This is a genomic window from Nocardioides soli (genome assembly GCF_014191495.1).
Taxonomy (GTDB): Bacteria; Actinomycetota; Actinomycetes; order Propionibacteriales; family Nocardioidaceae; genus Nocardioides; species Nocardioides soli.
The window spans coordinates 1478989-1593687 of record NZ_JACHWR010000002.1 but is presented as its reverse complement, the minus strand read 5'-3'; the positions used below and the strand labels follow the sequence as shown (position 1 = coordinate 1593687).

104 protein-coding genes, 1 tRNA gene and 2 pseudogenes (2 of these 107 cut by a window edge) are annotated in these 114699 nt (G+C 70.7%); 48 read left to right on the top strand and 59 right to left on the bottom strand.

Going from position 1 to position 114699, the window contains the following annotated elements:
• Window positions 1-661, top strand: partial view of a DUF4389 domain-containing protein gene (locus tag FHU40_RS17840; RefSeq protein WP_183593562.1) — the 3' portion only. It extends 26 nt beyond the left edge of the window; only the last 661 of its 687 coding nucleotides appear in the window; its start codon lies off the left edge, out of view; the stop codon is at window positions 659-661.
• 178 nt (window positions 662-839) lie between these two features.
• Here FHU40_RS17840 and FHU40_RS17835 read toward each other — a convergent pair whose 3' ends face one another.
• From FHU40_RS17835 to FHU40_RS17805, 8 genes and pseudogenes are all read right to left on the bottom strand, one after another.
• Window positions 840-2042 carry an NAD(P)/FAD-dependent oxidoreductase gene (locus tag FHU40_RS17835; protein ID WP_183593561.1) on the bottom strand — a complete coding sequence of 401 codons (1203 nt, stop codon included), beginning with the start codon at window positions 2040-2042 and terminating at the stop codon, window positions 840-842.
• Window positions 1960-3057, bottom strand: coding sequence for a flippase-like domain-containing protein (locus FHU40_RS17830; protein ID WP_183593560.1), 1098 nt, complete (start codon window positions 3055-3057; stop codon window positions 1960-1962). Before FHU40_RS17830 ends, FHU40_RS17835 begins: the two co-directional genes overlap by 83 nt.
• A gap of 110 nt (window positions 3058-3167) precedes the next feature.
• Complete coding sequence (locus FHU40_RS17825) at window positions 3168-5699, bottom strand: FtsX-like permease family protein (RefSeq protein WP_183593559.1); 2532 nt, start codon at window positions 5697-5699, stop codon at window positions 3168-3170.
• 2 nt (window positions 5700-5701) lie between these two features.
• Complete coding sequence (locus tag FHU40_RS17820; RefSeq protein WP_183593558.1) at window positions 5702-6496, bottom strand: ABC transporter ATP-binding protein; 795 nt, start codon at window positions 6494-6496, stop codon at window positions 5702-5704.
• 93 nt (window positions 6497-6589) lie between these two features.
• Window positions 6590-6823 (bottom strand): lipoyl domain-containing protein, encoded by a 234-nt coding sequence (locus FHU40_RS17815; RefSeq protein ID WP_183593557.1) that lies wholly within the window; start codon window positions 6821-6823, stop codon window positions 6590-6592.
• Window positions 6823-7287: a transketolase C-terminal domain-containing protein gene (locus FHU40_RS27775; protein ID WP_246391157.1), complete on the bottom strand. Its 465-nt coding sequence runs from the start codon at window positions 7285-7287 to the stop codon at window positions 6823-6825. Before FHU40_RS27775 ends, FHU40_RS17815 begins: the two co-directional genes overlap by 1 nt.
• Window positions 7288-7311: 24 nt before the next feature.
• A pseudogene (locus tag FHU40_RS27770) lies at window positions 7312-7809 on the bottom strand (alpha-ketoacid dehydrogenase subunit beta); the annotation flags it as partial.
• Between the two features lie 61 nt (window positions 7810-7870).
• A complete protein-coding gene (locus tag FHU40_RS17805) occupies window positions 7871-8905 on the bottom strand; it encodes a thiamine pyrophosphate-dependent dehydrogenase E1 component subunit alpha (RefSeq protein WP_183593556.1) in 1035 nt (344 codons plus the stop codon).
• A gap of 194 nt (window positions 8906-9099) precedes the next feature.
• On the opposite strand from FHU40_RS17805, the gene FHU40_RS17800 reads away from it, so the two are divergent.
• The 7 genes from FHU40_RS17800 to FHU40_RS17770 all read left to right on the top strand — a co-directional run bounded on the left by FHU40_RS17800 (window position 9100) and on the right by FHU40_RS17770 (window position 14997).
• Window positions 9100-9789, top strand: a complete 690-nt coding sequence (locus FHU40_RS17800) for a response regulator (RefSeq protein ID WP_183593555.1) — start codon at window positions 9100-9102, stop codon at window positions 9787-9789.
• Window positions 9786-11129, top strand: a complete 1344-nt coding sequence (locus tag FHU40_RS17795; protein WP_183593554.1) for an ATP-binding protein — start codon at window positions 9786-9788, stop codon at window positions 11127-11129. Before FHU40_RS17800 ends, FHU40_RS17795 begins: the two co-directional genes overlap by 4 nt.
• 75 nt (window positions 11130-11204) lie before the next feature.
• The gene (locus FHU40_RS17790) at window positions 11205-11471 is read left to right on the top strand and encodes a hypothetical protein (protein ID WP_183593553.1); all 267 of its coding nucleotides are present in this window, start codon (window positions 11205-11207) and stop codon (window positions 11469-11471) included.
• Window positions 11468-12397 carry an FAD:protein FMN transferase gene (locus FHU40_RS17785; protein WP_183593552.1) on the top strand — a complete coding sequence of 310 codons (930 nt, stop codon included), beginning with the start codon at window positions 11468-11470 and terminating at the stop codon, window positions 12395-12397. Before FHU40_RS17790 ends, FHU40_RS17785 begins: the two co-directional genes overlap by 4 nt.
• Complete coding sequence (locus FHU40_RS17780) at window positions 12394-13005, top strand: hypothetical protein (protein WP_183593551.1); 612 nt, start codon at window positions 12394-12396, stop codon at window positions 13003-13005. Before FHU40_RS17785 ends, FHU40_RS17780 begins: the two co-directional genes overlap by 4 nt.
• Window positions 13002-14459: an NADH-quinone oxidoreductase subunit NuoF family protein gene (locus FHU40_RS17775; protein ID WP_183593550.1), complete on the top strand. Its 1458-nt coding sequence runs from the start codon at window positions 13002-13004 to the stop codon at window positions 14457-14459. Before FHU40_RS17780 ends, FHU40_RS17775 begins: the two co-directional genes overlap by 4 nt.
• A 49-nt stretch (window positions 14460-14508) precedes the next feature.
• Window positions 14509-14997 (top strand): DUF2231 domain-containing protein, encoded by a 489-nt coding sequence (locus tag FHU40_RS17770; protein ID WP_221199886.1) that lies wholly within the window; start codon window positions 14509-14511, stop codon window positions 14995-14997.
• Window positions 14998-15170: 173 nt separating this feature from the next.
• Here FHU40_RS17770 and FHU40_RS17765 read toward each other — a convergent pair whose 3' ends face one another.
• Window positions 15171-16187 (bottom strand): DUF2157 domain-containing protein, encoded by a 1017-nt coding sequence (locus FHU40_RS17765; protein WP_183593549.1) that lies wholly within the window; start codon window positions 16185-16187, stop codon window positions 15171-15173.
• A gap of 330 nt (window positions 16188-16517) precedes the next feature.
• On the opposite strand from FHU40_RS17765, the gene FHU40_RS17760 reads away from it, so the two are divergent.
• The 10 genes from FHU40_RS17760 to FHU40_RS17715 all read left to right on the top strand — a co-directional run bounded on the left by FHU40_RS17760 (window position 16518) and on the right by FHU40_RS17715 (window position 27928).
• Window positions 16518-16793, top strand: a complete 276-nt coding sequence (locus FHU40_RS17760; RefSeq protein ID WP_183593548.1) for a DUF1876 domain-containing protein — start codon at window positions 16518-16520, stop codon at window positions 16791-16793.
• A 10-nt stretch (window positions 16794-16803) separates the two neighbouring features.
• Entirely contained in the window at window positions 16804-19203 is a 2400-nt protein-coding gene (gene ppsA, locus FHU40_RS17755) for a phosphoenolpyruvate synthase (protein ID WP_183593547.1), read from the top strand.
• On the top strand, window positions 19200-20240 hold the full coding sequence (locus FHU40_RS17750) for a zinc-dependent alcohol dehydrogenase family protein (protein WP_183593546.1): 1041 nt from the start codon (window positions 19200-19202) through the stop codon (window positions 20238-20240). The genes ppsA and FHU40_RS17750 overlap by 4 nt, the downstream gene beginning before the upstream one ends.
• Window positions 20241-20255: 15 nt before the next feature.
• Window positions 20256-21335 (top strand): class I fructose-bisphosphate aldolase, encoded by a 1080-nt coding sequence (locus FHU40_RS17745; protein ID WP_183593545.1) that lies wholly within the window; start codon window positions 20256-20258, stop codon window positions 21333-21335.
• Window positions 21336-21414: 79 nt separating this feature from the next.
• Complete coding sequence (gap, locus tag FHU40_RS17740) at window positions 21415-22419, top strand: type I glyceraldehyde-3-phosphate dehydrogenase (protein WP_183593544.1); 1005 nt, start codon at window positions 21415-21417, stop codon at window positions 22417-22419.
• Between the two features lie 4 nt (window positions 22420-22423).
• On the top strand, window positions 22424-23014 hold the full coding sequence (locus FHU40_RS17735; RefSeq protein ID WP_183593543.1) for a 2-oxoacid:acceptor oxidoreductase family protein: 591 nt from the start codon (window positions 22424-22426) through the stop codon (window positions 23012-23014).
• The gene (gene porA, locus FHU40_RS29605; protein WP_183593542.1) at window positions 23007-24197 is read left to right on the top strand and encodes a pyruvate ferredoxin oxidoreductase; all 1191 of its coding nucleotides are present in this window, start codon (window positions 23007-23009) and stop codon (window positions 24195-24197) included. Before FHU40_RS17735 ends, porA begins: the two co-directional genes overlap by 8 nt.
• Window positions 24194-25183 carry a thiamine pyrophosphate-dependent enzyme gene (locus FHU40_RS17725; protein ID WP_183593541.1) on the top strand — a complete coding sequence of 330 codons (990 nt, stop codon included), beginning with the start codon at window positions 24194-24196 and terminating at the stop codon, window positions 25181-25183. Before porA ends, FHU40_RS17725 begins: the two co-directional genes overlap by 4 nt.
• Window positions 25184-25193: 10 nt before the next feature.
• Window positions 25194-26828, top strand: a complete 1635-nt coding sequence (locus tag FHU40_RS17720; RefSeq protein WP_183593540.1) for an NAD(P)-binding protein — start codon at window positions 25194-25196, stop codon at window positions 26826-26828.
• A gap of 2 nt (window positions 26829-26830) precedes the next feature.
• Window positions 26831-27928 carry an alpha/beta hydrolase gene (locus FHU40_RS17715; RefSeq protein ID WP_183593539.1) on the top strand — a complete coding sequence of 366 codons (1098 nt, stop codon included), beginning with the start codon at window positions 26831-26833 and terminating at the stop codon, window positions 27926-27928.
• Here FHU40_RS17715 and FHU40_RS17710 read toward each other — a convergent pair.
• From FHU40_RS17710 to FHU40_RS17685, 6 genes are all read right to left on the bottom strand, one after another.
• A complete protein-coding gene (locus tag FHU40_RS17710; RefSeq protein ID WP_183593538.1) occupies window positions 27844-30528 on the bottom strand; it encodes a GNAT family N-acetyltransferase in 2685 nt (894 codons plus the stop codon). The two genes, FHU40_RS17715 and FHU40_RS17710, sit on opposite strands and share 85 nt — an antisense overlap.
• Window positions 30529-30538: 10 nt before the next feature.
• Window positions 30539-31459 carry a universal stress protein gene (locus FHU40_RS17705; RefSeq protein WP_183593537.1) on the bottom strand — a complete coding sequence of 307 codons (921 nt, stop codon included), beginning with the start codon at window positions 31457-31459 and terminating at the stop codon, window positions 30539-30541.
• Complete coding sequence (locus FHU40_RS17700; RefSeq protein WP_183593536.1) at window positions 31401-34079, bottom strand: HAD-IC family P-type ATPase; 2679 nt, start codon at window positions 34077-34079, stop codon at window positions 31401-31403. Before FHU40_RS17700 ends, FHU40_RS17705 begins: the two co-directional genes overlap by 59 nt.
• Before the next feature lie 85 nt (window positions 34080-34164).
• The gene (locus tag FHU40_RS17695; RefSeq protein ID WP_183593535.1) at window positions 34165-34572 is read right to left on the bottom strand and encodes an Hsp20/alpha crystallin family protein; all 408 of its coding nucleotides are present in this window, start codon (window positions 34570-34572) and stop codon (window positions 34165-34167) included.
• Window positions 34573-34677: 105 nt separating this feature from the next.
• Window positions 34678-34896 carry a DUF1918 domain-containing protein gene (locus FHU40_RS17690; protein ID WP_183593534.1) on the bottom strand — a complete coding sequence of 73 codons (219 nt, stop codon included), beginning with the start codon at window positions 34894-34896 and terminating at the stop codon, window positions 34678-34680.
• A gap of 20 nt (window positions 34897-34916) precedes the next feature.
• A complete protein-coding gene (locus tag FHU40_RS17685) occupies window positions 34917-35483 on the bottom strand; it encodes a hypothetical protein (protein ID WP_183593533.1) in 567 nt (188 codons plus the stop codon).
• Window positions 35484-35634: 151 nt separating this feature from the next.
• Here FHU40_RS17685 and FHU40_RS17680 point away from each other — a divergent pair, with 151 nt between their 5' ends.
• Genes FHU40_RS17680 through FHU40_RS17670 form a run of 3 tightly spaced genes read left to right on the top strand, consistent with a single transcriptional unit; the run spans window position 35635 to window position 39596 of the window.
• Window positions 35635-38343, top strand: a complete 2709-nt coding sequence (locus tag FHU40_RS17680) for a cation-translocating P-type ATPase (protein ID WP_183593532.1) — start codon at window positions 35635-35637, stop codon at window positions 38341-38343.
• A 48-nt stretch (window positions 38344-38391) separates the two neighbouring features.
• The gene (locus tag FHU40_RS17675) at window positions 38392-38577 is read left to right on the top strand and encodes a hypothetical protein (protein WP_183593531.1); all 186 of its coding nucleotides are present in this window, start codon (window positions 38392-38394) and stop codon (window positions 38575-38577) included.
• Window positions 38574-39596: a zinc-dependent alcohol dehydrogenase family protein gene (locus tag FHU40_RS17670; protein WP_343057908.1), complete on the top strand. Its 1023-nt coding sequence runs from the start codon at window positions 38574-38576 to the stop codon at window positions 39594-39596. Before FHU40_RS17675 ends, FHU40_RS17670 begins: the two co-directional genes overlap by 4 nt.
• On the opposite strand, the gene FHU40_RS17665 is transcribed toward FHU40_RS17670, so the two are convergent.
• Both FHU40_RS17665 and FHU40_RS17660 read right to left on the bottom strand, forming a co-directional pair.
• Window positions 39597-41330 (bottom strand): sensor histidine kinase, encoded by a 1734-nt coding sequence (locus FHU40_RS17665; protein WP_183593529.1) that lies wholly within the window; start codon window positions 41328-41330, stop codon window positions 39597-39599.
• A gap of 91 nt (window positions 41331-41421) precedes the next feature.
• Window positions 41422-42108, bottom strand: a complete 687-nt coding sequence (locus FHU40_RS17660) for a response regulator (protein ID WP_183593528.1) — start codon at window positions 42106-42108, stop codon at window positions 41422-41424.
• 293 nt (window positions 42109-42401) lie between these two features.
• Here FHU40_RS17660 and FHU40_RS17655 point away from each other — a divergent pair, with 293 nt between their 5' ends.
• Window positions 42402-42977, top strand: coding sequence for a CBS domain-containing protein (locus FHU40_RS17655; protein ID WP_183593527.1), 576 nt, complete (start codon window positions 42402-42404; stop codon window positions 42975-42977).
• 99 nt (window positions 42978-43076) lie between these two features.
• Here FHU40_RS17655 and FHU40_RS17650 read toward each other — a convergent pair whose 3' ends face one another.
• On the bottom strand, window positions 43077-43952 hold the full coding sequence (locus FHU40_RS17650) for a universal stress protein (protein WP_183593526.1): 876 nt from the start codon (window positions 43950-43952) through the stop codon (window positions 43077-43079).
• Between the two features lie 249 nt (window positions 43953-44201).
• Between FHU40_RS17650 and FHU40_RS17645 the strand changes: the two genes are divergently transcribed.
• The 4 genes from FHU40_RS17645 (at window position 44202) to FHU40_RS17630 (ending at window position 47427) form a co-directional block, all read left to right on the top strand.
• A complete protein-coding gene (locus FHU40_RS17645; RefSeq protein ID WP_183593525.1) occupies window positions 44202-44765 on the top strand; it encodes a flavodoxin family protein in 564 nt (187 codons plus the stop codon).
• 174 nt (window positions 44766-44939) lie between these two features.
• On the top strand, window positions 44940-46037 hold the full coding sequence (locus FHU40_RS17640; RefSeq protein ID WP_425490181.1) for an Acg family FMN-binding oxidoreductase: 1098 nt from the start codon (window positions 44940-44942) through the stop codon (window positions 46035-46037).
• 206 nt (window positions 46038-46243) lie between these two features.
• Entirely contained in the window at window positions 46244-46546 is a 303-nt protein-coding gene (locus tag FHU40_RS17635) for a hypothetical protein (RefSeq protein WP_183593523.1), read from the top strand.
• Window positions 46543-47427 (top strand): universal stress protein, encoded by an 885-nt coding sequence (locus FHU40_RS17630; RefSeq protein WP_183593522.1) that lies wholly within the window; start codon window positions 46543-46545, stop codon window positions 47425-47427. The genes FHU40_RS17635 and FHU40_RS17630 overlap by 4 nt, the downstream gene beginning before the upstream one ends.
• 12 nt (window positions 47428-47439) lie before the next feature.
• On the opposite strand, the gene FHU40_RS17625 is transcribed toward FHU40_RS17630, so the two are convergent.
• The 5 genes from FHU40_RS17625 to FHU40_RS17605 form a co-directional block, all read right to left on the bottom strand.
• Entirely contained in the window at window positions 47440-48276 is an 837-nt protein-coding gene (locus tag FHU40_RS17625; RefSeq protein WP_183593521.1) for a universal stress protein, read from the bottom strand.
• A gap of 91 nt (window positions 48277-48367) precedes the next feature.
• Complete coding sequence (locus tag FHU40_RS17620; RefSeq protein WP_183593520.1) at window positions 48368-49300, bottom strand: TIGR03619 family F420-dependent LLM class oxidoreductase; 933 nt, start codon at window positions 49298-49300, stop codon at window positions 48368-48370.
• Window positions 49297-49731 carry a nuclear transport factor 2 family protein gene (locus FHU40_RS17615; protein ID WP_183593519.1) on the bottom strand — a complete coding sequence of 145 codons (435 nt, stop codon included), beginning with the start codon at window positions 49729-49731 and terminating at the stop codon, window positions 49297-49299. The genes FHU40_RS17620 and FHU40_RS17615 overlap by 4 nt, the downstream gene beginning before the upstream one ends.
• Window positions 49728-50828, bottom strand: coding sequence for an acyl-CoA dehydrogenase family protein (locus FHU40_RS17610; protein ID WP_183593518.1), 1101 nt, complete (start codon window positions 50826-50828; stop codon window positions 49728-49730). The genes FHU40_RS17615 and FHU40_RS17610 overlap by 4 nt, the downstream gene beginning before the upstream one ends.
• A 9-nt stretch (window positions 50829-50837) precedes the next feature.
• Window positions 50838-51998 (bottom strand): acyl-CoA dehydrogenase family protein, encoded by a 1161-nt coding sequence (locus FHU40_RS17605; protein WP_183593517.1) that lies wholly within the window; start codon window positions 51996-51998, stop codon window positions 50838-50840.
• A 192-nt stretch (window positions 51999-52190) separates the two neighbouring features.
• Here FHU40_RS17605 and FHU40_RS17600 point away from each other — a divergent pair, with 192 nt between their 5' ends.
• The 4 genes from FHU40_RS17600 to FHU40_RS17585 are packed head-to-tail and all read left to right on the top strand — an operon-like array spanning window position 52191 to window position 55196.
• The gene (locus FHU40_RS17600) at window positions 52191-53234 is read left to right on the top strand and encodes an ABC transporter substrate-binding protein (protein WP_183593516.1); all 1044 of its coding nucleotides are present in this window, start codon (window positions 52191-52193) and stop codon (window positions 53232-53234) included.
• Window positions 53231-53551, top strand: a complete 321-nt coding sequence (locus tag FHU40_RS17595; protein WP_183593515.1) for a hypothetical protein — start codon at window positions 53231-53233, stop codon at window positions 53549-53551. Before FHU40_RS17600 ends, FHU40_RS17595 begins: the two co-directional genes overlap by 4 nt.
• A complete protein-coding gene (locus tag FHU40_RS17590; protein WP_183593514.1) occupies window positions 53548-54426 on the top strand; it encodes an ABC transporter permease in 879 nt (292 codons plus the stop codon). The genes FHU40_RS17595 and FHU40_RS17590 overlap by 4 nt, the downstream gene beginning before the upstream one ends.
• Window positions 54426-55196 carry an ABC transporter ATP-binding protein gene (locus tag FHU40_RS17585; RefSeq protein WP_183593513.1) on the top strand — a complete coding sequence of 257 codons (771 nt, stop codon included), beginning with the start codon at window positions 54426-54428 and terminating at the stop codon, window positions 55194-55196. Before FHU40_RS17590 ends, FHU40_RS17585 begins: the two co-directional genes overlap by 1 nt.
• 80 nt (window positions 55197-55276) lie before the next feature.
• Here FHU40_RS17585 and FHU40_RS29600 read toward each other — a convergent pair whose 3' ends face one another.
• The 3 genes from FHU40_RS29600 to FHU40_RS17570 all read right to left on the bottom strand — a co-directional run bounded on the left by FHU40_RS29600 (window position 55277) and on the right by FHU40_RS17570 (window position 58560).
• Complete coding sequence (locus FHU40_RS29600; RefSeq protein WP_183593512.1) at window positions 55277-56335, bottom strand: NAD(P)-dependent oxidoreductase; 1059 nt, start codon at window positions 56333-56335, stop codon at window positions 55277-55279.
• Between the two features lie 69 nt (window positions 56336-56404).
• Window positions 56405-57883: a class I adenylate-forming enzyme family protein gene (locus FHU40_RS17575; RefSeq protein ID WP_183593511.1), complete on the bottom strand. Its 1479-nt coding sequence runs from the start codon at window positions 57881-57883 to the stop codon at window positions 56405-56407.
• 17 nt (window positions 57884-57900) lie between these two features.
• On the bottom strand, window positions 57901-58560 hold the full coding sequence (locus FHU40_RS17570) for a TetR/AcrR family transcriptional regulator (RefSeq protein WP_183593510.1): 660 nt from the start codon (window positions 58558-58560) through the stop codon (window positions 57901-57903).
• Between the two features lie 98 nt (window positions 58561-58658).
• On the opposite strand from FHU40_RS17570, the gene FHU40_RS17565 reads away from it, so the two are divergent.
• The 6 genes from FHU40_RS17565 to FHU40_RS17540 all read left to right on the top strand — a co-directional run bounded on the left by FHU40_RS17565 (window position 58659) and on the right by FHU40_RS17540 (window position 62700).
• Window positions 58659-59249: a 2-oxoacid:ferredoxin oxidoreductase subunit gamma family protein gene (locus FHU40_RS17565; protein ID WP_215524749.1), complete on the top strand. Its 591-nt coding sequence runs from the start codon at window positions 58659-58661 to the stop codon at window positions 59247-59249.
• A gap of 2 nt (window positions 59250-59251) precedes the next feature.
• Window positions 59252-59545, top strand: a complete 294-nt coding sequence (locus tag FHU40_RS17560) for a 4Fe-4S dicluster domain-containing protein (protein ID WP_183593883.1) — start codon at window positions 59252-59254, stop codon at window positions 59543-59545.
• A gap of 2 nt (window positions 59546-59547) precedes the next feature.
• Window positions 59548-60672, top strand: a complete 1125-nt coding sequence (locus FHU40_RS17555) for a thiamine pyrophosphate-binding protein (protein ID WP_215524750.1) — start codon at window positions 59548-59550, stop codon at window positions 60670-60672.
• Window positions 60669-61493: a thiamine pyrophosphate-dependent enzyme gene (locus tag FHU40_RS17550; protein ID WP_221199885.1), complete on the top strand. Its 825-nt coding sequence runs from the start codon at window positions 60669-60671 to the stop codon at window positions 61491-61493. The genes FHU40_RS17555 and FHU40_RS17550 overlap by 4 nt, the downstream gene beginning before the upstream one ends.
• A complete protein-coding gene (locus FHU40_RS17545; protein WP_183593508.1) occupies window positions 61490-62299 on the top strand; it encodes an enoyl-CoA hydratase in 810 nt (269 codons plus the stop codon). The genes FHU40_RS17550 and FHU40_RS17545 overlap by 4 nt, the downstream gene beginning before the upstream one ends.
• A gap of 74 nt (window positions 62300-62373) precedes the next feature.
• Complete coding sequence (locus FHU40_RS17540; protein WP_183593507.1) at window positions 62374-62700, top strand: cupin domain-containing protein; 327 nt, start codon at window positions 62374-62376, stop codon at window positions 62698-62700.
• Window positions 62701-62940: 240 nt separating this feature from the next.
• Here FHU40_RS17540 and FHU40_RS17535 read toward each other — a convergent pair whose 3' ends face one another.
• The 10 genes from FHU40_RS17535 to FHU40_RS29595 form a co-directional block, all read right to left on the bottom strand.
• Complete coding sequence (locus tag FHU40_RS17535) at window positions 62941-63636, bottom strand: ABC transporter ATP-binding protein (protein ID WP_183593506.1); 696 nt, start codon at window positions 63634-63636, stop codon at window positions 62941-62943.
• Complete coding sequence (locus FHU40_RS17530) at window positions 63623-64384, bottom strand: ABC transporter ATP-binding protein (protein ID WP_183593880.1); 762 nt, start codon at window positions 64382-64384, stop codon at window positions 63623-63625. Before FHU40_RS17530 ends, FHU40_RS17535 begins: the two co-directional genes overlap by 14 nt.
• Complete coding sequence (locus tag FHU40_RS17525; protein ID WP_183593505.1) at window positions 64371-65423, bottom strand: branched-chain amino acid ABC transporter permease; 1053 nt, start codon at window positions 65421-65423, stop codon at window positions 64371-64373. Before FHU40_RS17525 ends, FHU40_RS17530 begins: the two co-directional genes overlap by 14 nt.
• The gene (locus FHU40_RS17520; protein WP_183593504.1) at window positions 65420-66292 is read right to left on the bottom strand and encodes a branched-chain amino acid ABC transporter permease; all 873 of its coding nucleotides are present in this window, start codon (window positions 66290-66292) and stop codon (window positions 65420-65422) included. Before FHU40_RS17520 ends, FHU40_RS17525 begins: the two co-directional genes overlap by 4 nt.
• A gap of 52 nt (window positions 66293-66344) precedes the next feature.
• Complete coding sequence (locus tag FHU40_RS17515; RefSeq protein ID WP_183593503.1) at window positions 66345-67553, bottom strand: ABC transporter substrate-binding protein; 1209 nt, start codon at window positions 67551-67553, stop codon at window positions 66345-66347.
• 245 nt (window positions 67554-67798) lie between these two features.
• Entirely contained in the window at window positions 67799-68839 is a 1041-nt protein-coding gene (locus FHU40_RS17510) for a 2Fe-2S iron-sulfur cluster-binding protein (RefSeq protein ID WP_343057905.1), read from the bottom strand.
• A complete protein-coding gene (locus FHU40_RS17505; protein ID WP_183593502.1) occupies window positions 68836-70416 on the bottom strand; it encodes a class I adenylate-forming enzyme family protein in 1581 nt (526 codons plus the stop codon). The genes FHU40_RS17510 and FHU40_RS17505 overlap by 4 nt, the downstream gene beginning before the upstream one ends.
• Before the next feature lie 85 nt (window positions 70417-70501).
• Window positions 70502-71533, bottom strand: coding sequence for a Rieske 2Fe-2S domain-containing protein (locus tag FHU40_RS17500; protein ID WP_246391130.1), 1032 nt, complete (start codon window positions 71531-71533; stop codon window positions 70502-70504).
• 222 nt (window positions 71534-71755) lie between these two features.
• Window positions 71756-72466 (bottom strand): TetR/AcrR family transcriptional regulator, encoded by a 711-nt coding sequence (locus FHU40_RS17495; RefSeq protein WP_183593500.1) that lies wholly within the window; start codon window positions 72464-72466, stop codon window positions 71756-71758.
• A 104-nt stretch (window positions 72467-72570) separates the two neighbouring features.
• Window positions 72571-73437 (bottom strand): MaoC/PaaZ C-terminal domain-containing protein, encoded by an 867-nt coding sequence (locus tag FHU40_RS29595; RefSeq protein WP_221199884.1) that lies wholly within the window; start codon window positions 73435-73437, stop codon window positions 72571-72573.
• Between the two features lie 98 nt (window positions 73438-73535).
• On the opposite strand from FHU40_RS29595, the gene FHU40_RS17485 reads away from it, so the two are divergent.
• Window positions 73536-74126, top strand: a complete 591-nt coding sequence (locus FHU40_RS17485; RefSeq protein ID WP_183593499.1) for an isochorismatase family protein — start codon at window positions 73536-73538, stop codon at window positions 74124-74126.
• A 535-nt stretch (window positions 74127-74661) separates the two neighbouring features.
• On the opposite strand, the gene FHU40_RS17480 is transcribed toward FHU40_RS17485, so the two are convergent.
• Entirely contained in the window at window positions 74662-75945 is a 1284-nt protein-coding gene (locus tag FHU40_RS17480) for a thymidine phosphorylase (protein ID WP_343057904.1), read from the bottom strand.
• 1032 nt (window positions 75946-76977) lie between these two features.
• Between FHU40_RS17480 and FHU40_RS17475 the strand changes: the two genes are divergently transcribed.
• Entirely contained in the window at window positions 76978-78804 is a 1827-nt protein-coding gene (locus tag FHU40_RS17475; protein WP_183593497.1) for an MSCRAMM family protein, read from the top strand.
• A 53-nt stretch (window positions 78805-78857) separates the two neighbouring features.
• Here FHU40_RS17475 and FHU40_RS17470 read toward each other — a convergent pair whose 3' ends face one another.
• The 4 genes from FHU40_RS17470 to FHU40_RS17455 all read right to left on the bottom strand — a co-directional run bounded on the left by FHU40_RS17470 (window position 78858) and on the right by FHU40_RS17455 (window position 81223).
• Window positions 78858-79028 carry a hypothetical protein gene (locus FHU40_RS17470; protein ID WP_183593496.1) on the bottom strand — a complete coding sequence of 57 codons (171 nt, stop codon included), beginning with the start codon at window positions 79026-79028 and terminating at the stop codon, window positions 78858-78860.
• 249 nt (window positions 79029-79277) lie between these two features.
• Window positions 79278-79547 (bottom strand): hypothetical protein, encoded by a 270-nt coding sequence (locus tag FHU40_RS17465; RefSeq protein ID WP_183593495.1) that lies wholly within the window; start codon window positions 79545-79547, stop codon window positions 79278-79280.
• A complete protein-coding gene (locus FHU40_RS17460) occupies window positions 79544-80164 on the bottom strand; it encodes a superoxide dismutase (RefSeq protein WP_183593494.1) in 621 nt (206 codons plus the stop codon). Before FHU40_RS17460 ends, FHU40_RS17465 begins: the two co-directional genes overlap by 4 nt.
• Window positions 80165-80371: 207 nt before the next feature.
• Window positions 80372-81223, bottom strand: a complete 852-nt coding sequence (locus FHU40_RS17455) for a DUF4437 domain-containing protein (RefSeq protein ID WP_183593493.1) — start codon at window positions 81221-81223, stop codon at window positions 80372-80374.
• Window positions 81224-81324: 101 nt separating this feature from the next.
• Between FHU40_RS17455 and FHU40_RS17450 the strand changes: the two genes are divergently transcribed.
• Window positions 81325-81930: a TetR/AcrR family transcriptional regulator gene (locus tag FHU40_RS17450; RefSeq protein WP_183593492.1), complete on the top strand. Its 606-nt coding sequence runs from the start codon at window positions 81325-81327 to the stop codon at window positions 81928-81930.
• 880 nt (window positions 81931-82810) lie between these two features.
• Here FHU40_RS17450 and FHU40_RS17445 read toward each other — a convergent pair.
• Entirely contained in the window at window positions 82811-84799 is a 1989-nt protein-coding gene (locus FHU40_RS17445; RefSeq protein WP_183593491.1) for a hypothetical protein, read from the bottom strand.
• A 380-nt stretch (window positions 84800-85179) separates the two neighbouring features.
• On the opposite strand from FHU40_RS17445, the gene FHU40_RS17440 reads away from it, so the two are divergent.
• From FHU40_RS17440 to FHU40_RS27765, 4 genes are all read left to right on the top strand, one after another.
• Entirely contained in the window at window positions 85180-86031 is an 852-nt protein-coding gene (locus FHU40_RS17440) for a TIGR02391 family protein (RefSeq protein ID WP_183593490.1), read from the top strand.
• Window positions 86032-86144: 113 nt separating this feature from the next.
• On the top strand, window positions 86145-87089 hold the full coding sequence (locus tag FHU40_RS17435) for a hypothetical protein (RefSeq protein WP_183593489.1): 945 nt from the start codon (window positions 86145-86147) through the stop codon (window positions 87087-87089).
• Between the two features lie 544 nt (window positions 87090-87633).
• Window positions 87634-89139, top strand: a complete 1506-nt coding sequence (locus FHU40_RS17430) for a S8/S53 family peptidase (protein ID WP_183593488.1) — start codon at window positions 87634-87636, stop codon at window positions 89137-89139.
• A 792-nt stretch (window positions 89140-89931) separates the two neighbouring features.
• Complete coding sequence (locus FHU40_RS27765; protein ID WP_221199883.1) at window positions 89932-90258, top strand: transposase; 327 nt, start codon at window positions 89932-89934, stop codon at window positions 90256-90258.
• On the opposite strand, the gene istB is transcribed toward FHU40_RS27765, so the two are convergent.
• Entirely contained in the window at window positions 90250-91089 is an 840-nt protein-coding gene (istB, locus tag FHU40_RS17420; RefSeq protein WP_183591289.1) for an IS21-like element helper ATPase IstB, read from the bottom strand. The genes FHU40_RS27765 and istB overlap by 9 nt on opposite strands.
• The gene (gene istA, locus FHU40_RS17415; RefSeq protein ID WP_183591288.1) at window positions 91086-92435 is read right to left on the bottom strand and encodes an IS21 family transposase; all 1350 of its coding nucleotides are present in this window, start codon (window positions 92433-92435) and stop codon (window positions 91086-91088) included. The genes istB and istA overlap by 4 nt, the downstream gene beginning before the upstream one ends.
• A 172-nt stretch (window positions 92436-92607) precedes the next feature.
• Between istA and FHU40_RS17410 the strand changes: the two are divergent.
• Window positions 92608-93510: pseudogene (locus FHU40_RS17410) on the top strand (IS3 family transposase); the annotation flags it as partial.
• A 60-nt stretch (window positions 93511-93570) separates the two neighbouring features.
• On the opposite strand, the gene FHU40_RS17405 reads toward FHU40_RS17410, so the two are convergent.
• Window positions 93571-96978: a DUF4365 domain-containing protein gene (locus tag FHU40_RS17405; RefSeq protein WP_183593486.1), complete on the bottom strand. Its 3408-nt coding sequence runs from the start codon at window positions 96976-96978 to the stop codon at window positions 93571-93573.
• 405 nt (window positions 96979-97383) lie between these two features.
• Complete coding sequence (locus FHU40_RS17400) at window positions 97384-97896, bottom strand: hypothetical protein (protein ID WP_221199882.1); 513 nt, start codon at window positions 97894-97896, stop codon at window positions 97384-97386.
• Between the two features lie 418 nt (window positions 97897-98314).
• Here FHU40_RS17400 and FHU40_RS17395 point away from each other — a divergent pair, with 418 nt between their 5' ends.
• A complete protein-coding gene (locus FHU40_RS17395; protein WP_343057903.1) occupies window positions 98315-100141 on the top strand; it encodes an exonuclease domain-containing protein in 1827 nt (608 codons plus the stop codon).
• 146 nt (window positions 100142-100287) lie between these two features.
• Window positions 100288-100869 carry a GNAT family N-acetyltransferase gene (locus tag FHU40_RS17390; protein WP_183593483.1) on the top strand — a complete coding sequence of 194 codons (582 nt, stop codon included), beginning with the start codon at window positions 100288-100290 and terminating at the stop codon, window positions 100867-100869.
• A 62-nt stretch (window positions 100870-100931) separates the two neighbouring features.
• On the opposite strand, the gene FHU40_RS17385 is transcribed toward FHU40_RS17390, so the two are convergent.
• Window positions 100932-102053 (bottom strand): AlbA family DNA-binding domain-containing protein, encoded by a 1122-nt coding sequence (locus tag FHU40_RS17385; RefSeq protein WP_183593482.1) that lies wholly within the window; start codon window positions 102051-102053, stop codon window positions 100932-100934.
• A gap of 211 nt (window positions 102054-102264) precedes the next feature.
• Here FHU40_RS17385 and mobF point away from each other — a divergent pair, with 211 nt between their 5' ends.
• Window positions 102265-104958, top strand: a complete 2694-nt coding sequence (gene mobF, locus FHU40_RS17380; RefSeq protein ID WP_221199881.1) for a MobF family relaxase — start codon at window positions 102265-102267, stop codon at window positions 104956-104958.
• Between the two features lie 85 nt (window positions 104959-105043).
• Here the strand turns inward: mobF and FHU40_RS17375 are convergent, their stop codons facing one another.
• The 10 genes from FHU40_RS17375 to FHU40_RS17330 form a co-directional block, all read right to left on the bottom strand.
• Window positions 105044-105685 (bottom strand): hypothetical protein, encoded by a 642-nt coding sequence (locus FHU40_RS17375; protein ID WP_183593481.1) that lies wholly within the window; start codon window positions 105683-105685, stop codon window positions 105044-105046.
• A complete protein-coding gene (locus tag FHU40_RS17370) occupies window positions 105682-106290 on the bottom strand; it encodes a helix-turn-helix domain-containing protein (protein ID WP_221199880.1) in 609 nt (202 codons plus the stop codon). Before FHU40_RS17370 ends, FHU40_RS17375 begins: the two co-directional genes overlap by 4 nt.
• 129 nt (window positions 106291-106419) lie before the next feature.
• Window positions 106420-107712: a tyrosine-type recombinase/integrase gene (locus FHU40_RS17365; protein ID WP_183593480.1), complete on the bottom strand. Its 1293-nt coding sequence runs from the start codon at window positions 107710-107712 to the stop codon at window positions 106420-106422.
• Window positions 107709-107969, bottom strand: a complete 261-nt coding sequence (locus FHU40_RS17360; RefSeq protein ID WP_183593479.1) for a helix-turn-helix transcriptional regulator — start codon at window positions 107967-107969, stop codon at window positions 107709-107711. Before FHU40_RS17360 ends, FHU40_RS17365 begins: the two co-directional genes overlap by 4 nt.
• Window positions 107970-108126: 157 nt before the next feature.
• A tRNA-Ala gene (locus FHU40_RS17355) sits at window positions 108127-108202 on the bottom strand.
• A gap of 88 nt (window positions 108203-108290) precedes the next feature.
• On the bottom strand, window positions 108291-108908 hold the full coding sequence (locus tag FHU40_RS17350) for a histidine phosphatase family protein (RefSeq protein WP_183593478.1): 618 nt from the start codon (window positions 108906-108908) through the stop codon (window positions 108291-108293).
• Entirely contained in the window at window positions 108901-109275 is a 375-nt protein-coding gene (gene rsfS / locus FHU40_RS17345; protein ID WP_183593477.1) for a ribosome silencing factor, read from the bottom strand. The genes FHU40_RS17350 and rsfS overlap by 8 nt, the downstream gene beginning before the upstream one ends.
• Entirely contained in the window at window positions 109272-109895 is a 624-nt protein-coding gene (nadD, locus tag FHU40_RS17340; RefSeq protein ID WP_286674393.1) for a nicotinate-nucleotide adenylyltransferase, read from the bottom strand. Before nadD ends, rsfS begins: the two co-directional genes overlap by 4 nt.
• Window positions 109896-109906: 11 nt before the next feature.
• The gene (locus FHU40_RS17335; protein ID WP_183593476.1) at window positions 109907-110059 is read right to left on the bottom strand and encodes a hypothetical protein; all 153 of its coding nucleotides are present in this window, start codon (window positions 110057-110059) and stop codon (window positions 109907-109909) included.
• A 19-nt stretch (window positions 110060-110078) separates the two neighbouring features.
• The gene (locus FHU40_RS17330) at window positions 110079-111329 is read right to left on the bottom strand and encodes a glutamate-5-semialdehyde dehydrogenase (protein ID WP_183593475.1); all 1251 of its coding nucleotides are present in this window, start codon (window positions 111327-111329) and stop codon (window positions 110079-110081) included.
• A gap of 117 nt (window positions 111330-111446) precedes the next feature.
• Here FHU40_RS17330 and FHU40_RS17325 point away from each other — a divergent pair, with 117 nt between their 5' ends.
• Entirely contained in the window at window positions 111447-112913 is a 1467-nt protein-coding gene (locus FHU40_RS17325) for a lysyl oxidase family protein (protein ID WP_183593474.1), read from the top strand.
• Between the two features lie 87 nt (window positions 112914-113000).
• On the opposite strand, the gene FHU40_RS17320 is transcribed toward FHU40_RS17325, so the two are convergent.
• The gene (locus tag FHU40_RS17320; RefSeq protein WP_183593473.1) at window positions 113001-113975 is read right to left on the bottom strand and encodes an electron transfer flavoprotein subunit alpha/FixB family protein; all 975 of its coding nucleotides are present in this window, start codon (window positions 113973-113975) and stop codon (window positions 113001-113003) included.
• Between the two features lie 10 nt (window positions 113976-113985).
• Window positions 113986-114699, bottom strand: the 3' portion of a protein-coding gene (locus FHU40_RS17315) for an electron transfer flavoprotein subunit beta/FixA family protein (protein ID WP_252274623.1). 75 nt of this gene lie beyond the right edge of the window; only the last 714 of its 789 coding nucleotides appear in the window; the start codon falls outside the window, past its right edge; it ends in the stop codon at window positions 113986-113988.

Below are 114699 nucleotides of genomic sequence, written 5' to 3'. Positions count from 1 at the left end.
GGTCGACGGCAGCCTCGACCCCCGACTTCGACGTTGGCTGTGGCTGGTGAAGTGGCTGCTGGCGCTCCCCCACTACCTGGTCCTCGTGTTCTTGTGGATCGCGTTCGTGGTGGTGAGTGTCGCGGCCTTCATCGCCATCCTCGTCACCGGCCGCTACCCACGGCGGCTCTTCGACTTCAACGTCGGGGTCCTGCGCTGGAGCTGGCGGGTCGACTACTACTCGTACGGGGCGTTGGGGACGGACCGCTATCCGCCCTTCACCCTCGCCGACGTGACCGACTACCCCGCCCGGCTCGAGATCGACTACCCGGATCACCTCTCGCGTGGCCTGGTTCTCGTCAAGTGGTGGTTGCTCGCCATCCCGCACTACCTGATCGTCGGCGTCTTCTTCAGTGGTGGGATCTACCTCGGCGGTCAGGCCGCGGCCGACGCGTCACCCGCATGGTGGAGCCCGGGCCTGCTCGGCCTGCTGGTGCTGTTCGCCGCCGTCGCACTGCTGTTCACCGGCAGCTACCCGCGCTCGATCTTCGATCTCGTGCTCGGCATCAACAGATGGGGACTGCGCGTCGCCGCGTACGCCGCCCTGATGACCGACGAGTATCCACCCTTCCGACTCGACCTCGGCGGTCAGGACCCCGGGGTGACCGCGCATCGACACTGAGCCTCGCCAGGTGCCCGACGGTCGCGTCCAGACCACCGCGGGCAAGGGTGGTAGGTCGACGGTGCCGCGCACTCGAGCAGGATCCCGACCGCTGGACGCGGACGCACTCGAGCGGCACGGGCTCACCCGTCGGACCAAGCGAGACACCAGGACCGGCCGACACGGCACGCACGGCCCGTCAGGGCAGCTGCACGTAGCCGTTGCGCATCTTCCAGAGGAAGTAGCGTTCGAAGGCGAGCTTCATCGCGTGTGACTGCGGGCCGGGGATGAGAACGCCGTGCTTGCGTGGCGGCAGCATCTTGTCGGCCAGGATGACGACTCCGTTGTTGCCGGCGTCCATGACGCACACGGCGGGGATGCTCCCGAACGGCTTCTCGTGGACGGGCGGCTCTCCGCGCACCTGGGCAGCGATGTTGGCGGCGGCCGTCGCGGCCTGCGCCTCGGTCGGGAAGCCGGTCTTGGGGATGCCCACCGGTACCGGCGTCGTCCAGGGAACGGTGACCGCGGCTGCCACGCCCACGGCGTACACGTCGTCGAGCTTCTCGCTCTGGTACGTCGGCCGGACCGGCACGAAGCCCTTGTCGTCGGTGAGTCCCACGGTGTGCGTCAGGAACTCCTGACCGAGGAAGGGTGGAACCACCATGCCGAAGGCGAACGGGAGCTCCTCGCCGTCGGCCAGCACCAGCGCGTCCTCGGCGACATGGTCGATCCCCACCGAGACGCGGGACTCGATGCCCTGTCGGTTCAGGAACATGCCGAGCAACTGCTCACCGTGCGGCAGTCCGCCGATGCCGAAGTGACCGAGGAACGGCTCCGCGGTGACATAGGTGAGCCGGACCTCCTTGCGCAGGCCGGCCCTCTTGAGCTGGTAGGCCGTGTTGAAGAGGAACTCGTACGCCGCCCCGAAGCAGCCGGCAGCCTGGGTCGCCGCGATGACGACGTCACCCGGCCGCTGGAGGAAGGCCTGCCACGCTACGCCCGTCTCCTGAGCCCGCGACAGCGTCGTGATCGTGCGCGCGTGCTCGCGGAACCCGGGGACGACGTCGTCGTTGTTCCGGTAGCCGGTCGCGACGACGAGGTAGTCGTAGGCACGAACTCGACCGTCGTTCGTGCTCACGGTCCGCGCGACCGGGTCGATCCCGGTCGCCGCGGCGTGCACGAAGTCGATGCCGTGGTGCTCCAGCGTGGGAGCGACGTCGAAGGTGATGTCACAGGCGGTCCGCTTGCCGAACGGCAGCCAGATCAGGCTGGGCGTGAACAGGAATCGGTCACTCTCGGACACGACGGTGACGTCGACGTCATCGCCCAGCTCGTGCTTCACCTTCAGGGCCGCGGTCATCCCTCCGAAGTTGGCCCCCAGGACCAGCACCTTCTTGCTCATCACGGGCTCCTCTCGACAGTTCCTGGTTCGGGTCTACGCCGGGCACCGACCCGGCCCCAGGGCCGAAGGTCCGCGCCCGGTCGGGACCCCGGCCCGCGAGTCGAACCAGCGACACCCAGCACAGGGCACCGACCGGGATCGGCAGCCAGAACTGGAACAGCCGCCACGTCAGGACTCCAGCCACCGCGGCGCCTGCGGAGGCGCCGGTCGTAGCCATCGCGGGGATCATCAGTCCCTCGACGATGCCGATGCCTCCCGGCGTCACGGGCAGCAGAGCGACCGTGTTGGCGAGCCCGTAGGCGGCGATGACCACCTCGATCGGCACCACGGCACCGAACGCTCGCAGGCACACCCACAGACAGATCGAGTCGAGGAGCCAGTTCAGGATCGCCCACGCGACACCGGAGCGGGTGACCCGGCCGTCGCGCAGAGTGACCGCACCGGTCGCGACCGCCGCCCGGACCTGCGCGCGCCACCGAAGGGGCACCAGCACTCGCAGTACCCGCCGGCCCGCGCGGCTGAATCGGGGCGAGGCCGCCGAACGATGCGGAGCGGTCTCGAGCACGACCAACGCGGCGGCAGTCACCGCCAGCAGCAGGACCAGAGTCATCGTGACGCCCGTGCGCGGCACGGCCATGAGCACCCCCAGCAGCCAGACCGCCGCCAGCCCCAGCGCGGATAGCGCCAACTGCACGACGGTCAGGGCGAGCGCACTCGCGGGGCTGACGCCGCGATCCGTCATCAGCGTCACGCGGAGGCCGCCTGCGGTGGCACCGCCGCCTGGTAGTGCATGCCCGAGCCCGTAGCCGGCCAGGTCGATGCGCCATTGGGTGCCGAAGGTCAGTCGCTGGTCCGGCTCGAGCAGCGTCTGAGTCAGTCGCGTGTATGCCGCGAGGGACATCACCTCCAACGCCCCGGCGACCAGCAGGAGCGGCCACACGGCCGCCTCCAGCACGACGAGATCGCTCCTCGCGCGGGCCAAGAAGGGAACCAGGCCGTACTCGACGGCAGCCACTGTGACCACGACCAGGCCAGCCCCGCGCAGCCAGGACCACAGGACGCCCGAGACCGGGACCGGCTCAGCGACCCCGACCCCGTGCCGCATCGGATGCCTCCCCCGGTCCCTCACTCCGAGGAGACCGCCCGGAGCACGTCGACCCCGCTCGCCCGTCTGGCCGGACCGACCGCCGCGAGCACGCCGACCACGATCGCGACGACCACGTACGCCGCGAGCGTCAGTACCGGCACGCTGACGGTGGTGATGCCCTCCTCTGCCAGTGCCCGGGCCAGAGCGACACCGACCGCGGTACCGAGAACCACGCCACAGAGGGCACCGAGCAGCGACATCAGGACGGACTCCCGTCGAACGATCGCACGCACCTGGCGCTTGGTCGCGCCGACGGCCCGCAGCAGACCCAGTTCCCGGCTCCGCTCGGTCACCGAGAGCACCAGTGTGTTGACGACGCCGAGCACCGCGATCACGACCGCGAGCAGCAGGAGCGCGGTGACGATGCCGAGGAGCTGGTTCACGGAGTCCTGCGCCCTCCGGGTGAGGTCGGCGGGCGTGTTCACGGTGACGTTGGGATAGTCGGCGACCGCGGCCTCGATGCGCTCCTTGGCCCGGTCTGGGTCGAGGCCGGACACGGTCCTGAGCAGGATCGCGCCGTCGAGCCTCGAGGTGACGTTGGCGTCGTAGTCCGGCATCGTGATGACGTAGGACGCGTTGATCAGGCTGCCCTGGTCGAAGGTGCCCGCGACTCGCATCACGCGCCTGCCCGTCTCCGGGAAGGTGACGACGACGGCGTCTCCGGTCCCCACGTCGAGGTCGTCCGCCGCCGCGGTACTGACGAGCATCCGGCCCGGCCGCAGGTCGTCGAGGCTGCCGCTCTCGATCCCCAGGTCGATCACCCGGTCGAGGCCCGCGGTGTCGAGGGCGGTGATCAGGTGCTCCTCACCGCCGACCTCCGCTCCCCACTCTCGCAGCTCCACCACGTCGCGGACGTCGTCGCGCGACCGTAGGAGCGCGGCGACCGAGGAGCTGATGCCCATCCCCGCACCCGCGGGCTCGAGGACCAGATCCGCGCGATTCCCCCCGCTGACCGCCTCCGAGACGGAGTCCTCGAGCGACGACGCCGCCACCGCCACCGCGGTCACGACGGCCAGGCCGATGGCCAGCGCGAGGGCCGTTGCCGCCGCTCGCCGCGAGTTGCGGGCGATGTTCCGGGCCGCGATCCGCCAGGCCGTGCTCCTGCCGGACCCGACCAGCCGCGACATGCCCCGCGCCAGCATCGGACCGACGACCACGAGACCGGCGAACGTCGTCAGCGCCGCAAGCGCCGTCCACCATCGCCGGTCGGCCGTGACCGAGACCGCTGCCAGCATCGCGGCGCCCACGCCGAGGATCGTCCACCCCGCAACGTGCCGCACGCGTCCGGCGGTCCGGTCGGCGGGGCCCGACTCCCGGAGGGCCTCCATGGGCGCGACGCGGGCGGCCGCCCAGGCGGGCAGCAGCGCGGCCGCCGCGGTGACACCGAGCCCGACGGCGAACGCGGCCAGCACCGTGCGCGGCTCGACAGCCGCCGACGTGGTGGGCACATCGACGCCGACGAGGCCGAGCAGCGACCGGATCCCGGCCGCGAGGCCCACGCCCGCGGCGAGGCCCGCGGCGCCGGCGACGACGCCGACCACGGTCGCCTCGAACAGGACTCCGCCCAGCACCTGCCGCTGCGTTGCCCCGACGGCACGCAGGAGTGCCACCTCGCGCCGGCGCTGGGCGACGAGGACCGTGAAGGTGTTCCAGATGACGAAGGTCCCGACGAGCAGGGACACTCCGGCGAAGACGAGCAGCACCGTCGTGAACACGCCGAGGGCGTCCTCGACCGCCGCCGTGCCCTCGTCGGCGGCCTGGTCGCCGGTGACGGCCTCGACGCCGTCGGGAAGTGCCTCTGCGATGCGGTCCCGCAGGGTCTCGGCACTCACGCCGCCCAGCGCACGGACGTCGATCTCGTCGACGACGCCGGGCTTGCCCAGCATCCGCTGAGCGGTGCCGAGGTCGAAGCCGGCCATGGTCGCGCCGAGCAGGCTGTCGGTCTCGCCGAAGCCGACGATGCCGACCAGCCGGAACGTGCGCCGGCCGTCCTGGAGGACGACGTCGACGTCGTCGCCCACCCGGAAGCCCGCCTTGGCCGCGGTCCGCGCGTCGACCACCACCTCGTGCGGGCCCTCGGGCGCGCGACCCTCTCGGATCGACCCGGCGCCGGAGAGACGACGGTCCTCGGCGATGCTCGTGCCGAAGGTAGGAGCGCCGCCGGGCTGGATGGGCTCCCCCTTCCGGTCGATGATGAGCGCGAAGCCGAACACGGATCCCTCCGCGACCTCGACACCAGGCACGGCGCGCACGCGCGCGACCAGGTCGTCGTCGAGAGGGCGCACCTGCCCACCCGTGGTGGTGACGTCGGCGTCGTACGCGCTCTCCGACCGCACGACGACGTCAGTGCCGGAGGTCAGCCCGGCGTAGAGCTCGTCGAACGCCTTCACCATCGTGTCCGACAGCACGAAGGTGCCGGCCACGAAGGCGACGCCGACCGTCACCGAGGCGACGGTGAGCAGCAGCCGGACCTTGTTGGCCAGCAGGGCTCGGAGCGAGAAGCGGACCACGGTCAGCCGCTCCCCAGCCGCCCCATCGTCGCCAGCACCAGATCTCGGGTGGGCCCCTCCATCTCCTCGACGACCGAGCCGTCGGCGAGGAAGACCACACGGTCGGCGTACGCGGCGGCGCCGGGATCGTGGGTGACCATGACGACCGTCTGGCCGAGCTCGTCCACCACCGAGCGCAGGAAGCCGAGCAGCTCCCTCCCGGATCTGGAGTCCAGCGCGCCGGTCGGCTCGTCGGCGAACACGACCTCGGGCCGTGAGATCAGGGCCCGCCCGACCGCGACTCGCTGCTGCTGTCCGCCCGAGAGCTCTGCCGGGCGATGCGAGAGCCGATCCGCGAGAGCGAGCTTGTCGACCACCGTGGCGAACCACTCCGTGTCGGGGCGACGTCCGGCGAGGTCGCACGGCAGCAGGATGTTCTCCGCCGCGCTCAACGTGGGGAGCAGGTTGAAGGACTGGAAGACGAATCCGAGCCGGTCTCGACGCAGCAGCGTCCGCTGCCGGTCGGTCAGGGAAGCCAGGTCGGTGTTCCCCAGGAACACCTGGCCCGACGTCACGATGTCCAGGCCGGCGAGGCAGTGCATCAGGGTCGACTTCCCCGACCCGGACGGACCCATGACGGCCGTGAACTGCGCGGCCGGCAGGGCGATGGTCACGTCGTCGAGTGCCACCACGGCCGTCGCTCCGGCCCCGTAGACCCTGCTCGCGTGCGCGGCCCGCGCGGCGGGCACGGCCCCGCCGGCAGTGTCCACGTCGGCCGGAGCAGCACGTCCCGGGCCTGGAAGCCGCAGTCCTCTCATGGCCCCAGCCTCTACCGCCAGCCGGTCCGTCGAGAGGGGCCATCGACCCTCCTCGACACGGACCCTGGTCCCGGACCGTCACCGACGGTCCGGTCAGTCGATCGTGGCGATCAGCTCGCCCTGGCGAACCTCGGCGTCCTCGGGCGCCAGCAGATGGATCCGACCGGCACCGGTCGCCAGCACCTCCGCGGCGACCTTGTCCACCTGCACCTCCGCGACCACGTCGTCGGTCCTCACGGAGTCTCCATCACGCACGAACCAGGTCGAGACCACGCCGACCGTCTCCGGGTCGTCCCTGGACAGCGCGGGGAAGCGCACCTCGCACATCATCGGAGGTCGAGCACCCGGCGGATCGCCTGCTCGATCCGATCCGCCCCCGGCAGCACCGCGTGCTCGAGCGATCGGGCGTACGGGATCGGCACGTCGGGCACAGCGACCCGGATCGCCGGAGCCCGCAGGAGGCTCGGATCCACGTCGGCCACGGACGCGACGACCTCCCCGGACATGCCGAACGACTGGTAGTCCTCGTCGACCACGACCAGCCGACCGGTCTTGGCCACCGAGGACACGATCGCCTCGCGGTCGAGCGGGACCAGGGTGCGCAGGTCGAGCACCTCGGCCTGGATCCCCTCCCCCGCCAGCCGGTCCGCGACGTCGAGGGCATCGTGCACGGACCGCGAGATGGTCACGACGCTCACGTCGGTCCCGGAGCGCACGACGTTCGCGACCCCGATCGGCACCACGTGCTCACCCACCGGAACCTCGTCGACCGCCCGGGGGTTCCGGGCCATCCACGGCAGCCCGAGGACTCCCTTGTGAAAGACGTAGACCACGGGGTCGTCGTCACGGATGGCCGCCGTCATCAGGCCCTTGGCATCCGCCGGCGAGCTCGGGACGACGACCTTCATCCCCGGCAGATGGGCGAACGTCCCCCACAGGCACTATGAGTGCTGCGCCCCGTCGCTGTAGCCCCCACCGGCTGCCATCGTGAGGACCATCGGCACCCGCACGTTGCCGCCCGACTCGAAGTGGATCTTGGCCATGTGGTTGTAGATCTGGTCGAGGCACACGCCCATGAAGTCGGCGAACATGAGCTCCACCACCGGCCGGAGCCCCTCGATGGCGGCTCCGATGCCGAGACCGATGAAGGCGGTCTCCGAGATCGGGGTGTCCAGTACCCGGTCCGGACCGAATCTGTCGAGCAGGCCGGAGGTGGACGAGAAGATCCCGCCATACTTTCCGACGTCCTCGCCGAGGACGACGACCCGCTCGTCGCGGTCCATCTCCTGGGCGAGCGCCTCCACGATCGCCATGCTGGTGCTGATCCGGTGGGTCGGCGCCCCTTCGGGCAGCGCCTGGTTCGTCAGTGTCACGTCATCCTCCTCGGGTGAAGACGTACGCCGTCGCGGTGGCTGGATCGGGTATCGGACTCCGCTTGGCGTGGTCGACGGCGTCCTCGACCAACGCAGTGCTCTCCTCCCGTACCAGCCGAACGGTCGCCTCGTCGATCACGCCGTCCGCGAGGAGCGTCGCCTCGTAGAGCGGTATCGGATCTCGATCGGCGACCTCGTCCAGGCCGTCGCGGTAGGCCTGCGCGTCACCTTCGAAGTGGCCCCAGAGCCGGACCGTGTGCACCTCGAGCAGGGACGGTCCGTCGCCCGCACGTGCGCGAGCGACGGCATGGGACGCCGCGGCGTAGACCTCCTCGACGTCGTTCTCGACGCGGGTGCCGGGAATGCCGTAGGACACCGCCCGCTGGGCGTTGGTGTGCACGGAGGTGGACGCCTCCCGCGAGACCGAGATGGCCCAGTCGTTGTCCTCGACGACGAAGAGGACGGGCAGGCGCCAGCGGGCCGCGAGATTGAGCGACTCGTGGAAGGCGCCCTGGTTCGCGGCGCCCTCGCCAGTGACGGCCACCGCGATCCGGTCGGTACCGGCACGCTTGAAGGCGAAGGCCTGGCCGAGCGCCGGTGGATACCCCTCGGCGACGATGCCCGAGCAGGAGAAGTGCGTCTGCGGGTCGAAGAGATGCATGTGGCCGCCCCGGCCGTGTCCCAGCCCGCCGGCACGCCCGAAGATCTCGGCCGTCATGGCGCGCAGGTCGACGCCGTGGGCGATCGCGAAGTGGTGGGGACGGTGGGTCGCCGTCACGGCGTCGTCCGCGGTCAGCAGTGCGCACACTCCCGCCGCCACCGGCTCCTGCCCCGCGGAGAGGTGCATCTCGCCCGGGACCAGACCCTTGCCGATGTCGAACCCCGGGCCCTTGTCGGCGTGGTACTCGCGAAGGATCGCCTCCTCGTAGGTCCGCGAGAGCACCATGGTCTCGTAGAGTCGACGCCGCCGCTCGCCCGGAAGGGCGACGCTCGTCGGCGGACCGGCGTCGATGCTGGCGGCTCCGGTGGTCGTCATGCCGTTCTCCTGTCTGCAGCACGTCTCGCCACGGTCACGCGGCCCGCAGCGGCCGGACAGGGCACAAGGACCCGGTGGTCGTCTGACCTAGGTCCGTGCCAGGACGACGGTGCACGCTCTGCCGTGGCGTGATCGCAGGTCTTCGTGATCGGAGATCTCGATGAACGCCGCGACGGCGACCTACGCTCTACGTCGTGGTGCACCTGCTGCTGGTCGAGGACGACGAGGCGATCCGGCGCAGCCTGGCCCGGGGACTGATGGAACAGGGAGCGTCGGTCTCCACGGTGGGCACCGCCGTCGAGGCGATCAGGGCGCTGGCCGTCGAGCGGCCCGATGCGGTGATGCTCGACCTCGGGCTGCCCGACCTCGACGGCACCGAGGTGCTGGCGCTGATTCGCGCGCAGAGCGGCCTGCCGGTGGTCGTGGCGACGGCGCGTGACGACGATCGCGAGGTGGTGCGGCTGCTCGACGCGGGCGCGGACGACTACCTGATCAAGCCGTTCTCGGCGGCCCAGGCGATGGCGCGGATCCGGGCCGTGCTGCGGCGTACGGCGCGAGCCGAGCCGGCCGAGCACCGGATCGTGGTCGGCGGGCTGGTCGTCGACGAGGTAGCGCGCACGGTCGAGCTCGATGGCAGGCCAGTGGAGCTCAACCGCAAGGAGTTCGACCTCCTGTTGGCGCTCGCGTCGCGGCCTGGGCAGGTCGTCTCGAAGCGGCAGCTCCTGGCCGAGGTGTGGCAGCAGCCGTGGGGTGGCGCCGACCGCACCGTCGATGTCCACCTGTCGTGGCTGCGCCGCAAGCTCGGCGAGACGGCCGCCGAGCCGCACTACCTGCACAGCGTGCGCGGCGTGGGCGTCAAGCTCGTGGGTCCCGGCCCGTCGTGAGCCTGCGTGGGCGGATCGTGTCACTCACGGTCGGGGCGGCCCTGGCCGTCCTGCTGCTCTTCGCCATTCCCCTGCTGCTGCTCGAGCAGCGCTCGGCCGCCCAGGACGTCGAGCAGGCTGCGGTCGAGGCCGCCCGCGGGGTGGCCGACTACGTCTCCGCGTCAGACGCGACGCGCGCGGACGTCGAGGCGTACGTCGACCGGGTGAACGACCGCGAGGACGCGGCGCCGGTCGCGGTGACACTCCCGGACGGCACGTCGTACGGCGCCGAACTGCCGGGGGTCGATACCCTGCGGGCGGCCCCACCCGACGACGACGGCGACGGCGATCGGGACGGCCCGTTCCTGCGGCAGAGCGGGGCCGACGTCGATGCCGTGGACGGCGGCCGGCTGGTGCGGGTCGACGTGCGCACGCCCGGTGGTCCGACATCGGTGCTGGCCTTCGCGAGCGACGCGGACGTGCGGTCGACGGTGACCGCCCGCGCCCTGCCGCTCGCCGGTGCCGCGGCGGCGCTGCTGCTGATCGTCGGCGTGGCGGCCGAGCTGGTGTCGCGGCGGCTGGTCCGCGACCTCGACCGCACCGCCGACCTGGCCGGCACGATCGCCGCCGGCGACGATGTCGCCCAGGTGCCTGAGATCGGCCCTCCCGAGGTCCGCCGCGTCGCCCACGCGCTCAACGGACTCGCGGGCCGGATCGACGAACTGCTCGCCGCCGAGCGGGAGACGGCTGCCGACATGTCGCACCGGCTGCGCACCCCCCTGACCGCCCTGCGCCTGGACGTCGAGTCGCTGCCCGGGGGCGAGGATCGCGAGCTGTTGGAGCGGCACGTCGACAATCTCGAACGGACCCTGACCGCCGTCATCCACCAGGCTCGCCGCTCCGAGCGCGAGGGAACCCGGGCCGGCTGCCGGCCCGGTCCGGTGGCGGCGGCCGCGGCGGCGTACTGGCGACCGCTGATCGAGGACCAGGGCAGGTCGATGGAGGTGGCGATCGCTCCGGATCTGCCGGAGGTCCGCTGCGCTGCCGACGACCTGCGCGCGGCGATCGACGCGTTGCTGGAGAACGCCGTCGCGCACACCCCCGACGCAACGCCCGTCGCCGTCTGGGCGAGACGGGACGGCGACCGACCCGGGCACGTGCTGATCGAGGTCTGCGACCGGGGCCCGGGGTTCGACGCCGACGCCGTACGCCGCGGGCGCAGCGACCGCGGGTCCACGGGGCTCGGCCTCGACATCGCCGCCGCATGTGCGCGTGCCTCCGGCGGTGTGCTGTCGGTGCTCCGAGCGGACCGCGACGGCATCGCGTGGACGGTGGTGCGGTTACGGCTCGGCCCGGCCTGAGCCGGCTGGGGGATTTGACCTCGATTTGAGGTCGCCTTGGGGGCCGGCTGAGCCATCGCGAGCCACGCTCGCCGCATGAGAGCCACCCGCACCGCGGCCCCGCGCCAGACACTCCTCACCCGCGCCCGCATCGCCACAGCCGGCGTGGTGATCGCCGCCGCGTCGGCGACCGGCGCCCTCACGGTCGCCGCGGCCCACGCGAGCTCCGGCGCCGGCGCCCCCACGACCACCGACGGGTCCGGGTCGTCGACGCCGTCCGGCGGCTCGAACAGGCCCGCAGGCCCGACGCTCGGCGGGATCCAGGTGCCGAGCGGCCCGGTCGCGGGGAGCCACTCCTCATGAGCACGCTGCAGTGGCGGGACTGGTCCTGCACCGTCCGCGTCGTCGTGGCCGACGGCCGTCCCACACCCGACCCCGCTCTCGCGGCCCGTGCCGAGGGGCTCGTGCGCTCGCTGATGGACGACGTGGCGGCCGCCAGTAGCCGCTTCGCCCCCGACAGCGACCTGTCGCGGGTCAACGCCGCGGCCGGCCGGCTCGTGCCGGTGCGGCCGCTGACCCTCGAGCTCCTCGGCGTCGCGATCGACGCGGCCCGCCGAACCTCCGGCGCCTGCGACCCGACGGTCGGCCGGCACTTGGAGCACGCGGGCTACGACGCCGACATCGACCTTCTCCGGGTGCGCCCGCCCCGGACCGCGGCGGACCCCGCCCCGCGCGCGGCGGACTGGCGGGCCGTGCGCGTCGACCGGGGTCTGGGCCTCCTCGGCGTGCCGACCGGAATGGCGCTGGACCTCGGGGCGACCGCCAAGGCGTGGACCGCCGACGCGGCGGCCGCGTTGCTGGCGCGGACGCTCGGTCGGCCGGCGCTGGTCGCCCTCGGAGGCGACGTCGCGGTCGCGGGCGACGGCCCGGCGTGGCCGGTGCTCGTCAGCGAGCGCGAGGGTGGGCCCGGTGAGGTCGTCTCCTTGCCACGCGGCGGGCTCGCCACCTCCTCGACACGCGCGCGGCGCTGGCCGGGACCGGACGGCGAGCGCCACCACGTGATCGACCCGGAGACCGGCCGGCCGGCGGCCTCCCCGCTACGCACCGCCACCGTCGCGGCGGCGACCTGCCTGGAGGCGAACACGCTCAGCACCGCCGCTCTGGTCTGGGGCGCCGGAGCACCGGCCCGCCTCGCGGCGCACGCCGCCCGGTGGGTGACCACCGACGGTCACGTCGCCACCACTGCCCTGTGGCCCCGTTCTCCCCGGTCGGGCGGGGTGGCGGCGTGACGCCCTGGTTCCTGGCCCGGGCAGCCGGGTTCGTCGCCCTGCTCACGGCCTCCGTGACCGTCGCGCTGGGTGCCGCGGGCCCTGCCTCGTGGGGCGACCGCCGGATCATCGCCCAGCTGGTGCACCGCTCCGCGGCCGTGGTCACCCTCGCGCTGCTGGCGCTGCACGTCATCCTGCTCGTCACCGACCGCTTCGTCGACGTGAGCATCGGTGGCGCCCTGGTGCCCTTCACGGCGGGCTACCGCGGCGTGGCTCTCGGACTGGGCACGCTCGCGGCGTACTCCTTCCTGGTCGCCGCCGCATCCGGCACCCTGCGCGGCCGGATGGCGGCGAGCGCCGCCACCGCCCGCGCCTGGCGCGCGATCCACCTCTCGGCGTACGCCGCCTGGGCGCTCGCGATGGTCCACGGCGTACTGGCCGGCACTGACACCGGCACCACCTGGGCGCCCCTGCTCTACGGCGGCAGTGCTCTCGCCGTCGCCGGTGCCGTCGCCGCCCGGGTGGTCGCGGGCGTCCGGGCGCGCACCGCGGCGCTCCCCACCGCGCGACGCGCTCGCCGAGATCGGTCACCTGACCGGCCGCCCACCCTGGCAGGAGGACACCGATGACCACCACCTCTGGCTCCCCAGCGCTCGGCGCCACCGCGTGGGGCACCGCGCGCCTGCTCGCCGGCACCGGCCGAGGCCGGCTCGACCTCCGCGGGCACCGAGCGGTGCACGGGCCCCGGCATCCGTACGACGCCCGCCGGCTCGTCGACGCCCTCGATGCCGTCCACCTGCTGGGGCGCGGTGGCGCGGCCTTCCCCGTCGCGGCCAAGCTGCGGGCCGTGCCCACGGGCCGCGACACCCATGTCCTGGCCAACGGCACCGAGGGCGAGCCGGCAAGCCACAAGGACCGCGTGCTCCTGCGTCTGGCACCCCACCTCGTGATCGACGGCGCCCTGACCGTCGCGCGGGCACTCGGCACGGACCGGGTCACCATCGCCGTCCAGGACCCGGCGGCTCACCACTCGCTCGCGGCGGCCCTGCGCGAGCGCGACGACGGCCGCCCGGTCCGCCTGGTCCGCCACGACCACGGCTTCGTCGGCGGAGAGGTCCGCGCGCTGACCCGGGCGCTCTCCGGCGGGCCGGCGCTCCCACCTGGCCGGCGCGTCCTGCCGACCGAGCACGGCATCGGCGGCCGTCCGACCTTCGCCTCGAACGTCGAGACCTTCGCACAGATCGCGCTGCTGCTGAGCCTCGGCACCGACCAGTACGCCTCCGTCGGTGCCACCGACGAGCCGGGCACGACGTTGCTCACCCTGGTCGGTGCCACCCGGCGCCCGGGGGTGGTCGAGGTCCCCACCGGGCTACCGCTCGCCGCACTGGTCGGTCCCGAGCCAGGGCCCGTCCTGGTGGGCGGCTACCACGGCACCTGGGTCGACGGCCCCGGCGACCTCGTGGTCACCCGCCCGTCGCTGCGGGCTGCTGAGGTGCCACTGAACGCTGGAGTGCTCGCCCGCCTACCGCGGGAGACCTGCGCGCTCGGCGAGGTCACGATGGTCGTCCGGTGGCTGGCCGGCGAGAGCGCCGGCCAATGCGGCCCCTGCCTCCTCGGCCTTCCTATGCTGGCCGACACGCTGGCCCATCTCGCGGCCGGGGCGCCTCTGGAGGCAGACGCGCGGGCACGCGCCGGGCTGCTGCGCGGTCGGGGCGCCTGCGGCCACCCCGACGGCGCCGCGAGCTTCGTCAGCTCGGCTCTCGACGTGCTCGGCACGGAGATCGCCGCACACCGGGCGCGCGGTCACTGTGGCCGCCCGCTCCTGGGAGCCCTGCCGACCGGTCCCGACGACGACCGGACGGGGGGCGGCGGCATGACCGGCGACCGCCACCTCGAGATCGACTGGACGCGCTGCGACGGACTCGGCCTGTGCGCCCGCCTGCTCCCCGAGCGCATCGGACTCGACGAGCACGGCTTCCCCGTCATCGCCGATCCTCGGATCGACGCCGGACTCCTCCCCCATGCCCGCCGCGCGGCCGCCACCTGTCCACGGCTGGCGCTCCGCCTCGAAGCCCCCCGCTGACCTCGCCCTGCACCCTGCGATCGCCCATCACACCGTCAGGAGATCCGTCGTGTTCGACCTCATCAACGGACTGCCCGTCCACCCGCTCGTGGTGCACGCCGTCGTCGTGCTGCTCCCGCTGGCCTGCGTCGGCACCATCGCCATCGCCGTCCGTCCGCGGTGGCGCGCGCGGTACGGCGTACTCGTCGTGGCGTGCGCGGCCGTCGCCACCGCGCTCATTCCCGTCGCCACCTCCAGCGGTGAGGCGCTCGAAGAGCACGTCGGCGACCCCGGCGCGCACGCGGAGCTCGGTGACCAGCTCATCTGGTTCGCCCTGCCGCTCCTGATCCTCAGCACGGTGCTGGTGTGGCTGGACCGCCAACGCCTGCACCCCGCTTCTGATGCGTCTGCCGAGACCGTCGAGGGCAGGTCCCCGGTGATCCGAACGGTCGCTGCACTCGCCCTCGTGGCTGCGGTCGCCGCCTCAGTGCAGGTCTACCGGGTGGGCGACTCGGGAGCACGTGCCGCCTGGGGCGACCAGACCGAGAGCGCTGGGTGATCTCGCGCGGCGCCGAGGCTCCCGTCCACCGGGACGGCCCGGCCCCAGCGGAAGCTCCCTCACACCGCCGGCGACCTCGGTCCTGCCCGATCTCCCATCCGCTCACCGCACGTCCCCTTCCCGCCACGCCCGGGCGACTTCGCTGGATCCGCCCGTCGGATCGCGGCTCGGCGTCATGGAGCGACGGTCGTGCTCCGGGCGCGATCCGGGCCTCCTGCTCGGGGCCAGGCCCGGCGAGCCATCCAGATCGCGATCGCGACGAGGCCACAACCGACGATGACCAGCACCAGCGCGGCGGCGGCCGAGCCGGCGAACCACCGTCCGATCGCCGCCGGCGCGTTGAGCAGCGCGGCCACCGTGCCGAGGCCGAGCAGCACGAGGTCGCGCCGGATCACCGCCGCCGCAATGACCGCGACGACGGTGGTGAGCGTGAGCGCCATCCCCAGGTCCGAGGCCGCGGTGGTCATGGCGCCCACGACCGCGGCGGCGGCACCGAGTGCGATCGGAGTCTCACACGGCGTTATCACCCGCAACCAGCCGAGCCCGAACCACGAGGCGCCGACGATCCAGACCCCCAGACCGGGCTCGCCGGGTAGGTCCAGCCGGACGGCGAGCGCCGCGGCAAGGGCCGCGGCCGCGGCCAGTGTCGCCGCCTGTTGGAGGCCGTACCTGAGCGCCGCCCACAGCCCCGCCGCGTAGGTCAGCGTGGCCGCGGCGACCAGGACCGCCGTCGTGGCCGAGTCCAGCCCCTCGGATGCGAGCACGTCGTCGAGCAGGACGGCAGCCGCTCCCGCCCACGCCACCGTCGACGCGAGCCACAACACCGACCGCACTCGTCGTCCTGCAGCGGCGAGTCGGCGTGGGACGGCGGCGCCGGCCAGCAGGAGCAGCAGGGCAGCGACGCCGACCACCGCGAAGCGGGCCACGTCCGGCAGGTCCGCCCAGAAGGACGCGGACAGCAGGCCGCACCCCGCAAGCACCACCGCACCACCGACATACGCCAGGGCCTCTACGGCGAGCGGTGCGAGCCGGTGACCTGTCGTCGGGACCCGTCCCACGGCGGCGACCATCCGGTCGGCCTGGTCCGCGGTGATCAACCCGGCCTCGAGCCAGCCCTCGACGAGGACGTCGAGGGACACCGCGTGCGGGTCGTCGCCCCTCACGACGGTCGGCCACCCGCGGCCGGTCATGACAGCGGGACTCCGCCGCCCACGACGACCCGGCTGCTCCTCACGTGCGCCGTCAGGTCGCCCACGAGGAGGAGTGCTGTCGCAACGATCTCGTCGGGACCGGCCACCCGTCCCACAGGGACACGAGGGCTCTGAGCGTTCATGGCGTTCCCTCCCGTCGACTCTCGACCACCGTCCGCTGACGGCGGACCCACCGGCAGGGGACAACGTCCCGATCCGGGTGGGTCCCACGACCGTGTCCGGCCAGCTGCCGCCGGCGGATGCTCGAGACGTCGACGGGTCGTGGTGGTCGAAGCCGCCTGACGATCCCACCCCAACACGGAGGACGCGATGCACACGAAGACCTGGCACCTCAACGTCGACCTCTTCGAGCAGGACGACAGCACCCGCGCCGTAGTCGTGCTGCGCACCGACGCCGGCACCGAGCTGCGCGACGTGGGCAAGGCCCGGCGCCGGCCGGGCGACCGCGACGTGCCGGAGATCGGCGACGAGCTGGCCGTGTGCCGGGCCCTCTTCGGGCTCGCGCACCAACTGCTCGATGCGTCGATCGGAGACATCGAAGCCAACGACCCTGCGGGCGGTCGAGCCACCGTCCGCTCCGAGTGAGCGACTCATCATGTCCACCCGTCCTCTCGTGCTCGACTTCACCGCGATCGGTCGCAGTGACGTGGCCCTGGTCGGCGGCAAGAATGCCTCCCTCGGTGAGCTGTACCAGCAGCTCGGCGACGACGGCGTCCGCGTCCCTGGCGGCTTCGCGATCACGGCCGCCGCCTACCGGTACGTCCTCGACGAGGCCGAGGCCTGGTCGGAGCTGGCCGAGATTTTCGAGGGCTTCGACCCCGACGACGTCGCCGAGCTGGCGGCGCGGGCGGCTCGCGCGCGCCGCATCGTGTACGACGCCGGGCTACCTGGGGACCTGCGTCAGGAGATCCTCGCGGCGTACCAGGGCCTCCGCGAGCGGTATGGACCCGACCTGCGCGTCGCCGTCCGCAGCAGCGCGACCGCGGAGGATCTGCCCGAGGCCAGCTTCGCCGGCCAGCACGACAGCTTCCTCGACATCGTCGACGAGGAGGGTCTGCTCGAGGCGGTCCGCCGCTGCTTCGCCAGCATCTTCACCGACCGCGGAGTCCACTACCGGCACCGGCAGGGCTACGACCAGCTGGGCGTCTCCCTGTCGATCGGCGTGATGAAGATGGTTCGCTCCGACCTCGCGAGCTCGGGTGTGATCTTCACGCTCGATACCGAGTCCGGCTACCGCGACGCCGTGTTCCTGACCGCTTCCTGGGGCCTGGGCGAGACCGTCGTGCAGGGCGCGGTCGACCCCGACGAGTTCTACGTGCACAAGCCGACCTTCGAGGCGGGCTTCCGGGCGGTGCTGAGGCGCCGTCGGGGTGAGAAGGCGATCCGCATGGTGACCGCTGGAGCATCCGGGACCCGCACCGAGATGACGCCCGCGGTCGACCGGCACCGCTTCTGCCTCACCGACGACGAGGTGCTCGACCTGGCCGGCGCCGCGATCGCGATCGAGCGCCACTACGGCCGGCCCATGGACATCGAGTGGGCGAAGGACGGGCTCGACGGCGCGACGTACGTCGTCCAGGCTCGCCCGGAGACGGCGACGTCGCGCGTCTCGACCACGCTCGAACGGTACGTCGTGGAGTCCCACGGCGACCTGCTCGTCAGCGGCAGAGCTGTCGGTGACCGCCTCGCGGTGGGCCGCGTGCGGATCGTCCGAGACAGCCACCACCTCCAGGACTTCCTGCCCGGCGAGGTGCTGGTCGCGGCGACCACGACTCCCGACTGGGAGCCGGTGATGAAGACGGCGGCCGCGGTGGTCACCGACCGTGGTGGACGCACCTGCCACGCCGCGATCGTCGCCCGTGAGCTCGGCCTGCCGGCCGTGGTGGGCACCGACGACGCCACGACGAGGCTCCTCGACGGTGCCCTCGTCACCGTGTCGTGCGCCGAAGGAGAGACCGGACGTGTCTACGCCGGCGAAGCTGCGTTCCACGTCGACGACATCGACCTCGCCGACCTGCCGCGGCCGTCGACCCGCGTCATGGTCAACCTCGGCAACCCCGCCCTCGCGTTCCGGACCTCGATGCTCCCGAACGACGGCGTCGGGCTGGCCCGCATGGAGTTCATCATCAGCGAGGCCATCAAGGCCCATCCCCTCGCCCTGCTGCACCCCGAGCGGATCGAGGACATGCACGAGCGGGCGCAGGTCGCGACGCTGATCGCCGGCTACCCGGACGGTGCAACCTACTTCGTCGAGCGGCTCTCCGAGGGCGTCGGCACCATCGCCGCGGCGTTCCACCCCAAGCCGGTCGTCGTGCGCATGTCGGACTTCAAGACCAACGAGTACGCGAACCTCCTCGGAGGCTCCTGGTTCGAGCCGCACGAGGAGAACCCGATGCTCGGCTTTCGGGGTGCGTCCCGCTACGCCCACCCGGCGTACGCCGAGGGCTTCGAGCTCGAGTGCCGCGCGATGCGACGGGTGCGCGAGGAGATGGGCCTGACCAACGTCGTGCTGATGCTCCCGTTCGTCAGGCGTATCGAGGAGGCGGACCTCGTCCTGTCCCGGATGGCCGAGCTCGGCTTGGAGCGCGGTCGCGACGGGCTGCAGGTCTATGCGATGTGCGAGATCCCGAACAACGTCATCCTCGTCGACGAGTTCGCCCAGCGTTTCGACGGGTTCTCCATCGGGTCCAACGACCTCACCCAGCTGACGCTCGGTGTCGACCGGGACAGCGCGATCGTCGCGTTCGACTACGACGAGCGCGACGCCGGTGTGAAGCGGATGATCCGGCTCGCCGTGGAGGGCTGCCGGCGCAACGGCATCCACTCCGGCCTGTGCGGACAGGCACCGTCCGACTATCCCGACATGGCCGAGTTCCTCGTCGAGATCGGCATCGACTCGATGAGCCTCAACCCGGACAGCATCCTGCGCACCACGCGCACCGTCGTCGAGGCCGAGCAGCGCCTCGACCCACCACCCGTGAGGAGACCATCATGAAGGCCCTGACGTTCGAAGGCCCGGGGCGCCGGGTCTGGCACGAGGTCCCGGATCCGGTCATCGCCGACCCCGAGGACGCCGTCGTGCGGGTCGACGCCGTGACGATCTGCGGCACCGACCTGCACATCCTCAAGGGCGACGTCCCCGAGGTGACTCCGGGCCGGGTGCTCGGCCACGAGGCGGTCGGCACGATCACCACGGTCGGCACCGGCGTCAACGGGTTCACCGCCGGTGACCGCGTGCTGATCTCCTGCGTCGCCGGCTGCGGCCGCTGCCGCTACTGCCGCGAGAACCAGGATGGCCAGTGCCTCGGCGGCGGAGGGTGGACCCTCGGCCACCTCATCGACGGGACCCAGGCCGAGCAGGTGCGTGTCCCGTTCGCCGACCGCGCCCTGCACCGGCTGCCGGACGCCGTGACCGACGAGCAGGCGCTGCTCCTCGCGGACATCCTGCCCACGGCGTACGAGGTCGGCGTACGCAACGGCCGCGTCCGGCCCGGGGCTACCGTGGCGATCGTCGGGGCGGGCCCGATCGGCCTGGCTGCGATCATGACCGCCCGGCTGATGACGCCCTCGCGCATCGTGGTCATCGACCCCGCGTCCGGACGGCGGGAGGCCGCCGAGCGGCTCGGCGCCGACCTCGCCGTTCCCGACGCGGCGGCCGCCTTCGAGTCGATGAAGACCATGACCGATGGCCTGGGCTTCGACAGCGTGATCGAGGCGGTCGGGATCCCCGAGACCTTCGAGCTGTGCGCCGACCTCGTCCGCCCCGGCGGCACGGTCGCCAACGTCGGCGTGCATGGCGCATCGGCCGCGCTGCACCTCGAGCGCCTCTGGATCAGGAACGTCACGATCACCACCGGCCTGGTCGACACGTCCTCGACGCCGACGCTGCTGCGCCTGCTCGCGGACGGGCGGCTCGCCACCGAGGGCCTGGTCACCCACCGGTTCGGTCTCGACGAGATCCAGGACGCCTACGACGTGTTCGAGCGTCCGCAGGACACCGGCGCCCTGAAGGTCGCGCTCTTCCACCAGTGAGCCAGGAGGTTCGCCATGCACCACATGTCTCTGCACGCCACCGCCGAGGCCTTGGTCGCGCCCGGCAAGGGCATTCTCGCCGCCGACGAGAGCCTGCCGACCATGGCCAAGCGCTTCGCCCGGATCGGCGTCGAGTCGACCGAGCAGGTGCGGCGCCGCTACCGGGAGCTGCTGTTCACGACCTCCGGCCTGAGTGAGCACGTCAGCGGGGTGATCCTGTTCGACGAGACGATCCGACAGCACACCACCGACGGCACTCCCTTCCCCCGGGCGCTCGCGGACACCGGCATCATCCCGGGTATCAAGGTCGACCGCGGCACGAAGCCGCTCGCCGGCTTCCCGGACGAGGTCATCACCGAGGGGCTCGACGGGCTGCGCCCGCGCTTCGACGAGTACGTCGCCCTCGGTGCCCGGTTCGCGAAGTGGCGCGCCGTCATCCGCATCGGTGCCGCCCTGCCGACGCCCGGGTGCCTCGAGGCGAACGCCCATGCCCTGGCCCGCTACGCCGCACTCGCCCAGGAGGCGGGGCTCGTCCCGGTCGTGGAGCCCGAGGTGCTCATGGACGGCACGCACTCGATCCACACCTGCGCCTCCGTGACGACCACGGTGCTGCGCCTGGTCTACGACCAGCTCGCGCGTCAGCGGGTGGACCTCGCGGGGACGCTGCTCAAGCCCAACATGGTGCTGCCCGGGACCGGAAGCGGCGAGCACGTCGACGACACGGAGATCGCCGCGCGGACCCTCGCGGTCCTGCGCGACGCCGTCCCGGCCGCGGTGCCCGGCGTCGTCTTCCTCTCCGGAGGACAGACCGCCGAGCAGGCGACCGCTCGCCTCGACGCGTTGAACCGGCGAGTCCCACAACCGTGGGAGCTGAGCTTCTCCTTCGGCCGGGCCCTGCAGGCGCCCGTGCTCGACGTCTGGGAGGGACGCGAGGACAACGTCGAGGCCGCGCAGAGCGCGCTGCTCGAGCGCGCCTGGCTGAACGGAGCGGCCCGACACGGCCGCTACCGGTCGGACATGGAGGGTGCCGGACGAGCGGCCGCCGGCGCGCAGCCCGGGTCGGGCACCGGGCACAACGTCGTCGCCGGTGGGTGACCTCGGGCCCTGTGCCGGATCCGCCGAGAAGCGTCAGATCGAGAAGGGTGCACCAGCACCAGAGGAGAAGGAGTTCGTCGTGACCATCAGGATCGGGATCAACGGCATGGGTCGGATCGGGCGCGCCTTCGTGCGTCTCGCCGAGCGGGACGACGAGTTGGAGGTCGTCGCGGTCAACGACGTCGCCGAGCCGGCGCAGATCGTGCGGCTGCTGCGCCGCGACAGCACCTTCGGCCGATTCCCCACCGGCGTGCGACACGAGGAGCGGCTCCTGCTCCTCGACGACCGGAAGGTCGCCGTCAGCCAGGAGCGCGATCCCGCTCGGCTGGCCTGGGCGGAGCACGGGGTCGACGTCGTCGTGGAGGCGACCGGCAGGTTCCGCACCCGGGACGAGCTGGCCGCTCACCTCGCCGCCGGCGCCCCTCGGGTGGTGCTCTCCGCGCCCGGCAAGGGCGTCGACGCGACGATCGTCATGGGCGTCAACGACGGCGTCTACGACCCGGCCCACCACGTCGTGGTCTCCAATGCGTCCTGCACGACCAACTGCGTGGCACCGATGGTCAAGGTGCTGCACGACGCCTTCGGAGTTCACCAGGGGTACATGACCACGGTGCATGCCTACACCGGCGACCAGAACCTCCTCGACGGTCCACACAAGGACGCACGCCGAGCACGCTCGGCGGCCATCAACATCGTGCCGACCACGACCGGCGCGGCGCGCGCCGTCGGGCAGGTCCTGCCGGCGCTCGACGGGAGGCTGGACGGCGTCGCGCTCCGGGTCCCCGTCGTCGACGGCTCCTTGGTCGACCTCGCCGTCCTGCTCGACCGCGAGGCCACCCCGGCCGAGGTCAACGACGCGTTCGCCGCAGCTGCGAGCCGAGGCCCGCTCGCAGGGCGACTGCGCTACGAGCCCGAGCCCATCGTCTCGTCCGACATCGTCGGCGACCCCGCCTCCTGTGTGTTCGACGCCGAGCTCACCCAGGCCGCGGGCCGCTTCGCGAAGGTGTTCGGCTGGTACGACAACGAGTGGGGCTACACCAGCCGCCTGGCCGACCTCGTCAGGCTCGTCGGAGGCGGGCGGTGACATCGTGTTCGACGTCCGGTTCCACGGCAGGGGCGGCCAGGGTGTCGTGACCGCGGCCGAGATGCTCTCGGTCGCCGCGTTCGACAGCGGTCTGCACGCCCAGGCCATCCCGACCTTCGGCTCGGAGCGGACCGGCGCGCCGGTCGTCTCCTACTGCCGTATCTCGGAGATCCCGATCCGCTACCACGAGCCCGTGGACCGTCCCGACGCGATCGTCGTGCAGGACCCCACGCTGCTCTCCGTCGTCCCCGTGCTCGACGGAGCAGGGCCCACGACGTACATCCTCATCAACTCCTCCCGTGCCGTCGACGAGATCGACCTCTCCCCCGGCGCCGACGGCACGGCGAGGGAACGGGTCGTCACCATCGCGGCCGGAGACCTGGCCCGCAGCGTGCTCGGCCGGCCACTGCCGAACACCGCTCTCCTCGGCGCGCTCGCCGCGCTGACCGGCGTGATCAGCCTGGAAGCGCTGGTGGAGGCGATCCGGCAGCGGTTCCCCCCGTCGCTGGCGCAGGACAACATCGAGGTCGCCACGAGGGCGCACGCCGCGACGAGGGCCCGGTTCGACCAGAGCGAGGCGGTCAACCGTGCGTGAGCAGATCGAAGGATCGCGGGCCATCGCCCGGACGGTCGCCCGCTGCCGGCCGAACGTCGTCGCCGCGTACCCCATCTCCCCGCAGACCCACATCGTCGAGGAGCTCTCCGACCTGGTGCGGTCCGGGGAGCTCGACCGGTGCGAGTACCTGACCGTCGAGTCCGAGTTCGCCGCCATGTCCGCCTGCATCGGGGCCGCCGCCGTCGGCGCCCGCGCGTACACCGCCAGCGCCAGCCAGGGTCTGCTCTACATGGCGGAGGCCGTCTACAACGCCGCGGGTCTCGGACTCCCGATCGTGATGACCGTGGCCAACCGGGCCATCGGTGCGCCCATCAACATCTGGAACGACCACTCCGACTCGATGGCGCTGCGCGACGCCGGCTGGATCCAGCTCCACGCCGCGTCGGCGCAGGAAGCGGTCGACCTCCACCTGCAGGCGTTCGTGCTCGCCGAGCGCCTCTCGCTCCCCGTGATGGTGTGCATGGACGGGTTCGTCCTCACGCATGCCGTCGAGGAGGTCGAGGTGCCGCTCCAGGAGGATGCCGACCGGTTCGTGCCACCATTCGTCCCCCGGCAGGCGCTCGACCCCGACGCCCCGGTGACGATCGGCGCGATGGTCGGGCCGGAGGCGTTCACCGAGGTGCGGTACCTGGTCCAGCGCCACCTGTCCGGTGCGCTGCACGTCCTACCCGAGGTCGCCTACGACTTCCATCGCCGGTTCGGTCGCCGCGCCGGCGGCTTGGTCAGTGCCTACCGCGCCCAGAACGCCGACACCGTGCTCGTGACCATCGGCTCGGCGGCGGGTGCTGCACACGAGGTCGTCGACCAGCTGCGCGGCCGGGGCATCGCCGCCGGCTCGCTCGCCGTCACCTGCTTCCGTCCCTGGCCGGCCGACGCGGTCCGCACGGCGCTCGCCGGCGCCCGCCAGGTGATCGTCGTCGAGCGTGCGTTCAGCCCCGGCAGCGGGAGCATCCTGGGGCGCGACGTCCGCGACGCGCTTCCCGACCGGACCGAAGTGATCGAGGTGGTGGCTGGTCTCGGCGGACGCCCGGTGCGCCGCGCCGGCCTGCTCCGCCTGGTCGAGGACGTTCAGGCGTACCGCATCCGCCCGGGGCGACTGCACTTCCTCGACCTCGACCGCGGGCTCCTCGCTCGTGCGACGGCGGGTGAGGAGGGACCATGAGCGAGTCGAGGCTGTACCAGATCGGCACCTTCGGGGTCGGCAACCGGCTCCTGACGCCCGAGGACCAGACCGTGCAGGCCGGATCCGACCGGCCACGGTCGATCACCCGGGGCCATCGCGCCTGCCGGGGCTGCGGCGAGGCGCTCGGCGCGCGGTTCGTCCTGGACAGCGCCGTCCGCGCCGCCGGGCGCGACCTCGTCACCGTCAACGCCACCGGGTGTCTCGAGGTCTTCTCCTCTCCGTACCCGGAGTCCGCGTGGCAGGTCCCGTGGCTGCACTCGCTCTTCGGGAACGCGCCGGCCGTCGCGTCCGGCATGGCGGCCGGGCTGAAGGCGCTCGGCCGCGAGACCCGGGTCGTCGGCCAGGCCGGGGACGGTGGGACCGTCGACATCGGCTTCGCGTGCCTGTCCGGCATGTTCGAACGCGACGACGACGTCCTGTTCGTCTGCTACGACAACCAGGGCTACATGAACACCGGCGTCCAGCGCTCCGGAGCGACACCCCCGGCAGCCCGGACCGCGACGACCTCCGAGCTCGGGGATCCGCCCGGCGCCCGGTTCGGCCAGGGCAAGTTCGTGCCGCTCATCGCGATGGCTCACGACATCCCGTACGTCGCCACCGCCTCGGTGGCCGACCTGCACGACCTGGAGCGCAAGGTCGGCCGAGCGATGCAGCTCCACGGCGCCCGTTACCTCCACGTGCTCGTGCCGTGCCCACTCGGCTGGGCGGCCGACTCGGCCGACACCGTGCGCCTCGCCCGACTGGCCACGGAGTCGGGCATGTTCCCGCTCTTCGAGGCCGAGCGCGGTGAGATCACCGCGGTCACGCCCATCCGCCGCCAGGTGCCCGTCGACGACTACCTGCGGCTGCAGGGACGCTACGCCCACCTCTTCGGAGAGCACCCGCGTCCCGATCTCGTCCGGCGGATCCAGGCGGCCGCCGACCGGAACATCACCCGCTTCGGCCTGCGCGGGGCGGCGAGCTGAGGAGACCGTCATGAACCACCCCTTCGCCATCACGTTGGACGTCGGCACCAGCCGCGCCAACCACACCGGGGCCTGGCGCACCGAGCGCCCGGTCTACGTCTCGCTCCGTCCGCCCTGCGCCGAGGGCTGCCCCGCCGGCGAGGACGTGCGCGAGTGGCTCCGCGATGCCGAGGACGGGGAGACCGGCTACGAGCGCGCGTGGCGACGGATCATGGAGACGAACCCGTTCCCCGCCGTGATGGGCCGGATCTGCTACCACCCCTGTGAGTCGGCCTGCAACCGCGGGTCCCTGGACGAGGCCGTCGGGATCAACGCCGTCGAGCGCTTCCTCGGCGACGAAGCCCTCCGGCACCGTTGGTCGGTCACGGCCGTGCGGCCACCGTCCGGACGACGAGCTCTCGTCGTCGGCGCCGGTCCGGCCGGGCTGAGCGCGGCGTACCACCTCGCCCGCCTCGGGCACGACGTCACCGTCGCGGACGCGGCACCGGAGCCCGGCGGCATGATGCGCTACGGCATCCCCGCCTACCGGCTGCCGCGAGACGTGCTCGATGCCGAGATCGAGCGGATCGTGGGACTCGGAGTCACGCTGCGCCTCGACTCCCCCGTCGCCGATCTCGAGGCGGAGCTGCATGACGGACGGTTCGACGCGGCCTTCCTGGCGGTCGGTGCTCAGCTGGGACGGCGGACCTACCTGCCGGCCGGCTCGGCCGCGCGGGTACTGGACGCCGTCGAGCTCCTCCATGACGTCTCCGAGGGCGACCGTCCACTGCTGGGTCGTCGAGTCGCGGTCTACGGCGGCGGCAACACCGCCATGGACGCCGCCCGGACCGTCCGGAGGCTCGGCGCCGAGGACGCCGTCGTCGTGTACCGCCGCACCCGGGACCGGATGCCCGCGCACCCCTCCGAGGTCGCGGAGGCCGAGGCCGAGGGGGTGCGCTTCACCTGGCTCTCGACCGTCACCGACGTCGACGACGACGGCCTCACGATCGAGCGGATGGAGCTCGATGAGAACGGCTTTCCCCAACCCACCGGGACGTTCGAGCACCTCGCCGCCGACTCCCTCGTCCTCGCCCTCGGACAGGACACCGACCTCCGCTTCCTCGACGGCATGGCCGGGCTCGAGTCCGTCGACGGGGTCCTGTCCGTCGACGACACTTTGATGACCGGACGTCCGGGTCTCTTCGCCGGAGGCGACATGGTCCCCGACGTCCGGTCCGCGACGTACGCGGTGGGCCATGGCCGGCGCGCCGCCGCCTCGATCGACACCTGGCTGCGTGGTGAGTTGCCCGGCTCCGACTCCCCGGGCGAACCGGCGACGTACGACCGGCTGCACACCTGGTACTACACGGACGCTCCCCGCAGCCACCGACCCGTGCTCGAGGCCGCGCGGCGGGCGTCGACATTCGACGAGGTGGTGCGAGGACTGGACGCGGAGACCGCCCTCGACGAGGCCCGCCGCTGCCTGTCCTGCGGCACCTGCTTCGCCTGCGACAACTGCTTCGGCATGTGTCCCGATGACGCCGTCATCAAGACCGACGATCCAGCAGCGCCGTACGTCATCGACCTCGACTACTGCAAGGGCTGCGGCATCTGCGCCGCGGAGTGCCCGGCCGGCGCCATCACGATGGTTCGCGAGGAGGACTGACCGTGGACGGAATCCCGCGACGGCGCCTCCGGCCGGTCGCGACGACCGTCCTCGTACTGGTCGCCTCCGCTGCCGCGGGATGCGGTGGGTCGAGCACGTCGACCACCGTGAGGCCGGGCCCGTCCGTCCGGGCGCCGGTGACCGTGCAGTACGCACCCGGGCTGACGGCGGAGGTGTTCCTGCCCGAGGGGATCAAGCGGGCCCCGCTCGTGGTCCTCGTGCCCGGGGGCGGGTGGTACACCGCCGATCCCTCGGGCCTGACCGGACTCGGCGCCTACCTCGCCGTCCACGGGGTCATCGCCGCGCCCACGCACATCAGGGCGGCCCAGGACGGCGTCACCTACCCGACGCCCGTGGAGGACGTCCTGTGCGCGGTCGCCGCGGTCACCGCGCAGGTCCGGTCGCAAGGCTTCGTCACGAATCACGTCGCGGTGCTCGGACACTCGTCTGGAGCGCACCTCGCCGCGCTCGCGGTGCTGGCGCCCGACGACTACTCGCCCTCCTGCGGCTCTCCCCGCGTGCGGCCCGACGCCCTGATCGGACTGGCCGGGCCCTACGACGTGGGCGCGGTGCCCGACCTGGCGACGGTGCTCCTCGGCAGCAGCCCGGACGACGACCCGGCTGCTTGGGCGGCCGCGAACCCGGTCGAGCGCGCCGCCCTGCGCCCGGAGGTCCCCGTCCTCCTGCTCCACGGCACGGCGGACGAGATCGTGCCGGTCGACCTCACCTCTCGGTTCGCGACGGCCCTGGACGCTGTGGGTCACCCGACGACGGTGCGGCTCCTGTCCGGTGTGGACCACGAGGCCGTCTTCGGCGCCGACGTCGCTGGCCCGCCGGTGGTCCGGTGGCTGGCGGGTCTGCCGGCAGCGGCCGTCCGTCCTCCCCAGCACGGTCAAGGTGCGCGGCGTCGCCGCCGCACCGGGAGGCAACCCGCCCCGCAGGCGTGGCTTCGAGACTCCTCCGCTCGCACGCCATCAGCCCGAGCCGGCCCTCGCCGGACCGTCTCGAGGCTCGGTCACGACGGCCGGCGTAGGCGACGCGGGATGCCCGCGTCCGGCACCCGCGCGGGCGCGATCCGCGCCTTCACGTCCACCAGGTGACACCCGGCTGGGCCGGCGACGACGGGATTCAGGTCGAGCTCGGCCACCGCAGGAGTCTCCTCGGCCAACCTCCCGACCCGCACCAGGAGCGCAACCAGGCCGTCGACGTCGGCGCGCGCACCCCCGCGGTAGCCGTCCAGCAACGGCCACACCCGCAGCGAGCGGATCGCGCGCGTCGCATCGCGAGGCGTCACCGGCGGGACGAGGAAGGTTCGGTCATCCAGAACCTCGATCGCGACACCGCCGGCACCGACCATCACGAGCGCCCCGAAGCGGGGGTCCTGCAGGATGCCGATCGCCATCTCCACGCCGGCGACCATCGGCTGGACCAGGACCGGTGCCGGGCCACCGAGCGTCTCGTCGAACGCCCGGACCGCGTCACGCACGTCGGCCGGCGTCCGGAGGTCGGTCCTGACCAGCCCTCGTTCGGTCCGGTGCACGGTCGAGCCCTGCGCCGTCTTGACGGCCACCGGGAACCCGATCCTCGTCGCGGCCGCCTCGGCCTCCGCCGCGCCCGGGACGACGACCCCCTCCGGCACGAGGCCGTACTCTCCCAGCACCTGCTCGCGCTCGTCGGCGCCGAGCCAGCCGCCGTCGGGGCTGACCTCGAGCAGTCGGTGCACGGCGGCACGGGTGCGGTGGCCGCGGGCCGGGTCGTCCGCGGGAGGCGGCGCGTGCGGCTCCTGCCGCCACTCCTCGTACATGGCGGCACGGGCGAGGGCTCCCAGCGCTGCCGACGCGCTGCGGTAGGTCGTGATGCCCGCCGATGCGGGAACGTCGAGCCCGCCGAGCGGCACGAGGACCAGAGGTTTGTCCGGCCGTCGACGACGTACCTCCTCGATGAGCGGCTGCGCACCGGCCAGGTCGGTGACGGCGGTGGCGACCAGCACGACCAGGAGCGCGTCGACCTCGCCGGAGGCGAGCAGCTCGTCGACGAGCGCGGCCAGAGCATCGGGAGCGGCGCCGGCCCCGGCGTCGACGGGGTTCGACGTGCCCGGAACGCCCGGGGCCGCGGCGGACAGCGCATCCTGCAGGCGCGCGGAGAGCTGGGGCACGAGGAGGCCACAGGCCTCGGCGGCATCGGCGGCGAGCACGCCCATGCCCCCGGCGTTGCTGAGGATCGCCACCCGGCGACCCTGGGGGCGCGGCTGGTGTTGGAGGAGCAGGGCACACTCCACCAGCTGCTCGGCGTTCTCGCACGCCACCACGCCCGCCTGCGCGAACAGGGCGCGGATCCCCACCTCCGGCGTCGCCGCGGCCGCCGTGTGGGAGGCCCCGGCGCGTCGCCCCCCGGACGATCGCCCACCCACGACGGCGAGGAGCGGCTTGCGTTCGCTGAACCCCCGAGCTATCCGGGCGAACTTGGGCGCGTTCCCGAAGGACTCCAGGTAGAGGCCGGCGGCCGTCACACCCGGGTCGTCGCGCCAGGCCGCCAACAGGTCGTTCCCGGAGATGTCGACCTTGTTGCCCAACGAGACCAGCAGCCCGACACCGACTCCCGACTCACGGGCGAGGTCCGCGAGGACGATCGCCACACCGCCGGACTGGGAGGCGAGGGCGAGTCCCCCCGGTGGGGGTGTCGTGCTGCCGAACGTCGCGTTGAGACGCACCGCCGGATCCGTGTTCATCAGTCCCAGACAGTTGGGGCCGACCAGGCGGATGCTGTTCGCGCGCGCCAGGTCGAGGATGCCGCGTTGCAGCGCCTCGCCTTCCGCGCCGATCTCGGCGAAGCCCGAGGACAGCACGACCGCACCGCGACACCTCGCTCGGGCCGCGTCCTCCAGCACGGACCGCACGTGGACGGCGGGCACCGCGACCACCACGAGGTCGACCCCTCCCTCGAGTGCGGAGAGGCTGGACACGACCTCGACGCCCTCGCTTCCCTCGATCGTCTCGCCGCGCGGGTGGACGACGTACACGTCGCCGGTGAACCCGCCGGCGACGACGGACCGCAGCACGGCGGCACCGACACCCGTCCCGTCACGGCGCACACCGACCACCGCGACCGAGGTCGGGAACAGCACCGGGCGCAGCGATCGCGACTCCGAGCGCGCCTCCCGCTCGTCTGCCGCGCGTACGGCCTCGGCCGACGCCGTCGTGTCCATCTCGACGTGGATGCAGCTGCCCTCGACGTTGCGGGAGGACGAGAAGCCGGCGTCGTGCAGCACCCTGAGCATCGAGGTGTTGTCGAGGAGGACGTCCGCGATGAACCGGCGGACGCCATGGTCGCGCCCGACGGCGGCGAGGTGCTCCAGCAGGAGGCTGCCGATCCCCAGATCGTGGCTCTCGTCGGCGACGACGAAGGCGATCTCCGCGGTCCCGGGACCGACGATCTCGGCCGTGCCCAGAGCAACCAGCGCGCCCCGACGCTCGACGACGAGCGCGAGCACCTCCGGCACGTCGAGCACGTGCTCGACGTAGCGGCCGCCCGCGGTCGTGCTGGTCGAGAAGAACCGGAGCCGCACGTTGTCGACGCTCATGCGCTCGTGGAGTGTCACCAGTGCCGCGCGGTCGGCCTCGACGGCCGGCCTGATCGACGCCACGGTGCCGTCCGAGAGGAGCACGTCGGCGCGGGCTCCGGGTCTTCCGACGGGACGCACGTCCGTGCCCTCAGCCAGGCGTGCGATCGCGGGCCGGTGGCGCGGTGGCCGGGTCGACGACCATCACGGGGCACGCGGCCTCGCGGAGTACGGCGCGGACGATCGACCCCAGGTGCGGGCCCCACGACAACGTCGGCCGATGTCGGCCGAGAAGGAGCAGTCCTGCGGACTCGGACTCCTCCGTGAGCATGTCGGCCGCCCGGGCATGCCGAACCACCAGCTCGACGGCGACGTCCGGGTGCCGACGCAGCGTCGGCGCCACCTCACGCTCGAGATCATGGCGCAGCTCATCCTCGAAGGCCCGGGCCGCCCCGCCTACGAGCACGAGGTCGTCGTAGGCGTCGTCGAAGTGCCAGGCGTGCACGATCCGGAGGCGTCCATGTCGCAGCTCGGCCTCGTCGAACGCGGTCGCGAGCAGGTGAGGTGCGGTCAGCACATCGTCGACGCCCACGACCACGACGGGCTCGCGCGACGGCTCCGGGGCCCACTCACCGGGGACGACCACCACCGGGACCGATGCGTGCGCCGCCACTCCGTTCGCCGTGGACAGGGTCACGACGCGTCGCCAACCCCGTGGGCGGCGCTGCACGACGATGCTTCGTGCGCCGCGAGCACTGCCGACCAGCTCGGGGACGGTGGGCCCGAACAGCACGGCCGTCAGGACCGGCGCGTCCGGGAGCTCGTGGCCCAGGGCGGCGGCCAGCTCGTCGACCACGTCCGAACCCGCTCGGCGCAGCGTGTCGCCCTCGACCACCATCGGCTCCGAAGAGCCCAGGAGCTCCATGGCCGGTACGACGTGCACCAGACGGACGCGGCCACCGCGCCGCCGCAGGTCGGCGACGACGTAGGCGAGCCCGGCTTCCGATTCCTTGTCAGCCACGGCTGCGACGACGGTCTCCGCGGTGTTCTCCAGCATGGTGTTCTCCAGCATGGTGCCCTCCCCGCTCTCCCTCCATGTTCCTCCGGTGGCCCGCACCGTCACCAGGGCCCTTGGGCCCCGGCCCAGGGACCCGGGACCCACCCGAGCCCCGGTACAGCCGACCCACCACGGCAACGACCGCCGCCGGGACTGCGGCCAGGATCGCCACGAGCGCGATCTGGGAGGCGGAGGCCGCCGTCGTGTCGAGCAGCTCGCACAGCGGCGGCCAGACCGCCCCCGCGACCAGGAGCAACGCGGCTCCCGCGACCGCCGCTTCCAGGCTCCGGGCGCGCCAGCCGCCGTCGCCCCGGGGCGCACGTAGGACCAGCGCCAGCCACAGCTGCGCCAGTCCGAGACCGAGGAAGATGGTGGTCCGGCGTGCCCCCTCCCCCTCGACCGACAGGCCCACCGCCAACGCCACGACGGCGATCAGCGCCGCCGTCGCGGCGATCTGCGGCAGCAGCCCACCGAGCACCGAGCGCTCCGGCGACGGCGACGGCCGACGCATGTCGACCGGGTCGGCGGGCTCCCCGCCGAACGCCACACCGGGGAGCCCGTGGGTCACCATGTTGATCCACAGGATCTGTCCCGGGGTGAGAGGCAGCGGCATGCCCAGCCACGGCGCGAGGAGCAGGACGAGGACCTCCGCCAGCCCCCCGGACAGGCCGTAGCGCAGGAACCGCCGGATGTTGGCGTAGATCCGGCGGCCCTCCTGCACCGCTGCGACGACTGTCCGCAGGTCATCGTCGGCCAGCACCAGGTCTGCCGCCTGGCGCGCGACCTCCGTCCCCCGATTGCCCATCGCGACACCGATGTCGGCGTTGCGCAGGGCGGGCGCGTCGTTCACACCGTCCCCCGTCATCGCGACCACCGCCCCGCGGCGCTGCCAGGCGGCGACGATGTCGACCTTGTCCTGGGGGCGGGTCCGTGCGTACACGCCGATGTCGCTGACTCGCTCGGCATGTCGTCCGCCGGCCACGTCGGCCCCGGTGGCCACCTCCGGACCGTCGAGGGTGATGGTGAGCTCGTCGGCGATGGCTCGGGCGGTCGCCGGGTGGTCTCCGGTGATCATCACCGCTCGGATGCCCGCCTCGCGACACGCGGAGACGACGTCGCGGGCGGACTCTCGTGGCGGGTCGACGAGTGCGACCAGGCCGCGGAGCATCAGGCCCGCCGGACGGTCCCGGTCGAGATCCACCTCGGCGTCCGGGTCGTCCCGGAGGGCGTCGGCGACCGCGAGGACGCGGTACCCCCGTCGGGCGAGCCCCTCTGCCGCGATCCGGGCGGCCTCCGCCCGCGCCGGGTCGCCGAGGGCGTCGAACACGGCCTCGGGAGCGCCCTTGCAGACGACGAGGCGACCGACGGAGCTGCGATGGATCGTCACCATGCGCTTGGTCGTGCTGTCGAACGGAAGCTCGCCGACGCGGCACCACTGCTCCGACAGGGCCAGGAATCCCGGATCGTGCTTCGCAGCCGCGACCAGGAGCGCCCCTTCCATGGGGTCGCCGACGACCGTCCACTCTCCGGCCGCGGGTCCGGTGAGTCGGGCATCGTTGCAGAGCACGACGTCTCGGAGCAGGAGCGACAACGCCTCACCGTCGACGACCTCGTCGATCGGGTCGAAGCCGCCCGCCACGGCGTATCCGCCTCCCGAGACTCGCCAACTGCCGTCCGGCGTCCACACCAGTCCCACGGTCATCCGGCCCTCGGTGAGCGTCCCGGTCTTGTCCGTCGCCAGCACCGTGACCGAGCCCAGGGTCTCGACCGCAGGCAGGCGGCGCACGAGTGCGTTCCGGCGCGCCATCCGATAGGCGCCCAACGCCAGTGCCACGGTGACGACCGCGGGCAACGACTCGGGGATCGCGGCCACCGCCAGGCTCACCGCGACCACGAGCATGTCAGTGAGATCCTGGCCGCGCGCGATCCCGAGGACCAGGACGAGCGCGGCGACTGCGAGCGTCAGCCAGACCAGCTGCCCCGACAGGCGGGAGAGTCGCCGCTGCAACGGTGTCGTCCGGACTCCGGCGGCGACGACCGCGGCGGCGATGCCGCCGAGGGCGCTGGTCGTCCCGGTCCGGACCACCTGCCCGAGCGCCCGGCCACGGGTCAGCACGCTGCCCGCGAGCAGCTCCGCACCGCTCTCGCGGCTCACCGGGACCGACTCCCCCGTCATCGACGACTCATCGACCTGAACGCCGGCCGCCTGGACCAGCACGACGTCGGCGGGCACGACGTCACCGGCATCCAGCCGGACCTGGTCGCCCGGCACGAGATCCGCGGTGGGGACTCGGACCGGCCGCCCGTCCCGGATCGCCGTCGCCTCGGGCGCCGCGAGCTGCTCCAGTGCTGCGAGCGCGTTCGCCGCCCGGACCTCCTGGACCACGCCGATCGCGGTGTTGAGGCACACCACCGCGACGATGATGGCCGCGTCCGGGAGGTCGCCCACGGCGGCGACGACGACGAAGGCCCCCAGCAGGAGCAGGATCATGGGGTCGCGTAGCTGGTCGCCGACCCGTCTCCAGACCGAGCGGCGTGGACCGCGCGGAATGACGTTGGGGCCATGCCGGCTCAGCAGGGCCGCCGCTTCCTGTTCCGACAGGCCGGTCGACTGCGATGGTGGCGAGCCGTTCACCCGGACCGCCTCTCCCCGCCCGTGCGCACCGTGGCCCCCGTCGGGCGAGCGACGGGGGCCACGACCTCGATCATCTCGTCGCCGGCTACTCGGCCGGCAGCTCCCGATGCGTGATCGGGATCGTCGACGAGGCGACCGGAGCCCTCATCGGCATGGTGACGGTGAGGACACCGTCGACGTACTCCGCGGCCACGTCCTCCGCCGTCGTGCCGGGCGGCATCGAGACCACTCGCTCGAAGCTCCCGTACCGGATCTCCGTGTGGTGCAGATCGTGCTCCTCGGCACGGCGCTCTCCGCGCAGACGCAGCACGTTCCCGTCCACCGACAGCTCGATGTCCTTGGTCGGGTCGACGCCGGGGATGTCCGCTCGAACGACCCGGCGATCTCCGTCGACGAACTCCTCGATCCTGATGCTGGGGTTGGCGACCAGCCCCATCCAGTTCCGCAGCTCGTCCACCAACGACTGGCCGTTGCGCTCAACGGTCGTGCTCATGGCGATCTCACTCCTTCCTTCCTCGGCACCGTCGGTCACGTCCAGCAGACCGCGCTCCCGCAATCGGCCCCAGGGCAGAAGGTCCCGCCTCACGACAGACCCAGGTCATCGATGTTCCTCGTACTCCGGCGGGTACGTCGGACCCGCGTGCTCGACCTCGGCGGCGGCCGTCGGCGTCCAGACGGTCTCCTCGCCGGTATCGGACCAACGCACCCAGAACGGCGGATGGCCATCGGCATGATCACCGGAGAGCACCTCCGCCCGGCGCGCTGGCGACCCGGCGCCCCCACCCGTAACGATCTGGTCACCCCTGAACGCATACATGTTCCTGCTCCTTCGTCTCATCACAGATCCACGACCGACCCGGCGCTCGGCCAGCCCGATCGCGCCAGACGCGCAGCGAACTCGCCCGGGTTGCTGCGCTCGATCGCATCGAGGAGCCGCTCCCGCTCACAGACGAGCTGCAGCGCGACTCCAGGAGGCGTGCGACGGTCACGCAGCTGCTCCGATGTGCGCAGCCAGCGCCGCTCCAGGTCACGAATGCTCCATCGCTCCAGCGTGTCGGACGTCGCCGCCGAGCTGCGGCCGCGAAGCCACCTCGCACCGCGCTCCAGGAGCGGCGGGCTGGAGACCGCCAGCCCGAGGAGCACGAGGACACCCCAGCCGCCGAGGGCACAGGGCAGACCGACCAGCAGGAGCCCGGTGAGTGCGAGCCAGCTCGCGCAACTGCCGGCGATCCGCCAACGACGTTCACCCTCGACCCACGACAGAGCGAGCGAGCCGCCCAGCACCGCGAGTCCGATCAGCGTTCCGGCCACGCCCCACCAGCCCAGCCGTGCTCCGCCAGCGAGCAGCGCGGCGAGGGCAGACCCGGCGATCGCCGTGGCCCAGATCCCCCGATATGCCCTCATGCGACCACGGTGCTCCCGTTCGCTCTCGCGCCTGCAGGGCCGAACGACCCGTCGCCCGGGACCTCGGGCCACCGAGAGCCGGGATCTCGGAGCGAGTGGGAAGGGACCGTTGACCATTGCCGCTTCACGCGCGACGGATCAGCGTGGTGGCATGGATGCCGCCGAGCCCTCTCTCCTGGTGCGGTCGCTTCCGGACGTGCTCGTAGGACTCGGCACCACGATGGACGGCCTGACCGATCAGGAGGCGCACGCGCGTCTCGACCGCTATGGCCCCAACGAGCTGGCGGTCCATCGGGGGCCGTCTCTGCTGACCTCGCTGGTCAGGCAGCTCATCCACCCTCTCGCGCTGCTCCTCTGGCTGGCCGCGACACTGTCCTTTCTGACCGGCGCGGTCACCCTCGGGGTCGCCATCCTGCTCGTCATCGCTCTCAACGCGGCGCTCGCGCTGCTCCAGGAGCGCCACGCCGAGCACGCCGTGGCCGCCCTCAGCGCCTACCTGCCGCCCCACGCACTCGTCGTCAGGGACGGACGCCGGAACCGTATCGAAGCACGTGCGGTGGTGCCCGGCGATCTCGTCGTGTTCGGCGAGGGCGACGCCGTCTGCGCGGATGCGAAGATCCTGTCGGGCGCCGTCGAGGTCGACCTCTCGGCGGTGACCGGGGAGTCGGTTCCCGTCGTGAGAGCAGCTGCCCAAGCCGGCGATGAGATCACACAGCGACTCCTCGACTCGACCGATGTGCTGCTCTCCGGGACGACGTGCACCACCGGTGACTGCCTCGCTGTCGCCGTCGAGACCGGGATGGGCACCGAGCTCGGCCGGATCGCTGGGCTCAGCGGCCGAACGACACAGGAGCCCAGCCCGCTCGAGCGTCAGGTGCGACGGGTGGCCTGGCTGATCGCCGCGGTGGCGGTCGGAGTCGGACTGGCCTTCCTGCCACTCGGTGTGCTGGCCGGTCTCAGCGTGGCGGACGCCGCTGTCTTCGCCATCGGTCTGCTGGTGGCCAACGTGCCCGAGGGTCTCCTGCCCACGATCACGCTCGCCCTGGCCGTCGGCGTCGCCGACCTCGCGCGACGTGGAGGCCTGGTCAAGCGGCTCAGCGCCGTCGAGACACTCGGGTCCACAGACGTCATCTGTACGGACAAGACCGGGACCCTGACCCAGAACCGGATGAGCCTGCACAGCATCTGGGACGCCACCGCGCGTCATGCGCCGGATGGTCCCGTCCGTTCGGCGATGGCGCACGTGTTGAGATCGTGCACGACCGCAGACCCGGTGGCACGGACCGGTGACCCGACCGAGCTCGCCCTCCTCGACGCCGCGTCCTCGCTCGCCACGGCTGCGAATCGCGCGGAGCGGCGGGACGCGACGTACAGCTTCGATCCCCGACTGCGCCTGATGTCGGTGGTGGTCGACGACCGGCGACGGACCAGCCAGATCCTCACGAAGGGCGCGCCCGAGGCCGTGCTCGCCCGGTCGGTCTCGGTCATGACCCCCGACGGCGAGGCCAGTCCGCTGAGCGCCGAGGAGCGCGATCGCCTGCTGGAGCGGCTGAACGAGCTGGCCGGGCGAGGTCTGCGCATCATCGCCTGCGCCCAACGCGAGCTGCCACCGCCGGGCGACGTGCCGGACCGGGCACAGGTGGAGCAGGAGCTCGTCCTGATCGGCTTCGCCGTGTTGTCGGACCCACTCCGTGACGCGGTCCCGGACGCGGTCGAGGAGGCGCACCGAGCCGGCATCACCATTCACGTCATCACCGGTGACAACGGCGGCACCGCGTCCGCCATCGCCGCCTCCGCCGGCATCGGTGACGCCGGGCGATCGGTGATCGTCACGGGCACCGAGCTCGAGGCGATGGACGACACTGAGGTGGATCGGCTGCTCGCGAGCGGCCACGAGGTCGTCTTCGCTCGCAGCGCCCCGGAGGACAAGCTGCGCATCGCGGACCGCCTCCAGCACGTCGGTCACGTCGTCGCCATGACCGGTGACGGCGTCAACGACGCCCCGGCACTGCGCAAGGCCGACATCGGCGTGGCCATGGGCAGGAGCGGCACCGACGTGGCGCGCGAAGCAGCCACCATGGTGCTCACCGACGACGACTTCGCCACGATCATCCGCGCGGTCCAGGCGGGCCGGCGCGTCTACGACAACGTGCGCAAGTTCATCCTGTACATCTTCGCGCACGCCGTACCCGAGATCGTGCCCTTCCTCTTCTTCGCCCTCTCCGGTGGCGCCATCCCACTCGGGCTCACGATCGTGCAGATCCTGATGATCGACCTCGGAACCGAGACTCTTCCGGCGCTCGCGCTCGGACGCGAGGCGGCCGAGCCCGGCCTCATGTCGCGCCCTCCGCGGGACCGCCGCGAGAGCATCATCACCGGCCGGATGCTGGTGCGCGCCTGGGCCATCCTCGGCGTGACCTCGGCCGCCCTCGTGATGGCCGGCTTCCTCTGGGTCCTCTACGACGCCGGCTGGCGGCCCGGCGACGCGACCGGTCCCGGCACCGCACTCCACGACGACTACCTGCGGGCCACCACGATGACTTTCGCGGGTATCGTCGCCTGCCAGATCGGTACGGCGATGGCGGCACGCACCGACCACGTCTCACTTCTGGCGATCGGCGTGCTCTCCAACCGGCTCCTGCTGGCCGGTATCGCGTTCGAGGTCACGGTCACGGCCGCCGCGATCTACCTGCCGGCCGCCCAGTCGGTTCTCGGAACCCGCCCCCTACACGGTCGCGAGCTCGCCGTGCTTGCCAGCTTCCCCGTCATCGTGTGGGGTGTCGATGAGCTCTATCGGTGGGTCAGACGCACCAGGCGTCTGACCCGCGACCGGGCCGGGCACTTGGTCCCGAACCGGTGACGACTCTCGCCCCTGCGCGGCATCCGTCAGGAAGGCGAGCGTGGCCCCATGTCCACCACCACGAGCCGCGCCGGGCGCGAAGGCCTCGCGTTCACGGAACGACACCCCGGCGCCGCCGCCGGCCTCTCCCTGCTGGTCCTCGTGCTCGTCGCCAGCCTGATCGGCGGACTCGTCGGCGAGGTCCTCACACACCTGATCCGGATCGCGTTGAGCACGGCCGTGAGCGGATCATGACCGATTCTCGGACCATGACCGCCTGGGTCGTGCAGACACCTGGCCCCATGTCGACCCGCCCCCTCGTCGCGACGGAGAAGCGCATGCCCGATCCCGCCGGGAACGAGCTGCTCGTGGCCGTGGAGGCCTGCGGCGTCTGCCGCACCGACCTCCATCTCGCCGAGGGCGATCTGCCGCCGCATCACCCCAGAACGACTCCGGGGCACCAAGTGGTGGGCCGGGTCGTTGCCGCCGGGTCCGCCACCGACCGCTTCGCGGTCGGCGACCGGGTCGGGGCCGCCTGGCTGCGGGGCACTTGCGGCGAGTGCCGTTGGTGCCGCGCCGGCAGGGAGAACCTCTGTCCGACTTCGACGTACACGGGGTGGGACGCCGACGGCGGCTTCGCCGAGCAACTCCTGGTACCGGCCCCCTACGCCTATCGGCTGCCGGAGGACGTCTCCGCCACCGACCTGGCCCCGCTCCTGTGTGCGGGCATCATCGGCTACCGCGCACTGCGACGCACGAACCTGCCCGCGGGTGGACGCCTGGGGGTCTACGGCTTCGGCTCGAGCGCCCACCTCACCGCCCAGGTCGCCCTCGCCCAGGGCGCCGAGCTGTTCGTGGCATCGCGCGGAGAGGGCGATCGTGCTCTCGCCCGACGCCTTGGTGCCTCCTGGGTCGGCGCGGCGGCCGACCGACCGCCCGTCGCACTGGACGCAGCCATCGTCTTCGCGCCAGCAGGCGACCTGGTCCCGGTCGCGCTCGAGGCCGTCGGGCCGGGAGGCACGGTCGTGCTGGCCGGCATCCATATGTCGACGATCCCGGCGATGACGTACCACGATCACCTGTTCCTGGAGCGGGACCTCCGGTCGGTCACGTCCAACACGCGGCGCGACGGCGAGGAGCTGCTCCGGCTCGCCGGACGGATCGAGATCCGACCGAAGGTCACGACGTACGGGTTCGAGAGCGCCGATCGTGCGCTGGCCGACCTGGCCGCTGGAAGGATCAGCGGCTCCGCGGTGCTCGCCGTCGAGCGGTGATCAGCTACTCGGCACCCACCACACGAGCTCGGTGCCCTCTCCCGCGCCCGAGGTGATGGACAGATGGCCACCGCGCTGCTCGGCGCGTCGGCGCATATTGGAGAGCCCACTCTCGACCACCTCGTCCGGCATCCCGGCACCATCGTCGACGACCCGCAGCCGGACGCCGTCGACCACGCTGAGCTCGACGAGGCACGACGACGGCTGTGCGTGCCGGGAGGCGTTCGACAGGGCCTCGGTGAGAACCGCCAGCACGTCCGGCGCCAGGTCCTCACCGACGCGGGTCCGAACCGGACCTTCGAACCGCAGCTCGGGGCGGAACTTCAGCGTTCCCGCCGCCCGGTCCACCACGTCCGTGACGGCCGCGCGTAGGTCGCCGCCGGTGTCCATCGACCCGAGGGCGAAGATCGTGCGCCGAATGTCGCGGATCGTGATGTCGAGGTCGTCGACGGCCTCCTCGAGCCGCTCGACCACCCCCGGGGGCACGTCGAGGCGCATCGTTCCCTGGAGCCCGAGCCCGACGGCGAACAGGCGCTGGATCACCAAGTCGTGCAGGTCCCGCGCGATCCGATCGCGATCCTCGAGGAGCACGAGGCGCTCCTGGTCACGCCGCGAACGTGCCACGTGCAGTGCCAGCGCCGCTTGCTCGGCGAACAGCGTCGGGAGCGATGCGTCCGTGGTGAAGGCCGTGGGATCCGTCCCTTGGCGCCACGCCAGGGCGACTACGCCCTCGGATCCCGCAGCGCTGCTCAGGGGCACGAAGACCGCCGGACCGAGCGGATCCCACCCCAGCAGCTCGGCGACGTTGAGCGCCCGAGTGTCGGCCGCCAGGTCCTCGACCGTGACGGGAACGCCGTTGGCGACCACGACCCGGGCCAACGATCCACTCAGGTCCAGGGTCGCCATGACCTCCGGGTCGGCCGGTCTGCCCGAGACCACCCGGAGCGACAACTGGGACTCGTCCGGACCGGCGACCACCCACGCCACATCGGCACCCGCCAGGTCTCGAGCCCTGTCCGCGACGATCTGGAGGGCGCTCTCGTCGGCGTCGGGCCGCAGCAGCAGCGCCGTCAGCTCGGCCGCAGCCGAGAGCCAGCGCTCCCGGCGTGCCGCTTCGTCGTGCAGCCGGGCGTTCTCGATCGCCACCCCGGCCGCCGCAGCCAGGGCGACCACGATGTCCTCGTCCTGAGTCGTGAAGTCTCCCCCCTCGGTCTTCTCGGTCAGGTAGAGGTTGCCGAACACCTTGTCGCGAATCCGCACCGGCACGCCGAGGAACGTACGCATGGCCGGATGGCCCGAGGGGAAGCCGTAGGAGGCCGCATGGGCGGAGATGTCGTGCAGGCGGAGCGGCTCGGGCCGGTCGACCAGCAGGCCGAGCAGGCCATGTCCCTCGGGAAGGTGCCCGATGCGCTGGGCCTCCTCCTCGGAGATCCCGTGCGTGACGAAGCTGGACAGACGCCTGCCGGCGCCGTCCCCGATCACACCCAACGCGGCGTACCGGGCCTGCGCCAGCCCCGCAGCGATCTCCACGATCCTGGCCAACAGATCGTCGAGGCTCAGATCGGCCGCCATGCTGACCACGGCCTCGAGCAACAGCTGCCAGCGCTCCTGCTCCTCCAAGGCGCCATGGACCCGCTCGATCAACTCCCGTAGCAGGTCGTCGAAGGAGGCAGCGCCCAACTGGGTGCTGGACCAGTGCGACCGCTCAACGGCGTGCCGCGGGCCAGAGTCCATGCTCCCTCCCGTGAGCAGCCTACCCTCACAACGGTAGCAAGCCGTGCCGATGCCGCCATGCCTGCCGAGCGACCTACCCAATCGGGGTGAGTCACCGCACGATCGGGCTCGAGCGTCGCCTGATCGCGAGAATCGCCGCCTGCGTGCGGCTCTCGAGGCCGAGTTTGCCGAGCATGATGGATACGTAGTTCTTCACGGTCTTCTCCGCGAGTCCGGTGCGGAGCGCCATCTGTCGGTTGCTCAGCCCATCGCCCAGCAACGTGAGGAGACGCTCCTCGGTCGCCGTCAGTCCGGCTGATGGTGCCGCAGGAGGGTCCCCAGCGCGGATCCGTTCCAGAACCCGCGGCATGAGTGCGGGATCCAGCATCGACTGGCCCGACGCAACCCTCCGAACGGCATCCACGAGAGCGACCGCGCCGATCTGCTTGAGCAGATATCCGTTCGCTCCGGCGAGGATCGCGGCGAAGAGCTGCTCCTCGTCGTCGTACGACGTGAGCACCACGGTCGCGACCGTCGGCACCCGGGTGGTCACCTGCCGGCACACCTCGATCCCGGCTCCGTCGAGCAGCCGGCCGTCGAGCAGCGCCACGTCGGGCCGCAGGGCCACGATCCGGTCGACGGCCCCGACTGCAGAGCCGGACTCACCCACCACCCTGATATCCCCGTCGGCCTCGATCACGTCGCGTATCCCTCGACGCACGAGCTCATGGTCGTCGAGGAGATAGACCGTGATCGGTCGTCGGGACTGCGGGTGGCGCGCTGTGGCCGGCTCGGACATGAGGTCACCGTAGGACCACGATGAGGCTGCGATCGACGGGTCGTCGGGGCATCGGTCGCGGGGGTACTGGTCATCTGACCAAGGTCACGGCATCCAGGGGTCCGACTGCCATGGTGCTGCGGCCGTCGCCGCCCCACGGTCGGAGTGTCAGGCCCGTGGTGCGTCGGCTCCTGGGAGCGGCATGGACACCTCGACACCGAGATCCGTGCTCGCCGTACGCGTCGGGTGCGACGCCCACCGAGTGTGGCGATCCCGATCGAGCAGCGGAGGCGAAGATGTTGGTACGAGAAGCGATGACGCCGCACCCGATCACCGCGACGCTCCGCATGAGCGTTCGGGAGGCACTGCGTCAGCTCGGCGACCACAGGATCTCCGCGATGCCCGTCGTGGATGGCGACGGCCGGTTGCGCGGCATCGTGAGCGAGCTCGATCTGCTCAGGAGCGCGGTGGGCGGCGCGCCCGGTGAGCACGACCGGCCGGCCGCGTCCGAGGTCGTCGTTCCGCCGACCGTGGAGAGCGTCTACACGCGCGCGACCGTCACGATCGCGCCCGACGACGAGGTCGCGGTCGCCGTCGAGCTGATGACCGAACTCGGTGCGAAGAGCCTGCCGGTCGTCGACCGGGGCGATCAGGTCGTCGGCATGGTCAGCCGCAGCGACGTCGTCAGGGCTCTGGCGCGCCACGACGCCGCGATCGCAACGGACATCCACCAGAAGCTCGCGTCGGTCGGCTACGACGACTGGCTGGTGCAGATCGACAACGGCATCGTGACCATCGGTGGGCCCACCGACATCGGACAGGAGTCCTTGGCCCGGGTCGTTGCCCGCACCGTGGCCGGTGTGGTCGACGTCCGTGTCGAGCGAGCGTGAGCCGAGTCCCCGGTGTCGGGGACGGCCTCGATCGGCCACCGACGACGGCCGCGGCTCGGGGCGCGCCGGTGACGGACGCCGCTCACGGACGACACGGGATCAGGTGCGGTCGACGATCAGCACCGGACACCGTGTGTGCTGTAGCACCGCACGCGTGATCCCCCCGAGAGCTCCACGCATGACGTGACCGTCCCCGCGGCGGCTCAGCACGAGCAGTGACGAGGCCTGGCTGGCCGCAACCAGGGCGTCGACGGGTCGTGCCCAGCACACGTCGGTGGTGAGGTCGACCGACTCGCGATCGGTCAGCGTGGCGAGGTCCAGCTCGACCCGAGTGGTCGCCTCGCGCACCCACTCCTCCCGGTCCCGTCCGAGACCGATCGCGTCCTGGTAGGCCTCCGCGATCCAGACCGCGTGCAACACGGTGAGTGGACGGCCGGCCATCCGCGCATATCCCGCCGCTGTCTCCACCTGCTCGAGCGTCTCCAGCGGACGATCGACCCCCACCGTCACCGGAAGTTCCACGGTGGGATCGGACCGCCACGCGCTGGGTACGACGGCCACGGGTCGGTCCGCCCGGGCGGCGACTCGGGTCGAGATCGACATCGTCAGGAGCCGATCCACCTTGCTCGCGTCACGACGCTCGAGGACGATCAGGTCAGCGTCGGAGGCACGCTCCACGATGGTGGCCGATACCGGGCCCGTCAGGAGCTGGGTGGAGACCGGCAGTCGGTCCACCAGCCTTCCTCGCAGCCGAGCCGACACGTCGCTGAGCACCCGCCGACCGACCGCGGTCAGGGATCGGTCGATGGCCTGGATCCGCTCCTCCCGCGCGGAGACGACCAGCGAGTGGACGACGTGGAGCAGCTCCACCCCGGTCTCCCGACGCTGGGCCTCGGCCACCGCGAAGTCGAGCGTGCCGTCACCTGCACCGTCGGGGCCCACGGCCACGAGGACACCGCACCGGATGTCGCCCATCACGTTCTCCCTCGGTCGGGTCCGGGCATGGGGACGCCCCGGACTTGGTCGACCCAACGTCGTACCCGCCGCCGACGGAAACCAGGGTCGTTCGTCCCTGCCTCCCGGGGACCCGAGTACCGGAGCTCCGCAGTCGCGGCTCTGGCCCGCGGCCGGGACCAAGTTCCCTCACATCGCGGGACGCAGGACCACGGCCCGAGGCGGCAGCGGCGGCGACAGTGGAGCCAACACGATCCCGGGAGGCACACCATGACCAGCATCGAATCCGCATCGGCAGTCCGCGCCGCGGTCGTCTACGAGTCCATGTTCGGATGCACCGAGGAGATCGCGCGATCGGTCGCACGCGGTCTCGAGGACGCCGGTGCCACCGTCACCCTGCGCAATGTCGGTGAGGCGTCGGCCGAGGAGATCCCCCCGTTCGACCTCCTCGTCGTGGGGGCGCCGACGCACGCGTTCTCCCTGAGTCGCCCCTCGACCCGGCACGACGCCGTTCGCCAGGGCGCACGTCCCGCGGCAGAGCTCGTCGGACTGCGTGACTGGATCGCAGCCCTGGGCCGGCGGCAACCAGCCGACGGTCGACCCTTCGCCGCGTTCGACACGAGGGTGAGCAGGGTGCGTCATCTTCCCAAGGCCGCCGCGACCAGGGCCGCGCACCTCCTCGCTCGCCAGGGCTATCGCTCGATCGCCCACCCGATGGCCTTCGTGGTCGATGACCTGCGGGGCCCGGTGGCCGAGGGCGAGCCCGAGCGCGCCCGCCGGTGGGCACAGGGGATCTGCCGTGCCGTCGCCGTTCCGAAGGCCGCGGCCGGATGAGTGACAGCAGCGGCTCCTGGTCGTCGGAGCGGGGCATCGCCGCCGTCCTCGTCCACGGGCTGCGACCTCGTGCCCCCAAGCCGTCCGGGACGGACGAGTCGCGGACCTCGCCGATGGCCACCTCCTGTCCGGGACCTTCTCCCCTGTGCCCGGATCGCTGGGGAACGCACGCTCATGTCGACGAGTCGCAGCCATCACCGATCCTGCCGACCACCCGATGACAGGTCGATCGGCCACCGATGCCGGAGGTTCACCATGTCCACGCCTTCGAGGACGAACCATGGGGAGGGCGCGTCCAGCGATCCCGGGAGCCGGATCGTCGAGTTTGCGCTGCGAGCACCGAGCGTGCACAACACGCAGCCGTGGTCCTGGCACGTCGGGGACCACCGGCTCGACCTGTACGCCGACCGGACCCGCCAGCTCCCCGTCTCCGACGCGGACGGGCGCAACCTCGTGATCAGCTGCGGCGCCGCGCTGCACTACGCGATCGCCGGCGCGTCCAGTCTGGGCTGGGCCGCCGCGACCGAGCACCTGCCCGGTCCGGACGACGATCATCTCGCCGCCCTCTGCTTCACCCCCCACCCGCCGACGCGGGAGGCCGTCGCCCGTGCCGAGCTCCTGCGGACCCGCCGGACCGACCGTCGTCGCTTCATCGGCTGGCCGGTGCCCACGATCCTGCTGCACAGGCTGGCCTGCACCACCCGCTACGGGACGGCGTCGGCCGTTCCGGTGACGAGCCTCGTCGAGCGGCTCCGCGTCGAGCTCCTGGTCAGTCGCGCGATGTTCGCCGAGGACGCCGACCAACGGTTCGTGAGCGAGCAGCAGCACTGGGTCGACGGTGTTCGTCGCGCCACGGAGGGCATTCCTTCCGAGAACGCCACCCCGGGGGCCGTCGATCGTCTTCGCCCCACCCGGCCGTCTCGGTTCGAGGACCGCGGAGACCGTGCGACGGACGACGACAGCGCCACGGCGATACCGCCGTCGTCCGACGGTCTCATCGTCATCGTGACCCGCGACGACGACCCCGCATCCTGGCTCGACGCCGGCGACGTGCTGTGTCGGTTGTGGGTCGCCGCCATGGAACACGGACTGTCGCTCGTGCCGGTGAGTCAGCCGATCGAGGTGCCGGAGACGCGCGACAGCCTCAGATTCGACATCCTGCACGGCGAAGCTCACCCCGTGCTCCTCGCCCGCCTCGGCTGGCAGGTGCTCTCGCGCAGCGCACTCCCACCGACGCCCAGACGGCCCCTCGACGAGGTGCTCGGGACCTGATCCGGCACTCGGTCCCGGTCGGCCGATGACGTTCGCCCCTGTGCGCGGACCGGCGCCCGGACGAGCATGGATGCGCGAACCAGTACGGTCCACCCGACGAAGGTCGTGATCTCATGACCGCCACTCCGACACGGCCGGCCGAGCCATACCTGGGTCGACCGACTCGCCCCCGGAAGGCGCGGACGACCGGTCGGGCGCTCGGCATCGTGACGACAGCGGCGCTCCTGGTCGTCGGCGCACTCCCGGTGCTGGCCGGAGCCGGCGTGGCCGGTGTCTCCACGGCCCTGCGCGGCGACGACGGTCGGTACCCGAGCGCACCGACGCACTGGTCGAGTCCGGGGTACGCCGTGCGCTCAGAGCCGGTGCGCATGCACGGCCCGGTCATGACCGACCTGCCGCGCCGCTTGCTGGGCGCCGTTGAGATCACGGTCCTGGGTCGGCGAGACAAGGCCGTCTTCGTCGGCCTCGCGCGCTCGTCAGACGTCGACCGAGCCGAGGAGGAATCATGACGCCGGCGGCCGGAACGCGCACGACCGTGGCTGCCGAGCGGGCCGGGCCCGACGTGAGCTCCGCGCCCATCGCCGTCGCCGTCCCCCATGACGGCGTCGAGAGCGCGCTGCGATACGCGGCGCGGGCGGCGCTCCTGCGCGGCCGTCCACTCCTGGTCGTCGGACCGGCGACGACTGGTCGCGGCGACGCCGTCCCCGGGTTCCTCCGCCATGCAGCCGAGGTCGCCGAGGTGCTTGCCGGCCCCGGGGTGCCCGTCGACATCAGGCTCACACCTGACGAGCGCGTGGAGACCGCGCTGGCCGCCTGCCGGGACGCCCATCAGGTGGTGGTCCACCGATCGAACGAACTGCATCTCCTGCAGTCACTGTCGTACGGACCTATCGGCACGAAGGCACTCACGGAGGTCGTCTGCGTGCCGCCCGGTTGGTCGCCACGCCGTGACGACGCCCGCCCGGTGGTCGTCGCCATCGGCACGCCCTTCCACGCCGCCGACCTCGTGAAGCCCGCCCTCGAACACGCGCGGATCCAGGCGACCTCCCTGAGCGTGGTCCACGGCTGGAGCCTGCCCGCGCACCTGGGGCCCGAAGAGGACGGCGTCCTGGGCACTCTGTGGGCGGCCGAGCTCGAGAAGCGGCTGCGGCACCAGGTGTGTGCCCTCCACGACGGCGTGGAGTTCGAGGTCGTCGTGCGCCGGGGCGTGGGGGCCGACGTCGTTCTCGAGGCCGCCGAGCACGCGCAGCTGCTCGTCCTCGGGCGCAACACCGTATCCGCCGACCACCTGTGCCATCTGGGGAGGATCGCCCGGGCCGCCGTCCGCGAGAGCCCGTGCCCGGTCGTGCTTCTCCCCGCGCCGGAGGCGTCCATCGAGGCCACCGCCTGACGGCGCCGACGATCAGGGCAGGGATGCCGGCTCGGGCACGATCGCCACGGTGCTGCGAGAACGCTCGACGACGGCCGTGGCGATCGAGCCGCTGAGCACTCGGTCCAGGCTCGTCATCGGGTGTCGCCCCACCACGACCAGGTCCCAGGCCTCGCCTCGAGGGGCGAGTGCCTCGTCCACCAGGCCGTGCCGGAGGCCCAGGGTGACCGCGACGTCCGGGAACTGCTCGGCGAGGCCCGCCACGGACTCCGCCAGGAGCGCACGCTCCTCGACGAGCGCGGGGACCTCCGTCGGCTCACCGCGGGCCTCCCGATACGCCGCCACCGCCACCACGGCGTCCCAGTAGCAGTGGACGACGCTGAGCGGAAGCCGGTGCAGCGCCGCGAACCGATAGCCGAACTCGACGACCCGGCGCGACTCCGGCGTGCCATCGGCCCCCACGAGCACGCCCTGTCGCGTGTCCGCCGCCCCCGGTGGTCGGCAGACGACGACCGGGCACGCCGCATGGGCGCTGACGGCGGCACTGACCGACCCGAGCAACATGCTCCGGATCGCCCCGCGGCCCCGGGACCCCAGGACGAGCAGTCCGGCATCGTCCGACAGGTCGAGCAGGATCCGGCGAGGGTCGCCGTGCTCGGGCAGCTGCGTGACCGGGACCTGGGGCGCGACGTCGCGTGCCGCTGCGGCCGCCCGCTCGATGATCGGGAGCGCGTCCACGGCCGCGGCCACCAGGACGAGCGGACGTCGCTCCAGGCATGCGTGTCGCGCGGCCCAACGCACTGCCCGGTCGGCGTGCCCGGATCCGTCGACGGCGACGACGACGCTGCCGTGCTCGATCGAGTGGCCCATGGACCCAGCGTGGTCGATCTCCAGGCACGTCGCCCACGGGCGGAGGTCCGTGCCGCATCGGGACCAACGACCCCACGAAGGACGAGCCGCCTCACCCGGCCGTTGGCAGACGATCGCCACCTGGGCCGTGCCGGACGACCTCACCGAGCAACTCCAGCTCAGCGATGCAGTCCGCGAGACTCGCGGCGCGGCCAGTCACGGCGAGGTGGGTCACTCCGGTGCCCGCGAGATCCGAGGCGATGGAGCCGAGCTTCTCCGCACGCTCCGGCGCCGAGCCGGAGAGCAGCGGTGTGAAGCAGACGTCGAAGTGCGGGTCACGGCCGCGCTCGACGCGGCCCGCGGCGATGGCGTCGATCGCCTCCGGAAGGGACGCGGCGTCGAGGCTGGGGGTGTCGGTCACCTTCGCCCGCTCGGCCGGCTGCTCGAACGGGAGCCAGCCGTCAGCGAGGTCACGGACCCGACGTCGGGCGGCGGCCCCGTTCCCCCCGACCCACACCGGCGGTCCCTCCGGCTGCCACGGCCGCGGCAGCATCCGGTTGCCCGGCGCCGGGAAGGGGCCGTCCTCGTCACGGACCACGTCGCCGCTCCAGGGGCGGCGCAGCGTGCCGAGGACGGCGTCGAGGGTTGCTCCTCGCGCCTCGTACGAGGCGCCGAGTGCGTCCATCTCGGCGCGCTGGTACCCCGCGCCGATGCCGACGATGAGCCGTCCTCGTGACAGCACGTCGAGCGACATGGCCGAGTTCGCGGCCAGGTAGGGGTTCCGATACGGGGCCACCAGCACCAACGTCAGCAACCGGATGCGCTCGGTCGCCGCCGCCATGAAGGACAGCGCGACGAACGGGTCGAAGGCCTGGTGACCGCCATGGCTCAGCCATCGGTCGCCAGGGAACGGATGGTCGGTGGCCGACACCGCGGAGAAGCCCACCTCCTCGGCGGCCACGGCGATCTCCGCCAAGGACCCGTCGCCGGCCCAGGTCTGCCAGTTGCCGACGGCATGCATCGGGAACTGGAAGGTGAACCTCATGCCTCGACCAGCTCCGCCGTGCCGTCGACGGAGACGGAGCGGCTCTCGAAGAGCCAGCCGTTCTCGGTCGGCACCAGGACGTCGCGGTAGGTGCCCCAATGGTCGACGGCATCGGCCGCACACACCAGGAAGTAGGCCGACGACCTCACGAGACCGGGCCCGACCTCGTCGAACCGGAGGCTGGCGAGGAAGTGCCTGACGACAGGTCGCTCGGCACCGCCGCGCGTCCAGCGTGACGGGCCGGCCGAGGCCTGCAGGTGACGCACGATCTCCTCCCGGCCACGCGCGACGAAGTGGCCGGGCACGTCGAGGACGCCGAGCGGCGTGAAGCACGCCGCGAGCTCGTCGAGGCGCCCCTTGTCGCCCGACCGGTTGTACCGCGCGTAGACGTCGCGGACCGACTCCCGGGCGACCAGCTCGTCGATGTTCACAGGGCGACCTCGCTCTCCCGGGGTACCTCGACGCCGGTCTCCGCGCCGAGGCAGGTGACGATCGTGTGCTCGTCGGTCGGGTGGTGCAGCTCGAACTGCCAGTACTTGGCCGCCTTGGTGAAGAGGTGGACGTCGGACTCGAGCATGAACCCCAGGCCGGCGTGGACCTCGTGAGCAGCGTGCACCATGGACTGCGCCGTCCGGCTCGCCTGGCGCCGCAGCAGGGCGACCTCCAGCTCCGCGTCGCCCCCGGCGTCGAGGACGCGTGCGGCTTCCCGCGCGTACGCCGACGTCAGGTGCACGTCGATGGCGATGTCGGTGCAGAGGTACTGCACGGCCTGGAACCGGCCGATCGGTCCCCCGAACTGGTGCCGCTGCCCGGCGAAGGTGACGGTCGCGTCGAGCAGGCGGAGCCCCGCGCCGTAGACCTGCGCCGCGAGCATGACGTCGGCGCGCCTGCCCGAGACGGCCCACGCACGCGCCGCAGCCTCGCCACGGGCGAGCACGTCCTCGGGACGCACCTCCACGCGGTCGCACCGGATCGCGAACAGGGGCCGCTCCCCCAGGTTGGGCATCAACTCGACCTCGACGTCACCAGCATCGACGCGCACGACCACGGGCCGGTCGCCCTCGAGCGCACCGACCAGGAGTACGTCGGCTCGGGCGGCATGAGGCACCGCCATCGCTCGACCCTCCAGCCGGCCCGACTCGAGTCGCATCGGGGCTTCCCCCCACCGCTCGTCGAGAGGCACGGCGACGATCCACTCCTCGCCGTCGCCGATGCGTTCCGCGAGGTCCGCCGCAGCTGGAGAGTCGATCCGCAGGGCGAGGTCGCGGGCCCGGGCCAGGGCCGGCAGCGGGCTCGGCGCGAGCGCCCTCCCCATCTCCACGAAGACACCCGCAGCACTCGCGAGTCCTGCGCCGTCCGAGCTTCCCGGCGCACCGTGGAGCTGCAGCCAGCCGAGCTCGACCAGCTGTCGATGGCGGTCCCGTTCGTCGACCGCCCCCTCGCGGTCGACGAGCGGCGAGTCCTTCGCGAAGACCGACCGAGCGACCTGCGCCAGGGCCTCGAAGTCCTCACCCCACGTCAGTTCCACGGTTCCCCCTCACCGCGGCAGCCCGAGGCCGCGAGTTGCCAGCACCATGCGCTTCACCTGGGGTGTCCCGCCGGCGTGATTCGCGAACGACTGTCGGTACCAGGCCTCGGGCCGACCACCGAGCAGGGCATCCGGTGCGCCGGCGGTCAGCTGACTGCGCGGACCGAGGACCCGGTCGTAGATCTGCGCGAACAGCGGCTCGTACTCCTTGGCCAGCACCTGCTGGATCCCACCGTCGTACGTCGGCCGGCGGCCGGCCATCCCGTCGCCCACGACCTCACGGGCGAGAAGTCGCTGGGCGTGGACCATGGCGGCGAGCTCGGCGAGGTCGGCCTCGATGCCCGGGGCCTCCAGTCGTCCCGGCACCGAGCGGCAGTAGGACACGAGCTCCGCGAGCCGCCGCGCCTGCGACGCGTAGATCGGCTCGACGGTCCCCGAGGCGTAGAACGCGCGCATGATGTAGTCCCAGCCGCGACCGACCTCCCCGATCAGTGCCTCGGCAGGCACCCGGACGGCGTCGAGGTACGTGCTGGACTGAACGCCGCCGCCGAAGTTCCGCATCGGGTGGAGTGTCACGCCCGGGCTGGAGAGATCGACGACGAAGATGCTGATCCCGCCGCGCGTACCCTCGGCAGTGCGGGCGGCGACATAGAGAACGTCGGACATCGGCCCCCACGACGTGTACGCCTTCTGGCCGGTGATCACCCACTCGTCTCCTTCGCGCACTGCTCGCGTCCGGAGGGAGCCGAGGTCGGAGCCGGCCTCGGGCTCGGTGAGGCCCTCTGCCCAGATGGTCTCCATCCGGGCGATCCGCGGAAGCAGCTCACGCTTCTGCTCCTCGCTGCCGCCCGCGAGGAGGGTCCCCGCGGCCAGGAACCAGCCGACCGAGTTCACCATCGGCGCGTCCGCGGCGTAGAGCTCCTCCAGCAGCACCTGGTTCTCGGCGGCCGACCGGCCGCCCCCGCCGTACTCCACGGGCCAGGTCAGACCGATCCAACCGCGAGCCGCGCACTTGCGACTGAACTCGACGGCGTAGGCCCACTGCTCCGGGCCGTCGTCGAACTCGGTGTTGAACGCCCGGTCGGGCGGGAGCTCGGCCTCGAGGAAGTCACGCACCTCCTGCCGCCAGGCCGAGAGCATCTCGGCGTCGGGCTGTTTCGGCTGCGTCATCGACGGTATGAACCTCTCCTGATGCGGCGAATCGGCAGCACTCTAGCCAGCGTCGCTCGACCGGTCAATGCAGCGATGTCCATTGACAAAGCATTGCTTTCTCGTTAGAAACCACCGCATCAAACCGCTGGATTTCAGCGCCGATCATGCGTTCCGCGATGCTTCGCCGCGGCGTACTCAGCAGGAGGCACCATGCCCCGACCACGTCCACACACCGGCCGCACCCGACCCTCCCGCCCGATGCTGCTCGTCGCCGTCAGCATGGTCGCGTTGGCGATCTCCGCGTGCGGCGGCGAGAGCGACGCCGGCGAGGGTGCCGACGGTTCGACGAAGGTGACGGTCGGCTGGCCCGGCGCGTACGAGGTCTGGGGTTCGGCGATCGTCGCCGACGGCATGGGCGTCTTCGAGGACGAAGGGCTGGACGTCGAGTTCACGACGATCGACTCCAGCAACGCCGTTGCGCTCATGGAGTCCGGCGACATCGACGTGTTCGTCTCCTCTGTCACCGCGAACATCTTCAACGCCATCAGCAGCGGCGCCGAGCTGAAGTGGGTGGCGCCGGCGTTCCTCCCGAACCCCGAGTCCGAGGAGGGCGTCTGGGTGCGGGACGAGTTCCTGAACCCGGACGGGAGCGTGAACGCCGACAAGCTCAAGGGCACGGCCCTGGGTCTGGGAAGCGGCGGGCTGGGCGCGTCCAATGCCGTGCTCGTCGTCCCGTGGCTGCAGGAGCTGGGTCTCGAGCCCACCGACTTCGAGTACCCGACCTACACGGGACCCGACATCCTCGTCGCACTGGAGAACGAGGCCGTCAGCGCAGGTTGGCTCACCGACCCGTACTGGGCGTCCGCGAGCGAGAGCGGCATCGGGAGCCTGCAGGTCGGCTTCGCGCCCGATCAGTCCATCGCGGGCTACCTGCTCTCCGGCGAGCTCCTCGACGACCGTCGCGAGACCGGGGAGGCCTTCGTGCGAGCCCTGGCGCGCACCAACGAGGAGTACCTCACCGACGACTACCACAGCAACGACGAGGTGGTGAAGGTGCTGGCCGACGCGATCGGCGTCAAGCCCGATCAGATCGCCTCCGGCAGCGGATACACGTTCCCCGCCGACCTCGCGTTCGACCACACCGTGGTCGAGACGCTGCAGGAGGTGTGGCTCCAGGTGGGCGGGATCCTCGAGTACGACGAGCCGATCCCGGTCGACGACGTCATCGACGCCACCCTGACGGAAACGTCGTGAGCGTGCGGACGTTCCTCGTCGAGGGTGCACACGGTCCGATCGAGCCGGCGGAGGGACGTCGCCTCGCGCTCGAGCTTCGCGAGCAGTTGCGTGACGCGCGCGAGCGCGGCGTCCTGACGGGGGCCTGGGCACGCGCAGGAGGCGGGCGGCTCCTGGTGATGGAGGCGCTCGACGGCGATGCCGTCGACGCCGAGCTCGCGGCCATGTCCGCACACCACACTCAGACGTGGACGGTCACCGAGCTCTTCGACCTCGCCGCCGCCCTCGACAGCTTCCTCGCCGATGATCTCCAAGGTTCGGGGGCCGACGGACGATGACGACCACATCGCAGGAGTCGGGGAACGAGCAGAGCACCGAGGGCCACCTCTCGTTCCGCCCCGGGCCCGGTGATCGGCAACCGGCGGCGTACGCACGGCGGCGGCGCAGCTTCGAGGTCGCGATCGCGTTCGTCGCGCCCATCAGCTTCTTCGCGCTCTGGCAGATCGCCTCCACGAGCGGCTGGCTCGACGAGCGCTTCTTCCCCGCGCCGACGACCGTGTGGTCGACCGCCGTCGAGCTGGTCCGGACCGGCGAGCTCCAGGAGTCGCTCGCCATCTCGACGAGACGCGCACTGATCGGACTGGCGTTCGGCGTGGTCAGCGGGTGTGCCATGGGCATCCTCCTGGGCCTGTCGCCGCTCTGGCGCGCCGCGCTCGAGCCGTTCCTCTCGGCCTGCTACACCGTGCCGAAGCTGGCGCTCCTGCCGCTGCTGCTGCTGATCTTCGGCATCGGCGAGGCTCCCAAGATCGTGCTCATCGCCATCACGGTCTTCTTCTTCGTCTGGATCGCCACCATGGAGGCCGTGATGTCCATGCCCGAGAGCTACCGCGAGGCCGGGCGCTCCCTGGGCGCGGGTCCGTGGCAGGCCATGCGCCACATCGTGATCCCCGCGATCCTGCCCCAGATCTTCGTCTCGATCCGCCTCTCGGCGGGCGTGTCGATCCTGGTCATCGTCGGCGCCGAGTTCGTGCAGGGTGGGGACGGCATCGGCTACCTCATCTGGCACTCCTGGTCGCTCCTCCGGGCGGAGGCGATGTACGTCGGGATCGTGGCCGTCGCCCTGCTCGGCTTCGTGCTGGGCGAGGTCGTCAAGTGGGTCGGCCGGTTGCTGATGCCCTGGGCTCCCCGCGATGCCGGAAGGGCGGTGATGTGATGCGTTCCGGGAACGCTGTCGAGGCCCGTGCTGTCGAGCGCGTCTTCCACTCGCGCAAGCGTGACATCCATGCGCTCGGCCCGGTCGACCTCGACGTCCGCGACGGGGAGTTCGTCTGCGTCGTCGGCCCCTCCGGCTGCGGCAAGTCGACGCTGCTCCGGATGATCGCCGGCCTCGTCACGCCCAGCGCCGGCGAGCTGCGCGTACGCGTCAAGGACGGTCGCCCCGACGCCGCCATGGTGTTCCAGGACTACAGCATCTTCCCGTGGAAGACCGTCCTCGCGAACATCCGCCTGGGCCTCGACCTCGCCAAGGTCGAGCGTCGCGAGGCGGATCGGCTGGCACGGTCCTGGGCGGCGAAGACGGGACTCTCCGACTTCCTGGACGCCTACCCCGCCTCCCTGTCCGGTGGCATGCGACAGCGGGTCGCGATCGCCCGTGCCCTCGCTCCGAACCCGCAGATCCTGTTGATGGACGAGCCGTTCGCAGCACTCGACGCCCAGCTCCGCCAGGTGCTCCAGGACGAGCTGCTCGAGGTGTGGCAGGCCGATGGCCGCCGTACGGTGGTGCTCGTGACGCACAGCCTGGAGGAGGCCGCGCTCCTGGGCGACCGCATCCTCGTCATGTCCAACCGGCCGGGACGGCTCCTGGCCGACCAGGAGGTGCCCTTCGAACGGCCACGGCGGCCCGAGCTCCGCGCGACTCCGGAGTTCGTGGCGTTCCGCGAGCAGCTGTGGCACTTGCTCCGTGATGAGGTCCGCAGCGCCTGACCTCCCGCCCCGGCGTCCTCGGTGACCGCCTGGTGCCCGTCCGCGACGGGCACCAGGCGGTCGCGCCGTCGGCGTCGCCGCTACCGGCGCTGCGCGATCTGGTTGACCAGCGCGGCACCGGCCAGGTAGCGCTCCAGGTTGCCCGCGAACAGGTCGAAGACGTTGCGCCAGTGCTCGTCCGGTGCGGCCGCGCTGTGCGGTGACACCCACAGGTTCGGAGCATCCCAGAGGGGTGAGCCCGGCTGGAGCGGCTCCTGCTTCACCACGTCCAGCGCGGCGCCCCGCAGGTGCCCGTCCTCGAGCGCCGCCACGAGGTCGTCCTCGTTGACCGCGCTGCCGCGGCCGACGTTGATGAACACGCCTCCCGCGGGCATCGTCGCGAACACCTTCGCGTCGAACAGGTCCCGGGTCTGCTCGCTCTCGGGCACCGCGGCGACGACGACGTCGGCGCCCGACACGGCCGACAGCAGGTCGTCGGGCCCGAAGAGCCGGTCCACGTCGGGATCGAGGTCCCCGGTCCGGGCGCTCTGCCGGACCGCGTGCACCTGCATTCCCAGTGCTCGCGACAGCACCGCCACCCGGCGGCCGATCGCCCCCAGGCCCACCACGGTGATCGAGCGACCGGCCAGCTGGCGACCGTACGTCGGTTGCCACGTCCGGTCGCGCTGAAGGGCGTCGATCTCCGGGAGCCGCTTGAAGAGCTGGAGCATCCGCGCCAGCACGAACTCCGCGATGGCGACCGAGTTGACGCCCGCGGCACTGGTGAGACGGACGGTCTCGTCGGGCAGGCCCGCGGACTCGAGCTGGCTGATGCCGGCGCCGACACCCTGGACCCAGCGCAGCCGCGGGGCCAGGTCGCGGACGTCGAAGGGCAGGTCCTGGGCGAGGATGACCTCGGCCCGCCCGAGCACCTCGCGCTGCGCGGCGGTCAGCGGTGCGGCCTCGCGCCGCAGGTCGGCGGCCGGATCCTGACCGCGGCGCAAGCGCAGCTCGTCGGGATCGGAGTAGCGCTCGTCGACCACCTCGATGCGCGGGCTGATCGCCTTCAGTCGCGCCACATCGGCCGCGAGAGCCTCCGCCGGGCGGTGGTCCCACGACGCCGGAAACATGATCGCCACGGTGACAAGATCATTGGACACAGGTCGAGCTCCTTCACGATCGATCCACGGAGGTTCCCGTCGCGACCAGCACGCGGGGTGGAGCAGCGGTCAGCCGGCCGGCACCCGGTCCGGCGACTGCGGCGCCGATGACGCCGATGACGACACCGGCGCATCACCGATCTGCGCCGCCAGGAGCCGCCGGCGAACCTGCTGGGTCGAGGCGGTGCGAGGGATCTCGTCGACCACCACGAGCCGCCGAGGATGCTTGAAGGTCGCGAGGCGGTCCGAGCAGCACCGCCGGACGAACTCCAGTCCCGGGGTCCGGCTGCCCGGGGCGCCCACCACGACCGCGCAGATGATCTCGCCCCAGTCCGGGTCCGGCAGGCCGATGACCGCGACGTCGCGGATGCCGGGGACCGTCGCCAGCACCGCCTCCACCTCGACCGGGGACACCGAATGGCCTCCCGATCGGATGACCTCCTTGGCGCGGCCGACGATGTAGACGTACCCCTGGTCGTCGATCTCGGCCAGGTCGCCGGTCCGGAACCAGCCGTCGGCGGTGAACTGCGGGTCGTCGGCGGTCACCGGTTCGAGGACGCAGGGCCCCTGGAGCTGCAGCTCGCCGTCGCCGCCGGTGCGGAGCCGGATCCCTTGCATCGGGAGCCCGCACGAGCCCACCCGCTCGGTCAGCGCCTCACCCTGCAGACAGGTGACGGCGCCACCCTCCGTCGATCCGTAGAAGACCCGGACCCGTGCCTGGGGAACGAGCTCCTGGATGGCTTCGATCAGGCTCAGCGGCGTGGCCGAGGTGCCCGTGTCGGCGAAGCGGATCGACGACAGGTCGGGGAGCGGGCCACCCACGGCTCGAGCCTCGGCGACATGGTCGAGGATCCGCCGCCAGATCGCGGGGATGCAGTAGATGCGCTCGGCCCGGTAGGCCGCCACGACCCGGCAGATGGCGTCGGCCCGGAAGGTCTCGGGATAGATGACGGCCGCGCGAGCCTGCCACTGCTGGAGGGTGGTCGCCCAGCCGGCCACGTGGAACAGCGGGAACGGGCACACGGCCGAGCCACGGTCCTCCGGCTGGGCGCCCGGGTGGCTGCGCAACGACAACACCCGCTGGCCGAGCGCGATGCCCTTGGGCTCGCCGGTGCTGCCGCTCGTGAAGAACATGACCTGGGTCAGGCCCTCGTGGAGCTCGCTGTCGTCGATCGGGTCGACCGGGCCGAGCTCGATCGCGTGCTCGACAAGGTGCGCCGCGCCGTGGGTGTCCAGGCTCAGCGCCGCGTCGAACGTGGCGTGCAGGCGGCTGACCTCCACGTCCGACAGGGCGGGATCGATCGGGACGAAGACCGCACCGATCTTGGCGGTGGCCGCGAAGAGCGCGACGGTGGCCAGGCTGAGGTCGGCCCGGAGGCTCACGTGGTCCCCGACGCCGACTCCCTTCTCGAGCAGGCGGTGCGCGACCTGGTCAGAGATCAGGTCCAGCTCACCGAAGGTCCAGGACCGGTCGCCGATGGCGAGAGCCATGCGATCGGGGACCGTACGTGCGGCGTTGGTGAAGATGTCGCCGACGAGAAGCCTCATGCTGTCGTGTCTCGCTCTCAACGCTCAGCGAAGTGTCGGATGCCGGCGAGGCAGAACGCGACGACATGCTGCCGCTCGGCCCGGGACGGGGTCGTCTCATAGGTCAGGTGATGGCGCATGACCGCCGTGACGAGGCCGTAGATCGCCGTGGAGTGGAGCTCGGCCAGGGACTTGTCGGTCGGCTGCGGCGACATCGCGGCCACCGGCTCGTGCAGGAGGCTCACCAGACGGTGGACGGACTCCTGCTGCTGCGCGGCGTACGTGCGGTCCAGTCGCCCCTGGTCGACGAAGAACGGCCGGGTGCGGTGCGCCGCCGCAGGCGCGATCACCTGAGCGAGCATGCCGTCGATCCACGCCTTCACCTTCTCCTCCGCCGTCGGGGCCTTGGCCAGCCTCGACGTGAGGTACTCCGCAAGCTGACGGCGGCCGTCGTCCAACAGCAGGACGAGCAGCTCGTCCTTGGAGTCGAAGTGTCGGTAGAAGATCGGGGTCGAGATGCCTGCTTCGCTCAGGATGGCGCGGAGGGACGGGTCCGTGGAGTCGGTGGCCTCGATGACCTTGTAGGCCGCCTCCACGATGTTCGCCACCTCGTCCGTGTAGCGCTCCCGCCGCTCGTTCAGCCCGCTCTCGACCTTCTCGGAGAGCAGCGACTTGGCCACTCGAGGTTCCTTCGCCATGCCGGCATCGTACGCGAAATGTCGCATTTGAAAACACTGCTTCCAAGATTCGAGTCACTGTATTAGGGTGGCGCTCTCCAGAGGAGGGGTGGTGTGGGATGCGGCGTGAGGTCGTCTTGACCGGCATCGGTGGTCAGGGGATCCAGTTGTCGGCACAGCTGATGGCTCGCAGTGCTTTGGCTTCGGGTCTGTTCGTGCAGGTGTTCGGCAGCTACGGAGGGATGATGCGCGGGGGCAACACGGAGGCGACGGTGGTCGTGTCCGATGAGCCCGTGGTCGCTCCGCCCACGGTCGAGCGGGCGTGGTCGGGCATCGTGATGCATCACGACTACTCCGAAGCCACGCTGGCGCGGCTGCGACCCGACTCGTTCGTGGTGGTGGACTCGACGGTGTTCGAGGGCGAGCTTCCCCAGGACCTTCGCCGGGTGAGCCGGGTGCCGGCCACCGCGTTGGCGATCGAGGTCGGGCGCAAGCAGGTGGCGTGCACGGTGCTCCTGGGTGCGTTCGCCGCGATCACCGAGCTGGTGCCGTTGGAGTCGCTGGTCGGGGCGCTCCCCGCTGCCCTCCCGGCCTACCGTGGCAAGCTGACCGAGCTCAACCGGGAGGCGCTCGAGGTCGGCTTCCGGGCCGGGTCGGACATCGCCCGCCGAGATGCCGTCGACGGCGCGTCCCGAGTGGCGGTGCCGTGACGATGGCGACCATTCGTTCTACGGGCACGGTCGTCATCGATGTCGACGCGTGCAAGGGCTGCGATCTGTGTGTCGCGGCATGTCCGGTCGACGTGCTCGTGATGACCACCGACGAGGTCAATGTCCGTGGGTATCCGTACCCGCAGCTCCTTCCGGGCTGCGTGGGATGCAAGGCCTGCTCGCAGATCTGCCCTGACTTCGTCTTCCAGGTCTACCGGTTCGAGACGCCGGTCGAGCACGAGGTGAGTGATCCACCGCCGGAGTCGTCGTTGGAGTCGTCGGAAGGAGTGCAGTGAGCGTGGCGCAGGTGGCATCGAGTGGGTCGTCGGCGAGCGAGTCGGCGGCCGAGCCGGAGTTCCTGGAGGGTTCGGAGGCCATCGCGCGGGCGATGATCAGCGCCGGGTGTCGGTTCTTCGCCGGTTACCCGATGACGCCGTTCACCGAGGTCCTCGAGGCCATGGCCAAGCACCTGCCGGCGCAGGGTGGGAGCTGCGTGAACGCCGAGAGCGAGCTCGAGGCGGTCGGGATGGCGTGGGGCGCCGCGGCGACCGGTACGCCGGCGGCGACCGGGTCGACCGGGCAGGGCCTGTCCCTGATGCAGGAGTCGCTCGCGGAGATCACCTACGCACGGCTCCCGCTGGTCGTGCTCAACATGGCGCGCGCCCAGGGCGACTACTTCCAGGCCACGCGCGGTGGTGGACACGGCGACTACCGGCACATCGTGCTGGCCCCCAAGGACGTCACCGAGGCGGTGTACCTGGTCCAGGAGGCATTCCACCTGGCGGCGATCTGGCGCAACCCGGTCCTGGTGATGGGTGACTACTACATCGCGCACACCTGGCAGTCGGTCTCGACCGCGCGCATCGACTTCGGGCCGGAGCCCGATCGGAGCTGGGCGCTGGACGGGGCGACGGGCGGGACCGGCAAGGCCAAGCTGATCTCCCCCATCGCCGACACCAAGCGCGGCGACGACGTCGGCTACGACCTCGCCGAGTTCTACGGCCGGCGTGGCGCCGAGCTCGACGTGATGGGCCGCGAGGTCCAGCCGCGCGCCGAGACCGGGTTCCTCGAGGGTGCCGACCTGGTGGTCGTCGCCTATGGCACGGTGGCGCAGTACGTCCGCGAGGCGGTCGCCAACCTGCGCGCCGACGGGGCGAAGGTCGGCTACATCCGACCGATCACCCTCTACCCCTTCCCCACCGAGGTGCTGCGCAACGCCGCGAGCAGCGCGAAGGCGTTCGCCGTCTACGAGAACAACCGCGGCCAGATGATCGAGGACGTGATGCTGTCGGTCATGGAGAGAGCCGACGTCCGCTTCATCGGGGGCCTCAGCGTCGACTCCTCCGGATTCGGCATCGCACCCGACCTGGACGTCACCTCGGTCCGCGCCCGGATCCAGACGACCCTCGAGGAGATCTCGTGACCACCCGCTCCCTCCCCATCATCGAGTCGACCAGCGCCCCGACCCAGGCCGCCAAGCTGGTCGACGACTTCACCCCGGGACTCATCAACCAAGGAGCACACCACCTCTGTCCGGGCTGCGGCGAGCCGATCGCGATGCGCCTCATCATGGAGGCCGTCGAGGAACTCGAGCTCGCCCAGAAGACGATCGCGATCTTCGGCATCGGCTGCTATACCGCCTACTCCAACAACCTCGACGTCGAGGTCCTCCAAGCCCTCCACGGCCGCGCACCATCGCTCGCGACCGGAGTCAAGCGCTCCCTGCCCGACTCCCTGGTCCTCACCGTCCAGGGGGACGGCGACATGGTCAACGAAGGTCTCCAAGAGGTCCTGCACACCATGGCACGAGGCGAATCCGTCACCTGCTTCCTCCTCAACAACGGCGTCTTCGGCGAGACCGGAGGGCACATGACCGCAGCCACCGTCCTCGGGCAACGCACGAAGAACTCCCTCGAGGGCCGCACGGCCCAAGAGCACGGCTACCCCATCGTCATCAGCGACCTGATCGCCCGCCTCGACGGCGCCGCGTACGTCGCCCGCGGCGCGGTCAACACCCACACGAACGTCGCCCGCACCAAGAAGATGGTCAAGGAGGCACTCGCCGTCCAAACCGCCGGACTAGGTGGCTCGTTCGTCGAGATCCTCACCATGTGCCCCACCGGCTGGTTCGTCGACACCCTTGACGCACCCGACTACCTCAACGACAACATCGAGCCCATCCACCGATTCGGCGTCGTGCTCGACCGCAGCGACGACTCCCGCCACCACGGTGCGGGCCGATGAGCAAGGTCACCTACGAGGTCGTCGACCGCGTCGCACGCCTGACGCTCAATCGGCCCGAGGTCCACAACGCCCAGGACCCGGAGCTGCTCGTCGAGCTCGACCGGGCCTGGACCCGTGCCGCCCAGGACGACGACGTCGTCGTGATCCTCGTGCGCGCCAACGGCCGGCACTTCTCGGCCGGCCACGACATCGACTCACCCGCCGACAAGTACCTCATCGAGGGCAAGGGCCAGGTCGAGACCGGCTACCGCTGGGAGCAGGAGCACTACCTCGGCTTCAGCCGACGCTGGCGCGACGTCCACAAGCCCTCCATCGCGGCCGTCCAGGGAGCCTGCATCGCCGGCGCGCTGAACGTGATCTGGCCCTGCGACCTCATCGTGGCCGCCGAAGACGCCTACTTCAGCGACCCCGTCGTGCTCTTCGGCATCTGCGGCGTCGAGTACCACGCCCACACCTGGGAGCTCGGCGCCCGCAAGGCCAAGGAGATGCTCTTCACCGGCCGCCGCATCAGTGCCCACGAAGCCCACGACGCCGGCATGGTCAACCACGTGGTCCCCACCGAGGATCTCGACGCCCGCAGCATGGAGCTCGCCACTACGATCGCGGCCATGGACCCCTGGGCCCTCGCCCAGGCCAAGCGAGCCGTCAACCAGACCCTCGACGTCTCCGGCCAGTACGCCGCGCTCCAGGCCGGATTCGACATCCACTGGACCGGACACGCCAACGCCCTGCTTCGCACCGGTCAGCCGCTCCTCGGCGGCGTGCAGGACGTCAAGGAGCACGACCAAGCTCGACAGGAATCCTGAAAATCTGTGTACTCTGTCACAGAAACGTAGATACTGCAATCAAAATTAGTGTTTTCAGATTGAAAGGAAAGGTCATGGAGAAGGCCCTGGGAAACGTGGGTAGCAACCTGCTGTTCGAGAACGATCGTGTGGCCGTGTGGGACATGCGGCTTGCTCCCGGCCAGAAGGAGCCGATCCACGAGCACAAGCGTGACTACCTGATGATTCAGATCCACGGTGACCGCGTGGCCGCGGACTTCGAACCGGAGTGCCAGGGCGCGTGGGCCGAGTACGCCGGCCAGCGACTCGAGGCGGACGTGATCCCGGGCAACGTCCTCTACTCCGAGCGCGGGGGCGTCGAGGCGGCCGTGAACACCGGCGAGAAGGAGTTCTACGAGATCATCGTGGAGCTCAAGGACTGAGCCGTAGCCGGTCGAGCCTGTGAGGCGGGCCCGGAGGAGCGAGTGTCGCTCCCCCGGGCCCGTTCTCGTGGTGCGGGCGAGCAACGCCGGTTCGCCGGCACCTGACCGGCGGCCCGATACGACACCGCAGTCAGAGCTCGTCCGGACGTGCGCGCGGGCGGCTGCGCGCGCCATGGCCGTCCGGGGATCCGGCGAGCCGCAGGGCAGCGGCTGCCGGCAGCCTGACGCCGCGGCCGTGGCCTAGGCCGACAGGTAGGAGGAGACGACGTCCTCGGAGCCGAGTACGTCGGCCGAGGAGCCGCGCAGGACGACCTCGCCCGCCCTCAGCACGATCGCGTCGGAACAGATGCGGGTGGCCACCTGGAGGTTCTGCTCGACCACGACGAGCGAGGTGCGTGCGGAGACCGTGATCAGGGCCTCCGCCACGGTCTCGGTCATCAGCGGCGAGAGGCCGAGGGACGGCTCGTCGACCATCATCACGTTGGGCGCGCCGAGGAGCCCGCGCCCGACGGCGACCATCTGGGCCTCGCCGCCGGACAGGGCGTAGCCCGAGCGCCGGCGAAGCGGCCGCAGCGGCGGGAAGAGGTCGTACACGTCGTCGATCGCATACTCGGCCGACCTGCTCCCGCGGGCGATCAGGCCCATCAGGAGGTTCTCGTGAACGCTGAGGCTCGGGAAGACCCGACGACCTTCGGGCACGTGGATCAGCCCGGCTCGGGTGACGCGTTCGGCCGGGAGCCTGGTGATGTCCTCGCCGGCGAGGTGCACCTGGCCGGTGGAGGGAACCAGCCGGCTGAGCGCCGACAGCACCGAGCTCTTGCCGGCCCCGTTGGCGCCGAGCAACGCGAGCGACCCCGCCTCGGCCAGCTCGAAGGACACTCCCCGCACGGCGTGCGTGCTGCCGTAGTGGACCTCGAGCGAGTCAACTCTCAGCATCGACGGGTCCTCCCAGGTAGGCGCGGATCACGGCAGGGTCGGCGAGCACCTCGCCGGGGGGACCGTCGGCGACGACGGTCCCGGTGTCGAGGACCGTCACCCGATGGCACAGGCTGGTGATGAGCCCCATCTTGTGGTCGACCAGCACCATCGGGAGGTCGCGGTTGATCGTGCGCAGCAGCCCACCCAGGTGCTCGGTCTCGCTGTCGTTGAGGCCGGCGCTCGGCTCGTCGAGCAGCACGAGCCGGGGTTGGGCGACCATGGCGCGGGCGAGGTCGACGAGGCGGCGCTGGCCGTAGCTCAGGGACTCGGCCGGCGCGGCGGCGACGTCGGCCAGCCCCAACATCTCCAGGGTCTCCATCGCCTCGCGGCACCGGGACCGCTCCAGCCGCCACATCGCACGGCGCCGGAACCAGGCCCCGGCGACGCCGACGAGGCCCTGCTCGTGACTGCCCACCACGACGTTCTCGAGCGCGCTGAGCTCGGGGTAGGTCTGGGGGACCTGGAACACGCGCGCGATGCCGTTGCGCCGGGCGGCCGCCGGGCTGCCCAGTGGCATCGGCCGGCCGTCGATGCGGACCTTGCCGGACGCCGCGACGACACCGCACAAGGCGTTGAGCAGCGTGCTCTTGCCGCTGCCGTTCGGCCCGATCAGGCCGAGCAGCTCCCCCTCGTCGAGGTGCGCGTCGACGCCGTCGACGGCCCGGACTCCGCCGTAGTGGACGCTGACGCCCTCAGCCCGCAACATCCGTACTCCTTCGACCCCGTCGCAGCCGACGGGAGAGGTAGCGCCAGACCCGCTCCACCCCGCCGGCGATCCCGCTGGGAGCTGCCACGATGCAGATCAGCAGGAGTGCGCCGTAGACGACCTCGGAGTACTGCTCGAGGCCGGTCAGGGTGGTGGGGAGGAACACATAGACACCGGCGCCGATCACCGGGCCCCAGATCGACCCGGTGCCGCCGAGCATGACCATCAGGAGGATCCCGATGGCCAGGTCCGGCCCGTAGCTGGTCAGGGCGACGGAACCCTGCCAGTGAGCGAGGATCGCGCCGGACAGCCCACCCAGGGCCGAGCCGAGGGCGAGGAACATGATCGGGGTGGTCCGGACCGATACGCCCGAGAGCGCGGAGACCAGCGGGTTGGTCCGTGCGGCGAGCGCGGTACGACGCGCCGGCGACCGTTCAATCAGCGCGGCGGCGACCATGCAGACGGTCAGCACGGCGAGGATCAGCCAGAACACGTCCTGATCGGAGAGGAACACCCGATCCCCGATCGTCGGTGGCGCCAGCCCGAACTGGGTGCCGTGCTGGCCGCCGATCCAGTCGTTGTTCTGAACGTAGACCGACCCGAGCTGGACGAAGGCGAACGTGCCCAGCGCGAAGTAGAACTCGCCGCAGCCCCGGAGGACCCACCCGAGCGCGGCGCCGAGTGCCGCCGTCGTCGCGACCGCGACGACGACCCCCCAGAGGAACGACCGCTCGCCGCCCTGGGTCACAGCCGCGGAGACGAAGCCTCCGAGGCCCATCAGGAATGCCTGGGAGAAGGCGAACTTCCCACCCAGGCAGAACATCCAGTAGAAGCCCAGCGCGGCGATGGAGTAGAGCAGCCACACGTTGACCTGGTAGGCGTCCGAGCGACTGGTCGCCATGGCGGGCAGCGCGAACGCGGCGACGACGGCCATCAACAGGACGAGGCTCACGCGGCGCCGGCGGTAGTGCTCGACCTCCACCGGCGCGGTGGCGGCCGTGGGACGCAGCCGGGCGGGGAACGCGATCCGGGAACTCACAGTCTCGACCTCTCCATCGAGAACAGGCCGCTCGGGCGCACCGCCAGCACCGCCAGGAGGAGCACAGCGCCCAGGACGCTGGAGTAGCCCACCAGGAAGTAGCCGCCGACCAGCGCCTGCAGCAGGCCGATCACGAACGATGCGATCACGACGCCACGCAGACTGCCGAAGCCACCGAGGATCGCCGCCGCGAAGGCGGTGATCATCAGGTTGAAGCCGAAGGTGAGGTCCACGGCGCCGATGGGAGCGATCAGCAGACCGCCCAATCCGGCCAGGACGGCCGAGGCGACGAAGCTGATGCGCGCGGCCGCGCGCACGCGCACGCCCATCAGCCGGGTGGTCGTCGGATCGTCGGCGAGCGCGCGGAGCTGACGACCGAACGAGGTGCGGGTGAACAGCAGTCCCACCAGGCAGACCGCGATCCCGGAGACCACCACGATGAGGATCCGGTGGCCCGCGATGGGCGCGCCGCCGATATGGACGACCGCGTCGCCGACCGGACTCGGCAGCGCTCGCGGCGTCGAGCCCTGCCAGATGCCGATGACCCCACGCAGGATGATCGCCGCTGCGAGCGTCCCCATCACCGCCACGAGCGCGGGTTGGTTGCGCAGGGGCTCGTAGGCCAGGGCCTCCAGCACCAGCCCGACGACGGCCATCAGGGCCAGCGTGACCAGGAACGACGGGATCGTCGGCAGGCCCAGATCGACGGTCGTCCAGATGCCCACGTAGGCACCGAGCGTCACCAGGTCGCCGTTGGCGAAGTTGACGATTCCGGTGGCGTTGTAGAGCACCAGGAAGCCGAGGGCCACCAGCGTCAGCACGGCGCCGTACGCGATGCCGCTGGCGGTGAGGGCGATGAACTTGTCCACCGCCCTCACCCCGCCACGGGTTCGCCGGACGCGAACCTCGACCGCACCTGCGTCACTCCCCCGCGACCGGCAGTTCGGGCACCTGGATCGTCGACACCGTCTCGGAGGAACCGTCGGCGTGGAACCGCGCGATGTTGACCTCGTGGTTCAGGATGTGCGAGCCATCCGCCTGGTAGCCACTCGAGCAGACGATGCCGTCCTCCGGGGCGACGCTGATCTCGGCCAGGGCCTCGTTCACGTCGGCGCCCGCATCGCTGCCGGCCTCCTCGATGGCCTTCTTGGCGACGTACACCGCGTCGTAGGCCTGGGCGGCGAGGTTGGTCGCCGATGCGTCGTACTTCTCCTGATAGGCGGCGGCGAAGTCCTGCAGCGCCGCGCTCTCGGTGCCACCCGGGTTGCAGGGCAGCGCACTGTAGAAGTTGGCGATCGCCTTGCCGGTGGCGAGCCCGGCGTTCACGACGATCGGGCCGGAGGCACCGGTCATGGTCGGGATGGTCAGACCGTTCTCGACGAACTGCTTCAGCTGGACGGCGAGCGGGTTGGGATAGCCCCAGTTCAGCACGCCGTCGGCGTCCTTCATGGCGAGGACCTGCTGGGTCAGGTCGGTCGCCGTGGGGTCGTAGGTGACGGTGCCCACCGAGGTGGCGCCCAGCTCGTCGAGGGCCGCCTCGCTCGACTCGATCTGCCCGAGGCCGAAGGCCTCGTTGGTCCCCATCAGCCCGAGTGAGGTGAGGCCGAGGTCCTCGGTCATGAACTCCACCGCGGCCAGGCTGGTTCCCTGACCGGAGCCGTTCAGCGCCCAGCTGAACTCGCTGCCCTGGTTGCCGAAGCGGACGGCGTCATCGGCCTCGTAGATGCCGATGACCGGGATCTGGGCACGATCGAGCGCGGACTTCGCCGCGACGGCCTGGCCGGACGCGAGGAACCCCACCATCGCCGCCGGCTCGTCGTTGGTCGCCTTCAGGAAGGCGGCCGTGGAGGCCTGCGGATCGAGCGGGGATGCGGGCACTCGCGTGTAGGTGACCTGGCGGCCGTCGATGCCGCCGGCCTCGTTGATCTCGTCGATCGCGAGGTCGGCGCCGTTCTGGAAGTCGGACAGCCCGACCGGGCTCTCCCCCTCGATCTCCCACAGGAACGCAAGGCGGACGTCGTCCTGGGCCTTGCTGCCCTCGTCGCTTCCGTCCGCACCGCTGCACGCGGCGAGAAGGATGACGGCAGCGGTCGCCGCCGATGCGGCGATCAGAGGTCGTGACGTGAACAAGAGTCCTCCTAGGAAGCTGCGCATGACCGCACCGCGAGCCCTCGCCCCGAGCATCACGATCCGGGTGCGGAGTCAGCGCCTGTGGTGTCGGTCACGCGAGCCTAGAGCGCAGTTCGCCTGTTGTAAAGCAGTGTTTTGTATTTGATGATCGCCGCATTGCGATCGGCTCCGATCCGGCCCGCAGACAACTCGGGGCGGCCGAACCCGACGGCAGCGGTGTGCCCGTCGGCGCGGGCAGACGCAGCTCAGGTGAAGCTCACCGAGACGGCGTCCGAGACGGGGTGGGCCTGGCAGCCCAGGACGTAGCCACTGGCGATGTCCTCCTCGTCCAGGACGCCCGAGTGCTCCATGCGGACCTCCCCGCTGGTGATGGAGCACGCACAGGACCCGCACTCGCCGGAGCGACACGAGTAGGGGACGTCGACGCCGCGCTCGAGCAGCACCTGGACGAGGTTCTGCTGCCGCGGCCAGGTGAGCTCGAAAGTGTCCCCGCCGATGAGCACCGTGGCGAGGGCGCCGTCCGCCGTCGTCTCGGCGCGCTCGGGAACGTCCGCGGGGGCGAACGGGTCGCCCGAGATCGAGGCGAAGACCTCCTGGCGCACGTGGTCGCGGGGTATCCCAGCGGCTGCCAGGCCCGCACGGACGACGTCCATGAACCCGGCCGGGCCACAGACGAGCACCTCGTCGGCGGGGTGGCGCCGGCCGTACTCCGCGACCTGCTCGGGGCTGAGGCGTCCCGCCTCGGCCCCGATCCAGTGCTCGGCGGTGAGCCGGCCGCCCCGGGTCCGACCCAGCTCGTCGAGCGCCTCGGCGAAGATGACACCGTCGCGCCGGGCGTTGGCGTAGACGAGGGTCACGCGACCGGACCCCGCCGCGTGAGCCTCCTTGATGATCGACATCATCGGCGTGATCCCACTGCCCGCGGCGAACAGCAGCAGATCGGCGCCGAGGTCCCGCGGCGTGAACCGGCCGGCCGGTGGGAGCGCGAGGATCTCGTCTCCGACAGCGACGTGGTCACAGATCCAGTTCGAGCCGTACCCGCCCTCGGTTCGCTTGACGGTCACCTTCAGCTCGGGGTCGGTGGTCGGCGAGCTCGACAGCGAGTACGAACGGGCAGCGATCCGCTCACCGCTGCCCACTCGCAGCGTCAGGAACTGGCCCGGCCGATACGCGAATCGCGGGGCGTCGTCCCGTCCGGGCCTGAGCACGACCGACTTGGCGTCGTTCGTCTCGTCGATCACGTCGACCACCGTCAGCAGGGCGGCAGCGGCCGTCACGGCGCTCACGCGCGCGACGGGAGCTGCGACCCGGCCGCGGCGGCCTGCGCCGGCCCGTCGGCGAACCGGTCGCGCAGCTCCTGCTTCCGCGTCTTCAGCGTGGGGGTCTTCGGCAGCGAGTCGACGATCTCGACCTGCTCGGGCGCCTTGAACCACGACAGGCCCTCCTCGACGCAGAACTCACGCAGCGAGGCGACTCCGGGCACGGCGAAGCCCGGTCGCACCTGCACGACGGCGCAGATCCGCTCGCCCCGATCGGGGTCGGGGACTCCGATGACGGCGACGTCGGCGATGGCGGGGTGCGCGGAGATCACCTCCTCGATCTCCACCGGACTGAGCGACTCGCCCTTGCGGATGATCAGGTCCTTCGAGCGACCGACCAGCACCAGGTGCCCGGCCGGCCGGCTCAACCCGAGGTCGCCCGTGGAGAACCAGCCGCCCTCGTCGAAGGGAGCCACGACGTCGCCGTCGACGAGGTAGTGCTTGAACAGCATGGGCCCGCGGATCCAGACGTGGCCGGCGACGCCCGTCGGACACGGGTCACCAGCATCGTCCCGGATCTCGACCTCGCATCCCTCGACCGGCCTGCCGACGGTCGTCGCGAGCTGGTCCACGGTGTCCTCGACGGTGCCACTCGTGATCATCGGGCTCTCCGTCATTCCGAACCCGTGCAAGGTCGTGATGCCGAGGACCCTCTCGACCTCGTGGTAGAGCGCCTCCGGCATCGGCGCGCCACCCCCGACCAAGGCACGCAGGCTCGGGACCAGCAGGTGCGACCTGGAGCGCTGCTCCGCCACGAACATCGCGTAGAACGGCGTGCTGCCCCCGGAGACCGTCGCGCCGTGCAGACCCAGCAGGGACATCGCCCGCGACGCCTCGAAGGTCTCCATCAGCACCGTCTTGATCCCGGCCAACAGACCGGTGATCAGCATGTCGGGACCTCCGATGTGCGCGTACGGAAACAGGATCGAGGTGACGTCGTCCGCCGTCACGCCGGCGGCGATCGTGAGTCCGAGCGCTCCCGAGATGAGTGACGCGTCCGAGTGGCAGACGCCCTTGGGCGCGGAGGTGGTGCCCGACGTCGTGTAGATCCACCGCACCTCGTCTCCACGCGACGGCGGCGGTGGGAGTCGCGAGACGTCACCGCGCGGCAACGGTCCGTCGAGCACCATGACGCGCACGGTGTCACCGGAGGCGGCGGCCAGCTCGCGTGCCATCGACCCGTGGTCGAATCCGCGGAACGTGTCCACGGTCAGCAGCCAGGCGGCCCCGCACTGTCGCAGCATCGCCCCGACCTCACGGCGCCGGTAGAGCGGAATGATCGGGTTCTGGACGACGTCGAGCCGGGCGAGCGCGAGACTCAGGATCACGGTGTCGATCCGGGTGGGCAGCTGCCAGCTGACGACCGACCCCGGCTCCACACCCGCCGCGAGCAGACCGGCGGCCACCTGCTCGGCCGTGTGCCTGACACGCGAGAACGACATGCTGCGGCCGACCTCGTCGACCAGCATGACGCCGTCGGGACTCCGGAGAGCACGCGCTTCGAGCATCGACCACAGCACGGTCACCTCATGCAGCCCGGTCATGGCCGATCCTCGGCGCAGCCCTCCGGTGAGGCGGGCGATCGTCGCGCCGCCCATGCGCGGTCGGCCGGCACCTCGGGGGTCAGCGTCACCGGACCGCGCCGGACGGCGCATCAGTGGCGGCGAGCTGGTCGGTGACCTCGTGCCCCTGCTCGCCGGGCGGGTAGAAGCGCCGCGCCCACCTCCGGACGTCGCGGAAACCGGCGGCCTCCGCCGTGGCCAGGCCGGGCGGCTCGGTGTAGCGCTGGTGCTCCCAGATCCGGAGGTCGGCGCGGAGCTGACCGATGGCGCTGCGCTGCCTCCTCGCCAGCATGGTCTCGTCGTCGGCCTCCTTGCTCGCCCAGGCGGAGTACCACACGACGGCGTTCTCGTCGTCCACGGGCGTGACCGCGGTCAGGCTGCAGATCCTGCCGATGCCCCAGGCGTAGGCGTACGCGATGCCGACGCCGACGACGCAGGCCTCGACGCCACCGGTGACCATCTCGACCTCTCCATCGTCGAGCTGCCGCCGGAAGCGCAGCGCCAGCTCCGAACGGAACTCGTGCTCGCCGAACTCGCGGCGTACGACCTCGGGGATCTCGTCGGCGCGGTGGACGTACTTGAAGTGCGCGAAGTCGACGCCGTTCTCGATCACGTACTGGGGGTGGACCGGCAGCGGTTCGGAACGGAAGATGCCCGCGGGGTGCGCGGGGTGGTAGTCCCCGGACGAGCCCGACGCCGCGAAGAGATCGAACATGCCCGGCGCGTCGTACGCCGGCGCACCCCGCTCGAGGTCGTGCCACAGGTAGAGCACGCCGTCACGCTCGGCTGTGTGCCAGGAGGGGACGCGTCGGGCGCGGTTGATCGAGTCCTGATACGGGATGCAGGTGTTCTTGCCCTGCGGACTCCATCGCCAGCCGTGGAACGGGCATTGGATGTCATCGCCGTGAACCGTGCCCCCATGGGCCAGGTTGGCTCCGAGGTGCTCGCAATAGGCATCGAGGACGACGAACTCGCCGCCGTCGGTGCGATAGGCGACGAGATCTCGCCCGAAGAACCGCATCGGCACGACCTCCCCCGCGCCGATGTCCGCTGACCAACCGACCTGGAACCAGCCCGTGGGCTTCATCGACAGCGCCATCTTCGGCACCAGTACCTCCTCGGGGAGCGCATCACATCCGGCCGCAGCGGCCTCACTGTAGCCAGTGGCTACACTGCGGTCAACGGGTCCGCAGCGCGACGCCTTGGTGCGCTTCGGACCGCGCGACCCGGGCGGCCCGAAGCCGCATCGCGGGCCGTCCCGTCGCCGGCGCCGAGGTCGCCGACCAGGGGTCGAGATCGCTCCGTACCCGAGCCGGGGAGGTCAGCGGTCGGCGGGAGCTTCCTGTTCGCCATCCGGCGACCCTGGCGCCTCGACCGGTCGAGCGGCGTACACGAGAAGCTTCAGGAGCTCGATGACCTCCGTGCGCTGGTCGGCCGCGGCCGGCATGTCGGGGCCCGCGAGCGCCGTGAGATAGGGCTCGATCATGTCCCAGGAGAGGGCCATCAGCTGGACGATCGACGCGAGCACGCGCGGATCGAAGTCACCTCGGACCTGGGGAGGGCGCGGATCCGCCCACATCTCCTCGATCTGGGCACGGTAGGCACCGGAGCGGGAGTCGCCACGCATCAGGCGATCGGGCGCGGTCTTGTCGGCGATCGCCCAGACGATCATCTGTCCGAACCATCCGGAGTCGACCACGAAGGCGTTGCCGATCGCGTCGTAGATGTCGGCCTCGTCCGCGACCGCTCGACGACCGGCGACCACGAAGAGCTCCATGACCCGCGCCACGAGCTCTTCCTTCGTCCGGTAGAAGCGGTAGATCAGGCTGTAGGGCACACCGGCTTCCGTGGCGATGGCGCGGAGGGAGACCTGCGCCGGACCCCGGGCCGCGAACAGCTCCGCGGCCGCCGCCAGGATCGCCTTCCTCGGATCGGCGCGGCGCTCCTCCTCCGTGGGCAGGATCCCGCCGAACGGCGGCTCCGACCGCGTCGGCGACGGGCCATCCCGGTCGTCGGCGGGTCGCACCTCCATGATCGGCTCTCCCTGTCGTCGGGCCCGCGGCACCGGGTCCCGCCGACCCTACAACTCGGCCGCGTGTCGACCCGACGCACGACATCGCGCCCGCCGTCGGAGCCTCAGCCGTCGGCCCCCGCGAACGCCACCCGGCCTCCGTCGAGCGCCGGCCCTCGGTCGGTGTCGAGGCGGAACCGGCCGTCCTCCCACAGGAGCAGCTCGGCGGTCTCTCCCGGATAGACGGGACCGGAGAAGCGCGCTTCCACGTGCCGAAGAGCGACGGGGTCCGCGCCCTCGTGCTCGGCGATCGCGAGGAGCGTGGTCGACAGGGTGGCGAGCCCGTGCAGGATCGGACGCGGATGTCCGATCGCCCGCGCCGCCGACGGATCGATGTGGATGAGGTGACGGTCGCCCGTCAGGCGGTACAGCGCGGCGGCCCGAGCGTCGACGTGGACGGGCACCGTCGCCATCGGCGCCTCCGTCGGCTCAGGAGCTCGAGCCGGCCCGCGCTGCCCGCCGAAACCGCCCAGTCCGTCCGCGAAGATGGACCAGGTCGCCCTCAGGTACGGGCACTCGACCTCCACCTCGAACACCGCCGCCCGTCCCTTGTCCCAGACGTTCGCCACCTTCGCGTGCATCGTCGTCTCCCCCGAGGACGGCAAGGCCTGGAGTACCTCGACACGCTGCGCACCGTGCAGTGCGCGTCGAGGGTCGAACGCACCTGCGGAGGACAGCTGGTCCGGAGCCCATTGGGCGAGCGTCAGCGCGAAGGTCGGCAGCACCCGCAGGCACTGCTCGAACACGAGGTCCAACTGGGTCGGCCGCGCGCCGATCGCCAGGGCGAACAGGATGACATCCCGCTCCTCCCATCGCACCGGTCGGTGCCCGAGGTCGTGTCCGACCCAGCTCCCCGCGTTGCTCACCATGTCGTCGCTCCCTTCATGCAGAGCGCAACCTACCAAGCAATTGCTTGGTAGGTTGACCGGCACCCGAACCGGCGCGTCCGTGGTGCCGCACCCGCGGTTCGCCGGCGAGCCGCCGTGCGCCGCACGGCGGTGAGCAACTGTGAGCAAGGAGCGTGAGAACGATGGACATCGACCCGAACCGCACGGCCGTCATCTGCGTGGAGTGCCAGAACGGCGTCATCGGCGAGTCCGCCGTGCTCCCCGCGCTCGCACAGTCGGCGGTCGGGCTGATCGCCCAGCTCCGCCCGCTCCTGACGTCGGCCCGCAGCGCCGGTGTCACCGTCGCGCACGCCGTCTACACCGGATCGCTCGGCGGTTCGGTCCACGAACCCGCCCCCATGTGGAGGAAGCTGGGGGTGCTGTCGGACACGTGGACCGATCGTGCCCCGGAGGCACAGGTCGTACCCGCGCTCCGCGACGAGAGCGACCTGCTGCTGGCTCGACACCACGGACTGAACCCGGCCCGAGACACCGAGCTACTCCCGGTGCTGCGCGGTCGCGGCGTGGACACGGTCGTGCTGGCCGGCGTGTCGCTCAACGTCGCGCTCATCCTGCTCACCGGAGAGGCGATCCACCAAGGGTTCCGCGTCGTGATCCCACGGGACGCCGTGATCGCGACCCCGGACACCTACGGTCCGCTCATCCTCGACAACAGCCTGCGCATGCTGGCACACCTGACCACCAGCCAGGCGCTCATCGACGCCTGGTCCTAGCGTCGGAAGTGGTCCTAGCGTCGGAAGTTGGTGCACGGCTGGCGTGCTCACGGTCATGGCGAGCCGTCCCGGTCTCCGCGGACGGTTCGCGCATCCCGTTCGTGGCCGCCGACCTGTCCCCAGCCGCGCGGCGGGCGCTGACCGGTCGGGTCGGCCCGGCGGGTCCCACCGGCCCGGCCGGATCGAGCGGCGCGGCGGGCGTGACGATCCGCAGCACGACCGCCTCCGCCGACTGGAGCGTCGACCTGAAGCGACTGTGCAACGCGGACGAACGGGCCATCGGTGGGTATGCGCGTTACCGCCTTCACCGGAGATGCCGTGCCCCGGCCGAGACCGGGAGGTGTGTCAGCCCGCGGTGCAGAAGACGTGCAGGGTGGCGATGACCTTGCCGCCGCCCCCGAAGTTCCTGACCTCCGCCCACTACCCCCCCACCGAGGCCGAGCCGGTCACCGTCGTCGATCGCCTCGTAGTTCGCCTTGACCGGGAAGTTGAAGCTGATGGACGAGCCGACGTCGACGAACTCGTCAGGCCCCGCTCACGGAGCGACGCGACCGAGCACGAGCGGACCGGGCCGGGCATCCGCATCGGCCGTGGAGATCGTGGCGGCGTCGGCGAGCGCGTCGAGGCCGTGCGACAGCCTGGCCTCGTCGTCGGCGAGAACCGTGAACAGCGGCTCGCCGGCCCGGATCCGGTCACCGGGTCGGGCGTGCCAGATGACGCCGGCCGCCGCGGCGACGGGGTCCTCCTTGCGCGCGCGACCGGCCCCGAGCCGCCACGCGGCGAGGCCGACGCCCATGGCATCGAGACTGGTGAGGACACCGGACCGGTCCGCCGTGACCTGGTGGTCGAAGCGGGCCGTCGGCAGCGACGCGTCAGGGTTGCCGCCCTGGGCGCTGATCATGCGCCGCCAGCAGTCCATGGCGGAGCCGTCGGCGAGCTTGTCGGCCGGGTCGACGTCGTCGCGACCGACGGCCGCCAGCATCTCCCGCGCGAGGGCGAGGGTGAGCTCGACGACGTCCTGCGGTCCCCCGCCCGCGAGCACGTCCACGGACTCCTGGACCTCGATGGCGTTGCCCGCCGTGTACCCGAGCGGTGTGCTCATGTCCGTCAGCAGGGCACTCGTCCGGACGCCCGCGTCGGTACCGATGTCGACCATCGTGCGAGCCAGCTCCTGCGCGTCCTCCCAGGTCTTCATGAACGCGCCCGCGCCGACCTTCACGTCCAGGACCAGGGCGCTCGTGCCCTCGGCGATCTTCTTGCTCATGATGGACGACGCGATGAGCGGGATCGCCTCGACCGTGCCGGTCACGTCGCGCAGGGCGTACAGCAGCTTGTCGGCAGGCGCCAGCTCGTCACCGGCCGCGCAGATGACGGCGCCGACCTCGCCGAGCTGAGCGAGCATCTCGGCGTTCGTCAGGTTGGCCCGCCACCCGGGAACGGACTCCAGCTTGTCGAGGGTGCCGCCGGTGTGACCGAGTCCGCGGCCGGCCAGCTGGGGAACGGCGACGCCGCACGCGGCGACCAGCGGAGCGAGCGGAAGGGTGATCTTGTCCCCCACACCTCCGGTCGAGTGCTTGTCCACGGTCTTGACCGGCAACGAGTCGAAGGACAGGCGACTCCCAGATCCGATCATCGCGCGGGTCCAGGCGACGAGCTCACCTCTCGTCATGCCGCGGAAGTACACGGCCATGGCCAAGGCGGACATCTGCTCCTCGGCGACGACACCCCGGGTGTAGGCGTCGATGATCCATCCGATCTGGCCCTCGGTCAGCTCGAGACCGTCCCGCTTGGCGCGGATCACCTCGACAGCGTCGTGCACGGTTCCTCCATCTGCATCGTTGTTCCCCCACTCCCCGGACCCGACGGCTCGGGTGGTCCGCCCGCACAGCACCGCAGGGCCGGGCCGGCGACGGCGTTGCCGGCCGGGAGCGCGGGTGCTCTCTCGGGAGAGCAGCAGCCTGTGAAAGTAGCCGCGTCCTCGACGTACGTCAAGCGCTTGACTTGACCAAGCGCCGAGCCCCGGAGGCGCCCGACCCGAGCGATGGCGCCGACCGAGGGGTGGTGCGGCTCGAGCGCCACGACCGCGGGCGCCGTGAGGATGGTCGAAGACGTAGCGCAGGACCGTCGCGGCGTGCTCCCGGTCCGGGTCGGCCCAGGTGGCGCCGGCCGGGTACGGGTCGGCCCCGGACGGAGACGTACGGGCTGGTCGCGGTGCCGTCGGTGGCCAGGGGGCGGGCAGAGGAGCCGTCGCCGTTGGACAACCAGACGTTGTGGGACTTGATGAAGACCAGGGTCCCGGCGGTGCCGACCCGCTGGGCCGACGCGCTCGATGCGGCATCGGCAGCACCACACCCGAGGGGCGCGAGGACGGCGGTCAGGGCGGTCACCGTGACCAGGGCGATGGGACGAGGTGCGGACAAACGGAACTCCCGGAGGTACGGCTTCGACGTCAGGTGGGACCGGGCTCGGCCACGGCGCCGGGAGCATGCGGGATCTCGACGGGAGCGCCCGCAGGCAGCCGCGCGCGACCGCGAGTGTGGAGAGCGTGTCCTCCAGCTCCACCTCGATCCTCGAGACCCACCCCGCGTGCAGTACGCCGTCCGGCGTGTCGATGACGAGCGGCTCGGCCGGCTCCAGCCCGCGCTGCAGGTCGGTGTCGCGATGCCGGAGGACGAACGTCGTTCCGCGGACCAGCGGCCGCGGCGAATCGACCTCGAACCTCAGCGCACCGCCGGGGAGGGCATCGCGGGCGACCTCGACCTGCGCGGTCGCCGCATGCGATGCAACCGAACGCGACGCCCGTGCGTAGAGCCTCGGAACCCCTGCACCTCAGAACGAGAGCGAGACCGCCGTGCACCCCATCCGCCTGACCCTGGCCTTGATCGTGGGCCTGCCCCTCGCCGGGCTCGTTGCCGACGGGGCGGCCGCCGCCCCCGACACCGGCTGGGTCGAAGGGGTCGCGCTCGACCGCACCGGCGCGCCGATCGCCGGAGCACTGGTCAACGTTCTCGGGCCGGCCGAGGTGCCGGAGACCGGCCTCGTGCCCGATCGCACCGACCGGCGCACGACGACGGCCGCCGACGGCACCTTCCGGGTCCGCCAGGCGGAGGGCGGCTACCTCGTGCAGGTCTGCACGCCCGACCCGGAGGTGCCGGTGGCGTGCCGTGAGACCACGAACGGTGCTCGCTTCGCAATCACCTACGTCGGCGGCAACGGCACCACCGACAGCTGGGTGCTCCAGCAGTCGCTGCTGCCGACCACCACGACCGACCGCAACCTCGGCACCGTGACGGTGAAGCCGCTCGCGCGGGTCTCCGGCACCCTCGCCGGCGCACGCAAGGGCGAGGAGGTCCGGCTGATGCGGCTCAACGACACGCCTGCCTTCCGCTCCTGGACCGACGCGCAGGGTCGCTACTCCTTCGACGGCGTCGTCCCCGGGCGCTACTACCTCGCCGCCGGTGGCACCGGGGAGCTGCCGTGGTCGTCGGCGCCGGTGGACCTAGTGGCCGACGAGACCCGGAGGGTCGACGGCGCCCTCGAGCCGGGTGCGGTGCTGCACGGGCGTCTCGTGGCCGGCCGGGGCCGGGTCGCCGGCACCGAGGTGCTGGTGACCCGCCGCGGCCACGGCCCGGTCGCGTCCGCGGTCGTCGGTCGCGACGGCCGTTTCGAAGTCGGCGGCCTGGTGCCGGGTCGCTACGTCGTGGGCATCCCACGGCCCGGCGACACGTGGGCTCCTCACTCGGTGAGGGTCCGCATCACCCGGCCCGGACAGGTCGTGCGTCCCGTCGTACGCGTGCGGCCCGGTGCCACCGTGGTCGTCGACCTGCGTGAGGGCGGCCGCCCCGCAGCGAACGTCGTCGCGGAGCTGCGGAACCGGCACGGTCGACCGGTGGTGGTCGGTGCGAGCGACGACCACGGGCGGCTGACCTTCACGGGCCTTCCGCGAGGCCGGTGGACCGTCGTCGCGGCAGGGGCGAAGCGCTTCGGGATGGCCAAGGTCTCGAGCTCGGCGCGGTCCCGCCCGTCGGCGCTCACCCTCGACCGGCCCTACCTCACGCTGACCGGACGCACGGCTCCTCGGGCCGTGGTCGAGGCCACGACGGGTGACTTCTGCCCGCCCGATCGCGCGTACACGTACGGCGCGTTCCAGCAGATCGTGGCCGCCGATGCCCAGGGCCGCTACCGGATCAGGCGCCTGGTGCCGGGTCGGTACATGCTCGGTGCCGACGGGTGGCCGGGGACCTACGCGCCGCGCTGCTGGTCGGGCGTCGACATCCGGAAGGACACGACGCGCAGGCTCCCGCTTCGGGCGGGCATCGCGGCCACGGGTCGGCTCGTGTACGCCGGCACGACGGATCCGGTGATCACGCCGCTCAGCTACGAGCTCTTCCACCGCCCCGGCAGTGCGGTCAACCCGACCGACGAGCACCCTGCCCGCGCCCGGACGGTCGGCGCCACCGGCAGGTTCCAGATCCGCCGCCTGACCCCCGGGGTCGACGTGACCGGCCGCCTGGCCCGGGAGGCCGGCGAGGGCATCAACGACGAGTCGTTCTTCGTGACATTCCCGTACCAGGACGGCACGCCGTACTGGCTCGACACGGAGGCGCGCCCACTGGCGGTGCCGACCAGGGGCACCCTGGCGCTGGGTGACATCGCCGTCACCGTCCACGGTCGGTAGGAGGTCCGCCATCGAGCGGATCGACGCCGAGCTGGGCGCCTGAGCGGAGGCGGTCAGAGCCAGGACTGGGCCAGGAGGTCGGCGAACAGGTCGATCTCCCGGGTCCGGTCCTGGCTCTCGTCGAAGAGCGGCGAGATCGCCAGGCGGTCGCCGAACGCGATGACCAGGGTGGCCCGGCGGGTCTGCTCGCCCCGCTCCTGGCGACGGCCGGTCCGTGCTGACATGCGGCGAATCTCCCACCTGCAGAGCCGCCGAAGATCCGGGGCAGCCTGCCGAGTCGCCTCGGTGCAGGTCGCTCGACGACTCAGCCCGGGCGGACCGGTTCACCGAGGAGGACCCCCGATGGCTCCGTGGGGCGTTGCGCGACGACAAGGGCGCCGATGGTCGTGCGCGGAAGACCGGGGCTCATCGGTCATCCCGGTCATAGGAGCCGGGCACGCGACGTCGGCCGAGAGTCGGACATCGGTCACCTCTCACCCGAGCGCGCTCTCCATCTCGACGCAGAGGGCGCGCACGCAGTCCTCGAGAGGCTCACCGGTCTGCCGATGCAGGAGTCCGAGGCTGAGCTCGGCGACCAGCAGCGCTCCGCCCGCGAGCTCGCCCTCGCTCTCGAAGGTGCGCATCAGCTCCCGGGCGCCGTCCGCGTCTCCCCGACCCCGCGCAGCGACGATGCCCGCGACGCGCTGGGCGGCCGAGACGACGGGGGCGAGCTGGTCGTGGCGGTCGCCGCGCTCCGCGGTCACAGGATCAGTCCCGGCGTCCGCGTGCGCGCCTTCTCGAACCGCTCCTGCACGTCCGCCCAGTTGACGATGTTCCACCACTGCTTCACGAAGGTCGCCTTGTCGTTGCGGTACTGCAGGTAGTACGCGTGCTCCCACATGTCGAGCATCAGCAGCGGGACCATGCAGATCGGCACGTTCCCCTGGTGATCGAAGTGCTGGATGACATACGGCCGCTGGCCGACCATGTCCCAGGTCAGCACCGACCAGCCCGAACCCTGCACGCCGAGCGCATTGGCCTCGAAGTGGGCGCGGAACCTGTCGAAGCCGCCGAAGTATTCCTCGATCACCTGGGCCAGCTCACCGGTCGGCTTGTCACCGCCGTCGGGCGACATGTTCGGCCAGAACACCGAGTGGTTGACGTGTCCGCCGAGATGGAAGGCCAGGTTCTTCTCCAGCGTCGACAGGCTGCCGAACGACTCCTGGTCCCGCGCCTCGGCAAGCTGGGCGACCGCGGTGTTGATGCCGTTGACGTAGGTGTTGTGGTGCTTGTCGTGGTGGAGCTCCATGATCTCGCCGGAGATGTACGGCTCGAGAGCGGCGTAGTCGTACGGCAGGTCGGGGAGAGAGTAGTCAGCCATGTCGCCACCCTCTCGCTATTGCGAACTGTTCGCAATAGTTCGAGATCGCCGCCACGCTGCACCGCCCGCCGTCGCCGCAGCACGCGGCACTGGTCGCGAACACGTGCCGCACAGACTCGTGGGCCGGCGGGACAGTCGTCCCACCGGCCCACGTGGCCCTCGATACCCGCCGCCGCTCCCGCGACTGCGCCTTCTCGCGGATCTTGCTCAGGCGAGCTTGGGATCCCAGGGCCCGGTGGTGCGGGAGCGCACCGGCATGGTCGAGGGGATCGGGGACTGCGTCTCCGGGTCGTAGTTCTCGGCCGTGCCGCCCCAGTCGATCCAGGTGTCGGTCGAGTAGAGGTTCACCAGGACGCCGTCGCAGCGCAGGATCCAGACGGTCTCTTCGAGAGTCTCGTAGTGGCCGTGCTTGATCCAGGCCGGCCGGAAGGCGTACGTGCCGGCCGTGGAGTCACCGTGGACGGACGCAGTGCGGCCCGAGAGGGTGAAGAACTCCTCGAACACGGGGTGGTGAGGCAGTCGCGGCTCGGCCCAGCCCTTCGGCGCCTTGATGAGGCGGGTGTAGAAGTCGGTCTCCTTGTCGTGGTGCAGCATCTTGATGTAGAGCGGCGCCATCGGCCCTGGGGTGCGCTCGAGAGTGGAGGTCCACTCCAGCAGGTGCGGGTTGGTGATCGTCACCTCGCCCCGGGCGTCCGCAGCGCGATCAGCACCGAGGTCGAACGTGCTCGGGCCGTACTCCCGCCAGTGCAGGATGCGCGAGCCCGCGGCGATCTTCAGCTCGGCCATCGGCACACCCTTCGGGATATGGAGGTACTCCCACTCGCCCAGCCTCTGCCCGTCGTACTCCATCGAGCCCTCGACGACGAAGAACTCGGTGTCCGCGTGCGGCACGCCCGCGCCGCGCGACCAGTCCGTCGCGAAGGACAGCATGAGCGAGCACGAGCCGTCCTCCTCGTCGACGGAGAACCGCTGCTCCAGGACGTCGCCCTGGCCGCCCGGCAGCTCGGCCGGGTGCCAGACGTAGTCAGCCTCATGAATCATCTCGACATGCGCGCGCACAGCGCCTCCTAGGGATTAGATTTCCGATACATTCTGTATCGCAAATGTGAGGGCAACCCTAGGGTCACGCCTTTTACGATGCAAGATGTATCGTTAAATTCATGGTGCGCGTCGGACGACCCAGCGGCCCCGCCGAGGCCACGGCCGAGGTGGTGCTCCGCGCTGCCCTCACGCTCCTGCTCGAGGAGGGGGGCGCCGCGCTCACACCACAGCGGCTCCACCAGCTCACGTCGGTGTCCCGCGCGACGATCTATCGGCACTGGCCGACACCGACCGACGTACTGGCCGCCCTGATCGACGTCGCCCCGGACCCCGAGCGGCCGCTCACCGGCGACCCGGTGCGCGACGTCCACGCCGAGGTCGACGCGCTGTGCGACCGCCTGCACGAGAAGCCTGTCGCCACGTTCCTGCAGGCCCTGGTGGCGATGGCAGCTACGGACCCGGCCGCCGTGGAGCTACGGCAACGCTACGTCGATGGCCTGATCGCGCCGTTCTACCGCGCCCTCAACGGCGCCGACCTCCCGCCCACCGAGGTCAAGGACGCCGTCGCCGCGATCGTCTCGCCACTGCTGGTCGACGCGCTGCTGCTCGATCGGCCCGCGGCACGCGTCCGGGCCCACCGCGTCGTGGACCTCCACGTCAGGCCCAGCTCGGCGCGGCAAGAAGCAGATCCGGCGTCCTCGCACGGCAGGCCCGGCCGCGAGTAGGCGGACATGTCGCCTCCCTCGGTGCGGCAGCGCGCTTGCGGCAACGAAGGAGCTCGACCCGTCGCCAGGTCTGGCGCCAGGTTTTTCGTCGTACCTGACCTGAGTGTCGCGCCACCCCGGGTCGAGAGCAGCCTCGTCAGGTGCGCGAGTCGCGTCCGTCGGGAGACGACGACATGTCGGTCCGTCGCAGGGTCGGGTGCCTGACGACGACCCATGGCACCGTCTGAGGCACAGGACTCGAACGCCTTCCCGACGCGCTCGTGTCGACGGGGCAACTCCCGCCGCACCGACCTCAGAAATGCACTCAGGCGGGCCGATGTGGGCCCGCCTGAGTGATGGTTCCGTTCAGAACCTTCGGTGGAGCTGAGGGGACTCGAACCCCTGACCCTCTGGAGCCGCCCTGCGGCTTCGAAGATCTCGGCCTGTCTCGCTCTGCTTCGACCCAAAGACCGTCTGACCTGCAGCCATGCACGGCATCGCGATCTCGTCGTGTCCGACGCTACCCGCTGACCTCGGACCAGTTGGCGGCATCTCGGGCCGTTTCGCGATCAATAAGTGTCGAATACTTGTCGACCCTCAGTTCGTCCGAGACGTCTACAGCCACCCCACGCTCATCCAGCTCCGAGTTGGGATCCCACGCGAACTGACCCAGATCCGGCCGGCCACCCAGGGAGCGCATCCCGCCCACTTAGACGCAGGTGCATAGCGCCCGCTTTGACGCGAGTGCACAGCGCCCACAATGTCCTGCACTAGTCATGCGCCCGGTCGAACTTGACGCCTCCACCGTGAACCCTGCCGTGAATGCGGAGCCGCTTCCGGAGAAGTACATATAGCGAGGCGCCAATGGACACCCGCAAGTCCGATTGACCTGGACGCTGGGTCAGCTGTCTCGGTCTACCGAGGTCTCGTCGGCGGTCGGGATGCCGTTCCCAGCCGACGCGAGGACGAGTTCGTCGTTGATCTTGATCGTCAGCGCAATCATCAGCCGTAGGGCCCTGTAGTAGGTGTCCTGGTGCTGGGCCTCGCCCTCGCCCTTGGGCTGGACTCCGTGCTGGTACTTGTTGCGGAGCTTGGGGCCGTTGCTGAAGTCGACCGAGTTCAGGTTGTAGTTGAAGTACGCGGCCTCGGCCTCGGTCAGCAGGGAGGAGCGTCGTACCAGCCATCCTGCGTCGATCATCGTGTCCACGTGGGCGCGGGCCGCCTGATCGAGGTGGTGGTAGGCCACTGCCTCATGGTGACTGAGTGATCTCAAGACCGAGAAGAGCGGGAAGTTCGTCAACACGATGCGCTGCCCTGTGTTCTCTGCGAGCCCGATCTCGATGAGCTTGTCGATCATGGGCTGCTGGAAGGCGTGCAGTGCCTCGTAGGGGACCTCGTTTCGGACCAGGAGGTCGACGGCATTGTCGCCGCTCAGGTTCTCGTCGACGTAGGTGAGGTGCGACTGGTCGGAGAACAGGATGTGGAGGATCGACTGGATCTCGGGGTGGTCGGTCGCGTAGGCGTACTTGCCCTCGAGCGCGCTGGGGATGGCGCGGTACCGGACCAGGTCTGCCCCCGCGGTGGCCACGTCGTGGTCGATCTCGCCGTCCTCGATGAAGAGGTTGTACTGGGTGGCGATCGACTCCATCTCCGCAAAGAGGTTGCGGCACCGCTCCAGGTAGTTCGCGGTGGAGCTGCTGGGGGTGAAGGCGAACCCGGTGATGCCGAGCTCCGAAGGCAGGTGCTCCTCGAAGTACCAGCGGAGCACTTCCTCGAGGTCGATGTCCCTCGCTTCGAGAAAGCGTTGGTACATGACCGTCTGCGAGAGGGTCGCGAGGTCCTTGGCTGTGAAAACGTGTCCGGTCAGGTAGTCGTGGGTGCCGTCGAGTCCGAAGACGGACTCGAGACCGCGGCGCTCGCTGTCGACGGCTGGCATCGTCAGCAGGCCGTCCTCGGGTGCGAACTCGAACAGGAACTGGAAGTTGTTGAGGACCGAGGCGTTGTCCAGGGTGTCCTCAAGCCAGGCCTCGCTGAAGGTGTACTCGATGACGGTGTCGTCCAGGGAGACCGTCATCGGCTCGATCTGCGTGTCAGACACGGAGACCGAGCATCCGGTCCTGATGCCGGTGTTGGTCGCGAAGAACTCCTTCACCTGGGCGTCGTAGCGGCGCTTGGCGTTGACGATCAGGCGCTTGTCGACACCTGTCTTGGCGTCGATCGGGGCGTTCGCGACGAGCCTTAGGTAGTTGCCGTTCGGGTTGTCGCTGTCGATGTACGTCTGAATCAGTGCGCGCTGGTCGGCTGGGGTGAGGCTGGCAGGGAGGAAGGTCTCCTTCCTGACTTGGTCCTCGAGGTGGTGGCGGATGACGAGCTCGGCTCGGTCGGGGTCGGCGAGGACGAGGTCGCGGACCTGGGTGTCGTAGTTCTCGACGAGGCGCTTGCTGGTGAGCAGGTCACCGGGGTGGATGCGGGCCCGGTCGAGGGCTGCCAGCATGGGTGTCGCACTGCAGCGCCCGAAAACACCGAGTCCAGCAAGGAGCTCGAGGAGGTGCTCGTGGTACTGCCAGTCGACGTCGCTGAGCATGTCATCGAGATCCTCGTCCTCGAGCGCGTGGAACCACTGGGCGACGACTCGTCTGATGGGGCCGACCGCTCCGGTGAGCGTGGCCTGCTCAGCCTCGGGCAGGTCCTTCGGCGTGAAGCCTGCCTCCACAAAAAGGCGTGCATTGTGGAGTTCAAGGATGCCGTTGACGTCTTCGGGTGGGGCGGACGGGTTGAACCGATGGATGATGTCTGCCGCCTCCTGGATCTGCCAGTAGGTGGCGTAGTCGCCGGCGCCGTAGAAGCGCAGACGCATACTGACTTCGTCGACGTCGGTGCCGTCGGTCATGTCGTTCCTCCCTGAGCCAACGCCAGCGCCGACCGATCAAGCAGCCGGATCGAAGTTGGTCGCCTCACCATTGAATCTCGCACCACCGACACCGACCGAATGGGTTTCCGCGCGGCTCGAGTGCCGCCGCCGCCAGGTGCCGCCGTTGGGCCCCTCAGCCCGCAACGGAAAGCATGCCCCGATGCCACTGGTCACGCCCAGTTGCACAGGGATGGCGCCCTAGCAGATGCCTCCAATTGCCTTGGCCAAGCGAGCTCATCCTCGGCACCTGAGAGTCCGGTCGTGCCGGTCTGACGCTAGCCGAGCCGGTGCATCACTCCGCCGCCGGTCGGCTTGCGCCAACGACCGGAACTGTCGGTGCAGACGGGCACACTGCGTGCATGGCGAAGTACGGACCGGACTACGTGAGAAGGCTGATTGAAGCAGTTGCCGCCTTCGAGAAGGCCTTCGAGAGGTGGATGGAGACACAGGTCGAGTCCGACCACATGGCAGCCCGCGGGTTGTTCCCGACCGTGTGGACCAAGGAGGGCGAGGATCCGGCACACGTGCGTGCCCTTGAGCTTTCGGTGGCTGAAGCCGCCGGGGTGGCGGCGACGGCGGTGGACGTCACGGGCGCGCTGTTTGGCGTGCAGGGCATCGGTCTCATCGATCCGATCTCGAACTGGTCGATGATGCGCAACCCGAAGGCGTTCCTGAGCCCTGAGGACGTTCGCACCACAGCGGCGACCGTGAAGGGCCGCTTGGCTGCGCTGCTCGCTGACGCCGAAGCGGCGCAGACGACCGACCTCCCAGCGTTTTCACCAGCACTCATGCACCCGGTTGTGTGGTCGGGGGCCGCGGCCCACTGGACCTCGCATCAGTACCGGGTCGCGGTCCGAGAGGCCGCCGAGGGGCTGACCGTGCACTGGAAGCAGCGTCTCGGACGGAACGATGTCGACGACACGCCGTTCTGGCAGCAGACGCTCTCTCCCGGCGACCCCGAGCCCGGGAAACCAAAGCTGAGGTGGCCCGGCGACAACGACGACAAAACGAACCGGAGCATGCGCGGTGGGCTCGAGCCTTTCGCGAAGTTGCTCAACAACCTCGCGACCGGCCTCAATCTGACCGTTCGCAATGTCACTACGCACACCCGCGACGAGCTCAGCGAACAAGAGGCGATGGAACGGCTGGCGGCGTACAGCTATCTGGCCCGACTCCTCGACCGGTGCGAAATCCAGACGATTGATCCGTAGTTGAGAACTGGCTCCAGGCCGTGTTGCCTCTAGAAGGCTGCACGGATTGCTCCGGCCAAGCGAAGGTTCGAGTTCTGCCGCAACGCGGGGTGTCGGTGAGGCATGGTCGTCGCATGGCACCCAACATCGTCGGCCTACAGGTGATGGAAGCGATTCGCGCAGCGGTCACGCCTAGTGACGCGGACATAGTGGTCGCGAAGGCTGCCGTCCGCTCCCGTATTTCTGATGCGGCCGCGCCGACGCAGACACTGATCGATGATGTTCTTTCCAGCGTTGGCGTGACACCGGGCGAGCGCAACGAGCACTACGACATCCGGCCGGAGCTCGAGCCCAAGGCAGCGGTCGACCCCGAGGCGATGCAGCTCAAGCGGGAACGGTTGACCCACGCGACCAGGCTCGCGATCGCCGAGCTGATCGCGGAGGGAGTCATCGTGGCGGCGGAGGCGCCCGGCAACGACTACATCCAGGTCGCGGTCCATCGCGCGGGACATTCAGGCGCCGAGCGGGTGCCGGTTTCGACGCCCAAGCTTGAGGGTGCCTACCGAGCGAAGCCTCGCATTGGACCGCTCGACGAGGCGCCGGCGCTGAGTGCCCTCGAGTTCGCTGCCGGGCTCGGGTCGCTATTGACTCCCCGAGCTCTGGAGTGCCTGTCCGAGGCCCTCGCAGCACATCGCCGCGGCCTGTACTTGAGCGCCGTCAATCTCTTGGGAGCCGTGAGCGAGGCCGCCTGGTACGAAGTGGCCACGAAGCTTGAGGGCGAGAGTGCTGAGCTAACTGCGGCACTGGCGCGGAACGCCACGGGCGAGGTGCAGCGGTTAGTGGCGAACTTGTTCCGCGAGAAGGGCGGGCGGGCGCGGTCGATGACCAACGAGCTTCTGGCACACGCTTCCTACTTGCGCGACCTCCGCAACTACGGCGTCCATCCGGCCGCCGACCAAGACCCCGGCCAATCCCACGCGTTCACAGAGCTTGGCTGCACGGTACTGGTCATGGAAACGCACCGATACCTAGCGCGACTGCGTGAAGCCGCCGCGCTGATCGGTCTCGACTTCAGCTAGATGGCACCCCGCGTCGAATTCGATGCAAGGCGCGACATCTCTCCGGATCTGCGTGCGATCTGCGGCGCGGAGAGCCCGCGTCTTACCGCCGCGACAGCGGCAGCATCACTCCGCCGCCTGCCGGCGCAGCTGAGTTACCGGATCTGGCCGAGATGCGGGTGGTCGAACTCGTAGGTGCATCCCGACGCGAGGATGACGCGGGTCTACGCACCGCTAGGGTGCACCCGAGTAGTCGCTGACGGTCGAGGCGCTGCCAGACTCGGGGCGGCCATCGCGCCGTCGGTCGAACCTTCGACTGGGGATGATTGGCGTGGCGTGCGGCTACGGGTCAGGATGGGGTGTGCCTGATGCGGAGGAAGTCGCTCACCCGAGGCCGACTTTAGCGACGGTGCGTGAGCTTTACTCGCACGCGTTCACCTGCGCACAGCCGGAGTGCACCGAATGGCTGTACCGGCAAGAAGCGGGTGTTGCGCGACCCGTCCTCAACAGCCGGGTCTCGCACATCCACGCTCGGCAGCCGGGCGGACCGCGCTGGAAGCCGGGGATGTCGTCGGAAGACAATCGGTCGGCCGAGAACCTGCTCCTGATGTGTATCCCGCACTCGTATGAGATCGATGAGCACGAGACACGGTTCTCGCCGGAGTTGCTGCAAGAGTGGCGGGTTGGACAGATTCAGGAGTACTTCGACCGTCGTCAGGGCTGGCCTATCGACGAGGACGAGGCGGCTGAGGTGTTGGCGGTCTCGTTCGACTCCCCGATGATCGCGGCACCGGTGTTGACGTCGGTCGTTGAGGCTGCAGAGTTGTTCGCGCTAAGGGCTATGAGCACCCGACCTGGGCCGGCAGCTGCTGCTGCGGCTTGGCGCATGACGCGCGCCCGGGCGAACGCGATGATGTTCGCGCACGACGACGAGGGCAATCGTGTGTTCGTGGAGCCGTCGAACATGGAGCGGCAGCAGCACCAGCGAGCTGTGCTTGCAGCGCTGGATGAGGTGCGGGCGGTAGTTGGGCCTCTGTACGAGGACGTCCTGGCCAAGGTTGCAACCGCCCGTCACACATCAGTGCGGTCGAGTCCGTGGTGCGACTGGGTGTCACGTGCTGCCGACGAACTCCTTGCCGCTGCCTCTACCTGGCCTTGGGAACCGCCGTACGAAGACACGGACCGGCTGAGTGACGCCGCCGCCGAGGTGCGCGCGGCGGTCGGCGGGCTCGCGTCATCGCTACGTGGGGAGAACCCGCCGGCGCCACCGGCTATCCCGGAAGTTGTTGTCAGCGAGGCGGACGAAGCTCGTGCAGCTATCGCTGAGGCGATGGCGGCCCACCACGCCCTCCTGGAGCGCGCGCGACCGTGGTCCCGGGTGAAGACAAGGGCGTACGACCCCGACCTGCGTGCTGAGCTCGTTGTGGCGGCCGACGGTGTGACGCTGATACCGCAGGTTTGGTCCACCTACGGGTTCGCGTTGGGCTCTGTTGCGAGCCTTGCTGCGTCGGTCGCCCGGAACGCCACCGACGAACAGGTGACGGCACTCATCGGAGAGGACCGTGCGCGGCGGCCGTTGGTCGTTGCAGCCGCCCTGTTGATGGAGCTTTGGCGAGAGATGAAGGACGCCGAGCGAGGCGACCTGGCCGACCTGGCCCGCGAGAGCCTGCTTGAGGAGCTCGCCGCCCAAGATTGGTCGACGGAAGACGCGTGGGTCGGGAACTACGTGCACGGTGCGCAGATGTTCAACCCTTGGTGGCACTGGACTTCGGCTGAGGTCGTGGCGGCTGCGATTGGGGATGCGTTGGACGCTGCACCCGAACGTCTGGACGACGTAGTCCTCGCGTGCGCCCCTTGGGTAGAACGCGAGAGCAGGGTCGATGGGTCGCGGCGTGCAGAGCGTTCTTATCGTGAACTGTCGCCCTGGTTTCCGACCGACGCGGTCGTCCGTGCGGCAGCGGTCCAGTATCCGGACGTGGTCGCCTCGGCCTCTGATTACGACGACGGCGTGCCCGAAGGGGCGCCCCAGGTGGAGCATCACCTCGGCCACATTCTGCGCCTGGCGACGTGACCGCGCGTCCGCTTGGCTCGACGTGTGTCGGGGCGGCATGGGTCCCGGTAGCCGAGCCCCGACGAACGGATCTGCTGCCGAGCGGGCGGAGCCAAACCATGCCGCGCTCAGGTGCCTCCTCAGACCGCGTGTGACGGACCAGTACGTGCGCAGCCGGCCCTTCTGCTCGAACCGAGTTCGGCCAGCCCGGTCGCCTAGAACGGAACCCATGGGAGGAGGCGAACCGCTACATCATTGGGCGCATCGACGCCTGTTACTGCCAGATGAGTAGCTAAGGCGGCCCGGACGACGGCCGGATCGGGTGCAGTCCCTGCGGGTACCTCCGCTGCAACGCGGTCGAGATAGTCACGATTGGGTGTCGCGCCGGCCAGATGGCATGCCTCGAGGGCAAGGACGAGCAGCCGGAGGTGACTCGGCGGCTGCAGCCCGGAGGTCACGCTCGCTCGTAGGCCGTGCACGGCAGCCCTCGTGACTTCAGTGAGGTCCTTCGCAGAACAAGCTGCGGCTGCCTCGGCGACGAGAACCCAGTCCAGCTCCCAGGCAGGCGCCCACTCCTGTTCGGGCGTACCGAGGGGAGACGGGCCACCTGACTTGGGCTGGCGGTTCTTGTTGTTCCACCATCCTTCGCGTAGCAGGACCCCGTGGACCGGAGTTCGATCCTCCAGAGAGCCCCATCCGTGTTGAAGGCCCAAGGCGACGACTTGGTGACCGCTCAGAGGCAGGTGGGGCTGATGAGCGGATCTGTGACATCTGAGATCGCTTGACGAGTTGTCAGGCTGGAAGGATGTTGCTGTGCCCAAGCCCTACCCCCGCGAGTTCCGTGAGGACGTCGTCCGGGTCGCCCGTAGTCGTGGTCCTGGGGTGACGCTGGCCCAGGTCGCGACCGACTTCGGAGTCCACGAGATGACGATCTCGAAGTGGCTTCGTCAGGCTGATGTCGAGGACGGCGTGAAGCCCGGCGTCACCACCGACGAGTCCCGCGAATTGCGTGAGTTGAAGCGTCGCAACCGGCTCCTGGAGCAGGAGAACGAGGTACTGCGTCGGGCTGCTGATGGCGCTCGTCGAAATTCCCCAGGGGCGCTCATCGAAATTCCCCACCCTGGGCGGGTGTCACTGTAGCGGTCGGCGTGTGCCGGTCGCGGCGTGACGGAGTGCGTCGTTCTTGGCGTGGTGGTCGCGTAGGCGGTAGGAGTCGCCGTCGAGGTTGAGCACCACGGAGCGATGCAGGAGCCGGTCGAGCATGGCGGCGGCGACGGTGGTGTCGCCGAGAACCTCACCCCAGGACGCGACGCCGCGGTTGGTGGTCAAGACGATGCTGGTCTTCAGGTAGCGCTGGGACACGACCTGGAACAGCGCGGAGGCTGCTTCGCCGGGTAACGGCAGGTAGCCGAGCTCGTCGATCACGAGCAGGGTGGGGCCGGCGAAGAATCGCATGGTGGTGGCCCAGCGTCCCTCGATCGCGGCGCGGTGGCAGCGGGCGGCGAGGTCGGCGGCGGTGGTGAAGTAGGTCCGGTACCCGGCTTCGGCTGCAGCGCGGCCGAGCCCGACGGCCAGGTGGGTCTTCCCGACGCCGGGCGGGCCGATCAGCAGCACGTTGGTCGCGGTGTCGAGGTAGCGGCAGGTCGCGAGCTCGTCGACGAGCTTCTTGTCGACGCCGGGGGCGGCGTCGAAGTCGAAGTCCGCCAGGGTCGCGGGCGTCGGCAGGGATGCGAACCGCAGGCGGCCGGCGAGCTTGCGTGCTTCGGTGGCTTCGACCTCGCGGGCCAGCAGGTGCTCGAGTGTCGCGGTCATCGACCACTGCTCGGCTTCGGCCTGGGCGAGCACGCCGGGCAGGTGCTCGGCAGCGGCGGTGAGCTTCAGCGTGGCGAGGTGGCCGCGCAGCTGCTGGTACAGGCTGGCCTGGGCGCCGCTCATCGGTGGGGACGTCGGCATGGTCAGGGAGTCGGTCATGTGAGGGTGTTCCTTCCGGTTGCTGCTCGGTCGTACTTGGACAGGTCGATCACCACGTCGTCGCTGATCGCGGTGTCGGTGGCGTCGTTGCGGGCGCGCAGTTGCTCGGCGGCCGCGCGTGCCGCGGGGCCGGGTGGGATGCGTTCCTTGCGGCGGTGCGGGCGGGAGGTGTCGTGTCCTGCGAGGACGAGCTGCTCGAGGGCGATCACGTGGCCGTGGTCGCGCACCATCACCCCAGCACCGTCGGGTGCGAGTTCGTGGCGGGCGATGACGATCCCGCTGGTGGTGACGATGTCGATGTGCTGTTCACCGAGCCGCTGGGACACGACGACCTGGGCGCGGGCCAGCTCCGGCGGGACGGAGTAGAAGTTCCCGCGCCAGGCGACCAGCGCCTGAGCAGACACCGTCCGTTCCTCGCTGATCGTGGCGGGGAATGGGCTGGTCGGCACCGGGGTCAACGGCTCGCGTTCCGCGACCGTGAGCACGCTGGCGCGGCCATCGACGGCGGAGGGACGCAGCCGGGCATCACCCCGCAGTTCACAGAACCGGTCCAGCGAGGCCTGCGCCTCTTCGATGGTGATGTCGTCGGGCAGGGTGCGCCACCAGCGTTGCGCGGCGGTGTGGTTGGACTTCTCCACCACGCCCTTGCGATTGCCCCGTCGGGGCGGGCAGATCGCCACGGACACCCCGTAGTGCTTGGCGACTGCGGCGAACGTCGCGGTCACCTTCCCCGACTCGGGGTGGCACACCGTGGTCATCCGGTCGAAGCGCCACTTCCGAGTGAGCCCGCCCAGCTTCCGGGTGACGGCGTCGAGCCCGGCGATCAGGTGCGGCTGCTGCTCGGATGCTGCGAGGTGGCCGCGCCACTTGCTGGAGTGGGCGAGCGCACCGACCAACAGGTGCGCGTTCTTGCCCCAGCCCCACGCCGCGGGCGGGTCGGGCAGCTCGAGCCAGTCCCACTGGGTCTCCTCACCCGGCGGGTGCTCGATCGGCGCGTTCGCCCGGCCCTTCGTCGCCGAGCACGGCTCGCAGTGCGGCCGCAGCTCCCGGGTGCGGATCTGGCGGGTGAACGTCGGATACGACCGGTCATAGCCCAGCCCGACCACCTCGTCGAACAACGTCATCGCCCACAGGTGGGGGTCCTCGGTCAGGCGCGCGCGGACGTAGTCGAAGTACGGCTCGAACGGGTCGTCGCCGGCGGGCTTGCGTTCGCCGGCGACCCGCTCGTCGTTCAGGTAGGCGCGGATGGTCTTCCTGTCCCGGCCCAGGTGCCGGGCGATCGCGGAGATCGTCCAGCCCTGCCGGCGCAACGCGTGAGCGTCGATGTCTTCCTCCCGTGTCAGCATGGGAAGCGAGGGCTCCTTCGGTAGACGGCGCGTGGTCAGAGACCGCCATCTTCGAAGGAGCCCCACCCGCTTCCGGTGGAGCCACGGGGTGGGGAATTTCAGTGAGCAGAACTGGGGAGATTCAGCTGAGCGCCATCACTGCGGCTTACCTGTCGCAGGCCCAGCTACCGGGAAAAGGCTCTACCCGCTCGTGAGAGAGCTCGCCGCGGCCGGTGCCCCGCTCCGGGTACCGGTCGCGGTGGCGTGCCGGGTGCTCAAGCTCCACCGCCAGCACTACTACGCCTGGCTCGCCTGCCCGGTCACCGACAGCGAACTCGAGGAGGCCTACCTCGCGAACGCGATCTTCGACGCCCACCGCGAGGACCCCGAGTTCGGCTACCGGCTGCTCTTCGACGAGATCACCGACGCTGGCCACCAGGTGTCCGAGCGGACGGTGTGGAAGATCTGCTCGAGCAACGAGTGGTGGTGCGTCTTCGGCAAGAAGCGCCGCGGGAAGAAGGACCTGCCCGGTGCGCCCGCCCACGACGACCTGGTTCGCCGCGAGTTCACCGCACCCGGTCCGAACCAGCTCTGGCTCACCGACATCTCTGAGCACCCGACCGCGGTCGGGAAGCTCTACATCTGCGCGGTCAAGGACGTGTGGTCCAACCGGATCGTGGGCTACTCCATCGACTCCCGGATGACCTCCCAGCTCGCGGTTGACGCACTCGAGTCCGCCGTCGCCAGGCGCACTGCTGGGGGTGGATCGGTGGCCGGCTGCAAGCTGCACTCAGACAGGGGCGGCCAGTTTCGGAGTCGGAAGCTGCAGCAGTCGTTGTGGCGCCACCAGATGCTCGGCTCCATGGGCCAGGTCGGCTCAGCCGGCGACAACGCGGCCATGGAGAGCTTCTTCAGCCTGCTCCAACACAACGTCCTCGACCGGCAGAAGTGGGCCAACCGCGAGGAGCTCCGCATCGCGATCGTGACCTGGATCGAGCGGACCTACCACCGCCGACGACGCCAAGCCCGACTCGGCCGATTGACCCCCATCGAGTACGAAGCCATCATGACCACGCTGGCCGAACAGGCCGCCTAACCGACTGTCACAGATCGGTGCAGCAGCCCCCGCTGGCCGAACAGGCCGCCTAACCGACTGTCACAGATCGGTGCAGCAGCCCCGGTCGACGACCTGCTGTGTTGCGAGATGCTGGCTGATGGCTCGTAGGTTGAGATGGGGTGCCAGAACTGAAAGTAGATCAACGGTGGAAAACGTCGCGACGCCTCGGCCGCGGAGCATTTGGCGGCCCGCGTTGTCGTCGCACCAGACCGTCAGCGAGGCCTTCTGGGCGAGTGCTGCCAGCTGCGAGTAGGGTGCGGCCGGGGCGGTTGCGGCGGTGTGAGCGGCATCGGCCTGCTGTTCGAGAAGGTCAGCGGCGCGTTGGAGCTCCGCTCGTTGCTTGAATGACGGCGTGATCCATGCCGCGTGGCCGGCACTGTTGATGCCCAGGGTTCGGTCGGCGGTGATGATCGCGCGGACTTGGGCTCGGGTCCGGCTCACATCTCTAGCGAACGATGCGGGCAGCGTCAGACTCGTGAGCTCGCCCCGAATCCGGAGGCGGTCGTCGTCCTTGAGCAGGATCAGGGTGTACAGGGCCGCGATGTCGATGGCGCATTGCTGCTGGCTCAGCGCAACCTCGGCAGCCTGCTGCCCGACGGCTCTCAGTCCGGGGGCGAGGTCGCTGACCGCGTGGACGCCGGCTGGCCGCTGCAGCACGACAGCGCTCCAGGTCTGGTTGGTCGCTTGGGCGACGTCGGCGAGCGGCTGAGTTCCTGCAACGTAGGCTGCCAGCGCCTTGGGGTAGTCGCCCGCAGCTGCGAGGGGGCGGACGACACGTTCGCGCAGGAGCGCGTCGGTGCTGAGTTCGGCCTCCTGCGGGTGGAGGCCCTCGCTGTCTTGAAGGTCACGGGTCGCCGTGACCAAATCCTCGGGATAGGTGACTCCTTCTGGGGTGCTCTGCAGCACCTCGCGAACTAGCAGTGCGGTCATATCGGACCGAAGAGTCCCGGCCGGTTGCTGTCGGATCAACCCGACGAGCGCCCAGGCGTCGGCGGTCTCGAGATGGGTGCCGAGACGGAGTTCGACCCACAGGCGGCGCTCGTACTCGACGCTCGGAGCAGGCTGCCGCCGGGACAGCTCGTCGCGTGCCTCGGGTATCCGTCCGAGGGCGTGGAGGTTCTCAATTAGGGTCCACGCCAAGTCGTCGTCGCTGGTGACGGCGAGACCTGCCCGTGCGAGGTCGACTGCTTCGTCGTGGTTGCCGTTGCGGGCGAGGTAGTCGGCTGCTCGGCGGCCCATGTCGGCGCGGGTGCTGTCAGCGAAAGCGTCGTCGCGGACGTACTGGGTCACCAGGGCCACGGCCTTGCCTGGGTCACCGAGACGCCAGTGGAGGTCGACGAGCTGCTCCGCGAGCGTGGTGTCGCCCCAGTGCTGGGTGAGCTCCTCTGCGGCCCTGATCGCTTGGGCTGGTTCGGCGGTCTCCTCGAGGTGTTGGATGAGTTCGTACGCGGCGAGGGAAGACTTCCTGGCAAGGTCGCGAAGCTTGCTCACTCCGAGTTGCTGGTCTTGGGTGGGATCGTTGGCCTGGTAGATCGCACGGAAGATATCGGCCTGGAATGGTGGCAGCACCGAGCGGCTCTCCATGTCGTCGGCAGCCTCGGTCCACGCTCCGAGCCTGACGATGCGTGCAACGATTCGTGACCTCATCTGGTCGTCCGGTGCCTCCTTCAGGAGCTCTGACCAGCGGCGGAGTCGCTCGTCGCGCGACGCCGGCACGACATCTTGGACGAGGGCGTCGAGCTCCTTGCGCTCGGGGCTGTCACCCAGGACCTCCCGAAAGTGTGCGCTGGCGCTCTTGTCCCCGATGGCTTGGGCCGCGAGCGCGCCACGTCGCGCGACTGCGGTGGTTACCTCGTGTGCCAGCGCACTACCTCCTTCGGCGTCGGGCAGTGCTGCGGCGAGGGCCTCCTTGAACATCCCGGCCGTGTTGAAGATGTCGAGCAGAAGCTCGAGGGCCTCATCGCTTGGACCGTGCCACATCCGGCGAGCTTCGACCGTCTCCTGCACGAGAGCGATGGCGCGGCGGCGCACTGCGGCGTTCCGGTCGCCGACCTCCCGCAGTTGGCGCCAGAGCGTGCTTGCGAGTGCCAGGTTCATGCTGCCTCCGGGTTCGCTGCTCGCAGCGACAGCCTTCTCCCGGAGTTGGACTGCTCGGGTGGTGTCTTGGCTTCGTAGCGCCAGTTCGGCGAGGAAATTCAGCACGGTAGGTTCTTTGTCGATCTCGTCGGGGTCGGCCGAGGCGATCGCCGCTGGTACCGGGACCGCACGCGCGTCGTCGACGGGGACGTCGATCATGCTGAGGCCGACGGCGGACAGAAGCGTCTCGCCTGCGTTGACGGCCTGCAGCAGAAACGGACGAGCCTGATCGCGGCTGTGGGTGATGACCGCGAGCCCGGCGAACGCTAGAGAGCGTCCACGGCGCGGCCCGTTCTGTGCAGCTGCTTGAGCGAAAGCCTTAGATGCGATCGGCCCGTGGTTGTGCTCGTAGGCGTAAGTGGCCACCGCGAGCCACAGATCTTCGGCGACTGCGCTGCCGGTGATCCAGCTCGGCGTGCTGGAAACGATTGCCTCCGCAGTGAACCGTGCGTTGCTTGAACCTCGAGCGAGGATGTCGGCGAGGCGTGCGACGGCAAATCCGTCGATCGGCTCAGCTCGCTTGAGACAAGCTGTTGCCCCAGAGGGCAGCTCTCGGTAGTTGTCCGGAAGGCTCGTGTCCAGGCTTCGCCAAGTCGTTGCGAAGGCCTGCAGGGCCTTCTTTGCCTCACTGTCGAGTCGGTTCGTCTCGGGCACCCAGATGGTGAAGCCCTTGGCCTCCTCTTTGATGTTCGCGGGAGTGACCACCTGCCAGTACGAGTTCTGCTCGCCGTCAACGAACGTGACGATCACCGGGAGGCAGTGTCCCAGCCAGTACGCGAGGTGGTTGCTGTCGGCCCGGTAGTGCCATCCCGGCTCTGTCTTGGACCGCGTGACCTCGTAGAGGTAGGAGTCGCCGGACTTGACCTGGACCCCGATCAGGCGGCCTGTGACGTCCTGGTCATCGTCGACGAGCTCGATGTGTCCGTCGATGCCGTAGTCATCGGTCGGCTGCTCTCGGAAGATCCACTTCAGCCTGTCCGACACGTTCAACCCGACTCGGTGCACCCCCGCGCGTTCGGTCGACGAAGTCGTGCCACGTTGCATCCCAGGGCGTGCGACGGACTCGGCCGCTGTCTTCTTCGCCGGCATCTTCTTCTTGGCCGAGGCCCTTTTCGCTGGCGCCTTTGCCGTCGCATTCTTTGCAGCAGTGGCGGCCGTCGCCAAAGCCTCAGGCGCCGGTTGGCCGGTACCCGCGCTCGGCGCCGAGGAGCACTGGTCGGAATTGCTGTCCGGATCCGGCACGTAGCCGCCTTCTAAAGAGAGGTTGGTCTCGCGGCGCGGGATCTGCGCCGCATAGTCATTCTGCGACACGCCCCATCGGGATCCACCTCGGAAATCCCCACGGCGCTGAGGTTGATCGCGTGGCTGTGCACGCGAGTCTATGGAGAGCTGCAGGGGCGCGGTACCGGGATACCACTGTTTGCTCTCACGAGGCGCGAGGGTGGTGATTGCGGGGCCAGCGGTCTACCAGGATTGGGTCACCGCACTAGTGAGTTCGCAGCGGGCGCCTCTCTCGCTTGCCAGCAACTAGCTGTCGGGCTCGGAAAAAATTGTCGTGCAGCGCTCCGAGATCCGTCCGACTATGCCGTCCTGCGGGCGGAGCCCGACCATGCCGCTGTTCAGCCGGTTGTGGGCGTCTGAATCTGAGGCGACGAGTGCGTCTTTCCGCCGCCTCCGGACCCGTAGCGCGCTTGAGTCCGAACACAGAGCGCCCACTCAGACGGCCTTGACTGGCTTATCCAGATGCGGCTGGCCGGACACAGGTGGTGTGGTGATGGATTTCCCCCGCTGGTACTCCGTCCATCCAGGGCCGACGTAGGTGAAGATCGCGGCCAGGCTGAAGATGCCGGCGAGGCCGTCGCCGAGCTCTGCTGCGATCGGGAAGTCGTGACCGGTCACAGTGAGTGGTACCTCGAGCGCAGCGATGGCGAGGAACCCGAGCCAGATGGCGGCGGTGCCGCGGATCGTGGTGGTCGCGTCAGCGAGATCGGCGCCGGTCAGTCCGCGGTCTGCGAGGTCAGAGACCCACCGGACGGCGACCCAGCTCCCGACAAGCGGGGGCGCGAGGCCGATCGCGGCGATGGCGTCCGCGGTCGTGCGTGCGTCGAGGGTGACGATGAGGAAGGCACAGGTACTGCCAATGGCGGCGACGCCGTACGTGAGGAGGTGAGCCGCCCGTCGGAGCTTGAGGCTGACGATGTGCAGGGCTGCGGTTGCCGCAGCGAGCACCAGGCCGATTCCAGCGAACGGCAACGCGGTCGCTAGCTGACCTTGAACCAAGAAGATCAAGGTGCAGGTGAGTGCTCCAGCTGTTAGTTGAGTCGTACGCGCGACGGCGGTTCGCCGCCGTCGGGTGAGGTCGGGCCAGCGAAGGAACGAAAGGCACTCGCGGATCCCGGCTCGAAACGGGGCAAGGGCAGTGACGGGCGACATGTCGTGTCCTTCGATGGCGGCCGATGGCAAACGCATCCTGGCGGTAACCACCGACATGGAACGTGAGATCGCCCGGCTTGGTCGGAGGTTCCCCGATGAGAACGGCGGACTAGGAGACACCGGTCCAGATGTTTCGAACTGCTTGTCATAGCAAGCAAGAGTTGACGCGCGATGTCGGCTGATACGCCTGCGCGCCTGGCTGGTGAGTGCCAACATGTCCGGGCAGTTCACGAGGCGAAGGGCGATCGGGAGGTACATCGTGGGCCTGTTGGACAGGTTCCGAGCGCGCATGACGGGCGGCCGACGGCCGGAGCATCGGGCCGCGGAACCCGGCCGGGCGCCGAGGGTCGTGCCGATTCCGGCCACTTCGAATCAAGCGCGGGCCGCTGCGCCGCTCCCCGTATGGTCCGCTGCAGGCCCTCCGCCTCCGCTGACGCAGCCTCACTTCGCGGTCATCGACGTGGAGACGACCGGGCTGCGTGCGGATACGCATCGCATCGTGGAGATCGCAGTCGTCACCACTGATGTCTGGGGACAGGTCCTCGACGAGTGGTCGACCCGCATCAATCCCGAGGGGCCAATCGGCGCCTCCCACATCCACGGGCTCACCGAACAGGACCTCCGGGACGCTCCTGTGTTCGCCGACATCGTCGGGGAGCTGAATAGTCGCCTGACCGGGGCGGCTGTTGCCGCGCACCATGCCCGGTTCGACCTTGCGTTCCTGCGCGCGGAGTACCGACGCGCAGGTTGGGCGATCCCACACCTGCCTGCGCTGTGCACCCTCGAGGCATCTGAGTACCACCTGCCGATGCTGGACCGGCGCCGCCTGGCGGACTGCTGCTGGGCTGTCGGGGTCCAGATCGCGGCGCCACACGCGGCTCTCGCAGACGCTCGCGCCACCGCGCAGCTCCTGGCTGCGTTCATGCATCCCCAGGTCGGGCTGCCGCCGCTGGACGAACACGTCGCGCTCCCCCACCACGCGCTTGGGATGTCGTGGCCGCTCGGGCCGACCCTGTCCGTCGACCAGCGAACCGTCCGTCCGGCGGGTGAGGGCCGGCAACTGTCGGCGCGGGCCTACGTGGAGATGGCGCGGACGGCTGCGGCTGGCCCGCAGCCCGCGCTCGTGGAGCTGGTGGAGCGGTTCTCGCTGCTCGACGCTCTGGACGAGGGCGCCCCGGAGGGCGCGATCGCGTACCTGGAGAAGCTGGCCGAGGTCCTCGAGGACGGCGAGATCACCGAGGCGGAGGCCGCCGACCTCGAAGCCGTCATCACCGCAGTCGAACTTGGAGCCGACGATCTGGCTGCGGCCAACCAGGCGTTCGTGCGAGCCCTCGCGTGGGCAGCACTCGAGGATGGGAAGGTCACGCGTGCTGAGCGGGCAGAGCTGCAGGCCGTCGCGAAGCTGCTCGAGGTGAACGAGAAGGTCATCCCGGCGCTTCTCGACCAAGCCGAGCACGCTCGCGCGGTACGACTCTCTGCAGGGCTGGGCCCGCTACCGGACTCGTGGCCCCACGGCCTCCCGCTGCGCGTGGGCGACAAGGTCGTGTTCACCGGATGCGACGACGAGCAGCGCAACAACCTCGAGGACCGGTCGACGTCACTGGGTGTGCGGGTCCTCGGCTCGGTCTCCCCGAAGGTCGCGATGCTCGTGACGGACGGTTCGATGAACGGCACGAAGGCTGCGCGGGCACGCGAACTCGGCACCCGCACTCTGGATCCCGACACCTACACACTGCTTCTCGCGCACCTCCAGCCCACGCTGCCCCGCGACGTCAAAGCTCTACCGAAGACCAAGACGCCAATCAGCCCCACCACGTCGGCGGCACCAGAGAGAGCCGCACACGTCGTTCCTTCTGACGCCGAGGCGAGCAAGGGCGGGCTGGCCGCCGTACCAGGGCCCGCAGTGCCGCTCACCCCAACCGGCCCCAACCCGGCCGTTGTCCGGGCGTGGGCGCGAGCGAACGGCTTCGAGGTTGGAGTCCGGGGCCGACTCCCGAAGGACCTCGTCGCCGCGTACGTCGAGGCGAATCCGTCAGTCTGATCGCGCCACTACCCGCGTGCGTGCCCGACGCTCTTTAGTGACATGTGGAAGGTCGCGGACGCCCCGGTGGGCGGCAGCCGCCGGACGGACTAGCAGGACAGGAAGGGTCCGGCCACTGTCGGTGCCTGCCACTAGCCTCACCGAGCGTGAGGATCACCTGGGCTGAAACAGACGCCGAGCGCGGCGACGTGCAAGAGCTGTTCTCGCACGTCTTCACGGGCATCGAGGACAACGCGGTGCCGCTCGTCGCCTATGACTACATGTACGCGCCGCTCATCGCCCAGATCCGAGACGACGGCGACCGTCTCGTTGCCGCGGCGATGACCTGCCGGACTCAGGTAGCGGCAGGGAGCGTGCTCGCAAGCCGTCAAGGGCTTCCAGACCGTCTCGGGGTCCTGCCACTCATCGACAAGCACAGCGAGCTCGATCTCCTGGCAGTCGACGACTCGCACCGGGGGCTCGGATACGGCTCTGCGCTCCTCGATCACTTGGAGAGTGCTCTCGCGGCCCGTGGCGTCCGGGCCTGGTTCGGCAACGTGACGGTGAATCTCGACGCCGTCAGCCTGCGCATGTTCTACCGCCGGCACGGGTTCACGGTGCTCCCCGATTTCGAGCCGCTTCCGCCGCTCCTGGGCCGAAAGTGGCACGGACCGAACCTCGCCGCGCCCCAGTTCTGGTTCTACAAGCGGCCTGGTGCGGGCCCGCGCGTGCCTGTCGATGCCGCCTGACGCAGGCGACTCACACCCGGTGCCGAGGGCCCGGTGGCCTCGCCGGCAGCGGCCACGGGTCTCTACTGCACTGGCGGGTCTTCGGGGAGGCGGCCACGGCGTAGGAGTGCGCGCCCCGCGGCGAGAGTGGCGTGGATCGCCGGGGCCGTGGTGGAGATGGCCTCGTCGTCGCGGCGCCTCACGATTGAGATGAACGAGCCCTTCACGTCTCCGTCGACGATGGCGCCATGGACCAGGAAGGGCTTGAGCTCCTCCGGCTGAGGCGGAACCGCGATGAGCAGAAGGTCACCACCGTCGACATGGACCACCTCGATTGATAGGGCGTCGGGCGGCGGGTAAAGATGGTTCTGAAGGACCTGGACGTAGCGCCGCCGGACGTTCACATCAGGCGCAATTGGGGTGACGGCGTTGATCGTGTCGACGCTGCCGACCTTCTTGGTGGCGAGACCGATGACGACGAGACCTCCTGAGTCCGCATTCGCGAACTGAGCGACGGCCTGAGCGATCCGAATCCTCCCCTTCATATCCTGGAGTGGGTAGTGCTCTCGTTTCACCTCGAGCCACGACCCTTCGGGCTGCCCCAGGAGAGCAGTGGCGTGTCCGGCCCGCAGAAGATCCGCGACGGTCGCCGGTGTCAGGCCGCCGATGCTCGCGCCGATGAGTTCGACAATCTCGCGGCCGTCCTCGACGAGCTGGGCGCCAGTGCGGCTGCGGAGGTTGAAGCCTATCCGGATCTGAACGTGCCAGTATCGGCCGGCGTCATCGAGGTTCTCGGCGACGTCGACGAGCCACATGCGCTTGCGAGCCAACAGCGGCGCGATGCGGCCCTGGACCACCCCACGGGGCTGCTCGTCATCGGGGACGTCGTCGTCATAGTGGTCGAGCAGCATCACCAGTTCGCCGTCCGCGAGCTCGAAGGACACCTCCGAGTACATGAGGTACTCAAGGTCGTCATCCGCTGAGCCGTCAGTGACGACGCGCAAGGCGAGATCGTCGTTGTACAGGTCCGCATACCGGCGCAGCGCGTCCCTGAGATCCCTCGCGGGCACCGTCACGAGGTCATCGACGTGGGCTTCCGGGTTGATGTCCTCCACGCGACGGCTGCGGCCGTCGAACTCCCAATACCGGCCATCGTCGAAGACGCGGACCGTGCCGCGGGCGAGGGTCAGCCTTTCACGGCTCATGTGACACCTCCAGGCTCAGGCTCGCTCATCAAGTCCTATCCGGGCAACGTCGAGCCTCGTGATCCAGTCCACCGCCCGCTGATCGTTGATGGCGACCGACTTCGCTTGCTCCCAGAATCTCGTCTCACGGCGCTCGACTCTCCTTCCACAGCCGTTCTTTCCCAGGCGGCACGCATGCTACGGATCTCCGTTGGTCGCGCTCGGCCACCTCATGACCAGGGGATCTGGCGGGTTCGGGGTGGTCGGTGTGCATGGCGGGGTGAAGTTCTACCGCGGTGCGGCGAAGGCTGCTCGGGCGTATGTCGAACGCGATCGATCGCGCGCTGACGACTACTACCTCCGGGAAGGCGACGGGGTCGCGACCCGCCTGGTCGCCTCCCCAGACGGGGTCGAGCACGCCGGGGTCGAACGGGTCGGGTCCATGAGCGGCGACACCTACGAGCGGTGGGTCGCCGGGATCGATCTGGACACCGGGAAGCCGAGGGGTCGGCTCCGCCACGATGCCAGCGGGCTGCGGTTCGTCGAGGTAGTCGTGAACGGCCCGAAGACCTGGTCGCTGGCGGCGGCGCTGCATCCGGACGTCTCGGCTGCGCTCGACGCGGCCCAGGACAAGGCGGCCTCCGAGATCGTCGGGTGGGTGGCCGCGCACGCCACGACCCGGGTCGGTCCGCGTGGGCGGCAGGTCCAGGTTCCGGTCGAGGAGATCGAGGCCGCGGTGATCCGGCACTACACCTCACGAGCCGGCGATCCGCACCGACACCTCCACCTACAGATCAACGCCCGCGTCTACGCCGACGGCGGGTGGCGTGGGATCCACTCGGTCGGAATCCGCGACAGCATCGAGGCGATCAACGGCATCGGACACGCCGCGGTCGCGACCGACCCGGCGTTCCGGGCGGTGCTCGCTAGCCACGGGTTCACCATCGATGCCGAGACCGGCGAGATCAGCCAGCTCGCGCCCTATGTGGGTGCGTTCAGTGCCCGCACCCGGCAGATCCGCGGCAACATCGACCGCTACGAAGCCGCCTGGCGCAGCGACCATCCTGGCGAGGAGCCCGGGCCCCGGCTGCGGGATGCCTGGGACCGGCGGGCGTGGGCAGAAGCCCGGCCGGACAAGGTCACGCCGATCGACGGCGCCGGCCTCGTTGTCCGGTGGAACGAGGAGCTGCGTTCCCTCGGCTACCGGGACCCATCTGCTCCGGTGAGAGCTCAGACGCGACCAACGGCGACGCACCCGGGGCGGATCGACCGCGACGGCACCGCGACGCTCGTCGTCCAACGTCTCGGGGCGAAGAGATCGGCGTGGAACACCGCCGACATCCGCGGCCACGTCGAAGTCCTCCTCGCCCAGACCGCGCTGATCGCCGATCCGGCAGCCAGGCGTGAGCTGGCCGAGGACGTCACCGCCCGAGCCACCAACCGGTGCATCCGACTGCTGGCCTCCCCCGACGTTCCCGAACACATCCGCTCGCTGACCTCCCCCGCCGTCCTCGAGGTCGAGACCGACATCAGCCGCCGCCTGGCCGCCCGCGGCACCCAACCCGCACGGCGGGTACGTGTCGGCGCCCGAGGCCTGGACCGTGTCGACCCCGCGCAGGCCGCGGTCATCAGCACCTTGGCCGGCGACGGGCCGTTGGTGGTCGTCGAAGGTGCCGCGGGCGCTGGCAAGACAACCGCCCTGAAGGCGACCCAGACCCTGATCGCCCGACAAGGACGACGCCTCCTGGTCGTCACCCCGACCCTGAAGGCCGCGCACGTCGCCGCCGCCGAGACCGGCGCCGACGGCCACTCTGCCGCCTGGCTCGTGCACCAGCACGGCTGGCGCTGGGACCCCGACGGCCTCTGGACCCGCGAGCCCACCCCCTCCCCCTCTGAGGGGGCGCGGCTCGGCGCTGGTGACCTGTTGCTGGTGGACGAGGCCGGGATGCTCGACCAGGACACCGCGCGGGCACTCCTGACCGTCGCCGACGGGGCCGGCGCACGGATCGCGTTGGTCGGTGACCGCCACCAGCTCCCCGCGGTCGGCCGGGGCGGGGTCCTCGACCACGCCGTGGCCTGGGCTCGACCCGACGCCGTCGTCAGCCTCGACACGGTGCGCCGGTTCAGCGACCCGGCCTACGCCCGCCTGACCCTGAAGATGCGCCACGGCGAGGACCCCGCCGGCGTGTTCGAGGAGCTGCGGCGCCGCGGCCAGATCGTCATCCACCCCACCGACGTGGAACGCACGGCCGCGCTCGCCGACATCGGCGCACGCGGCGAGCTCGTCCTGACCGAGCACCGCGAACATCTCGTCGACCTCAACGCCGCCATCCGCGACCACCGCCGAGATACCTCCGACAAGAGCGCGGTCGAGCGGTCCATCACGACGACCGCCGGCGAGGTGATCGGCCTCGGCGATCGAGTGGCTACCCGCCGCAACGATCCCGACCTCGGCATCGCGAACCGGCAGACCTGGGCCGTCACCGGCATCGGCGACGACGGCAGCCTGATCCTCCACGGGCACCGCCGAGACACCGTGGTGCCGGCGGCGTACGCGAGGCGTTTCGTCGAGCTGGCCTTCGCCACTACCGTCCACGGTGCTCAAGGCGGCACCGTCCCGACCGCCCACGTCGCTATCACCGAGACCACCGGTGCGGCCGCCGCGTACGTCGCCATGACCCGCGGCCGCGACACCAACACCGCCCACCTCGTCGCCGACAACATCGACGACGCCAAGCGCCAGTGGACCGACGTCTTCAGCCGCACCCGCGCCGACCTGGGACCAGCCCACGCCCGGTCCCGCGCTATCGACGACATCGACCGCTACGGCCCCAGCGCCCCGCCCCACGACCACCAGCGCCGCACGACTGCGCCAGCCGCCGTACAACCGGCCACACCCCGGCCGGACATCGCCGTCGAGCTCTGAGCTTCGCAGGTTCCCGTGCGGTTGACGGTGCCGCCGAATCGGCGGCACCGCCTCTCCCAGCAGGGGCCGGAGCCGCCTCGTCCGCTCAGAAGCCGAGACTGGGTGGCTCGTTTCTCGGGACCGCCCGGGGCGGATCAGGCGGAAGGGACCGGTGCGTTCGTTGCAGCATCCGTGAGGCGTCATCGGCCAGGAGGGTGAGCTCGGTGTCGATGTCGTTTCCTCTGAGGATGAACTCCAGCATGTCCCGGTCGGTGTAGTAGCTGCGGATGTGCTGCTCGAGGTCTGCGCCAGTCGCCGTAGCCATGCCGAGCCGGGCAGCGAGGTCGCGGAGGTCCTGGGCGTCCTTCGCGCGCTGGGCGACGAGCTTGGTCGCGAACAGGAAGCCCTCATCGGCGTACGTCACCCGCAGCCCCGGCTCGGATGGCGGATCGAGTACCCCAGTGGGCAGTGGCGGCATCCACATCGCGGCGGTCGCGTTCAGCCAATGTGGGGTCAGCCCGCGCTCGACTGCGATGGCGCTCGCCTCCTCAAGGACGGCGGGGTCACGCGTCAGCGCGTCGACGTCCTGGGTGAGCCGACCGGCACGGATCCCGGTGGCCGCGATCGCGGCGCCTCCGACGACGAACACCGCTGCCGCCACACCTCGCACACGCAGGCGCTGGTCGAGTTCCGAGAGCAGCTCCGTGGTCAGCTTCGCGTCGAATTCGTGGACGCCTGGCCCGGTCATGCCGTCACCAGGTCGCGCGCCGGGACGAAGATGTTGCGTGCGCTGAGCCAGTCGGGCGTCTGAGCGCGGACGCGGTCCGGGTCGAGGAAGGGGTGTTCGGGCATCCAGGGCTCCGGCAGCGCCGCGACGGTGGTCGCCCAGATGGGGGCCGGTCGGCCGGCTTGCTCGAACTCGTGGGTGACGAGCGCTGCCAGGAGCGCGTCCCATCCGGCGGCACCGATGCTGGCGGGCTCGGCCTCCCACGCCGCCGCCAAGCCGGCGTCCTCGTCGCGGAGGATGACCGCAAGGTCGTCGCGGCCCTGGAGCAGCATCCGCCAGGTCCAGTCGGCCTCACCACCACGCTGCTGGGTCCGCATCGCCGCCGCCGTGGCCGGCGCGGACATCAGGCCCCGACCGGCCGCGGCGCCGAGCGCCTCCCCGATCCGACGGGCACGGAAGACGAAGTGCGCCGACGGCCGGGTCTGCCCACTCAGGTAGGTCGAGAGCCGTGCCGGCGAGGTCCCCAACGCCCGCGCGAAGGCAGCCTGGGACAGGCCGCTGGAGGTCACCGCTCCACGCAGGAACGCGATGACCTCGCGGGTGTCCGAATCCAGCTCCTCGACCACGACAGCCAGATTACCATTATCAGATTGGATAACAGGTCGATCGAGGAGGCAAGCAGCCTCACGTACATCGGAACCTCCCTTCATCATCCGTGCGCCCGCTCTGGCGTCGCCGATTCGGCGGCACCGCGTCTACGCGGCGCCTCGTTCGTCGTCGCCTCGTTCGTCGTCGCCGAGCAGCTGGTCGAGGACGTCCTCCTCGTCGTCGCTCTCCGGCCTGGCCAGCAGCGCCCCATCTGGGTCCACGGGCCGCAGGGCGAGCTCGAGTGCCTCGGCCGGTCCGAAGTCGATCGTGCGGTCGGGCTCGATGTAGTGGGCCTCGGTGACGGCCTTGGAGGTGTGGCCGAGGAACGAGGCCGCGGCGTCGACTCCCAGTCCGCGCGAGAGGACGGTGGCGCCCGTGCGCCGGTACCAGCGGGGGGTGATGCCCGAGTCCTGCAGGTTCGCCAGGACGAGGAACTCCCGGAACGTACGACGGAAGTTGTGCAGGGTGAGCGGGCCGCCGGTCCGGTTGTGGAAGATGGTCGTCTCCCGCTCCTCGGGCTTCATCTGGCTCAGCCTTCGTCGGATGACCACCGCCGCGAACTCGGGGACGGGCAGCTGACGCACCGATGCATCTGTCTTCGGGTGGTCCTGGCGGAACGTACCCCGGCCGGCCTGGTTCACGATCGTGCCGCGCACGTGGATGACCATGCCCCTGGGCCGGTCGTCGACGTCGCAGGGCCGCAGGGCGAGCACCTCTCCGGGCCTGACCGAGGTGCCGAGCAGGATCTCGATGGCGTCGCGGACCTGACCGTCGGGCTTCGGGCCCATCACGCCGGGCTCGGCGCGCCACCGCGCGGCTGCGGCACGGATGGCCTGGACCTGGCTCAGGGTCATGGCCTGGACGTGGTGCTTCGGTCGGGGAAGCGGCGAGGTGCCTTCGACGGGGTTGCGCCCGATGGCGTCGTGGCGCAGCGCGAAGCCGAAGAGCTGGTTGAGGACCGTCCGGGAGTGCTTGGCCCTGGAGTAGGAGACGGCGCGCTCGGTCTTGATGAAGGTCTCGGTACGCCCGGTGGTGATCTCGCCGAGGGTGTAGCTGTCGAAGAACGGCCGCACGTGCAGCCGGAGGTCGTCGCGGTAGTTGTCCTTCGTCCCCTCGGAGATGTCGCGGAGCTCGAGGTCGGCCAGCCACAGCTCGCACAGGTCGCCGAACGGGCTCGCGGGACTCAGCACTCCCCCGTGCCCGTACCCCGCGCGGTCGGCGAGCCGACGCTTCAACACGGCTTCCGCGGCGCGCGCCGAGCCGGCGGTCGCGGTGACCGGCCGCAGCCGCCCGTCGACGTCGCGGTAGCGGGTGAACGCCCGGTGTCGGCGTGGCCCGACCACGGTGACGGTGATCTGGCCGAAGGTGCCGATGGTCGTGCGGGGCCGGCCCCGGCTCATCGCCTGGCCCCAGCACCGCTCGCATCACCGGCCCCGTCACCGCTCGTGTCACCGGTCGTGTCTTCGGCCTCCAGGCGGGCCAGCCACGCCTCGACCTCGCTGATGCGGACGTGCAGCTCCCGCCCGACCCGGAACGCCCGCGGCCCTCGGCCCTGGCAGCGCAGGTCGTAGAGGGTCTGCACGCTGACGTGGAGGTGCTCGGCGAGCTCGGCGAGCGTGACCACCGGCTCCATCGCCACGACACGACTGGTGTCCATGCCACGTAGGTGGCCGAGCCCACCCGAGCCGTCTCGAACCCGTCCCAGACGACTCCTGGCCGGGCCCTGCCGCGCGGAATAAGTGTCGAATAAATGTCGAACGGCCATGCTGTCATCCCTTGTTCAGGATGCCGGCACGGCCGCTGACCTGCGTCTTTGGTGGAGCTGAGGGGACTCGAACCCCTGACCCTCTGCATGCCATGCAGATGCGCTACCAGCTGCGCCACAGCCCCATCGTCGCTGCCCCGGAGTACGGGGGTGACAACTCGCGGAATACTAGCCAACGGACTCGCCGGATGCGAAATCGGGGCCGGTCCGCGGTCAGGCCGTGCGGTTGTAGGCGAGCAGCCGAAGCCGGCCGCCGGGCTCGGCCTCGTCGAACTCGGCCCAGGCGCAGTTGGCGATGCCGTGTAGGGCGGACCCCGCGGCGACCGGCCAGCCGAGCAGCATCGGTACGGCGTCGCGGATCGCGGCGCCGTGGGAGACCGCGACGGCCGTCTCCCCCGGGGCGATCGAGGCGAGCAGGTCGCGCAGGGCCGCGACCATCCGGACCGCCACCTGCTCGGTCGTCTCGCCGCCGGGGATCAGGCTGTAGTCGCCGACCCGGAAGGCGGCGAACTCATCGGGGGCGAGGGCGGCGTACTCGTCGTGGGTCAGGCCCTGCCGGTCGGCGAGGAAGTACTCGCGCAGCCGGGAGTCGTACGTCGGGTCGAGCCCGGTCTCCTTCGCGACGTACGCCGCGGTCTCCCGGGCGCGGGCACTGTCGGAGGACCAGAGTGCCGTCGGGCGCATCGCGGCGATCACCGGCGCGACCGCGGCGGCCTGGCGGTGCCCGGTGTCGTCGATCTCGACGTCGCTCTGGCCCTGCAGCCGGCGCGCGGCGTTCCAGGCCGTGCGGCCGTGCCGCAGCAGCACCAGGCGCCGGGCCAGTTCAGTCATGCGAGACGACGTCGGCGGGCAGCTCGATCGTGGGGCAGTCGCGCCAGAGCCGCTCGAGGGCGTAGAACTGGCGCTCCTCCTCGTGCTGGATGTGCACGACGATCTCGCCGTAGTCGATGAGCACCCAGCGGCCGTCGCGCTCGCCCTCGCGGCGGATCGGCTTGGCGCCGATCTCGCGGAGCTTGTCCTCGACCTCGTCGACGATGGCCTTGACCTGCCGGTCGTTGCTGGCCGAGGCGAGCACGAAGGCGTCGGTGATCGCCAGCTGGTCGCTCACGTCGAAGGCCACGATCTGCTGGGCGAGCTTCTCCGACGCCGCACGGGCGGCGGCGCGCACGAGCTCGAGGGCGTGCTCGGTGGCGGTCAAGACTGATCCTTCGGGTAGAGGTGGTGCTTGGCGATGTACTGGACGACGCCGTCGGGCACGAGGTACCAGACCGGCTCGCCGCGGCGGGTCCGCTCCCGGCAGTCGGTGGAGGAGATCGCCAGCGCGGGGATCTCGACCATCGTCACCCGGTCGGCGGGGATCGCGCCGAGGGTGGCGTCGTCCATCGTGTAGCCGGGCCGGGTGCAGCCGACGAACTGGGCCAGCGCGAAGAGCTCCTCCGGGTGCCGCCAGGTGAAGATGTCGGCCAGCGCATCGGCCCCGGTGATGAAGTAGAGCTCGGCGTCCGGCAGCTGCGTGTGCAGGTCGCGCAGCGTGTCGATCGTGTACGTCGGACCGCGCCGGTCGATGTCGACCCGGGAGACCGTGAACCGCGGGTTGGACGCGGTGGCGATCACCGTCATCAGGTAGCGGTGCTCGGCCGGGGTCACCACCCGGTCGGACTTCTGCCACGGATCGCCGGTCGGCACGAAGACGACCTCGTCGAGGTCGAACCACGCCTGGACCTCCGACGCGGCCACCAGGTGACCGTGGTGGATGGGGTCGAAGGTGCCGCCCATCACCCCCACCCGCCGACGCGGGTGGGAGCCGGGGTCGGCGATCTGCCCGGTCGTCAGCTGTGCTCTCGTCCGGCGCCGAAGAAGATCAGCCCGAGCAGCAGCGCCATCAGGAAGGCGAGGGTGACGCCACCGACGAGCCAGTGGTTGGGCACGTTCTCGTTGATGTGCTCCTCGGCCGCGAGGGCGACGACGTACGCGTTCAGCATGACCGACAGCCTACCGGGCTCACCGGACATGTCCGTCGCCGGTGACGACGTACTTGGTCGACGTCATCTCGGGCAGCCCCATCGGGCCCCGGGCGTGCAGCTTCTGGGTGCTGATCCCGATCTCCGCACCGAAGCCGAACTCACCCCCGTCGGTGAACCGCGTCGACGCGTTCACCAGCACCGCCGCGGAGTCCACGGCGGCCGTGAACCGCCGGGCGGCGCCGAGGTCCTCGGTCACGATCGCGTCGGTGTGCTGGCTCGAGAACCGCCGGATGTGCTCGATGGCCGCGTCCAGGTCGGGTACGACGGCCGCGGACATGTCGAGCGAGAGGTACTCCGCCGCGTGGTCCTCGTCGGTGGCCGCCACGACTCCCTCGTGGGCCTGGAACGCCGCGTCGCCGTGGATGGTCACCCCGGCGTCCTGGAGGGCGGCGACCACCAGCGGGACGAAGCTGTCGACGAGGTCGGCGTGCACCAGCAACGACTCGGCCGAGTTGCAGACGCTGGTGCGGTGCGTCTTGGCGTTGAGCACGATCGCGAGCGCCTTGTCGAGGTCGGCGGCCCGGTCGACGTACACGTGGCAGTTGCCGACGCCGGTCTCGATCACGGGCACGGTCGACTCCTCGACCACGGACCGGATCAGGCCCGCTCCCCCGCGCGGGATCAGCACGTCGACGTGGCCGCGGGCCCGCATCAGGGCCTTGACGCTCTCGTGGCTGTCGCCGGGCACCAGCTGCACCACATCGGGGTCGAGGTCGGCGTCCCCCACCGCGGTCCGGAGCGCGGCGACGATCGCGGCGTTGCTCGACCGGGCGCTGGAGCTGCCCCGGAGCAGCACCGCATTGCCCGACTTGAGGCAGATGCCGGCGGCATCGGCGGTGACGTTGGGACGCGCCTCGTAGATCATCCCGACCACGCCGAACGGCACCCGCACCTGGCGCAGCTCGAGCCCGTTGGCGAGGGTGCTCCCGCGCACGACCTCACCGACCGGGTCGGGCAGGTCCGCGACGTCGCGCAGGCCCTGGGCCATGCCGGCGAGGCGGTCCGGGGTGAGTCGGAGTCGGTCGACGATGTTCGGCGGCGTGCCGGCCGTCTCGGCGCGCGCCACGTCCTCGTCGTTGGCGGCGAGGATCTCGTCCTGGTGGGCGAGGAGGGAGTCCGCCATCGCGTGCAGCGCGCGGTCCTTCTCGGCCCGGGTCGCGAGCGCGAGGCCATGGCTGGCCGCGCGGGCCCGCTCGGCGACGGCGAGCACGTCCTGCTGGGTGTTCATGCCATCGAGGGTAGTTCCGTGCGACTCGGACGCCGACTCCGTCTTGCCGGTCAGGCAACCAAAGCGGCCCGACCCGCGTCGTACGCTCGTCCAACTCGTTCGGGGGAAGGTAAGTCCATGCTCCGCTCCTCTCGCGCGGGCGCGCTCCTCGCGTCGCTCGCACTCGCCGGGTCCGCGCTCGCCGTCGTCGAGCCGACGCTCGCGCAGCCCGCCGTGGCCGAGGCCCCGGCCCGGGTCGCCGCCGCGCCGTTCACGCTCTGGGCGCCCAAGCAGGTGACGGCCTACTCCTACCGCGGGCGCACCTGGACCGACCTCGGGCTGCGGGCCGTCGCCCAGGGCGCGCCGTTCGAGCTGTGGTCGACGCGGGCGTCGTACGCCGAGAGGATCCGCACCGTCTGGCGCTCCCCCGCCGGTGACGTCGCGCTGCCGACCGGCTCGATGACGGACTTCTCCGGGCTCGGCGGCTTCCTGCGGGTCACCATCGAGCCGCGGCACGGCAAGGCGATCGTGCTGAAGCGGAAGGTCTGCCTCAACGGCTGGTCGGAGCGAGTGCAGCCGAACGCCGACCCGAGCTCGCCGTACCCCGCCGGCTGCTGGAACAACCCCTTCAGCATCGGCTCCGTGCAGGGCATCCAGCAGGGCTGGGCGACGACGCTGCTCACCGCCGGGCGGCCGCTGCGCATCGGGCCGGGCCGCTACACGGTCAAGGTCCGGGTGGCGCGGTCGTACGCCGAGGCGTTCGGTCTCTCGACGGCCGACGCGAGCCGCACCGTGCGGCTGACGGTGAAGGACGAGGAGGCGATCGAGGAGGAGGCCGGCCACGGCCACGCCCGCCGGCCGGCGCGACCCGCCCGACCCACCGCTCCGACCGGGCCCGCGCAGCGCCCCGACGGCCCGACCCCCGACCTGCGCGCGCTGCCGGCCTGGGGCATCTCGCTGTCGAGGAACAGCAGGTACCTGCGCTTCTCCGCCACCGTGTGGAACGGCGGCGACAGCCCGCTGGTGGTCGACGGCTTCCGACAGCGCGGCGCGGACCTGATGGACGCCTACCAGTACTTCTTCGACGGCGCCGGCAACCAGACCGGCTACGCCCCCGTCGGCCGGCTGCACTGGGACGCCAAGCCGTCGCACCAGCACTGGCACTTCGAGGACTTCGCCCGCTACACGCTGCTGCGCAAGGACCGGACCGAGGCGGCGGTGTCGAAGAAGGAGGCCTTCTGCCTGGCCAACACCGACGCGATCGACCTGACCGTCCCCAACGCGCTGTGGAAGCCCGAGAACACCGACCTGGCCACGTCGTGCGGCGACCAGTCGTCGCTGAGCATCCGCGAGGTGCTCGCCTCCGGCTGGGGCGACACCTACACCCAGATGCGCGCCGGCCAGTCCTTCCGCGTCGACCACCTGCCCAACGGCGTCTACTACGTCTCGGTGACCGCCAACCCCGACGGCAACCTGGTCGAGACCACCACCGGCAACAACGTCGCCCTGCGCAGGATCCGCCTCGGCGGCACCCGCACGGAGCGGACGGTCGAGGTCGCCCAGGTCGGCATCGTCGACGACGAGTCGTACGGCGGCACCGGCTGACTGGCGTCGAGACACCAGAAATGGCTCCCGGGATCACCTCCCGGGAGCCATTCTGAGTGTCTCGACGGCGCAGCTCGCGCCGGACGATCAGCCCTTGCGCTTGACGATCTGCTCGGTCGCGGCGGGCAGGACCGTGTGCAGGTCGCCCACGACGCCGAAGTCGACGAGCTCGAAGATCGGGGCCTCCTCGTCCTTGTTGACGGCCACGATCGTCTTCGAGGTCTGCATGCCGGCCCGGTGCTGGATCGCGCCGGAGATGCCGTTGGCGACGTAGAGCTGCGGGGAGACGGTCTTGCCGGTCTGGCCCACCTGGAAGCTGTGCGGCATCCAGCCCGAGTCGACCGCGGCACGCGAGGCGCCGACGGCGGCGCCGAGGGCGTCGGCGAGCGCCTCGACCGGCTCGAAGTTGCCGCCGGTGCCGCGGCCACCGGAGACCACGATCGCGGCCTCGGTGAGCTCGGGGCGGCCGGTCGCCTGACGCGGCTGCGAGGCCACGATCTGCGCCTTCTTGGCGGCGTCGGAGATCGTCGCGGCGAACTCCACGACGGCACCCGCCCCCGCCGACTCCTCCGGAGCCGCGGAGTTGGGCTTGACGGTGATGATCGGGGTGCCCTTCGTGACCTTGCCGGTCAGGGTGAAGTTGCCGGCGAACACGCTCTGCGTAGCGACACCGTCGGCGGTGACGTCGACGGCGTCGGTGATCAGGCCCGACTCGATCTTGATCGCGAGGCGGGCGCCGATCTCCTTGCCCTCCGCGGAGGACGGGATCAGGATCGCGGCAAGCCCCCCGTTGCCGAGCGCCTGCGCGGCGATCTGCTGGAGCACCTCCGCCTTCGGAGCCACCAGGTAGCCCTTGATCTGCGCGTCGTCGACGACGTAGACCTTCTCGGCGCCGTACTGCTTCACCTTCTCGGTGACCCCATCAGCACCGCCGGCCCGCGCGGCCGGGCCGATGAAGACGGCCGAGGGCTCGCCGAGGCGCTTGGCGATCGTGAGGAGCTCGTACGTCGGCTTGCGCACCGCGCCGTCGACGTGGTCGATCAGGACGAGAACTTCAGACATCAGACGCTCCTCAGATGAACTTCTTCGAGGCGAGGAACTCGGTCAACGCCGTGGCGCCCGAGCCGTCCTCGTCCTTGACGATCTCGCCGGCGGTGCGCGGCGGACGGGCGGTGGTGTCCTCGACCGTGGTCCACGCCGCGGCCAGGCCGACCTGCCCCGCGTCGACCCCGAGGTCGCCCAGCGACCAGGTCTCCAACGGCTTCTTCTTCGCGGCCATGATGCCCTTGAACGACGGGTAGCGGGCCTCGCCCGACTGGTCGGTCACCGAGAGCACCAGCGGCATCGTGCCGCCGATCACCTCGGTCGCGGTGTCGCCGTCGCGCTTGACCCGCACCTGGTCGCCCTGCGTCTCCACGACGGAGGCGAGCGTGACCTGCGGCAGGCCGAGGCGCTCGGCCAGCATCGCCGGCACCACGCCGCCGGAGGCGTCGGTCGACGCCATCCCGCACATCACCACGTCCGGACTCCCGGAGTCCGCGGCGATCTTCTCGATCGCCTTCGCCAGCACCAGCGACGTCGCGACGTAGTCCGAGCCCGCGATCGCCTCGTCGCTCACGTGGACGGCCTTGTCGGCCCCCATCTGGAGCGCCTTGCGCACCGCGTCGACCGCCTTCTCGGGGCCGATGGTCAGCGCGGTGACCACGGTCTCCGTGCCCTCGCCGGCCTTCTCCTTCAGCTGGAGCGCCTGCTCCACGGCGTACTCGTCGAGCTCGGAGAGCAGCCC

Bases quoted from the DNA above. Each gene is read 5' to 3' on its own strand.
- FHU40_RS27775 (WP_246391157.1), bottom strand. From the start codon at position 7,287: ATGGCCCGGAACCCCCGGGCGGTCGACGAGGTTCCGGTGGGTGAGCAC.
- FHU40_RS17435 (WP_183593489.1), top strand. From the start codon at position 86,145: ATGGCACCCAACATCGTCGGCCTACAGGTGATGGAAGCGATTCGCGCA.
- FHU40_RS17540 (WP_183593507.1), top strand. From the start codon at position 62,374: ATGGAGAAGGCCCTGGGAAACGTGGGTAGCAACCTGCTGTTCGAGAAC.
- FHU40_RS17375 (WP_183593481.1), bottom strand. From the start codon at position 105,685: ATGACCGGGCCAGGCGTCCACGAATTCGACGCGAAGCTGACCACGGAG.
- FHU40_RS17320 (WP_183593473.1), bottom strand. From the start codon at position 113,975: ATGTCTGAAGTTCTCGTCCTGATCGACCACGTCGACGGCGCGGTGCGC.
- FHU40_RS17605 (WP_183593517.1), bottom strand. From the start codon at position 51,998: ATGACGCAGCCGAAACAGCCCGACGCCGAGATGCTCTCGGCCTGGCGG.
- FHU40_RS17495 (WP_183593500.1), bottom strand. From the start codon at position 72,466: ATGGAGGTGCGACCCGCCGACGACCGGGATGGCCCGTCGCCGACGCGG.
- FHU40_RS17705 (WP_183593537.1), bottom strand. From the start codon at position 31,459: ATGCTGGAGAACACCATGCTGGAGAACACCGCGGAGACCGTCGTCGCA.
- FHU40_RS17590 (WP_183593514.1), top strand. From the start codon at position 53,548: ATGACGACCACATCGCAGGAGTCGGGGAACGAGCAGAGCACCGAGGGC.
- FHU40_RS17640 (WP_425490181.1), top strand. From the start codon at position 44,940: ATGTCGACGAGTCGCAGCCATCACCGATCCTGCCGACCACCCGATGAC.
- FHU40_RS17460 (WP_183593494.1), bottom strand. From the start codon at position 80,164: ATGGCTGACTACTCTCTCCCCGACCTGCCGTACGACTACGCCGCTCTC.
- FHU40_RS17785 (WP_183593552.1), top strand. From the start codon at position 11,468: ATGAGCACGCTGCAGTGGCGGGACTGGTCCTGCACCGTCCGCGTCGTC.
- FHU40_RS17820 (WP_183593558.1), bottom strand. From the start codon at position 6,496: ATGAGAGGACTGCGGCTTCCAGGCCCGGGACGTGCTGCTCCGGCCGAC.
- FHU40_RS17505 (WP_183593502.1), bottom strand. From the start codon at position 70,416: ATGACCGGGCTGCATGAGGTGACCGTGCTGTGGTCGATGCTCGAAGCG.
- FHU40_RS17655 (WP_183593527.1), top strand. From the start codon at position 42,402: ATGACGCCGCACCCGATCACCGCGACGCTCCGCATGAGCGTTCGGGAG.
- FHU40_RS17395 (WP_343057903.1), top strand. From the start codon at position 98,315: ATGTCCGGGCAGTTCACGAGGCGAAGGGCGATCGGGAGGTACATCGTG.
- FHU40_RS17685 (WP_183593533.1), bottom strand. From the start codon at position 35,483: ATGAGGGCATATCGGGGGATCTGGGCCACGGCGATCGCCGGGTCTGCC.
- FHU40_RS17575 (WP_183593511.1), bottom strand. From the start codon at position 57,883: ATGAGGCTTCTCGTCGGCGACATCTTCACCAACGCCGCACGTACGGTC.
- FHU40_RS17675 (WP_183593531.1), top strand. From the start codon at position 38,392: ATGTCCACCACCACGAGCCGCGCCGGGCGCGAAGGCCTCGCGTTCACG.
- FHU40_RS17745 (WP_183593545.1), top strand. From the start codon at position 20,256: ATGCACCACATGTCTCTGCACGCCACCGCCGAGGCCTTGGTCGCGCCC.
- istB (WP_183591289.1), bottom strand. From the start codon at position 91,089: ATGACCGACTCCCTGACCATGCCGACGTCCCCACCGATGAGCGGCGCC.
- FHU40_RS17760 (WP_183593548.1), top strand. From the start codon at position 16,518: ATGCACACGAAGACCTGGCACCTCAACGTCGACCTCTTCGAGCAGGAC.
- FHU40_RS17500 (WP_246391130.1), bottom strand. From the start codon at position 71,533: ATGGCGCTGTCGATGAAGCCCACGGGCTGGTTCCAGGTCGGTTGGTCA.
- FHU40_RS17670 (WP_343057908.1), top strand. From the start codon at position 38,574: ATGACCGATTCTCGGACCATGACCGCCTGGGTCGTGCAGACACCTGGC.
- FHU40_RS17385 (WP_183593482.1), bottom strand. From the start codon at position 102,053: ATGAGCCGTGAAAGGCTGACCCTCGCCCGCGGCACGGTCCGCGTCTTC.
- FHU40_RS17720 (WP_183593540.1), top strand. From the start codon at position 25,194: ATGAACCACCCCTTCGCCATCACGTTGGACGTCGGCACCAGCCGCGCC.
- FHU40_RS17600 (WP_183593516.1), top strand. From the start codon at position 52,191: ATGCCCCGACCACGTCCACACACCGGCCGCACCCGACCCTCCCGCCCG.
- FHU40_RS17665 (WP_183593529.1), bottom strand. From the start codon at position 41,330: ATGGACTCTGGCCCGCGGCACGCCGTTGAGCGGTCGCACTGGTCCAGC.
- FHU40_RS17350 (WP_183593478.1), bottom strand. From the start codon at position 108,908: ATGACTGAACTGGCCCGGCGCCTGGTGCTGCTGCGGCACGGCCGCACG.
- FHU40_RS17790 (WP_183593553.1), top strand. From the start codon at position 11,205: ATGAGAGCCACCCGCACCGCGGCCCCGCGCCAGACACTCCTCACCCGC.
- FHU40_RS17335 (WP_183593476.1), bottom strand. From the start codon at position 110,059: ATGCTGAACGCGTACGTCGTCGCCCTCGCGGCCGAGGAGCACATCAAC.
- FHU40_RS17835 (WP_183593561.1), bottom strand. From the start codon at position 2,042: ATGAGCAAGAAGGTGCTGGTCCTGGGGGCCAACTTCGGAGGGATGACC.
- FHU40_RS17545 (WP_183593508.1), top strand. From the start codon at position 61,490: ATGAGCAAGGTCACCTACGAGGTCGTCGACCGCGTCGCACGCCTGACG.
- istA (WP_183591288.1), bottom strand. From the start codon at position 92,435: ATGCTGACACGGGAGGAAGACATCGACGCTCACGCGTTGCGCCGGCAG.
- FHU40_RS17805 (WP_183593556.1), bottom strand. From the start codon at position 8,905: ATGACGACCACCGGAGCCGCCAGCATCGACGCCGGTCCGCCGACGAGC.
- FHU40_RS17765 (WP_183593549.1), bottom strand. From the start codon at position 16,187: ATGACCGGCCGCGGGTGGCCGACCGTCGTGAGGGGCGACGACCCGCAC.
- FHU40_RS17530 (WP_183593880.1), bottom strand. From the start codon at position 64,384: ATGTTGCGGGCTGAGGGCGTCAGCGTCCACTACGGCGGAGTCCGGGCC.
- FHU40_RS17430 (WP_183593488.1), top strand. From the start codon at position 87,634: ATGTCGTCGGAAGACAATCGGTCGGCCGAGAACCTGCTCCTGATGTGT.
- FHU40_RS17620 (WP_183593520.1), bottom strand. From the start codon at position 49,300: ATGAGGTTCACCTTCCAGTTCCCGATGCATGCCGTCGGCAACTGGCAG.
- FHU40_RS17570 (WP_183593510.1), bottom strand. From the start codon at position 58,560: ATGGCGAAGGAACCTCGAGTGGCCAAGTCGCTGCTCTCCGAGAAGGTC.
- FHU40_RS17690 (WP_183593534.1), bottom strand. From the start codon at position 34,896: ATGTATGCGTTCAGGGGTGACCAGATCGTTACGGGTGGGGGCGCCGGG.
- mobF (WP_221199881.1), top strand. From the start codon at position 102,265: ATGACCAGGGGATCTGGCGGGTTCGGGGTGGTCGGTGTGCATGGCGGG.
- FHU40_RS17775 (WP_183593550.1), top strand. From the start codon at position 13,002: ATGACCACCACCTCTGGCTCCCCAGCGCTCGGCGCCACCGCGTGGGGC.
- FHU40_RS17325 (WP_183593474.1), top strand. From the start codon at position 111,447: ATGCTCCGCTCCTCTCGCGCGGGCGCGCTCCTCGCGTCGCTCGCACTC.
- FHU40_RS17750 (WP_183593546.1), top strand. From the start codon at position 19,200: ATGAAGGCCCTGACGTTCGAAGGCCCGGGGCGCCGGGTCTGGCACGAG.
- FHU40_RS17630 (WP_183593522.1), top strand. From the start codon at position 46,543: ATGACGCCGGCGGCCGGAACGCGCACGACCGTGGCTGCCGAGCGGGCC.
- FHU40_RS17450 (WP_183593492.1), top strand. From the start codon at position 81,325: ATGGTGCGCGTCGGACGACCCAGCGGCCCCGCCGAGGCCACGGCCGAG.
- FHU40_RS17585 (WP_183593513.1), top strand. From the start codon at position 54,426: ATGCGTTCCGGGAACGCTGTCGAGGCCCGTGCTGTCGAGCGCGTCTTC.
- FHU40_RS17725 (WP_183593541.1), top strand. From the start codon at position 24,194: ATGAGCGAGTCGAGGCTGTACCAGATCGGCACCTTCGGGGTCGGCAAC.
- FHU40_RS17470 (WP_183593496.1), bottom strand. From the start codon at position 79,028: ATGTCAGCACGGACCGGCCGTCGCCAGGAGCGGGGCGAGCAGACCCGC.
- FHU40_RS17440 (WP_183593490.1), top strand. From the start codon at position 85,180: ATGGCGAAGTACGGACCGGACTACGTGAGAAGGCTGATTGAAGCAGTT.
- FHU40_RS17485 (WP_183593499.1), top strand. From the start codon at position 73,536: ATGGACATCGACCCGAACCGCACGGCCGTCATCTGCGTGGAGTGCCAG.
- FHU40_RS17535 (WP_183593506.1), bottom strand. From the start codon at position 63,636: ATGCTGAGAGTTGACTCGCTCGAGGTCCACTACGGCAGCACGCACGCC.
- FHU40_RS17445 (WP_183593491.1), bottom strand. From the start codon at position 84,799: ATGACCGACGGCACCGACGTCGACGAAGTCAGTATGCGTCTGCGCTTC.
- FHU40_RS17565 (WP_215524749.1), top strand. From the start codon at position 58,659: ATGCGGCGTGAGGTCGTCTTGACCGGCATCGGTGGTCAGGGGATCCAG.
- FHU40_RS17360 (WP_183593479.1), bottom strand. From the start codon at position 107,969: ATGGACACCAGTCGTGTCGTGGCGATGGAGCCGGTGGTCACGCTCGCC.
- ppsA (WP_183593547.1), top strand. From the start codon at position 16,804: ATGTCCACCCGTCCTCTCGTGCTCGACTTCACCGCGATCGGTCGCAGT.
- FHU40_RS17560 (WP_183593883.1), top strand. From the start codon at position 59,252: ATGGCGACCATTCGTTCTACGGGCACGGTCGTCATCGATGTCGACGCG.
- FHU40_RS17330 (WP_183593475.1), bottom strand. From the start codon at position 111,329: ATGAACACCCAGCAGGACGTGCTCGCCGTCGCCGAGCGGGCCCGCGCG.
- FHU40_RS17695 (WP_183593535.1), bottom strand. From the start codon at position 34,572: ATGAGCACGACCGTTGAGCGCAACGGCCAGTCGTTGGTGGACGAGCTG.
- FHU40_RS17650 (WP_183593526.1), bottom strand. From the start codon at position 43,952: ATGGGCGACATCCGGTGCGGTGTCCTCGTGGCCGTGGGCCCCGACGGT.
- FHU40_RS17660 (WP_183593528.1), bottom strand. From the start codon at position 42,108: ATGTCCGAGCCGGCCACAGCGCGCCACCCGCAGTCCCGACGACCGATC.
- FHU40_RS17365 (WP_183593480.1), bottom strand. From the start codon at position 107,712: ATGAGCCGGGGCCGGCCCCGCACGACCATCGGCACCTTCGGCCAGATC.
- FHU40_RS17680 (WP_183593532.1), top strand. From the start codon at position 35,635: ATGGATGCCGCCGAGCCCTCTCTCCTGGTGCGGTCGCTTCCGGACGTG.
- FHU40_RS17815 (WP_183593557.1), bottom strand. From the start codon at position 6,823: ATGTGCGAGGTGCGCTTCCCCGCGCTGTCCAGGGACGACCCGGAGACG.
- FHU40_RS17645 (WP_183593525.1), top strand. From the start codon at position 44,202: ATGACCAGCATCGAATCCGCATCGGCAGTCCGCGCCGCGGTCGTCTAC.
- FHU40_RS17625 (WP_183593521.1), bottom strand. From the start codon at position 48,276: ATGGGCCACTCGATCGAGCACGGCAGCGTCGTCGTCGCCGTCGACGGA.